Annotated in this window: 85 protein-coding genes, 1 tRNA gene, 2 rRNA genes, 1 other RNA gene and 2 pseudogenes (2 of these 91 only partly in view); 34 read left to right on the top strand and 57 right to left on the bottom strand. The window is 72.4% G+C overall.

The window, feature by feature from the left end; translation table 11 throughout:
- From OIE69_RS24910 to clpS, 6 genes are all read right to left on the bottom strand, one after another.
- On the bottom strand, nt 1–165 hold the 5' portion of the coding sequence (locus OIE69_RS24910; RefSeq protein ID WP_326575777.1) for a MoaD/ThiS family protein. The gene continues 141 nt to the left of window position 1, outside the view; 165 of the gene's 306 nt are visible here — the first part of the coding sequence; it begins with the start codon at nt 163–165; its stop codon lies beyond the left edge, outside the window.
- Between the two features lie 62 nt (nt 166–227).
- Nucleotides 228–332 (bottom strand): putative leader peptide, encoded by a 105-nt coding sequence (locus OIE69_RS24905; protein ID WP_322975702.1) that lies wholly within the window; start codon nt 330–332, stop codon nt 228–230.
- Between the two features lie 66 nt (nt 333–398).
- On the bottom strand, nt 399–824 hold the full coding sequence (locus OIE69_RS24900; protein ID WP_326575772.1) for a M67 family metallopeptidase: 426 nt from the start codon (nt 822–824) through the stop codon (nt 399–401).
- 101 nt (nt 825–925) lie between these two features.
- Nucleotides 926–2,359: an amino acid permease gene (locus OIE69_RS24895; protein ID WP_326575770.1), complete on the bottom strand. Its 1,434-nt coding sequence runs from the start codon at nt 2,357–2,359 to the stop codon at nt 926–928.
- A gap of 304 nt (nt 2,360–2,663) precedes the next feature.
- Nucleotides 2,664–3,230, bottom strand: a complete 567-nt coding sequence (locus OIE69_RS24890; protein ID WP_326575768.1) for a DUF2017 domain-containing protein — start codon at nt 3,228–3,230, stop codon at nt 2,664–2,666.
- 52 nt (nt 3,231–3,282) lie between these two features.
- Nucleotides 3,283–3,594 carry an ATP-dependent Clp protease adapter ClpS gene (gene clpS, locus OIE69_RS24885; protein ID WP_326575766.1) on the bottom strand — a complete coding sequence of 104 codons (312 nt, stop codon included), beginning with the start codon at nt 3,592–3,594 and terminating at the stop codon, nt 3,283–3,285.
- Nucleotides 3,595–3,677: 83 nt separating this feature from the next.
- Here clpS and OIE69_RS24880 point away from each other — a divergent pair, with 83 nt between their 5' ends.
- Together OIE69_RS24880 and OIE69_RS24875 are read left to right on the top strand one after the other, a co-directional pair.
- The gene (locus tag OIE69_RS24880; protein WP_326575764.1) at nt 3,678–5,012 is read left to right on the top strand and encodes a nicotinate phosphoribosyltransferase; all 1,335 of its coding nucleotides are present in this window, start codon (nt 3,678–3,680) and stop codon (nt 5,010–5,012) included.
- A 79-nt stretch (nt 5,013–5,091) separates the two neighbouring features.
- Nucleotides 5,092–5,688, top strand: a complete 597-nt coding sequence (locus tag OIE69_RS24875) for an isochorismatase family protein (protein ID WP_326575762.1) — start codon at nt 5,092–5,094, stop codon at nt 5,686–5,688.
- A 21-nt stretch (nt 5,689–5,709) separates the two neighbouring features.
- Here OIE69_RS24875 and OIE69_RS24870 read toward each other — a convergent pair whose 3' ends face one another.
- Nucleotides 5,710–6,027, bottom strand: a complete 318-nt coding sequence (locus OIE69_RS24870) for a hypothetical protein (protein ID WP_326575761.1) — start codon at nt 6,025–6,027, stop codon at nt 5,710–5,712.
- Between the two features lie 75 nt (nt 6,028–6,102).
- On the bottom strand, nt 6,103–8,424 hold the full coding sequence (locus OIE69_RS24865; protein ID WP_326575758.1) for an immune inhibitor A domain-containing protein: 2,322 nt from the start codon (nt 8,422–8,424) through the stop codon (nt 6,103–6,105).
- Nucleotides 8,425–8,778: 354 nt separating this feature from the next.
- Between OIE69_RS24865 and OIE69_RS24860 the strand changes: the two genes are divergently transcribed.
- Nucleotides 8,779–9,060 carry a hypothetical protein gene (locus OIE69_RS24860; protein ID WP_326575756.1) on the top strand — a complete coding sequence of 94 codons (282 nt, stop codon included), beginning with the start codon at nt 8,779–8,781 and terminating at the stop codon, nt 9,058–9,060.
- A gap of 72 nt (nt 9,061–9,132) precedes the next feature.
- Here OIE69_RS24860 and OIE69_RS24855 read toward each other — a convergent pair whose 3' ends face one another.
- The 3 genes from OIE69_RS24855 to OIE69_RS24845 all read right to left on the bottom strand — a co-directional run bounded on the left by OIE69_RS24855 (nt 9,133) and on the right by OIE69_RS24845 (nt 11,869).
- On the bottom strand, nt 9,133–9,783 hold the full coding sequence (locus OIE69_RS24855) for an RDD family protein (RefSeq protein ID WP_326575754.1): 651 nt from the start codon (nt 9,781–9,783) through the stop codon (nt 9,133–9,135).
- 80 nt (nt 9,784–9,863) lie between these two features.
- Entirely contained in the window at nt 9,864–10,544 is a 681-nt protein-coding gene (locus tag OIE69_RS24850; RefSeq protein WP_326575752.1) for an RDD family protein, read from the bottom strand.
- A 56-nt stretch (nt 10,545–10,600) separates the two neighbouring features.
- A complete protein-coding gene (locus tag OIE69_RS24845) occupies nt 10,601–11,869 on the bottom strand; it encodes an RDD family protein (RefSeq protein WP_326575750.1) in 1,269 nt (422 codons plus the stop codon).
- A 465-nt stretch (nt 11,870–12,334) separates the two neighbouring features.
- Between OIE69_RS24845 and OIE69_RS24840 the strand changes: the two genes are divergently transcribed.
- A complete protein-coding gene (locus tag OIE69_RS24840) occupies nt 12,335–12,820 on the top strand; it encodes an SsgA family sporulation/cell division regulator (protein WP_326575748.1) in 486 nt (161 codons plus the stop codon).
- Between the two features lie 38 nt (nt 12,821–12,858).
- On the opposite strand, the gene OIE69_RS24835 is transcribed toward OIE69_RS24840, so the two are convergent.
- Nucleotides 12,859–14,226 (bottom strand): FAD-binding oxidoreductase, encoded by a 1,368-nt coding sequence (locus tag OIE69_RS24835; RefSeq protein WP_326575746.1) that lies wholly within the window; start codon nt 14,224–14,226, stop codon nt 12,859–12,861.
- 209 nt (nt 14,227–14,435) lie between these two features.
- A complete protein-coding gene (hppD, locus tag OIE69_RS24830) occupies nt 14,436–15,581 on the bottom strand; it encodes a 4-hydroxyphenylpyruvate dioxygenase (RefSeq protein ID WP_326575744.1) in 1,146 nt (381 codons plus the stop codon).
- A gap of 133 nt (nt 15,582–15,714) precedes the next feature.
- Here hppD and OIE69_RS24825 point away from each other — a divergent pair, with 133 nt between their 5' ends.
- From OIE69_RS24825 to OIE69_RS24795, 7 genes are all read left to right on the top strand, one after another.
- Complete coding sequence (locus tag OIE69_RS24825; protein ID WP_089225808.1) at nt 15,715–16,191, top strand: Lrp/AsnC family transcriptional regulator; 477 nt, start codon at nt 15,715–15,717, stop codon at nt 16,189–16,191.
- A 26-nt stretch (nt 16,192–16,217) separates the two neighbouring features.
- Complete coding sequence (locus OIE69_RS24820; protein ID WP_326575741.1) at nt 16,218–16,865, top strand: ABC transporter permease; 648 nt, start codon at nt 16,218–16,220, stop codon at nt 16,863–16,865.
- Entirely contained in the window at nt 16,858–18,099 is a 1,242-nt protein-coding gene (locus tag OIE69_RS24815) for a betaine/proline/choline family ABC transporter ATP-binding protein (RefSeq protein ID WP_326575739.1), read from the top strand. The genes OIE69_RS24820 and OIE69_RS24815 overlap by 8 nt, the downstream gene beginning before the upstream one ends.
- Nucleotides 18,096–18,989: an ABC transporter permease gene (locus tag OIE69_RS24810; protein WP_326575737.1), complete on the top strand. Its 894-nt coding sequence runs from the start codon at nt 18,096–18,098 to the stop codon at nt 18,987–18,989. Before OIE69_RS24815 ends, OIE69_RS24810 begins: the two co-directional genes overlap by 4 nt.
- Nucleotides 18,989–19,960, top strand: a complete 972-nt coding sequence (locus OIE69_RS24805; RefSeq protein ID WP_326575735.1) for a glycine betaine ABC transporter substrate-binding protein — start codon at nt 18,989–18,991, stop codon at nt 19,958–19,960. Before OIE69_RS24810 ends, OIE69_RS24805 begins: the two co-directional genes overlap by 1 nt.
- Before the next feature lie 87 nt (nt 19,961–20,047).
- Complete coding sequence (locus OIE69_RS24800) at nt 20,048–20,674, top strand: winged helix-turn-helix domain-containing protein (RefSeq protein WP_326575733.1); 627 nt, start codon at nt 20,048–20,050, stop codon at nt 20,672–20,674.
- Nucleotides 20,675–20,698: 24 nt separating this feature from the next.
- A complete protein-coding gene (locus OIE69_RS24795) occupies nt 20,699–22,000 on the top strand; it encodes an MFS transporter (RefSeq protein ID WP_326575731.1) in 1,302 nt (433 codons plus the stop codon).
- Here OIE69_RS24795 and OIE69_RS24790 read toward each other — a convergent pair.
- From OIE69_RS24790 to OIE69_RS24760, 7 genes are all read right to left on the bottom strand, one after another.
- Entirely contained in the window at nt 21,997–22,785 is a 789-nt protein-coding gene (locus OIE69_RS24790) for a S16 family serine protease (RefSeq protein ID WP_326575729.1), read from the bottom strand. The genes OIE69_RS24795 and OIE69_RS24790 overlap by 4 nt on opposite strands.
- A 70-nt stretch (nt 22,786–22,855) precedes the next feature.
- Entirely contained in the window at nt 22,856–23,521 is a 666-nt protein-coding gene (locus tag OIE69_RS24785) for an IclR family transcriptional regulator (protein WP_018564058.1), read from the bottom strand.
- Between the two features lie 329 nt (nt 23,522–23,850).
- The gene (locus OIE69_RS24780) at nt 23,851–25,659 is read right to left on the bottom strand and encodes a DEAD/DEAH box helicase (protein WP_326575726.1); all 1,809 of its coding nucleotides are present in this window, start codon (nt 25,657–25,659) and stop codon (nt 23,851–23,853) included.
- A gap of 698 nt (nt 25,660–26,357) precedes the next feature.
- The gene (locus OIE69_RS24775; protein ID WP_326575724.1) at nt 26,358–27,596 is read right to left on the bottom strand and encodes an IS256 family transposase; all 1,239 of its coding nucleotides are present in this window, start codon (nt 27,594–27,596) and stop codon (nt 26,358–26,360) included.
- 873 nt (nt 27,597–28,469) lie between these two features.
- Nucleotides 28,470–28,859 (bottom strand): type II toxin-antitoxin system death-on-curing family toxin, encoded by a 390-nt coding sequence (locus OIE69_RS24770; RefSeq protein WP_326575723.1) that lies wholly within the window; start codon nt 28,857–28,859, stop codon nt 28,470–28,472.
- 1 nt (nt 28,860) lies between these two features.
- A complete protein-coding gene (locus OIE69_RS24765) occupies nt 28,861–29,061 on the bottom strand; it encodes a hypothetical protein (RefSeq protein WP_326575722.1) in 201 nt (66 codons plus the stop codon).
- 31 nt (nt 29,062–29,092) lie between these two features.
- Nucleotides 29,093–30,460, bottom strand: coding sequence for an MFS transporter (locus OIE69_RS24760; RefSeq protein WP_326581403.1), 1,368 nt, complete (start codon nt 30,458–30,460; stop codon nt 29,093–29,095).
- A 145-nt stretch (nt 30,461–30,605) separates the two neighbouring features.
- Between OIE69_RS24760 and OIE69_RS24755 the strand changes: the two genes are divergently transcribed.
- Both OIE69_RS24755 and OIE69_RS24750 read left to right on the top strand, forming a co-directional pair.
- Nucleotides 30,606–31,466, top strand: a complete 861-nt coding sequence (locus OIE69_RS24755) for an alpha/beta fold hydrolase (protein WP_326575720.1) — start codon at nt 30,606–30,608, stop codon at nt 31,464–31,466.
- Nucleotides 31,467–31,557: 91 nt separating this feature from the next.
- Nucleotides 31,558–31,629: transfer RNA gene (locus tag OIE69_RS24750), tRNA-Cys, on the top strand.
- A gap of 68 nt (nt 31,630–31,697) precedes the next feature.
- Here the strand turns inward: OIE69_RS24750 and OIE69_RS24745 are convergent.
- Nucleotides 31,698–31,883: pseudogene (locus OIE69_RS24745) on the bottom strand (site-specific integrase); the annotation flags it as partial.
- Nucleotides 31,884–32,201: 318 nt separating this feature from the next.
- Between OIE69_RS24745 and OIE69_RS24740 the strand changes: the two are divergent.
- Nucleotides 32,202–33,389 (top strand): FG-GAP-like repeat-containing protein, encoded by a 1,188-nt coding sequence (locus OIE69_RS24740; protein WP_326575718.1) that lies wholly within the window; start codon nt 32,202–32,204, stop codon nt 33,387–33,389.
- A gap of 467 nt (nt 33,390–33,856) precedes the next feature.
- On the opposite strand, the gene OIE69_RS24735 is transcribed toward OIE69_RS24740, so the two are convergent.
- The 7 genes from OIE69_RS24735 to OIE69_RS24705 form a co-directional block, all read right to left on the bottom strand.
- The gene (locus OIE69_RS24735) at nt 33,857–36,193 is read right to left on the bottom strand and encodes a xanthine dehydrogenase family protein molybdopterin-binding subunit (protein ID WP_326575716.1); all 2,337 of its coding nucleotides are present in this window, start codon (nt 36,191–36,193) and stop codon (nt 33,857–33,859) included.
- 61 nt (nt 36,194–36,254) lie between these two features.
- The gene (locus tag OIE69_RS24730; RefSeq protein WP_326575714.1) at nt 36,255–37,586 is read right to left on the bottom strand and encodes a (2Fe-2S)-binding protein; all 1,332 of its coding nucleotides are present in this window, start codon (nt 37,584–37,586) and stop codon (nt 36,255–36,257) included.
- Nucleotides 37,583–38,509, bottom strand: a complete 927-nt coding sequence (locus OIE69_RS24725) for an FAD binding domain-containing protein (RefSeq protein WP_326575712.1) — start codon at nt 38,507–38,509, stop codon at nt 37,583–37,585. The genes OIE69_RS24730 and OIE69_RS24725 overlap by 4 nt, the downstream gene beginning before the upstream one ends.
- Before the next feature lie 261 nt (nt 38,510–38,770).
- A complete protein-coding gene (locus tag OIE69_RS24720; protein WP_326575710.1) occupies nt 38,771–40,402 on the bottom strand; it encodes a beta-N-acetylhexosaminidase in 1,632 nt (543 codons plus the stop codon).
- 81 nt (nt 40,403–40,483) lie between these two features.
- The gene (locus OIE69_RS24715) at nt 40,484–41,647 is read right to left on the bottom strand and encodes a hypothetical protein (protein WP_326575708.1); all 1,164 of its coding nucleotides are present in this window, start codon (nt 41,645–41,647) and stop codon (nt 40,484–40,486) included.
- 67 nt (nt 41,648–41,714) lie between these two features.
- Nucleotides 41,715–42,002 carry a DUF3039 domain-containing protein gene (locus tag OIE69_RS24710; RefSeq protein ID WP_319138078.1) on the bottom strand — a complete coding sequence of 96 codons (288 nt, stop codon included), beginning with the start codon at nt 42,000–42,002 and terminating at the stop codon, nt 41,715–41,717.
- 11 nt (nt 42,003–42,013) lie between these two features.
- A complete protein-coding gene (locus OIE69_RS24705; RefSeq protein WP_089225791.1) occupies nt 42,014–42,592 on the bottom strand; it encodes a YqgE/AlgH family protein in 579 nt (192 codons plus the stop codon).
- 253 nt (nt 42,593–42,845) lie between these two features.
- Here OIE69_RS24705 and murA point away from each other — a divergent pair, with 253 nt between their 5' ends.
- The gene (murA, locus tag OIE69_RS24700; RefSeq protein ID WP_326575701.1) at nt 42,846–44,180 is read left to right on the top strand and encodes a UDP-N-acetylglucosamine 1-carboxyvinyltransferase; all 1,335 of its coding nucleotides are present in this window, start codon (nt 42,846–42,848) and stop codon (nt 44,178–44,180) included.
- An 84-nt stretch (nt 44,181–44,264) separates the two neighbouring features.
- Here the strand turns inward: murA and OIE69_RS24695 are convergent, their stop codons facing one another.
- From OIE69_RS24695 to OIE69_RS24670, 6 genes are all read right to left on the bottom strand, one after another.
- Complete coding sequence (locus OIE69_RS24695) at nt 44,265–44,546, bottom strand: HU family DNA-binding protein (RefSeq protein ID WP_018564081.1); 282 nt, start codon at nt 44,544–44,546, stop codon at nt 44,265–44,267.
- A 198-nt stretch (nt 44,547–44,744) separates the two neighbouring features.
- Entirely contained in the window at nt 44,745–46,166 is a 1,422-nt protein-coding gene (locus OIE69_RS24690; protein ID WP_326575698.1) for an NAD-dependent malic enzyme, read from the bottom strand.
- A gap of 353 nt (nt 46,167–46,519) precedes the next feature.
- Nucleotides 46,520–48,793, bottom strand: coding sequence for a UvrD-helicase domain-containing protein (locus tag OIE69_RS24685; protein ID WP_326575696.1), 2,274 nt, complete (start codon nt 48,791–48,793; stop codon nt 46,520–46,522).
- A gap of 740 nt (nt 48,794–49,533) precedes the next feature.
- Nucleotides 49,534–50,679 (bottom strand): uroporphyrinogen-III synthase, encoded by a 1,146-nt coding sequence (locus OIE69_RS24680; RefSeq protein WP_326575694.1) that lies wholly within the window; start codon nt 50,677–50,679, stop codon nt 49,534–49,536.
- Nucleotides 50,680–50,833: 154 nt separating this feature from the next.
- A complete protein-coding gene (locus OIE69_RS24675; RefSeq protein ID WP_326575692.1) occupies nt 50,834–52,225 on the bottom strand; it encodes a nitrate/nitrite transporter in 1,392 nt (463 codons plus the stop codon).
- Nucleotides 52,226–52,328: 103 nt separating this feature from the next.
- Nucleotides 52,329–53,318, bottom strand: coding sequence for a LysR family transcriptional regulator (locus OIE69_RS24670; protein WP_326575690.1), 990 nt, complete (start codon nt 53,316–53,318; stop codon nt 52,329–52,331).
- Between the two features lie 98 nt (nt 53,319–53,416).
- Here OIE69_RS24670 and OIE69_RS24665 point away from each other — a divergent pair, with 98 nt between their 5' ends.
- A complete protein-coding gene (locus tag OIE69_RS24665) occupies nt 53,417–54,631 on the top strand; it encodes an MFS transporter (protein ID WP_326575688.1) in 1,215 nt (404 codons plus the stop codon).
- A gap of 78 nt (nt 54,632–54,709) precedes the next feature.
- Here the strand turns inward: OIE69_RS24665 and ssrA are convergent.
- From ssrA to ftsE, 5 genes are all read right to left on the bottom strand, one after another.
- Nucleotides 54,710–55,097, bottom strand: a transfer-messenger RNA (tmRNA) gene (gene ssrA, locus OIE69_RS24660).
- A gap of 117 nt (nt 55,098–55,214) precedes the next feature.
- Nucleotides 55,215–55,697 carry an SsrA-binding protein SmpB gene (smpB, locus tag OIE69_RS24655; RefSeq protein WP_326575686.1) on the bottom strand — a complete coding sequence of 161 codons (483 nt, stop codon included), beginning with the start codon at nt 55,695–55,697 and terminating at the stop codon, nt 55,215–55,217.
- A 54-nt stretch (nt 55,698–55,751) separates the two neighbouring features.
- Entirely contained in the window at nt 55,752–56,915 is a 1,164-nt protein-coding gene (locus OIE69_RS24650) for a S41 family peptidase (protein WP_326575684.1), read from the bottom strand.
- A 67-nt stretch (nt 56,916–56,982) separates the two neighbouring features.
- Nucleotides 56,983–57,900 (bottom strand): permease-like cell division protein FtsX, encoded by a 918-nt coding sequence (gene ftsX / locus OIE69_RS24645; RefSeq protein ID WP_018564090.1) that lies wholly within the window; start codon nt 57,898–57,900, stop codon nt 56,983–56,985.
- A gap of 44 nt (nt 57,901–57,944) precedes the next feature.
- Nucleotides 57,945–58,634 carry a cell division ATP-binding protein FtsE gene (ftsE, locus tag OIE69_RS24640; RefSeq protein WP_018564091.1) on the bottom strand — a complete coding sequence of 230 codons (690 nt, stop codon included), beginning with the start codon at nt 58,632–58,634 and terminating at the stop codon, nt 57,945–57,947.
- A gap of 275 nt (nt 58,635–58,909) precedes the next feature.
- Here ftsE and OIE69_RS24635 point away from each other — a divergent pair, with 275 nt between their 5' ends.
- On the top strand, nt 58,910–59,101 hold the full coding sequence (locus tag OIE69_RS24635; protein ID WP_326575680.1) for a hypothetical protein: 192 nt from the start codon (nt 58,910–58,912) through the stop codon (nt 59,099–59,101).
- Nucleotides 59,102–59,258: 157 nt separating this feature from the next.
- On the opposite strand, the gene OIE69_RS24630 is transcribed toward OIE69_RS24635, so the two are convergent.
- The 4 genes and pseudogenes from OIE69_RS24630 to OIE69_RS24615 form a co-directional block, all read right to left on the bottom strand.
- Nucleotides 59,259–60,128, bottom strand: a complete 870-nt coding sequence (locus OIE69_RS24630; RefSeq protein ID WP_326575678.1) for a hypothetical protein — start codon at nt 60,126–60,128, stop codon at nt 59,259–59,261.
- Between the two features lie 360 nt (nt 60,129–60,488).
- On the bottom strand, nt 60,489–61,607 hold the full coding sequence (gene prfB / locus OIE69_RS24625) for a peptide chain release factor 2 (RefSeq protein ID WP_326575676.1): 1,119 nt from the start codon (nt 61,605–61,607) through the stop codon (nt 60,489–60,491).
- 989 nt (nt 61,608–62,596) lie between these two features.
- Nucleotides 62,597–63,841 (bottom strand): annotated as a pseudogene (locus OIE69_RS24620) (serine/threonine-protein kinase); the annotation flags it as partial.
- Nucleotides 63,842–64,098: 257 nt separating this feature from the next.
- On the bottom strand, nt 64,099–65,874 hold the full coding sequence (locus OIE69_RS24615; RefSeq protein WP_326575674.1) for a serine/threonine-protein kinase: 1,776 nt from the start codon (nt 65,872–65,874) through the stop codon (nt 64,099–64,101).
- A gap of 367 nt (nt 65,875–66,241) precedes the next feature.
- Between OIE69_RS24615 and OIE69_RS24610 the strand changes: the two genes are divergently transcribed.
- From OIE69_RS24610 to OIE69_RS24590, 5 genes are all read left to right on the top strand, one after another.
- The gene (locus OIE69_RS24610; RefSeq protein WP_326575672.1) at nt 66,242–69,325 is read left to right on the top strand and encodes an FtsK/SpoIIIE domain-containing protein; all 3,084 of its coding nucleotides are present in this window, start codon (nt 66,242–66,244) and stop codon (nt 69,323–69,325) included.
- Nucleotides 69,326–69,544: 219 nt separating this feature from the next.
- Nucleotides 69,545–70,930 carry an ABC transporter substrate-binding protein gene (locus tag OIE69_RS24605; protein ID WP_326575670.1) on the top strand — a complete coding sequence of 462 codons (1,386 nt, stop codon included), beginning with the start codon at nt 69,545–69,547 and terminating at the stop codon, nt 70,928–70,930.
- 9 nt (nt 70,931–70,939) lie between these two features.
- A complete protein-coding gene (locus tag OIE69_RS24600; protein WP_326575668.1) occupies nt 70,940–72,289 on the top strand; it encodes a carbohydrate ABC transporter permease in 1,350 nt (449 codons plus the stop codon).
- On the top strand, nt 72,286–73,224 hold the full coding sequence (locus OIE69_RS24595) for a carbohydrate ABC transporter permease (protein ID WP_326575666.1): 939 nt from the start codon (nt 72,286–72,288) through the stop codon (nt 73,222–73,224). The genes OIE69_RS24600 and OIE69_RS24595 overlap by 4 nt, the downstream gene beginning before the upstream one ends.
- Before the next feature lie 121 nt (nt 73,225–73,345).
- Nucleotides 73,346–75,559, top strand: coding sequence for a bifunctional glycosyltransferase/CDP-glycerol:glycerophosphate glycerophosphotransferase (locus OIE69_RS24590; protein ID WP_326575664.1), 2,214 nt, complete (start codon nt 73,346–73,348; stop codon nt 75,557–75,559).
- A gap of 4 nt (nt 75,560–75,563) precedes the next feature.
- Here the strand turns inward: OIE69_RS24590 and OIE69_RS24585 are convergent, their stop codons facing one another.
- Nucleotides 75,564–77,663 (bottom strand): bifunctional glycosyltransferase/CDP-glycerol:glycerophosphate glycerophosphotransferase, encoded by a 2,100-nt coding sequence (locus tag OIE69_RS24585; protein WP_326575663.1) that lies wholly within the window; start codon nt 77,661–77,663, stop codon nt 75,564–75,566.
- A gap of 136 nt (nt 77,664–77,799) precedes the next feature.
- Here OIE69_RS24585 and OIE69_RS24580 point away from each other — a divergent pair, with 136 nt between their 5' ends.
- The 3 genes from OIE69_RS24580 (at nt 77,800) to OIE69_RS24570 (ending at nt 85,409) form a co-directional block, all read left to right on the top strand.
- Nucleotides 77,800–81,483 (top strand): bifunctional glycosyltransferase/CDP-glycerol:glycerophosphate glycerophosphotransferase, encoded by a 3,684-nt coding sequence (locus OIE69_RS24580; RefSeq protein WP_326575662.1) that lies wholly within the window; start codon nt 77,800–77,802, stop codon nt 81,481–81,483.
- A gap of 17 nt (nt 81,484–81,500) precedes the next feature.
- Nucleotides 81,501–83,786 (top strand): bifunctional glycosyltransferase/CDP-glycerol:glycerophosphate glycerophosphotransferase, encoded by a 2,286-nt coding sequence (locus OIE69_RS24575; protein ID WP_326575659.1) that lies wholly within the window; start codon nt 81,501–81,503, stop codon nt 83,784–83,786.
- A gap of 99 nt (nt 83,787–83,885) precedes the next feature.
- Nucleotides 83,886–85,409 carry a hypothetical protein gene (locus tag OIE69_RS24570; RefSeq protein ID WP_326575657.1) on the top strand — a complete coding sequence of 508 codons (1,524 nt, stop codon included), beginning with the start codon at nt 83,886–83,888 and terminating at the stop codon, nt 85,407–85,409.
- A gap of 73 nt (nt 85,410–85,482) precedes the next feature.
- Here OIE69_RS24570 and OIE69_RS24565 read toward each other — a convergent pair whose 3' ends face one another.
- On the bottom strand, nt 85,483–90,411 hold the full coding sequence (locus OIE69_RS24565) for an NAD-glutamate dehydrogenase (protein WP_326575655.1): 4,929 nt from the start codon (nt 90,409–90,411) through the stop codon (nt 85,483–85,485).
- Between the two features lie 308 nt (nt 90,412–90,719).
- Between OIE69_RS24565 and OIE69_RS24560 the strand changes: the two genes are divergently transcribed.
- On the top strand, nt 90,720–91,286 hold the full coding sequence (locus OIE69_RS24560; protein ID WP_326575653.1) for a DJ-1/PfpI family protein: 567 nt from the start codon (nt 90,720–90,722) through the stop codon (nt 91,284–91,286).
- An 83-nt stretch (nt 91,287–91,369) separates the two neighbouring features.
- Here the strand turns inward: OIE69_RS24560 and OIE69_RS24555 are convergent, their stop codons facing one another.
- Complete coding sequence (locus OIE69_RS24555; protein ID WP_326575651.1) at nt 91,370–92,026, bottom strand: HAD family hydrolase; 657 nt, start codon at nt 92,024–92,026, stop codon at nt 91,370–91,372.
- Between the two features lie 81 nt (nt 92,027–92,107).
- On the bottom strand, nt 92,108–92,614 hold the full coding sequence (locus tag OIE69_RS24550; protein ID WP_089228810.1) for a DUF6912 family protein: 507 nt from the start codon (nt 92,612–92,614) through the stop codon (nt 92,108–92,110).
- A 138-nt stretch (nt 92,615–92,752) separates the two neighbouring features.
- Here OIE69_RS24550 and OIE69_RS24545 point away from each other — a divergent pair, with 138 nt between their 5' ends.
- Nucleotides 92,753–93,193, top strand: coding sequence for an Rv3235 family protein (locus OIE69_RS24545; RefSeq protein WP_326575647.1), 441 nt, complete (start codon nt 92,753–92,755; stop codon nt 93,191–93,193).
- 87 nt (nt 93,194–93,280) lie between these two features.
- Here OIE69_RS24545 and secA read toward each other — a convergent pair whose 3' ends face one another.
- On the bottom strand, nt 93,281–96,073 hold the full coding sequence (gene secA / locus OIE69_RS24540; RefSeq protein ID WP_326575645.1) for a preprotein translocase subunit SecA: 2,793 nt from the start codon (nt 96,071–96,073) through the stop codon (nt 93,281–93,283).
- Between the two features lie 207 nt (nt 96,074–96,280).
- Here secA and OIE69_RS24535 point away from each other — a divergent pair, with 207 nt between their 5' ends.
- Together OIE69_RS24535 and OIE69_RS24530 are read left to right on the top strand one after the other, a co-directional pair.
- Nucleotides 96,281–96,871, top strand: coding sequence for a GNAT family N-acetyltransferase (locus tag OIE69_RS24535; RefSeq protein WP_326575643.1), 591 nt, complete (start codon nt 96,281–96,283; stop codon nt 96,869–96,871).
- Nucleotides 96,872–96,985: 114 nt separating this feature from the next.
- Complete coding sequence (locus OIE69_RS24530) at nt 96,986–98,155, top strand: winged helix-turn-helix domain-containing protein (protein WP_326575641.1); 1,170 nt, start codon at nt 96,986–96,988, stop codon at nt 98,153–98,155.
- Between the two features lie 14 nt (nt 98,156–98,169).
- Here the strand turns inward: OIE69_RS24530 and OIE69_RS24525 are convergent, their stop codons facing one another.
- From OIE69_RS24525 to mtnA, 7 genes are all read right to left on the bottom strand, one after another.
- Nucleotides 98,170–98,922, bottom strand: coding sequence for a response regulator (locus OIE69_RS24525; RefSeq protein WP_018564114.1), 753 nt, complete (start codon nt 98,920–98,922; stop codon nt 98,170–98,172).
- A gap of 171 nt (nt 98,923–99,093) precedes the next feature.
- Complete coding sequence (gene hpf, locus OIE69_RS24520) at nt 99,094–99,777, bottom strand: ribosome hibernation-promoting factor, HPF/YfiA family (RefSeq protein ID WP_326575638.1); 684 nt, start codon at nt 99,775–99,777, stop codon at nt 99,094–99,096.
- 417 nt (nt 99,778–100,194) lie between these two features.
- On the bottom strand, nt 100,195–101,013 hold the full coding sequence (locus tag OIE69_RS24515; RefSeq protein WP_392567676.1) for a ComF family protein: 819 nt from the start codon (nt 101,011–101,013) through the stop codon (nt 100,195–100,197).
- Between the two features lie 210 nt (nt 101,014–101,223).
- Nucleotides 101,224–103,050 carry an LpqB family beta-propeller domain-containing protein gene (locus OIE69_RS24510; protein ID WP_326575636.1) on the bottom strand — a complete coding sequence of 609 codons (1,827 nt, stop codon included), beginning with the start codon at nt 103,048–103,050 and terminating at the stop codon, nt 101,224–101,226.
- Nucleotides 103,050–105,038: an MtrAB system histidine kinase MtrB gene (mtrB, locus tag OIE69_RS24505; protein ID WP_392567564.1), complete on the bottom strand. Its 1,989-nt coding sequence runs from the start codon at nt 105,036–105,038 to the stop codon at nt 103,050–103,052. The genes OIE69_RS24510 and mtrB overlap by 1 nt, the downstream gene beginning before the upstream one ends.
- Before the next feature lies 1 nt (nt 105,039).
- On the bottom strand, nt 105,040–105,729 hold the full coding sequence (mtrA, locus tag OIE69_RS24500; protein WP_078620260.1) for a two-component system response regulator MtrA: 690 nt from the start codon (nt 105,727–105,729) through the stop codon (nt 105,040–105,042).
- Nucleotides 105,726–106,862, bottom strand: coding sequence for an S-methyl-5-thioribose-1-phosphate isomerase (mtnA, locus tag OIE69_RS24495; RefSeq protein ID WP_326575632.1), 1,137 nt, complete (start codon nt 106,860–106,862; stop codon nt 105,726–105,728). Before mtnA ends, mtrA begins: the two co-directional genes overlap by 4 nt.
- A 143-nt stretch (nt 106,863–107,005) precedes the next feature.
- Here mtnA and OIE69_RS24490 point away from each other — a divergent pair, with 143 nt between their 5' ends.
- From OIE69_RS24490 to OIE69_RS24470, 5 genes are read left to right on the top strand one after another with little or no spacing between them, the layout of a single operon-like run.
- Nucleotides 107,006–108,259 carry a DUF7544 domain-containing protein gene (locus OIE69_RS24490; RefSeq protein WP_326575630.1) on the top strand — a complete coding sequence of 418 codons (1,254 nt, stop codon included), beginning with the start codon at nt 107,006–107,008 and terminating at the stop codon, nt 108,257–108,259.
- Complete coding sequence (locus tag OIE69_RS24485) at nt 108,259–108,924, top strand: DUF4129 domain-containing protein (protein ID WP_326575628.1); 666 nt, start codon at nt 108,259–108,261, stop codon at nt 108,922–108,924. The genes OIE69_RS24490 and OIE69_RS24485 overlap by 1 nt, the downstream gene beginning before the upstream one ends.
- A complete protein-coding gene (locus OIE69_RS24480; protein WP_326575626.1) occupies nt 108,921–110,147 on the top strand; it encodes a DUF4350 domain-containing protein in 1,227 nt (408 codons plus the stop codon). The genes OIE69_RS24485 and OIE69_RS24480 overlap by 4 nt, the downstream gene beginning before the upstream one ends.
- Nucleotides 110,144–111,112 carry an AAA family ATPase gene (locus OIE69_RS24475; protein WP_326575624.1) on the top strand — a complete coding sequence of 323 codons (969 nt, stop codon included), beginning with the start codon at nt 110,144–110,146 and terminating at the stop codon, nt 111,110–111,112. Before OIE69_RS24480 ends, OIE69_RS24475 begins: the two co-directional genes overlap by 4 nt.
- Before the next feature lie 18 nt (nt 111,113–111,130).
- Entirely contained in the window at nt 111,131–112,441 is a 1,311-nt protein-coding gene (locus tag OIE69_RS24470; RefSeq protein ID WP_326575622.1) for a DUF58 domain-containing protein, read from the top strand.
- Between the two features lie 147 nt (nt 112,442–112,588).
- On the opposite strand, the gene rrf is transcribed toward OIE69_RS24470, so the two are convergent.
- Nucleotides 112,589–112,705, bottom strand: a 5S ribosomal RNA gene (gene rrf, locus OIE69_RS24465).
- A gap of 98 nt (nt 112,706–112,803) precedes the next feature.
- Nucleotides 112,804–115,343 (bottom strand): 23S ribosomal RNA (locus OIE69_RS24460); it runs 582 nt beyond the window's last position.

Genomic DNA, 115,343 nt, shown 5'->3' with positions numbered 1-115,343 from the left:
GAAGCGCCGCAGTTCGCCCGCGTCGACGATGCGCTCGCGGATGCCGGTGTGGCGGGTCTCGAGGTCGGCGAGGAGTTCGTCGAGGGTGCTGCCGCTGCCTTCGACGGCCTTGGCGCCGCCGGTGTAGGTGCGGAGGATGGTCGGGATGCGGACCTCGATGGCCATGCGTCGGCTCCAAGGGGTGCGTGAGTACGGCGGGAAGGCGGGGATGCGCGGGCTGGCGGTGCTCAGGCGCACGGACATGCCGCGCTGGCGAGGCGGCACAGGTCGACGTGCAGCCGCGCCACGAGCAGCGTGCCCGGCGCCTTGTCGCTCACGTCGAGGGAAACCATGGGGTCATCGTATCGATTCCCCCGGGGCTCCAGAGATGGGCGTCCCAGGATGCGGACCGTCACGTCTCAGATGTAGGAGTCGACGATCTCGACGGGCTCCTCGGTGACCTCGCCGTCCAGGATGCGGAACGAGCGGAACTGGAAGGGGCCGGCGTCGTCGGTGTCGGCGGTGGAGACCAGCACGTAGTGGGCGCCGGGCTCGTTGGCGTAGGAGATGTCGGTGCGCGAGGGGTAGGCCTCGGTGGCGGTGTGGGAGTGGTAGATGACCACCGGCTCCTCGTCGCGGTCGTCGAGTTCGCGGTAGAGCCTCAGCAGGTCGGTGGAGTCGAACTCGTAGAACGTGGGCGAGCGGGCCGCGTTGAGCATCGGGATGTGCCGTTCGGGCCGGCCGCCGCCGGCCGGCCCCGCGATCACGCCGCAGGCCTCGTCCGGGTGGTCGGCGCGCGCGTGGGCGACGAGTGCGTCGTGCAGGGCACGGGTGATGGTCAGCATGGTCGTCAGGATAAAGGGGTGCGTGTACGGGCCCCGTTGCGAGCGCGGCGGCCGCCGTACGGGGGTGTACGGCGGCCGCCGGCCCGGTCGGTTCCCCGGGGCTATCCCCGGGCGGGGGCCGCGGTGTCTCCGGGGGTGCGGCGCCTGAGGACCAGGTAGCCGACGCAGAGCACGGCCGACCAGACGAGCCACACGTACAGGCCGAGGCGGGTGTCGGCGTCGGTCGCCATCAGGACGACGACGGACAGCAGCGCCACGATGGCGATCCAGTTGGTGACCGGGGCGCCCGGCATGCGGAAGTCGGAGGCGGGCAGCAGACCGGCGCGGACCTTGGCGCGGTAGCGCAGGTGCGCGGCGAGGATCATGATCCAGGTCCACAGGCCGGCGCAGGTCGCGACGGAGGTGATGTAGACGAACGCCTTGTCCGGGGAGACGACGTTGACGATCACGCCGGTGCCCATGACGAGGGTGGACATGACGAGGGCGGGCAGCGGGAGTTGCCGGTCGCTGAGTTTCGCCACGGCCTTGGGCGCCTCGCCGTTGACGGCCAGGCCGCGCAGCATGCGGCCGGTGGAGTAGATGCCGGAGTTGCAGGAGGACAGGGCGGCGGTGAGGACCACGAAGTTCATGATCCCGGCGGCGCCGGGGATGCCGACCTGGACGAAGACCTGGACGAAGGGGCTGACGCCCGGGGTGTACTTGGTCCAGGAGAAGACCGACAGCAGGACGATCAGCGTGCCGACGTAGAAGATGCCGATGCGGACCGGGAGGGTGTTGATCGCCTTGCGCAGGGTCTGCTTGGGGTTCTCGGCCTCGCCGGCGGTGATGCCGACGAGTTCGACGCCGAGGTAGGCGAAGATCACGCCCTGCATGGCGAGCATGGCCTGCCAGGCGCCGCTGGGCGCGAAGCCGCCGTCGGCCCACAGGTGGGTGACGGAGGCGGTGTCGCCGGCGGAGGAGAAGCCGAAGGTCAGGATGCCGACGCCGATGACGATCATCGCGATGATCGCGGTGACCTTGATCGTGGAGAACCAGAACTCCAGCTCGCCGAAGATCTTGACGGAGACGAGGTTGGCGACGAACAGCACCACGAGGGCGGCCGCGGCGGTGGACCAGACCGGGACCGACGGCCACCAGAAGTTGATGTAGGCGCCCGCGACGGTGACCTCGGACATGCAGGCGGTGACCCACAGGGCCCAGTACGACCAGCCCGTGGCGAAGCCGGCGAACGGCCCGAAGAACTCGCGGGCGTAGTCGGCGAAGCTGCCGGAGGTGGGGCGGTAGGTGAGGAGCTCGCCGAGGGCCCGCATGATGAAGAAGATGACGATGCCGGCGCCCGCGTAGCAGGCGATCAGGCTGGGTCCGATCTTGGCGATGCCCGTGCTGGACCCGTAGAACAGGCCGGTGCCGATGGCACCGCCGATCGCGATCATCTGGACCTGACGGGCGCTGAGTCCGCGCTTGTAGCCCTCTTCCGGCGCGGTCCCCGTGGCGCCGCCGCCGGATTCGTACTGCTCGACCTGCGTCGAGGTCATGGTGCTGTGCCTTTCTCCATGCCCGTCCGGCCGCGACGGCCCGGATCGGGTTCCGATCCCCCCGGATGGTGGAGGTGCACGCCGGGGTCAGCCGGCCACGCGACCGACCGCGACAGGGGTGGCGTCACGGCCGGTGGTCGAGGATTCGTATCACGGGGTGTGCGCCGGGCACGCAGCGCAAATGTGGCATACGACACAGGGAGGAGCAGACAAAAGGTGCGCCGAATGGGAATGCGGTCGAGCGGGGTGATGTGATCGTTATCCGGAATTGAGCGTCGTCTGAGCGAACGGACGCCCTTGCGGATCACGGCATGAGGGTCTCCACGAGGCTCTCCTGGAGCGCGCCGAGCCAGAGGTAGGCCATGACGAGCGGCTTGCGCGGGTCGGAGTCCGGCAGCCGGTACAGCTCGCTGTCCTCGTCGTCGCTGACCTCCAGCCGGGTCCCCATGGTCAGCCGCAGGTCGTTGAGGGTGCCCAGCCACTGGCGGGCCTGCGCGGTGTCGAGGGTCAGCACCGCTCCCCCGTCACCGCCGGGGGTGAGCGCGTCGAGGCTGCGGACGACGGCGAGGGCGTCGTCGCGCTTGCGGGCGCGCAGGTCGATCTCGGTGTAGCGGCGGAAGTCCGAGGAGTCCGCCTCCTCCTCGTAGGCGTCCGGGAACAGCCGGGCGAGCGCCGGGTCCTGCGGGGGCCGGGTGGGGCCCTCGGCGAACAGTTCGGCCAGCGGGTCGGCCGGTTCGGCGCCGCCGGCGGGTTCGCCGGGGCCGATCAGTTCCAGGAGCTGCACGGCCAGGCTGCGCAGGATGGAGATCTCGACCTCGTCGAGTGCGACGGCGGCGCCGCCTCCGGCAGCGGTCTGGAAGTACCCGGGCATGTCTGTATCAGCCGTCCCTCAGGGGCTCGGTGGTCTCGGTGGTCTCGCGGCCTCAGCGGTCCTGCGTCAGAGTGGCCCACAGCCCGTAACCGTGCAGGGCCTGCACGTCGCGCTCCATCTCCTCGCGCGTGCCGCTGGACACCGCGGCGCGGCCCTTGTGGTGCACGTCGAGCATGAGCTTGGTGGCCTTGTCCTTCGGGTAGCCGAAGTACGCCTGGAAGACATAGGTCACGTAGCTCATCAGATTGACCGGGTCGTTGTGGACGACAGTCACCCAGGGAACGTCCGGTGACGGCACCTCGAAGGGGGCCTCGCTCGACTCGGTCCGTTCGATCTCTGCGGGGGCGACACTCACGTGACCCATGCTGTCACCAGACGGTGCCCGCAGGGAAACCGGCCCCCGAGAAATCGTCACTCTGACGAGAGTTGGGGGTAGCATCCACAGACATGAGCACTGCAGACCCGGGGCTGCCCGTCATGGTCCCCTCCACCGCGCTGTTCACCGACCGGTACGAGCTGACCATGCTGCAGGCCGCGCTGCGCAGCGGCGCCGCCCACCGCCGTTCGGTGTTCGAGGTGTTCACCCGCCGGCTGCCCGAGGGGCGGCGGTACGGGGTCGTGTGCGGCACCGGCCGGGTGCTGGACGCGGTGGAGAACTTCCGCTTCGACAACCGGATCCTGTCCTTCCTGGAGCGGGAGCGGGTGGTGGACGCGCCCACCCTGGAGTGGCTGGCCGACTACCGCTTCCGCGGCGACGTCCACGGCTATCCCGAGGGCGAGGTGTACTTCCCCGGCTCGCCGATCATGCGGATCGAGGGCACCTTCGCCGAGGCGGTGCTGCTGGAGACGGTGGTGCTGTCGATCCTCAACCACGACTCGGCGATCGCGGCCGCCGCCTCCCGGATGGCCGTGGCCGCGGCGGGCCGGCCGCTGATGGAGATGGGTGCCCGCCGCACCCACGAGCTGGCGGCGGTGGCGGCCTCCCGCGCCGCCTACGTCGGGGGCTTCGCCTCCTCCAGCAACCTGGCCGCCGGATTCCGCTACGGCCTGCCGACCATCGGCACCAGCGCGCACGCCTTCACCCTGCTCCACGACGACGAGCGGGACGCCTTCACCGCCCAGGTCGAGTCGCTCGGCCCCGGCACCACCCTGCTGGTCGACACCTTCGACGTGGCGTCGGCCGTCCGGGCCGCCGTGGAGATCGCCGGACCCGGGCTCGGGGCGGTGCGCATCGACTCCGGGGACCTGCTGCTGCTCGCCCACCGGGTGCGGCAGCAGCTGGACGACCTGGGCGCGAGGAACACCCGGATCGTGGTGACCTCCGACCTGGACGAGTACGCGATCGCCTCACTGGCCGCGGCGCCCGTCGACGCGTACGGGGTCGGCACCTCCCTGGTGACCGGCAGCGGGCAGCCGACCTGCTCGATGGTCTACAAGCTGGTCGCCCGCGCCACCTCCGACGACCCCGGCGCGCCCCTGGTGCCGGTCGCCAAGAAGTCCATGGGCGGCAAGACCAGCATCGGCGGGCGCAAGTGGGCGGCCCGGAGGCTGGACGCCGACGGGGTCGCCGAGGCCGAGGTGATCGGCACCGGGCCGGTGCCGGGGCCGCTGGCGGACCGGCAGCTGCTGGTGCCGCTGGTGCTGGGCGGCGAGACCGTGCACCGCGAGCCGCTGGACGCCGCCCGTACCCGTCACATCGAGACCCGCGCCGGACTGCCGCTGTCCGCGACCCAGCTGTCGCGCGGCGAGCCGGTGCTGCACACCGAGTACATCACCCACTGATCCCGCGGGGTGCCCCGCCGCGGCGGGGCACCGCTCACCGCAGTCGACAAGCGACAACGACGGGAAAGGACCGAAGGCCATGCACCGCGCACTGATCGTCGTGGACGTGCAGAACGACTTCTGCGAGGACGGCAGCCTGGCGGTCGCCGGCGGCGCCGAGGTCGCCGCCGCCATCACCGACCTCGTCGGGGACGCCACAGCCGGCTACCGGCACGTCGTGGCCACCCGCGACCACCACGTCTCCCCCGGCGACCACTTCGCCGAGCGCCCCGACTTCGTCCACACCTGGCCGCGGCACTGCGTCGCCGGCACCGAGGGGGTCGGCTTCCACCCCAACTTTGCGCCGGCGGTCGCCTCCGGCGCGGTGGAGGCGGTCTTCGACAAGGGCGCGTACGCAGGCGCCTACAGCGGTTTCGAGGGCGCCGACGAGAACGGCACCGGGCTGGCCCAGTGGCTGCGCGAGCGCCACGTGGCCGAGGTCGACGTGGTCGGCATCGCCACCGACCACTGCGTACGGGCGACCGCGCTGGACGCCGTGCGGGAGGGCTTCCGCACCCGGGTGCTGCTCGACCTGACGGCGGGCGTCATGGCCGCGACGACCGAGCGGGCCCTGGCGGAGCTGCGCGCGGCCGGCGCCGAACTGTCCGGGAAGCCGGTCGTCCGCGAACAGGCCTGACGCCCGGGGGCCCGCCCGGGTTCAGCGGCGGACGGTCGGGCCCAGCAGTGCCGCGATCGACTGCCAGGGGCCGGCGGGGGCCGAGGGGATACGGCGCCAGACGAGGCCGTCGGGGTGGTGGAGGACGGCGTTGATCTCGTCGGACGTCGGGGGCTCCATGTTGCCGACGAGGCGGACGGTGCGGAAGCCGAGGTTGCGCAGGCGGGTCAGCGCGCGCTGGCGGTTGACCGCGACGACGAGCACCCTTATGTACTCGTCCGGGGCCCCGCCGGGCGAGGGCAACCGGAGGGCCACGACGACGACGCCGCTGGGAAGTCTGGTGAAACCGCCGCTGGCCATACGGACATGGTGAGCGGATCGGCCCCCGTCCACCAGGGGACGGGGGCCGATCAGGTCACTTCGAGCGGTGCGTGATCACTTCTTGGAGGGGCCGACCATCACCGTGACGGTGCTGCCGTCCCTGGCCTCGTGAAGGATCGTGATGCGCGTGTTGGTCGGGGAGACCTTCACGCTGCCGGTGGGGTTCGCCGACGACCAGTAGGAGTTCCTGTCGTCGAAGACCGGGACCCCCGGCTGGCTCGCGATCTTGGTGGCGACACCCTCCTTGTGCAGGGTGATCGCGTCGGTGCGGGCCCTGGTGAACGTGGAGTCGTAGGCCTGCACGCGGTTGCGCATGAGCGTGCCGTCCTTCCACTTCAGCGCCTTGGGGTGGGCGTCGATCGGGAGGATACGGCCGGAACCGGCGTGCTCGCTGACGTTGTTGTCGTCCTGCGAGGTGTCCCACAGCCAGATCAGCAGGCCGTTCTGGTACGCGTAGTGCTCGACCCAGTTCTCCTTGGTGGTGGCCCACCCGAAGTTGTAGGGGCCGACCTTCAGGGTCTTGTCGTAGGAGACGTACTGCCGGTTCTCCGCGATGTAGTACTGCGCGTAGTCCTCGGAGAACGTGGCGCCCTTGATCGAGAAGCCCTTCGCGGTCCAGCCGTTGTCACCGGACTCGGCGCCGTCGCTGAGCACGGTCGCGCCGTCGGCGGTCAGGGTGATCCCGTCGGCGAGGAAGCCCTTCTGGGCCACGCCGCCGTCGGACTGGTAGCGGAAGCGGAGCTTGACCGACTGGCCCGCGTAGGCGTCCAGCGGGACCACCATGTCCTGGTAGGAGGCCGCGGTGCCGGTCAGGGCGGGCTTGTCGCTGGCGTCGCGCGGGAGCGGGGCGCCGCCGATGGTGCCGTCGAGGGCGGTCCAGGTGGAGCCGCCGTCGGTGGACACCTCGGTGTAGAGGTAGTCGTAGTTCTCCTCGATGTCGTACCAGCCCTTGAGGGACAGGCTCGCCGAGGTCTTGCCGGTGAGGTCGACGTCACGGGTGAGCGTGTTGCTCAGGTCGTTGCCCTTGCCGCTCCACCACTGCTTCGCACCCTCGGCCGGGGCCGTCAGCGCGGTGGTCACGGTCTTCTTCGGGAGCGTGACGACCAGGCCCTGCTTCTTCGCGGTGTTGTACTCCGCGACACCCAGGGTGGTGGCCGAGATCTTGCCGGCCTTGGCGGTGGCGTAGTTCAGCCAGCCCAGCTGCAGCTTGTCCCAGGCCGTCATGTCGCCGGGCAGGTCGCCGATCGCGTCCTTGCCGGTGCCCAGCCACGAACCGGACGACATCAGCGTCCAGAAGCCGGTGGAGTTCTCGGCGGTGTTGGTGGTGTCGTAGTGGTCCGGCAGACCGAGGTCGTGGCCGAACTCGTGGGCGAAGACGCCGAGGCCGCCGTTCTCCGGCTGGACGGTGTAGTCGCCGACCCAGACGCCGGTGTCGCCGATCTGGGTGCCGCCGAGCAGGTTGCCCTCCGGGCCGGTGGCTCCCTGGTCGGTGCCGAAGGCGTACCACCGGTGGGCCCAGATCGCGTCCTCGCCCTGGGCGCCGCCGCCGGCGGACTCGTCCTCGCCGGCGTGCACGATCTGGAAGTGGTCGATGTAGCCGTCGGACTCGTTGAAGTTGCCGTCGCCGTCGTAGTCGTAGCGGTCCCACTGGTCGTACTCGGCCAGCTTCGCCTTGATCGTGGCGGGGCTGTCACCGGCGGCCTTGCGCGCGGCGACCCACTTGTTCACCGCGTCCGCGACGAGGTTCCAGGTGCAGGTGTCGCACTTGTTGCTGCCGTACCGGGCCTCGTTCCAGTCGACCTTGACCCAGTCGGCGACCTCGCCGGCGACCGAGTAGCGGCCGGAGGACTGCCTCTCGTAGTACTTGGCCATGGACTCCGTGTCCTTGGCCTTCGAGAAGTACATGTCCTGGAAGTGCTGCCGGTTGTAGTCGGCCTGCCACTCCGTGCTGTTGTCCTTGCGCGGGTCGGGCTTGGCTATCTCGTTGTGCGCGGGACCGGGCGTGCCGCCGTACGCGGGGTCGGTCTTGCCGCCGAACTCCGCGAGGATCACGAAGATCTTGTCGGTCTTCTCGCGCGCGAGCTCGACGTACTTGTTCCGGCCGAGCTTCACCACGTCCGAGGAGCCGCGCTCCTCGACCTTGGACTTGCCCGAGATGACCTGCTCGATCGCCTGCTGGCGCTGGGCGGCCTGGCGGTCGCTCAGCGGGCCCTTCAGATCGTGCTCGACACGCTCCGCCTTCGCCGGGTCGTGCCGCACGACACGACCGGCCTGCGGGTCGGCCTGGGCTGCCGCGACGGGGAAGGCGGTGGCGCCTATTGCGGCGATCGCCACGGCCAGAGCGGCGGATCTGATGGTCCGTCGTTGGCTTTTCACGATGTAATGACCTCCCTAGGGTGAAGCCATTGCACCGGAGTGACGCCTGAAAAGACAGATCTTGACTTGACCATGACCGACAAGTACGGTGAGCGACCGGTCCGTTGCGCATAGCGGACACCGCGGCCTGAGCAAGTACCTTTTGCCGCATCTTCGTTGGGCCCGGGAAGATCGCGATGCGACCCCGTGCGCCCCCCGTGCTTCCGCACCGTGGGTTAGGTCACGCTTACCAGGCGTTCCGTGCGGGCATCTCGCACCGTAGGGTCGGTGGTTGGCGTGCCACGTCCGCACCACCCGGAAGACGGCCCTGGCCGACGCTCCGCCACAATCGACGCATATGAGGACGGATCAGCCATGCCACGTCCCACCCCCGCCCAGCTGACCTACGGTTCCGCGACCGTGGTGCTCTCCACGCTCGCGATGCTGCTGCTCTCCGAGGCGAGATCGGGCGTCGCGGTGGCGGTCATCGCCGCGGCGGGACTGGCGCTCGGCGTCCTGGTCGCCGTGACGGCGGCGATCCCGGCCGGCACGCGCCGCACCAAGCGCGAACTCCCCGTCGAGCGGCACCCGGTCCCCCGGCCCCGCGTCCGCGGCTCCGCCGAGGCCCGACTGGGCGAGCACTCGCTGCGGCGCTGATGCGCCGCACCCCCCGAACACATCGACGGCCCCGGAGCGTCCGCTCCGGGGCCGTCGTGTTCGACGTGCGCGTCAGACCTTGACGACGACGGTCTTGGCCGCCTTGTCGTGCCAGCACTGGCGGTACGGCTTGTCCCACAGGTGCCACAGGGCGTTGAGCAGCGGCACAACGAAGCCCACGCAGGGGATCACGTTGCCGACGACGCTCGCACCCGCGTACGTACCGGCGCGGGCCCAGGCCGCGTTGCCCGGGACGCCGCCGTCGGCAAGCCGCGCCACGCGGATTTTCATGACCTTCTTGCCGATGGTCTGGCCGCTGGACTTCAGCATCAGCGCTTCGTAGAGGAAGCTGGCGATGCCGACGAGGAGCGACACCACCGCGACCTTGCCAAGGTCGTCGGGGTCGGTGAACGACGCGCCGAAGACCGCGAACAGGACGAACGCGAGGACGAGGAAGATCACCCCGTCGATGAGCCGCGCGACGAAGCGCTGGCCGCTGCCGGCCAGCGGGGGCATGCCCGCCAGGGCCGGGTCCATGGGCATCTGGCCGTAGCCGGGCCCCTGCTGCGGATAGGCGTAGGGCTGCTGCTGCGGGAACGGCTGCTGCTCGTAAGGGTTCTGGCCCTGGGGCTGCTGCTGCCCGTACGGCTGCTGGCCGTACGGGTTCTGGTCCCCCGAGCCGCCCTGCGGGTAACCGTAGCCAGGCGGTTGATTCGAACTCATGGAGTGAGTAAATCAGCCGGGCATGACGGCGCATAGACGCCGATGGTCACGGCCCTGCGACGATCACCCCACAGTGTGCCTTACTCCACCGAAACCACCACGGTTTGCCCTGCTTTGTCGTGAAGGCACTGGCGATAGGGCTTGTCCCAGGTGCACCAGAGCACCTCGATGATCCAGAAGATCTCACCGCAGCACGGGATGATCGGGACCAGGGAGTAGACCGACTCCCGCTTCAGTGCCGCCGGGGTCGTCGGGTTGGTGCCGTCGGTGAGCATGCCGACGCGCACCCTGAGGAGCTTCTTGCCGAGGCTCTGCCCGTACCGGGTGAGCATGAACACCTGGTAGGCCAGGTAGATCACGGCGTAGATCACGCCCTGGGAGAACAGCGCGCCGGTGGCGTTGTAGTCGTAGTTCCAGATCAGCCCGGTGAGGCCGTAGACCGGGATGCCGATGATCAGCCCGTCGACGATGCGCGCGACCAGCCTGCGCCCCCGGTTCGCCAGCGGGGGCATTCCCGCCAGGGGATCGGGCTCGCCCGCCCCGTAGGGGCCGCTCGCATACGGACCGCCCGCATACGGGTCGCCGCCGCCGTAGCCCGGGGGCGGCTGGTCGTAGGGCGAGCCGCCGGGCGGGGGCTGGTGCGGGGGCGGCGGGTACGGCTGCCCGCCGGGCGGCGGTGACTGCCCGGGCGGCGGCTGCGCGGGCCCGGACGGCTCCCGGGGCGGCTTGGCGAACGGGTCCTCGGGCTGGTCGGTGCTCATGCCCCGAGTGAAACCCGGACGATTCGGCCGCGCCTCCGGCGGGGGCCGTTCGGGTGTCAGCGCTCGCGGGCCACGAAGGTGCGCGCAGCCTTGTCGTGCCAGCACTGCCGCCACGGCCGGTCGAAGAGGCACCACATCAGCCCGAGGAAGCCGATCACGAGCACGTCCAGCACCGTGTGGGTGAGCCAGCGGCGCAGCGCCTGCCCGAAGCCGGGCTCGTACTGGCTCTCGATGTCCAGCACGCGCAGGCCGAGCAGCTTCTTGCCGAGGGTGCGGCCCCACTTGGCGGTGGGCAGGACCTCGTACAGCAGCCCGGTGACGAGCACGACGGCCGCCACGATGCCCAGTTGCACACCCGTCGTGCCGTCGACCAGCCAGACCGTCACCTCCTCGCCGGTCAGCCGGGCGGCGTCCACCTTGTCGCGCAGGTGCTCGTACGCCGCCGTCCCCAGCGGCACCGCGGCCGCCGCGACGACCGCGCCCATGACGACGGTGTCGACCAGCCGGGCCACCAGCCGCTTCCCCGGCGAGGCGGGGCGCGCCTGTTCCTGCGCGGAGGCGAACGGGTCGTCGGCGACCGGCCGCCACGGCGCGGGCGCGCCGCCCTCACCGCCCTGCGACGGGACCTGACGGGCCAGGTCGTGCACCTGCTGCGCCCACGGGACGGGCGCGGACTGCTGCCCGGGCACGGCGCTTTCGGTCGGCGCGGACGCGGTGGCAGCGGCCGCCGGCGCGGTGGCCGCGCGGGCGGGGGCGGGGGCGGGCGCGGGAGCCGGCGAGGGAGCGGGGGCGGGGGTCCGTGCCGGGGCCGGAGCGGGGGCGGCGGCCTGCGCCGGTGCGGCAGGCTGCCCCCCGCGTTCGGGGGTGCCCCACGACACGCGGGGCGAGGGGTCCTGCCGGGCCGGGTCGGCGGCCCACGCCCGCTCCGGGGCGGGCTCCGCACGGAACTCCTGACGCGGCTCCCGCGGTTGCGCCTGCTGTGCCTGCAGCCCGGTGACGGTCTCGGGTCCGCGTTCGGCCCGCGGCGCCCGCGGGTCCTCGTCCAGGAACATCGGCCCGGACTCCTCCAGCGCCGGGGTCCGCGGTGTCGCGGCCGCCTCGGGGGCCTCCGGCACGGGGGGCGCGGGCGGCGGCGCCAGCGCGGGCCCGGCCGCGGCCACGGCGGCACCGGACGGCGGCGCGAGGTCCTCCCCGGGCTGCGGCGCGGGACGGCTCGTGCCGGGCACCCACGAGGAGCCGTTCCAGTACCGGATGTAGCCCGGGATGGACGGGTCCGGGTAGTACCCGGGACCGGGCAGACTCCCGCCGCTGCTACCGGAGGTCATCCGTGACAACTCCCCTCACGACCGACACGCTCGACCAGCCCGCCGTCCCCCGGCGTGCAAGGAGGACACTAACGAAGAACGCGTCGGGCGGACGAAAGAAACGATCCATGGGCGAGGATCGGCATTCCGGGGCAAATCCCGGCTACCGAACCGATACGCTTCCGAACTGACACCGCCTCGGACGGACGGGGACGTGCGCGCCGCGGAGCCGTGGGCGCGGCGGGGGCGGGAACGGGAAGGGGAGGACCGTCGCACGACCGGACGCACCCCCAGTCGGGGCGGACGGCGACGTTCCGTGTGTACCGCATCCATCTCGCGTGTGCCGGGCCTTCGGGAAAAGTCCTCCCGATCCCCGGAACCCGCGTAATGGTGAAGGCCGCATGCGCTCTCTCCCGGTGCGGGCCCCGCGCAGCACCCGCCGCGCAGCACCGCCAGGGGCCTTCGCGCCGAGGAAAGGACGACGAGATGCACACCGTGGTCGAACGCGAGCTGGAGATGCACCTGGTGCTGTCGCCCGAGCGCAGTGTCGCCGTCCCGGCCAGGCTGGTCTACCGGTCGGCGGATCCCTTCGCCGTGCACATCACCTTCCACATCGGCTCGGACTGCCCCGTCAACTGGACCTTCGCCCGGGAGCTGCTGGTCGAGGGGGTGTTCCGGCCGAGCGGGCACGGTGACGTGCGGATCTGGCCGACCAAGACGGACGGGCGGAGCGTGATCTGCATGGCCCTCAGCTCGCCGGACGGCACCGCCCTGCTGGAGGCGTCCTCGCACCCGGTGGCGGCGTGGCTGGAGCGCACGCTGCGGGCGGTTCCGCCGGGGACGGAGCTGGACCACCTGTCCATGGACGAGCGGCTGGACGAGCTGCTGGCCCCGGCCGCCGGCGAGGGCGCGCGCGACGAGCGCCGCACGCGCGACCCCTGGCACGGCTCCGACGAGCCGCCGGACGCCTGAGGCGACGGCCCGCGGGGCCCGGCGACCGGAGCCGGGGCTCAGAACACCTTGCCCGGGTTGAGGATGCCGAGCGGGTCGAAGACTGCCTTGATGCCGCGCTGCATCTCCATGCCCACCGGGCCGAGTTCGCGCGCCAGCCACTCCTTCTTCAGGACCCCCACGCCGTGCTCCCCGGTGATCGTGCCGCCGAGCTCCAGGCCGAGCGCCATGATCTCGTCGAAGGACTCGCGGGCCCGTCCGGACTCCTCGGGATCGGCGGCGTCGAAGCACACCACCGGGTGGGTGTTGCCGTCCCCGGCGTGCGCGCACACGCCGATCGTCAGGTCGTGCTTGCGGGCGATCGCCGCGACCCCGTCGAGCATCGCGGCGAGCCTGCCGCGCGGCACGCACACGTCGTCGATCATCGTGGCCGTGGAGACCCGTTCCAGTGCGGGAAGCGCCATCCGCCGTGCCTGCAGCAGCATTTCGGACTCCGCCGCGTCCTCGGCGGGCACCACCTGCGTCGCCCCGGCGGCGGTGCACAGCTCCCCCACCGCGGCCAGGTCGGCGGCCGGGTCGGGGGTGTCGAAGGCCGCGAGCAGCAGCGCCTCGGTGGACTCGGGCAGTCCCATGCTGGTCATCTCGTTGACCGCGCGCACGGTGGTGCCGTCCATCAGTTCCAGCAGCGAGGGCACATGGCCGCCGGCCATGATGTCGCAGACCGCCGCGCAGGCCGCCTCGGCCGAGCCGAACTCCGCCACCAGCGCCAACTGGGCGGGCGGCGCGGGCTTGAGCGCCAGCACGGCCCGCACCACGATGCCGAGGCTGCCCTCGGAGCCGACGAACAGCCGGGTCAGGTCGTAGCCGGCCACGCCCTTGGCGGTGCGGCGGCCGGTGCGCAGCAGCCGCCCGTCTGCCAGGACGACCTCCAGGCCGAGCACGTACTCGGCGGTGACCCCGTACTTGACGCAGCACAGGCCGCCGGAGCCGGTGCCGATGTTGCCGCCGATGGTGCACTGCTCCCAGCTGGAAGGGTCCGGCGGGTAGTACAGGCCCCGCTCGGCGACGGCTCGGGACAGGGCGGCGTTGACGACGCCCGGCTCGACGACGGCGACGCGGTCGACGGGGTCGATCTCCAGGATGCGGTCCATCTTGGTCAGGGAGAGCACGATGCAGCCGTCGGAGGCGTTGGCGGCGCCCGACAGGCCGGTACGGGCCCCTTGCGGCACGACGGGCACCCGCAGCGCCGTGGCGGTCCGCATGACGTGCCGGACCTGCTCCACGGTGCGCGGCAGGACGACCACCGCGGGCGCTCCGGCCGGGCAGAAGCTGGCCATGTCGTTGGCGTAGGAGGCGGTGACGTCGGGATCGGCGAGGATGGCCTCGTCGGGGAGTCCGGCGCGCAGCCGGTCGATGAGATCGCCCATGGGTCCAGCTTCGCACCGCGCCGCCGCCCGGGGAAGATCACGTCACCGCGCGGCTCGCGGCGTTCCGGGTGTCCGTACGGATGGTGGGGCCCGGACGGTCGTGACGGCCCTGCGGAAATCCCGGGTCGTCTTCCGACGGCGGCCGGCACCGGTCCACGCCCCTCCCCCGTGGAGGCATGGTCCGGCGCCGGAGTCCGCGGCGGTGGCGATCAGAGGTTGCCGCGACGCTCCTGCTCGCGCTCGATCGCTTCGAAGAGCGCCTTGAAGTTGCCCTTGCCGAAGCCCATCGAACCGTGTCGCTCGATCATTTCGAAGAAGACGGTCGGGCGATCCTGGACAGGCTTGGTGAAGATCTGCAGCAGGTAGCCGTCTTCGTCCCGGTCTGCCAGGATCTTCAACTCACGCAGGGTGTCGATCGGGACACGGGTGTCGCCGACCCACTCGCCGAGGGTGTCGTAGTACGAGTCGGGGGTGTCGAGGAACTCGACGCCCGCGGCGCGCATGGCACGGACCGAGGCGACGATGTCGTTGGTGGCGAGGGCGATGTGCTGGACGCCCGGGCCGCCGTAGAACTCCAGATACTCGTCGATCTGGGACTTCTTCTTGGCGATCGCGGGCTCGTTGATGGGGAACTTGACCTTCAGCGTGCCGTCCGCGACGACCTTGGACATCAGGGCCGAGTACTCGGTGGCGATGTCGTCACCGACGAACTCCTTCATGTTGGTGAAGCCCATGACGCGGTTGTAGAAGGTCACCCAGTCGTTCATCCTGCCGAGCTCGACGTTGCCGACGCAGTGGTCGATCGCCTGGAAGAACCGCTTGGCCGGCGGCTCCACGATCGGCTCGGCGGCGACGTAGCCGGGCAGGTACGGGCCCTTGTAGGCGCCGCGCTCGACCAGGGTGTGGCGGGTCTGGCCGTAGGTGGCGATGGCGGCCAGCACGACGGTGCCGTACTCGTCGCCGGCCTCGTGGGGCTCCTCCAGGCCGGTGGCGCCGTGCGCGAGGGCGTAGTCGTATGCGGCGCGGACGTCGGGCACCTCCAGGGCCAGGTCCACGACGCCGTCGCCGTGGGCGGCGACGTGCTCCTCGAGGAAGCGGCCGTGGTCGGTGGCGGCCCTGACGACGGAGGTGAAGACGAAGCGGGCGCTCCCGGACTCCAGGACGTAGGACGCGGTCTCGCGGCTGCCGTTCTCCGGTCCGGAGTAGGCCACGCGCTTCATGCCGAACGCGGTCGAGTAATAGTGGGCGGCCTGCTTGGCGTTGCCCACCGCGAAGACGACCGCGTCCATTCCCTTGACCGGGAACGGGTCCGCGTCGCCGGGGGTGGGGGAAGTGTGATCCAGGGTCTCAGTCATGGCAGCAGCCTCGCCCGGCACCTCAAGGTGCGCAATAGTTTCCTGATCGACTGGGCACTCTGTACAGCGTGACCGCGAAAACAGGCGGCATTCTGTGCACGGTGACCACCGTCACAGGAGGGACTGGGGTGCCATGGGGATCGACCGGCTGGACGGACGGCTGATCAAGCTGCTCGCCGAGGAGCCGCGGATCGGCGTGCTGGAGGCCTCGCGCCGCCTGGGGGTGGCGCGCGGGACCGTGCAGGCACGGCTGGACCGGCTTCAGGCCAATGGGGTGATCCGCGGCTTCGGGCCGCAGGTGGACCCGGCCGCGCTGGGCTACCCGGTGACGGCCTTCGCGACGCTGGAGATCAAGCAGGGGCAAGGCCAGGACGTACGCGCGCACTTGGCCGGCGTCCCGGAGGTGCTGGAACTGCACACCACGACCGGGCAGGGGGACATGCTGTGCCGGCTGGTGGCCCGCTCGAACGCCGATCTCCAACGTGTGATCGACCGGGTTGTGGGCTTTGATGGCATCGTGCGGGCCTCCACGGCGATCGTCATGGAGAACCCGGTCCCGTTGCGGATCATCCCGCTGGTCGAGCAGGCGGCACAGGACGCGGACACATAGCCGAGGGACGGCAGGGGTGATGCCGGGTGAGCTTCTGGGAGTACCTCGCCAGCCGGCACGAGCAGCTGCTGATCGACACGTACCAGCAGGCCAGCCTGGTCTTCCAGTGCATGGTGCTGGCGACCGCGATCGGGGTGGCGATCGGGGTGCTCTCCTACCGGCGCGACTGGGCCGCGGCCCTGGCCGTCACCTCCACCGCGACGGTCCTCACCATCCCCTCCCTGGCGCTGATCGGCCTGCTCATCCCCTGGCTGGGGCTCGGCGTCCCCCCGACGGTGACGGCGCTGACGCTGTACGGGCTGCTGCCGGTGGTCCGCAACGCGATCGTGGGGCTGCGCGGGGTGGACCCGGCGCTGGTCGACGCGGCCCGCGGCATCGGCATGTCCCGGACGGCGGCCCTGGCGCGGGTCGAGCTGCCGCTGGCGTGGCCGCCGATCCTGACCGGCATCCGGGTCGCGACGCAGATGCTGATGGGCATCGCGGCGATCGCGGCGTACGCCTCCGGGCCGGGGCTCGGCAACGAGATCTTCCGCGGGATCGCCTCCCTGGGCAGCGCCAACGCGCTCAACCAGGTGCTGGCCGGGACGATCGGCATCGTCGTCCTGGCGCTGCTCTTCGACGCCTGCTACGTGCTGCTCGGGCGGCTCACCATTCCCCGGGGGATCCGTGGCTGAGGCATCGGGCGCGACCATCGAACTGGAGCAGCTGACCAAGCGCTACCCGGGCAGCGCGGACCCGGCCGTGGACGGTGTGAGCATGGAGATCGGGGCCGGCGAGACGGTGATCTTCGTCGGGCCCTCCGGGTGCGGGAAGTCCACCACGCTGAAGATGATCAACCGGCTGATCGAGCCGACCTCCGGCCGCATCCGCATCGGCGGCGAGGACGTCACCCACATGGACCCGGTCAAGCTGCGCCGCAAGATCGGCTACGCGATCCAGTCCTCCGGGCTGTTCCCGCACATGACGGTGGCCGAGAACATCGCCCTCGTCCCCCGGATGGTGGGCTGGTCCAGGGCGCGGGTCCGGGACCGCGTCGAGGAGATGCTGGACCTGGTGGGGCTGGACCCGCGGGAGTTCCGGGGCCGCTACCCGCGCCAGCTGTCGGGCGGTCAGCAGCAGCGCGTCGGGGTGGCACGCGCGCTGGCGGCCGACCCCCCGGTGCTGCTGATGGACGAGCCCTTCGGCGCCGTCGACCCGATCACCCGTGACCACCTCCAGGACGAACTGATCAGGCTGCAGCACGAACTGCACAAGACGATCGTCTTCGTCACCCATGACTTCGACGAGGCGATCAAGCTCGGGGACCGCATCGCGGTGCTGCGGGAGCGCTCGCACATCGCCCAGTTCGACACCCCCGAGGCGATCCTGACCAATCCGGCCGACGACTTCGTCTCCGGTTTCGTCGGCGCCGGCGCCGCCCTGAAGCGGCTCAACCTGACCCGGGTGCGGGACGTGGGCGTCGCCGACTTCCCGACGGTGCGCCTGGACGACCCCCTGCAGTCGATCTTCGACCGGCTGCGGGAGGCGACCACGACCAACGAACTGCTGCTGCTGGACCGCAGGGGCCGCCCCTACAAGTGGCTGCGGCGCGGCGACCTGATGCGCGCCAAGGGCTCGCTCGCCCGCGCCGGGACGCTGGTGGGCGACACCGTGACCCGGGACGCGACCCTGCGGGACGCCCTGGAGGCGGTGCTCACCGACAGCAGCGGACGGGTCGCGGTGACCGGCCGGCGCGGCGAGTTCACCGGGGTGGTGGACATGGAGACGCTGCTCAACTCGGTGCACGAACTGCTGGAGGAGGACCGGCTGGCGGCCCTGGAGCACCGGCACGATCTGGAGGAGCTGCGCGCCCCGCAGACCCGGGCCGAGCAGGAGGGCGCCGACCACGAACCGGGGGAGCGGGCATGAGCGCCGGCGCCGGACCGCCGGGCGGGACGGGCGGCCCCGGCGGTCCCGCGGCGGCTCCCGGGTCCGGGCGCGGCCCGGCCGGCCCGGAGGAACCCGCGGACGGCGGGGGCCCCGGCGGCCGGCCCGCCGCGCGGCCGACCGCCGGGACGCCGGGACGCCGGCTGACCTGGCGCAGGCTGCTGGTCACCCCGGTCGTGCTCGCCCTCGTCCTGCTCGCCACCTATCTGTGGATCACCGGCATCACCCTCGACTCCATCGCCGAGAACGCCCTCGTCGGCGACACCGTCCGGGTGCGGCTGTGGCAGCACGTCAAGCTCACCGCGATCTCCACGTTCTGGGTGCTGGTCATCGCCGTCCCGCTCGGCGTCGCGCTGACCCGGCGGCGGTTGCGTCCGGCCGCGCCGGTGGTGACGGCGATCGCCAACATCGGACAGGCCACGCCCGCCATCGGGATGCTGGCGCTGCTGGTCGTCTGGCTGGGCATCGGACCCGGTACGGCGCTGGTCGGCATGGTGGTCTACGCGGTGCTGCCGGTGCTGTCCAACACCATGGCGGGACTGCGGGCCATCGACCCCACCCTGATCGAGGCCTCGCGCGGCATCGGGATGTCGGCGGCCGGGACGCTGTCGCGGATCGAACTCCCGCTGGCCGTACCGCTGATCCTGGCGGGCGTGCGCACCGCGCTCGTGCTGAACGTGGGCACCGCCACGCTCGCCACCTTCGTCGGCGGCGGCGGGCTCGGCGACATCATCACCACCGGGATCGTCACGCAGCGCATGCCGGTGCTCGTGCTGGGTTCGGTGCTCACCGTGGTGCTGGCCCTGCTGGTGGACTGGCTGGCGTCGCTGGCCGAGCAGTTGCTGCGTCCGCACGGCCTGGAGACGGGCTGATGCGCCGCCGGGTCCTGGCGGCGGGCCTCCTGGTGCTGCTCGCCTGCGCCCCGGGCTGCGGGCTCAAGAGCGGCAGCCCGCTCGTCGACGACGTGCGCCCCGGCTCCCTGGGAAGGGGACTGCCCCTCAAGGGCGCCTCGCTCACGGTGACGTCCAAGAGCTTCAGCGAGCAGATCATCCTGGGCTCGATGATCGGCCTGGTCTTCAAGGCGGCCGGCGCCGAGGTGCTGGACCGCACCAACATCCAGGGCTCCATCGGCGCGCGCGAGGCGATCAAGTCCGGTGCGGCGGACGCCATGTACGAATACACGGGCACCGCCTGGATCACCTATCTGGGCAACGACAAGCCCATCGCCGACCCGGTGGAGCAGTGGCGGGCCGTCCGGGACGCCGACCGGCGCAACGGCATCACCTGGCTGCGGCCGTCCACCCTGGACAACACCTACGCCCTGGCCATCAGCCCGGAGAAGAACCGCCCGTACGGGCTGCGGACACTGTCCGACGTGGCCGCCCTGTCGAGGAAGGACCCCGAGGCCGTCACCCTCTGCGTGGAGAACGAGTTCGCCTCGCGGGACGACGGCCTGCCCGGCATGGCGAAGGCGTACGGCATGGACCTGCCCTCCTCCAACATCCGCAAGATGGACACCGGGATCATCTACACCCAGATCGCCAAGCCGGGTTCGTGCCTGCTCGGCGAGGTCTACACGACCGACGGCCGGATCGCCTCCCTCGGCCTGGAGGTGATGGAGGACGACAAGCACTTCTTCCCGAACTACGACGCCGCCCCCGTCGTCAACAGCAAGGCGCTGGAGCGCTGGCCGGCCATCCGCGGACTGCTCGACCCGCTGTCCGCGAAGCTGACCACCGATGTCGGCCGGGAGCTCAACGCCAAGGTCGACGTGAAGGGCGAGGACCCGCACGAGGTCGCCAAGGAGTGGCTGGTGGAGGAGGGCTTCATCACGGCGGGCTGAGCGGCGCGGGAGTGCCGCCGGAGTATCGCCGCGTTCCATGCAAAGAAAGCGTTGCAAAGAAGCCTTTGCACCCTCTACGGTGAACCCGTGCCTGACGAACCCACCGCCGGCGCGCCCGACCCGGGCGTCATCAGCCTCGACCCGCGGACCCTGCGCGGCCTCGCCCACCCCCTGCGCATCCGGCTGCTCGCCGCGTTGCGCGAGTACGGGCCGGCCACCGCCTCGGGTCTGGCGGCCCGGCTCGGCGAATCGAGCGGCGCCACCAGCTACCACCTGCGGCAGCTGGCGGCGTACGGGTTCGTGGAGGAGGACCCGGGGCGCGGCACCGCCCGCGAGCGCTGGTGGAAGGCCGCGCACAGCGGCACGCACTTCGACGCCGCGGGCTTCCTCGGCCACGCCGACCCCGAAGTGCGCGCCGCGATCGGCCTGTTCGGCCGGGAGGTCGCCGCGGTCCACGCGGCGGAGCTGGAGACCTGGCTCGCCACCGTCGGCGACTGGCCCGAGGAGTGGCGCCGCAGCTTCGACCTCAGCGACTTCGCCCTGCGGCTCACCCCGGCCGGGGCCCGCGCCCTGCGCGAGGAACTCCACGCAGTGGTGGAGCGCTACCGGGACCGGCAGGGCGCGGAGCCGGAGAACGCCGGGGACACGGCGGAGGCCGGGGAGACCGCGCACGTCCACGTCCACCTGCACACCTTTCCGCGCGCCGCGGACTGACCGCACCGACCACGGGGGACACACATGGAGACCGGAACCGGCATATCCGGCGGCACCGAGCGGGCCACGGAGCCCGTCCCGGCACCCGATCCACGGCCGCTGCGGCTGGTACTGGCCGCCAACGTGGTGTCGATCAGCGGCAATTCACTCACCGTGCTCGCCGTTCCGTGGTTCGTGCTGCAGACCACCGGCAGCGCCGCCCGCGCGGGTCTGGCGGCCTTCTGCGCGACCCTGCCGGTCGTGGTCTCCGCGCTCTTCGGCGGCCCGGTCATCGACCGCTTCGGGCGGCGCAGGTCCTCGGTCCTGTCGGACGCGGTGTGCGCGGTGGCCGTCGTGGCGATCCCGCTGCTCCACTTCGCGGGCGTGCTGCGGTTCTGGCAGCTGTGCGCGCTGATGGCCGTCAGCGGGCTCTTCCACGGCCCCGGCGAGACCGCGCGCGAGGTGCTGCTGCCCGTACTGGCCGAGCGGGCGGGGACACCGCTGGCGCGCGCCGCGGGGTACTTCGACGGCGCCTCGCGCGGCGCCCGGATGCTCGGCGCCTCGGCCGCCGGCGTGCTCATCGCCGTCCTGGGCGCGGAAACGGTACTGCTGCTGGACGCCGCGACCTTCGCCGTCTCCGCGCTGCTGATCGCCTTCGGCGTCCGCGGGCTGGCGGGCGCCGAACCCGCCAAGAACGCGGCACCGGTCTCCCTGCGCACCTACCGGGCCGAACTACGCGAGGGCTATGCCTTCCTGATCCGCTCCCGGCTGCTGCTCGCCATCACCTTGATGGTCATGGTCACCAACGGCCTCGACGCGGGGTGGAGTTCGGTGCTGCTGCCCGTGCACGCCGAGCGGGAGCTCGGCGGCTCCGTCCAACTCGGACTGCTGTCAGGCCTCTTCGGGGCCGGCGCACTCGCCGGGGCGCTGCTGTACGGGGCGCTGGGCCACCGCCTGCCGCGCTGGCCGGTCTACACACTGTGCTTCCTGCTGTGCGGCGCGCCCCGGTTCCTGGTCGCCGCGTGGGCGCCCGGGTGGGGCGCCCTGGCGGTCACCATGGTGGCGGGCGGCGTCGCGGCGGGGGCGCTCAACCCCATCCTGGCGACGGTGACCTTCGAGCACGTACCGGACGAGCTGCGCAGCCGTGTCCTGGGCACCCTGGGCGCGGGGGTGCTGCTGACCACCCCCGTGGGCGGCCTGGCCGCGGGCTACCTGGTGGACGGCGCGGGGCTGACCACGGCGCTGCTGACGGCGGGCGGCGCGTACCTCCTGGCGACGCTGTGCCCGCTGGTCTTCCCCTCCTGGCGCCGCATGGACGAACGGCCGACCCCGGCGGCGGGCACCTAGCAGCTGGGGACCTTGCCGCCGCTGTCGAGGGCGACCAGCGCGTCGATCGCGCCGTCGAGGGTGGTGACGGGCACCAGCCGGAGCCCCTTGGGGAGTTCGGCCCTGGCGTCGGCGCACTCCGCCTTCGGGACGAGGAAGACGGTCGCGCCGTCGCGCCGGGCGGCCTGCTCCTTGAGCGGGACGCCGCCGACCGGGCCGACCTTGCCGCCGGCCGTGATCGTCCCCGTACCGGCGATCCTGCGGCCGCCGGTGAGGTCGCCGCCGCGGCCGTTGCCCTCGATCTTGTCGACGATGCCCAGGCTGAACATCAGGCCGGCGCTGGGCCCGCCGACGTCCGCGAGGTGCAGGGTGACCTCGACGTCCGAGGGGGACAGCCGCAGCTGCCGCAGGGCCGCGGCGGTGGCGTCCTGCTGGGACTCGGTCATCTCCGCCTGGTTGTGCTGCTCGATCTCCTTGACGGTGCCGCCCGTCGGGTAGACCGCGTCCCTCGGCATCACGGCCTGGTCCGTGGCGAACCAGGCCTTCAGGACGTCACCGAAGCGGACGACCGTGTCCGGGTTGGTCGCCGCGATGGTCGTCATCCGCAACTGCCCCGAGGTGTCGCGGGTCTCCGTGCCGGCGACCGTGATCACCGGCTTGCCCTGGTCGTCGCCGAGGACGTCGGCCGTCAGCCCGGGCACGACGATCGAGATCGGCAGCGGCGCGAACAGGGCCACCGCCAGCAGCGCGGCCACGAGCGCGGCGCAGACGACGAGGATCCGGTTCCGGGCGGAGGCGAAAGGCATGGGGTGAATGTAGTTCACGGCGGCGGCCCGGCGGGCCGGGGCCCGGGGCACCCCGGCCCGGCACCGGCCCTCACCGCAGGGCGTCGGCGACCTCCAGCGCCGCCTCGACGACCCGGGGACCCACCCGTTCGGGTATCGCGTCGGCGAGCATCACCACGCCGACACTGCCCTCGATGCCCGGCACGCCCACCAGCGGGGCCGCCGCGCCGCTCGCCCCGGCCTCCAGCTCGCCGTGGGTGAGCACGTAGCCGGGGCCCTCGGAGCAGCGCGCATCGGGCTCGTACGGCTGCACGCTGCGCCCGGCGAGGATCGCCCGGCCCGCGGCGCCGCGGTCGAGGGAGTGCCGGAAGCCGGTGCGGTAGGCGACGTGGTAGTCGGTCCAGCTCGGTTCGACGACGGCCACGGCCAGCGCCTCGGTGCCGTCGACCAGGGTGAGGTGGGCGGTGGCGCCGATGTCCTCGGCGAGGGAGCGCAGGGCGGGGAGCGCGGCCTCGCGCAGGAGCGGGTGCACCTGGTGCGCCAGCCGCAGCACTCCGAGGCCGACCCGGGCGCGGCCGCCGAGGTCCCGGCGGACCAGGGAGTGCTGTTCCAGTGTCGCCAGAAGGCGGTAGACCACCGTACGGTTGACGCCCAGCTTCGCCGCCAGCTCCGTGACGGTCAGTCCGTGGTCGGTGTCGGCCAACAGCTTCAGGACCCGCAGGCCCCGATCGAGCGTCTGAGAGGTCTCCGCGGTCACGACGCCCCCCTCTCGTGGTGAGTGGCGGCTCATCTCTCACGGCGGGAGGACTGCCGGTCCCGCGGCAGAGCGCGGAGAGGCCACCGGTCTGGCGGTACCGGCCGGCGCCCCGAGGCTGCTCTGCCACGGCGCGTTGCGTGACCGGAACGGTAGCGATGCGTACCGCTCAGCGGAAGACTTCGTCCACAATCCGGTCACGCGACCGGGACAGTGGAGGTGTTCGGCGTAAATCTTCCGCCGAAACACATCTCTCGCCGCAAGATTCACATCACCCCTGACGGGCCATCAGCACCTGGCCCGGGCACCGCCGATGAGGGCGCGGCCGCCGCTCAGCGCATCCGGGTCGCCCACTCCTGGATCTTCTTGATGCGCTCGTTGAGCTGCCCCGCCGTCGCCTCCGCGCTCGGCGGACCGCCGCACACCCGTCGCAGCTCGTTGTGGATGACACCGTGCGGCTTGCCGCTCTGGTGGTTGTACGCGGAGACCATCGTGTTGAGCCGCTTGCGCAGCTCCAGCAGCTCCTTGTGCGTGACGATCGGCCGCCGCTCGGCGGGGAGTTCCAGCAGGTCCGCCTCGTCGTCCGGCTTCTTCCGGCTGTGCGCGATCTGCCGGGCCTGCCTCTTCTGCAGCAGCAGCTGCACCTGGTCCGGCTCCAGGAGGCCCGGAATGCCCAGGTAGTCCTGCTCCTCCGCGCTGCCCGGGTGCGCCTGCATGCCGAACTCGGCGCCGTCGTACAGCACCCGGTCGAAGACGGCGTCGGACTCCAGCGCCTCGAAGGGCAGCATGTCCTGCTCGCCGGTGTCCTCGTCCTGCTGCTTCTCGGCCTCCTCCAGCTCCTTCTCGGACTCCGCGTACGGGTCCTCCTCGCCCTCCTTCTTGGGCTTGTCGAGCGCGTGGTCGCGCTCCACCTCCATCTCGCCCGCGAAGTCCAGCAGCATGGGGATGGTCGGCAGGAAGACCGAGGCCGTCTCACCGCGCCTGCGGGACCGCACGAAACGGCCGACCGCCTGCGCGAAGAACAGCGGCGTGGAGATCGTCGTCGCGTAGACCCCGACCGCCAGCCGCGGGACGTCCACTCCCTCCGACACCATGCGGACCGCGACCATCCAGCGGTCCTCGCTCGCGCTGAACTCCTCGATCCGCGAGGACGCCCCGGTGTCGTCGGAGAGCACCACGGTCGCCTTGTGCCCCGTGATCTCCCGGATCAGCTTGGCGTACGCGCGGGCCGTGTCCTGGTCGGTGGCGATCACCAGGGCACCGGCGTCCGGGATGGACTTGCGGACCTCCGTCAGCCGCTGGTCGGCGGCGCGCAGCACGTTCGGGATCCACTCGCCGGTCGGCGCCAGCGCGGTCCGCCAGGCCTGGCTGACCGCGTCCCTGGTCATCGGCTCGCCGAGCCGCGCGGAGATCTCGTCGCCGGCCTTCGTGCGCCAGCGCATGTTGCCGCTGTAGGAGAGGAAGATCACAGGGCGCACGACGTTGTCGGCGAGCGCGTTGCCGTAGCCGTAGGTGTAGTCGGCCGAGGACCGGCGGATGCCGTCGTTGCCCTCCTCGTACGTCACGAACGGGATCGGGTTGGTGTCCGACCGGAACGGCGTCCCGGTCAGGGCCAGCCGCCTGGCCGCCGGCTCGAACGCCTCCAGGCACGCCTCGCCCCACGACCGGCTGTCGCCCGCGTGATGGATCTCGTCCAGGATCACCAGCGTCTTGCGCTGCTCGCAGCGGTTGCGGTGCAGCATCGGGCGTACGCCGACGCCCGCGTAGGTCACCGCGACCCCGTGGTAGTCCTTCCCGACCGGCCCCGCGCTGTACTCGGGGTCCAGCTTGATGCCTATCCGGGCCGCGGCCTCCGCCCACTGCTTCTTCAGGTGCTCGGTCGGGGCGACGACGGTGATCTGCTGCACGAGGTGGTTGTGGAGCAGGTACGAGGCCAGGGTGAGCGCGAACGTCGTCTTGCCGGCACCGGGCGTCGCGACGGCCAGGAAGTCACGCGGCTGCGTGGCGATGTACCGGTCCAGGGCACCCTGCTGCCAGGCGCGCAGCTTGCCGGCCGTGCCCCAGGGGGCGCGGCCGGGGAAGGCGGGCGACAGGTGGTGCGAGTGCGAGTTGCTGGCGCTGTGCGGGGCGGTGGTAGTCACGGTCTCCGGTGACGGGTCGGGTACGACAACCGTCACAGCCTACTGGGGTGGGGTCCGGGGTCGTGGTTGCGGCCGGTTGTCGTGTGCGGGTCCGTTGCGGTTGCGGGCCGGGTGCCCCGGGCTGCCCGGTTGTCGCGTGCGGGTCGTCTGCGCCTGCTGCCCGGGTGCCCCGGGCTGCCCGGTTGTCGTGTGCGGGTCGCCTGCGCCTGCGGCCCGCGTGCCCCGGGCTGCCCGGTTCTCGCGTGCGGGTCGCCTGCGCCTGCGGCCCGCGTGCCCCGGGCTGCCCGGTTCTCGCGTGCGGGTCGCCTGCGCCTGCGGCCCGCGTGCCCCGGGCTGCCCGGTTGTCGCGTGCGGGTCGTTGCGCCTGCGGCGGGCGGTTCTCCCGCCCGCCCTCCCGATTGCCCGGCGCGGTCAGTGACCGCCTCGCGCGTGCGTGGTGGGCCGGGGGCGGGGTCTCCGGGGCTGCACGTCCTGGACTGGGTTATTTACGTGCATGGCGGGCGGTCCAAGTCCGAGCCCCGGATGCCGCACACAAATATCCCGCAGCGTCCAGAACATCCACCCCTACGACCCCGCCCCCTCCCTATGACGGGGCGACTGACGGCCGGAGGGTGGTAGAGGGCGGTCCGGGGTTGCCGCACCGGTCACGTCCGTTGGAGTGGTGTATCGACGGCCACTCGGTGATCTCTTCTTTGAGGCTATGCGGTGAGTTCGGTGGGCAGGGCGGTGTCGTCGGTATCTGACTCGATCGGGTGGCGGCGGGCCTTGGCGAGGAGGTCGCGGCCCATGTAGCGGCGGGCTTCGGTCCACTCGTCGTTCTGCTCGGCCAGGACGGCGCCGACCAGGCGGATCACGGCGGTGCGGTCGGGGAAGATGCCGACCACGTCGGTGCGGCGGCGGATCTCCTTGTTCAGTCGTTCCTGCGGGTTGTTCGACCAGATCTGCCGCCAGATCTCGCGCGGGAAGGCGGCAAACGCCAGCAGGTCGTGGCGGGCGGCATCCAGGTGTTCGGCGGCCTTGGGAAACTTCGTTTCCAGGGTCTGGAGGACGTGCCGCATCTGGGCTTGGACGGCGTGGGCGTCGGGCTGTTCGAAGACCGTCCGCAGTAGCGTGGCCACCCATGGCTGGGCCGATTTCGGGACCTGGCTCAGCAGGTTGCGGGCGTAGTGGGTGCGGCAGCGCTGCCATGAGGCGCCGGGCAGGGTCGCGCCAATCGAGTCGACGAGGCCGGCGTGGGCGTCGGAGACGACGAGCTGGACGCCTTTCAGGCCGCGGGCGATGAGTGAGCGCAGGAACGCCAGCCAGCCGGCTCCGTCCTCGGCGGTGGCGACGTCCAGGCCGAGGATTTCGCGGTGGCCGTCGGCGTTGACGCCGACCGCGACCAGCGCGTGGACGTTGATGATGCGGCCGCCCTCGCGGACCTTCTGCGTCAGTGCGTCGACCCAGACGAACGGATACGGGCCGGCGTCCAGCGGCCGGTCACGGAACGCGGCCACCTGTTCGTCCAGGTGCTTGGCCATTGCGCTGACCTGGGACTTGCTCAACTGGGTGACGCCAAGGGATTCGGCGAGCTTCTCGACCCGACGGGTGGAGACCCCGAGCAGGTAGGCGGTGGCGACCACCGAGATCAGGGCCTGCTCGGCCCTGCGGCGTCGTTCCAGCAGCCAGTGCGGGAAGTAGCTGCCGCTGCGGAGCTTGGGGATGGCGAGCTCGACGGTGCCTGCCCTGGTGTCCCACTCGCGCGGGCGATATCCGTTGCGCTGGTTGACGCGTTCGTCGCTGACCTGCCCGTATTCGGCGTTGCAAAGGGCATCGGCCTCCGCGGACATGAGCGCGTCGGCGAACGTCTTGACCATAGCGCGCAGCAGATCGGGACTCGCCGCGGCAAGGTTCTCCTCGGCGAGGGCGTGCAGGGGCAGACTGTCAGGTGCGGTCATCGTGCTGATCTCCTTCGAGGCTTCGACACTTCGAAGATCAGCCGGTGGCCGTTTGTCTATGCGGGCACCAACCCGGACGCCGGAGCAAACCCCCGCATCAGGTCCAACCCGTTACACCACTTCCAAGGACGCAACCTGCCGCACCTGCCTCACTGAACGCCCACAGCCGTCAGACGCTCCGTGGGCCAGAGGGGCGGGTGCGCCCCCACACCGGCGCTCGCCGTGACGCAGACAACCCCTGCGGGAAGTGCCCCCGGCCACCGATGCGTGCACCCTTGCTCGGCCTCCGGCCGCACCCTGCCGAAGGCAGCACCCCGCGGTGCGGGGAAGGGCCCCCATCACCCCCCAACGGCCGTTGGCCGCTTACCAGAGGACAGGGGTGCGCCCCCACCCCCACGCCCGCCGTGCCCCCGGCCACCAGTGCTCGCACCCCTGCTCGGCCTCCGGCCGGGAGACCCCTGCTGGCGGCAGCACCCTGCGGTGCGGGGAGGGGCGCGCGCCCCATCACCCACCACCGGCCGTTGGTCGCCCAACGAAACGGAGGGGGCGGGGTCGTAGGGGTGGGCGTTCTGGACGCTGACGTGTATTTGTTGTGCGGCACAGACGGCAAGAACCTGGACCGCCCGCCATGCACATAAATATGCGGTACAGAATGCCCAGCCCCGGAGGCCCCGCCCCCGGCCCACCACGCACGCGCGAGGCCCGCACCAACCATCCGGGGCAATCGGGAGGGAGGGCGGGGAAACCGCCCGCCGCAGGCGCAACGCACCCGCACACGACAACCGGGCAGCCCGGCGCAGCCGCCCGCAGGCGCAACCAACCCGCACACGACAACCGGGCCGCACAACCACACCCCGGGCCGTAACGGATCGCTCAGGGGGAGGCCAGGGCGGCGAGGGCGAGGCCGATCGCCGCGGGGGCGGAAACCTCCCCCGCCGCGACCGACACGACCAGGTCGTACGCCGCGTCCTGGTCGGCCGACCGCAGGTCGACCCCGTTCAGCCCCAGGAACACCGCCGCCGCCAGCCACGCCGTCCGCTTGTTCCCGTCGACCAGGGGGTGGTTCGCCGCGATCCCGTGCAGCAGCGCCCCCGCCGCCGCGAAGACGTCGTCCCCGTACGCCTCGACGCCGAACATCCGCGCCCGCGGGCGGTGGACGGCCGACGCGAGCAGCCCGGGCTCGCGCAGGGCGGGCGGCTCGCCGCCGCAGGCGAGGCGGGCGAGGTCGGTGACCTCGGCGAGGGTGAGGTGGCGCACGGTCACGTCACTCCCCCAGCCTGCGCAGCAGGTCCGCGTGGGCGGCGGCGTACGCCTCCCCCGCGACGCGGACGCGCGCGGCCTCGGCCGCCTCGTGGGCCCGCACCGCCGTGCGCACGAACTCCGCGGCGGGCACGCCGTGCGCGTCCGCGAGGTCTGCCATGGACTCCCACTCGGCGTCGGTGAAGACGATGGTCAGCTCTTTCACACTCGGACGGTAGCCCCTCGGCGTGCCCGCCTCACCCGGTTTTCGGGCGGAGCCGTGCCGCGACGCCGACGCCCGCGAGGGCGAGGACGGACATGGGGAGGAGGACGGCCGTGAAGGCGCCCGTCGCACCGCCGAGGGCGGCGAAGACGGTGCCCGCGGCGGCGACGAGGACGACGCTGGACAGGGCGTCGGAGACCTGGAGGGCGGCGGAGTTGGCACCGGCCTCGGAGGGGGCCGAGAGCTTGAAGAGGATGACGCTCAGGGAGGAGATGACCAGGCCCGCGCCGAGGCCGCCCACGGCCCACGCGGCGGCCGCGCTCCAGGCGGGGGCGGCGTCCAGGAGCGGCAGGGCGGCGCCGGCGATCGCGGCGGCCATGAGGAACATGCCGAGGACGACGAGGCGTTCGCGGTGGGGTTCGAGGCGGGGGCGGCCCTGGATCCAGGAGCCGATGCCCCAGGTGACGCCGCCGCTGGCGAGGGAGAGCCCGGCGAGGGTCGGGGACATGTGCCGCTGTGTGACGAGCATCAGCGGGACGAAGCTCTCGGCTCCGAGGAATGTGCCGGAGGCCACACCGCGCAGCAGCACCACGGACGGCAGTCCGCGGGCCGCGCGGAAGGTGCCGCGGGGCAGCAGCCGCAGTGCGGCCGGGACGACGAGCACGGCGCCCGCCGCCGCGAAGACCAGGGACAGCGGCCGCAGGTCCTGCCCGGCGTACTGGAGCAGCCCGGCACCGGCGGAGACGGCGAGCGCCAGGCCCAGCCGGCGCCGGTCGGGAGCCTTGCGGTCGTCCGGCGGCCGCTGCAGGGAGGTGCGGCGCAGCGCGGGCAGGCCGATGAGGAGCGGGAGCACGACGAGCGCCGGGATCGCGAGGAAGACCCAGCGCCAGCCGAACTGCTCGGTGACCGTGCCGGCCACGAGCGGGCCGACGATGGAGGGCAGCACCCAGGACGCGGCGAAGGCGGCCATCACCGCGGGCCGCAGGCGTTCGGGGTAGGCGAGGCCGACGACGACGTACAGGGCGACGATGACGAGCCCGCCGCCGATGCCCTGCACGGCGCGGCCCAGCACGAACGGCCACATGGACTGGGCGGTGCCGGAGACGACCAGGCCGGCCGCGAAGGCGCCGATGCCGGCGACGAGCGGCGCGAGCGGGCCGGTGCGGTCGCACCACTGGCCGCTGACGACCATCGCGAAGAGGGAGGTGGTGAAGTAGCCGGAGAAGGCGAAGGCGTACAGCTGCAGCCCGTCCAGCTCGCGCGCGGCGATGGGCATGGCCGTGCCGACGGCGGTGGCCTCGAAGGCGATGAGCAGGACGACGGAGACCATCGCGAGGGTCAGCGCGCGGTAGCGGCTGCCCAGAACGGTGTCGGTGCCGGTGTCCGGCGCGGCGAGGAGCATGCCTGCATGGCCGGATACCGGCTCGGTGTCTGCGGTGGTCACCACGACAGGGTAAGGGGTCAATCGGCTCCTTGCCCCTGGCACCCCGGTCGGCCTTTCGGCCTAGGACCGGGAGAAGCCGGCCGGGGCAGGGAAGGCGTAGGCCATGCCGCACTACACCTCGTACGACGGAACCCAGCTCGCCTACACGGACCGGGGCGAGGGGCCCGTACTGCTCGCGCTCGCCGGCGGCCCGGGGCGGGACGCCGCCTACCTCGGCGACCTGGGCGGCCTGGACCGGGGCCGGCGCCTGGTGGTCCCGGACAGCCGGGGCACCGGCGGCAGCCCGCCGGCCGACGACCCGCTCGCCTACTCCTTCCCGCGGCTCGCCCAGGACGTGGAGGCGCTGCGCGGGCACCTGGGCCTCGAGCGCTTCGCGCTGCTCGCGCACGACGCGGCCGCCGCGACCGCGCAGGCCTACGCCGCCGCCTACCCGGAGCGGCTGACCCACCTCGTGCTGGTCACCCCGGGCTCGCGGCTGCAGGGCGAGCTGCCCGACGACGCGCGAGAGATCTTCGAGAGCCGGGTCGGCGAGCCCTGGTGGCCGGAGGCGGTCGCCTCCCTCGCCGAGCTGGAGACCGCCGACGACCTCGACCGGGTCCGTACGCTGCTGCTCCAGGTCGCGCCGATGGCGTACGGCCACTGGGACGAGCCCCAGCGCGCCCACGCCGCCGCCGAGGGCGGCCAGTTGCACCCGGTCCCCCGCGCCGGCTTCTGGCAGGGCCTGGACGAGCCGGCCCGGCTCGCCGTGCTGGCCCGGCTGCGCGAGGTGACCTGCCCGGTCCTGGTCCTCACCGGCGACCGCGACGCCGTCACCGGCATGCGCGCGGGCGAGGTCGTCGCGGCCTGCTTCCCGCACGCCCGCCTGCGCCCGCTGCACGCCGTCGGGCACTTCCCGTGGGTGGACGAACCCGACCTGTTCCGCCCGGTGGTGGAGGAGTTCCTGGCCTCCCCCGGCGGTTCGTGAACGGCGTATGGCAGTCCTGTTGCAGGCCCCCGGGAGACGTTGACCCCCTCCCGGGGGCCGCGTCTATGGTCGGGGTACGTCGACGACGCAAGGCCGTGTGCCCGAGTGGTTCAGGGGCTCGACTGCAAATCGAGTTACGTGGGTTCGATTCCCGCCACGGCCTCTTCTGCCTTGACCAGGAAAACGATGGGGATCAACTCGGAAGAGGTACGCCCCATCTGTCTGCCCGTCTCAGTTGACCGGCACGAGCACGCCTGCGGCGCCGTCATCCGGCCCATCCGTCCCCGGCTTCCAGATCAGACCGTCGACCTGTTTCGCCACCTCGGTTCGCACCGCATCGACCATGTGCTGATACCGGGCGGCCATGGCCGTTGTCGACCATCCCATGAGGCCCATGACAGCGCGCTCAGGCACCCCGGGCCAGTCCTTCCGGTGGGAAGCGATGCGGCCGTGTTCGTCGGGGAACACCCACCCGCCTTCCACCCGGCAGATCCGAGCAGGGACTACAGTTTCGGCGACCTGCCGGGGTGACGCCTGGGGAGACGGCCTTCCAGCACGGCGCCGCCCTTGCCGTCGGCTGATGCCCCCGGCCGTACCCAGTCGCCGACTGGTGGACGACGGGACACAAAGCCGGTGACCACCTCCAGGGCGCTTGATCAGCTGTCCGTAGGCTGGGGCATCTTCCTGGCGCGGCACGTTGAGACTCTTCTCCGTGCCGCGTAAGGGAGGGGATCTATGCGCACCACTCTGCTTCAGCGCGCGGCCGCTTTGGCCACGACGCTGGGGCTCACATCGCTCGGGCTGCTCGGGGCCGGCGCGGCGCCCGCGCAGGCGGCGACCAGTGACTGTCCCAAGGGCTACTTCTGTGGCTGGGCGAATGACGACGGTACGGGCTCGACGTTCAAGACGAAGACGAGCGTGCCCACGCTGGGGAGTTGGGACAACAAGATCCGGTTGCGGTACAACCGCACGGGATTGAATGTCTGTTTCTTCGACAAGCCGAACTACGAGGGGTTCGGGGCATGGGATACCCCCGATGAGATCTATCCGATCTCCGGCGCCGAGGCTGACTACAGCTCTATCAAGATCTCGCGCACGCTGCGCGAGTGTGAGACGGACCCGTATCCCTACTGGGAGACGGCGACGTCGCCGAAGGCGCTCGGGTTCGGCGACATGAACGGCGACCGGCGCGCGGACGCGGTACTGCGTGATGAGGCCGGGCGCCTGTGGCTCATGCCCGGCAACGGCACCGGGCGCCTGATCGGCAACGGCGGCTGGAACGCCATGAACGCCCTCGTGAGGCACGGCGACTTCAGTCGTGACGGCCGCGAGGACGTGATCGCCAGTGAGAAGGCCACCGGCAAACTGTGGCTGTACCCGGGCACCGGCAGCGGAGGCCTCGGCACGCGCAAGCTCATCGGCAACGGCGGCTGGAACTCCATGGGCCGCCTCGCGGCGTTCGGCGACCTGACCGGCGACGGCCGCTCCGACCTTCTCGGCGTAGAGAAGGCCACCGGCAAACTCTGGCTCTATCCGGGTACCGGCAGCGGGGGCCTCGGCGCGCGCAAGCTCATCGGCACCGGCGGCTGGAACGGCATGAACGCCCTCGTCGGCGCTGGTGACATGACCGGCGACGGCCGGGCTGACCTCGTTGCCAGGGAGAAGGCCACAGGGAAGCTGTGGCTCTACCCCGGAACCTCGACCCGGACTCTCGGCGCGCGCAAGCTCATCGGCACCGGCGGCTGGAACTCGATGGACCACATCCTCGGCGTCGGCGACACCTCCGGAGACGGGCGACCCGACCTGGAAGCGTCCGACGGCTCCTCGCTCTACCAGTACCAGGGGCTCGCCACCGGCGGCCTGCGCAAGGTCGACCTCGGCAACGGCACCTGGTGGGCGCTGGAAGGCGCCACTGCCTTCTGATCCGCCCGTGAACAGCCTCGCCGGCCCCGTGCGACCTGCTCCGGACCGGCCTGGCTCTCATCGGACATACGCCCGGGCAGACCGCACCCGCGGTCTGCCCGGCACAGCAGTCACGGTGCCGCCACAGTCCACTGCAGAGCGAACCGCCACGCCAGACTCACACCCCCGAGACCTTGCCCACACCGTGCCAAAGCCCGGAACCCGGCACCACGAGTCGGGCCCACCTTGCAGTCCGTCTCAGTTTCCGTCTCGTTCATAGCCGCACGCCGTGGTTCGCACTCGTCCGCGAGCCACTACACACCCCGCTCCGGGAACGGCAATGAACCCGCCCGAACGGCCGGGGTCGCCATCCTCACCGCACCAGGCGAACCTGCAAATCGAGTTACGTGGGTTCGATTCCCGCCACGGCCTCCGCACGAAGGGCCCGGTCCGTACGGACCGGGCCCTTCGTCGTGGGTGGCGGTGGGTCAGCCCTGGGGGCGGGCCACCGCGTGCTGGGGGCGGATGGGGAGACGGCTGACCGGGCGGCCGGTGGCCGCGCGGACGGCGGAGGCGACGGCGGCCGGGGAGACGACCACGGGGACCGCGCTGGCGGCCTTGGCGCCGAAGGGCGCGAGCACGTCGCGTTCCTCGACGAGCCGGACCACGCGGATCGCGGGCGCGTCGAGCGCCGTGGGCAGCGAATAGCCGGTCAGGTTGGGCCGCTTGATGATGCCGCGCGGCGCGCGGAGGTCCTCCATGAGGGCCATGCCGACGCCCTGGCCGACCCCGGCCTCGATGCGGGCGTGCAACTGCGCGGGGTTGAGGATCCGGCCGACGTCCTGGGCGACGGCCATCTCCACGACCCGGATCGCGCCGAGTTCGATGTCGACGTCCACCACGGCGCGCACGGCGCAGAAGGCGAGACCCACGAAGGCGTCGCCCTGGCCGGTGTCGTCGAGCTTCTCGGTGGGGTGCGGACGGCACTGGGCGGTGGCCCACAGCTCCTTGCCGGCCAGCTCCTCCTCGACGGTGGTGGAGAGCACGCCGTCGTAGCTGGTGATCTTTCCGTCGGCGATGGTGAGCAGCTCGGCCGACATGCCGAACTTCCCGGCGAGCGGCTGCAGCAGCTGGGTGCGCACCATCTTGGCGGCGCGTTCGACCGCGCCGCCGGAGACCCAGGTGTGGCGGCCGCGGGCGGCGGCGCCGGCCGGGGGCTGGTCGGTGTCGGAGGGCAGCACGCGGACGTCCTCGACGCCGAGGACCTCCTGCACGATCTGCCGGGCGAGGGTGGCGAAGCCCTGGCCGGTGTCGACGGCGGCGCAGATGACGGTGGCGGCGCCGTCGTGGATGCGGACGGTGGCGGTGGAGACCTCGTCGGTGCCCTCGGCGCCGAGCATGTGGACCATGCCGAGCGCGTAGCCCACGCCGCGGCGCACCGCGCCCGGCTCGCCCGCGCCCTCCAGGCCGCCGGGGAGCAGCCATTCGGACTCGTCGTCATCGACGGGCAGCGGGGGCAGGTCGGTGTCGCGTACGGCCTTGAGCAGTTCGCCGACGGGTGCCGGGCAGGTGACGGTCTGGCCGGTGGGCAGCAGGTCGCCGGTGGCCATGACGTTGCGCATGCGGATCTCGGCCGGGTCCAGGCCGAGTTTGGCGGCGAGCTTGTCCATCTGGCCCTCGTAGGCCGCGCAGACCTGCATCGCGCCCTCGCCCCGGACGTGGCCGGAGGGCGGGTTGTTGGTGCGCACCGCCCAGCCCTCGACGAAGACGTGCGGGACGACGTAGGGGCCGGCGGCGAAGGCCACGGCCGCGGCCAGCGCGTCGGCGGAGGTGTCGGCGTACGCGCCGGCGTCCAGCAGCACCTGGGCCTCGACCTTGACCAGCCGGCCCTCGGCGTCCGCGTGGTGGCGGTAGCGCAGCAGGGTGGGGTGGCGGTGGCTGTGGCTGAGGAAGGACTCCTCGCGGGTGGCCACGAACTTGACCGGGCAGCCGGTCTTCAGCGCGAGCAACCCGAGGGGGATCTGCACCCCGGAGTCCTCGCGGTCGCCCATCGCGCCGGGCACTCCGGTGACGACGACCTTGACCCGGTCCTGTTCCAGCCCGAAGCAGGCGGCGGCCAGGTCGCGGTCGGTGTGCGGGTCGGTGGAGGCGACGTAGAGCTCCACGCCGCCGTCGGGGCGGGGCACGGCGAGGCCGGCCTCGGCGCCGACCGGGGCCGGGTCCTGGCGGCCCACCCGGTACAGGCCCTCGACGATGACCTCGCCGACCGCGTCCGGGTCGCCGAACTGCAGCGGGATGTGCCGGATCAGGTTGCCGTCGGGGTGCAGCGGGGGCGCCGAGAAGGCCCGCTCCGGGTCGATGACGGGCTCCAGGACCTCGTACTCGACGTGGATGGCGGCGGCGGCGAGCCGGGCGGTGTCGGGGTGGTCGGCGGCCACGGCGGCGATGGCCTCGCCGTGGTGCCGGACGGTGTCCTTGGCGAAGACGGGGCGGTCGGCGACGCGGCGCCCGTGCATGGCGTCGCCCGGGACGTCCTCGTGGGTCACCACGGCCCGTACGCCGGGCAGCGCGACGGCCTCCGTCGTGTCGACGGACAGGATGCGGGCGTGCGGGTGCGGGGAGCGCAGCACGGCCGCCCACAGCAGGCCCTCGGCCCACAGGTCGGCGGCGTACGGGTACGTGCCCTGGGCCTTGGCGAGGGCGTCGGTGGTGGGCAGGGAGACGCCGATGCCGTGCGGCGCGGCCTGCTGCTCGTCGGCGCCGGTCTCGACCGGCGCGGGGGTGCCCACGGCCGGGGTGGCCGTCGCGGCGTCGGGGCCCGTCATCGCGCGTACCTTTCGCTGCCGCGAGGGGGGAGGTGGTGCCGGGTCAGGAGGTTCGGGGTGCTCACGCCGGGCCTCCGGAGGAGTGGCGCGGGTGCGGGACGCGGACGCCTTCCGCCGGGTCGCCCGCGGTGTCGTCCGCGGCGCTCTCGGCGCTCTCCTCGCGCTCGGCCACGACCTGGCGGACGGCCTCCAGGACGCCCTGGTAGCCGGAGCAGCGGCAGAGGTTGCCGCTGATGGCCTGCCGGGTCTCCAGCTCGGTCGGGCTGTGGTTGCCCTCGAGCAGGTCGTGCACGGTCATCGCCATGCCGGGGATGCAGAAACCGCACTGCACCGCCCCGCACTCGGCGAGCGCGCGCTGGACGTCCGAGGGGCCCCCGTCGGCGGACAGCCCCTCGACGGTGCGGATGTCGCTGCCCGCGGCGGTCGCCGCGGGCACCAGGCAGGAGGCGACGAGACGGCCGTCGACCTTGACCGAGCACGCGCCGCACTCGCCCTGCTCGCAGCCGTCCTTGGCGCCGGCGAGGCCGAGGCGCTCGCGCAGCACGTACAGCAGGGACTCGCCGAGCCAGGCGTCGGTGACGGGCCGGTCGGTGCCGTTGACGTTGAGGACGTAGGAGTCCACCGGGTGCTCGCTGTGCGCGTCCGCGCCGGGCTCGTCACCGGGTTCCCCGGCCGCCTCCTCCGGGGCCGGGAGCTCCTCCGCCGCGGAGTCCGCCACGAAGTCCGCGGCGGGCTCCGCCGCCGGCTCCTGCGGGTGCGCGTGGTCCTCGCCGGGGACCGGCTCGGGCCGGGGCTCCCCGAAGGCGTCGGCCGGCGCGTAGGCGGGGGCGGGCGGGAAGCGGTACTCGCCGGACTCCTCGGCGACGCCGTCCGGGGCCAGCGGCAGCTTCCACTGGCCGGTGGCGTCCGCGGGCAGGGACCAGCCGCCGTCGGCCGGGCCCGCGTGGGGCGCCGGGGGCGCCTGCGGGGCGGGGGCGGTCCAGGGCTGCTGCACCGGGTCGGGGGCGGGCATGAAGGCACCCACCGAGTACTCGCCGGAGTCGTCGGCGGCGGCGTCCTCGCGCACGACGGGGATCGCCCACGTGGTGGCCGCGTCGTCGCCGGCGGCCGGGGCGGCGGGCGCCTCGGTGTGGGCGACCGTCATCGGCACGGCGGGGGGCTCGGGGGCGTATCCGTGGCCCGGGGCGGCGAGCGGGTCGGCGCCGGGCTCGGTCATGGACAACTGCGCCGCGAAGGAGACGTGCATGGTCTGGTCGGGGTCGTACTCGCCGTGGGGCAGGGGCTCCCACACCCCGTGTCCCGGGGTGAATCCCCCGCCGTGCGGGGACCCCTCCTGCGGCTGGTCGGTCATGCGCCCGTCCGGTGTCCTGTCGTCGTACACGTCGTCACTCATGCCAGTGCCCTCCCCAGCGCGCGGCGGGCCAGTGCGGCCACCGTACGCCGCAGCTGGACGGCCGCGGGGGGCAGTTCGGGGGCTGCGGGTGGGGGTCCCCCCGCGCCGTCAAGGCGTAGGGGGCCGTCCGCGGCCGGCAGCGGGTCGGGGATGCAGGCGGCGGCGGCGTACTCGCCGAAGGCCGTGAGGGCCTCCGGCGCCAGCGTGCGCTCGCCGTCCCAGTCGATCAGCCCGGCGACCCAGCGTTCGGCCTCGAGCGGCCGCAGCGGCACCGGTGCGACAGCTCCCACCGCGCAGCGTACGCCCCGGCGCGCGGGATCGAGGACGACGGCGACGGACGCGATCGCACGGCCGGGGCCGGTGCGGCCGGTGGCCTTGAGGAAGGTCTGCGGCGCGTGCAGCAGGGGAACCCTGACGTACGCCAGGACCTCGCCCGGCCGCAGCGGGTCCATGCCGGTGAGCAGGTGGCTGACCGGCAGCTCGCGGTTGCCGTCAGGGCCGGCGACGAGGACGGACGCCTCCAGGGCGGCCAGCACGGGCAGCGAGTCGCCGGTGGGGGCGGCGCCGGCGATGTTGCCGCCGAGCGTGCCCGCGTTGCGGATCTGCGGGGGCCCGGCGGCGCGCGCGGCGGCGGCCAGCGCCGGGATGAGCGCGGCGAAGTCGGGGCGGCCCATGCGGGCGTGGGTGAGGCCGGCGCCGAGCAGCGCCGCGCCGTCGGCGTACTGCCAGCCGCGGATCTCGCTGATGCGCCCGAGACCGACCAGTCCCGCGGGGCGCAGCAGCCCGGAGTTCACGGCCGCCATGAGGTCGGTGCCTCCGGCGACGGGCACGGCGGTGGGCGTGGCGGCCAATGCCGCCACGGCCTCGTCGAGCGAGGTCGGCAACGCCACATTGCGCGCTGCCTGCCGTGCGTACGTGCTCACGCAGCTGCCCCTTCCCCGGCTGTCCGCGGTGCGGTAGCCGTACGGTACGTGCTGACAGCCCGGACGTGGCAACTCTGGCACATCTTCCGGGGTGATCAACGCGAGGGTCGCAAAGGAGAACCCGCCTTCCGGATGGAACTCCGCCCGGTTTGCGGCTTTATCCAGGTTGCGACGGGAATGGCCTCCTTCATGCGCCTTGCCGTGATCGGCCCCACCACCCTGCCACCTCCCGTCCCGGCCGGCCCCGGGTTGTGGCTGGCCTCACACGATCGGGGGCGGCCCCTCGATCGGGCGTCCGATGACGCCCGGACGCCGCTGCCACGGCAGCGGACCGCCCGGCGGCCGGTATTCGACCCCCAGTGCGTCAAGTCGCCCGTAGTGGGTGGACATTCGGGCGGCGAAGCCCTCGTGGTCGCGGGCGGCGGGCGCGGGCAGCCGGCTCCAGACCGTCTCGGCGAAGGCGGCGAGCCGCGGGAAGGCCATGTAGTCCACCGCGCGGACCGAATCCATCGTCTCCGTCCAGATGTTGGCCTGCGCGCCGATGACGTGGGCGGCCTCCTTCGCGGTGAGGTCGTCCGGGACGGGCTCGAATCGGTAGACGTCCTCCAGGGTGCGGACGTGCGCGATCGGCACGGGCTCGTCCTCGCCGTCCGACTGCCGCCAGTCCAGGTAGACCTGGCTCTCCGGGCACATCACGACGTCGTGCCCGGCGCGGGCCGCGGCGATGCCGCCCGCGTAGCCGCGCCAGGAGGAGACGGCGGCGCCCTCGGCCAGTCCGCCCTCCAGGATCTCGTCCCAGCCGATGAGCCGGCGGCCGCGGCCGCTCAGCCAGGTGTCGAAGTGCCGGACGAACCAGCTCTGCAACGCGTCCTCGTCGCGCAGCCCCAGCTCCTTGATGCGGGCCTGGACGGTGGCGGAGGCGCGCCACTGGTCCTTGGGGCACTCGTCGCCGCCGATGTGGACGAACTCCGAGGGGAAGACCTCCAGGAGCTCGGCGAGGACGTTCTCGTAGAAGCGCACGGTGGCCTCGGTGGGCGCCAGCACGTTCGGGTTGATGCCCCAACCGGTGAGCACCGGCAGGGCGCCGGTGTCCACCACGTCCGCGTTGCCCAGTTCCGGGTAGGCGGCGATGGCCGCCTGCGAGTGGCCGGGGACGTCGATCTCGGGCACGACCGTGACGTGCCGCTCGGCCGCGTACGCCACGATCTCGCGGAGGTCGTCCTGGGTGTAGTAACCGCCGTGCGGGCGCTCGTCCCACAGCGGGGACTCCCGCAGCCCGACCTTGGTGCGGGTGCGCCAGGCGCCGACCTCGGTCAGGCGCGGATAGCGGCGGATCTCGACGCGCCAGCCCTGGTCGTCGGTCAGGTGCAGGTGGAGCACGTTCAGTTTGTGCGCGGCCAGCAGGTCGACGTAGCGCAGGACCACGTCCTTGGGCATGAAGTGCCGCGCCACGTCCAGCAGTACGCCGCGCCATCCGAAGCGCGGGGCGTCCTCGACGGAACAGTGCGGCAGGCGCCAGTCGCGTCCCGGCAGCGGCGCGCGTCGGAAGGCGTCGGCACCGAGCAGCTGCCGTACGGTCTGGGCGCCCCAGAACACCCCCGCCGCTCCCCCGCCGGCGATGCGGACGCCGTCCCCGGCGGACACCGTCAGGCAGTGGCCCTCCGCTCCGAGGCGCTCGGTCACGTCCGGGTCGATGCGGAGCGTGATCGTGCCGGGCGTTCCCGCGGACGGCGGGGGCAGCGGGAGCCCGGTGGCGGCGCCGACCGTGGCGCGCAGCCAGCGCGCGGTCCCTTCGGTGCCGGGGCCGGCGTCCAGGGTGGTGCCGGGGCCGAGGTCCACATGACCGCCGTCGGCGTGCCGGTGCGCCTCGACGGGCGCCGGGATGAGGTCCATGGCGCCCATCCTGCCGCGCCCGCATCAACTGGAATAGACCAATCGCCGATTTCCACCCCGTGCCAACCGGACGTGGGGCCCTCAGCCGCCGGCCCGGCGGGCCCGGTACAGCGCGAGGACGGGGATCAGCCCGCCGACGACGCACCACAGGAGGTGGCTCACGGTCACGGCGGACCACAGCGCCGTGGAGGTCGCCTGCGCCACGGAGAGGGCCACGACGGTGCCGATGAGGGCGACGACGGCGGTCAACTGGAGGACGGCGTGCCGGCTGGGCAGGAAGTCGCGCCGGAGGAAGGCGTCGCCGTACCACCAGCGCACCGCGCGGGCGGCGCCCAGCAGCACCACGACGGCGCCCGCCGCGACGCCCAGGACGGCCGGAAGCGGCCAGGGGGTGCCGTCGGCGGCGGCGGCCGCCGCCAGGCCGGTGGCGGCGATCGGCAGCACGGCCAGGTGGGCCGCCACGGTCAGGGCCGCGGCCCGGGCGCGGGCCGGGTCCCCGTTCAACTCGGCGCGAGCCAGAGCGCGTACGGTCTGCAGCCGCCCCCGGCCGGTGCTGCCGGAACGACGGGCCTGCAGCAGCCACAGCGCGCCCGCCAGCGCCGCCAGCACGCCCACCCCGCCGGCCAGCACCTTCGGGGAGGCGGACAGCACCAGCGCGGCCACCAGCAGCACGGGCACGACCCGCGGCCACCGGCGCCGCCCCGCCACGTCCGCGGGCGCGGCACCGAGCTCCAGGGCCCGGGCCACGACGGTGCGGCGTTCGGCCCGGGCGGCCGGCCGGATCGAGAGGTCCAGCGCCCGTGCGAGCGCGACCTGCGCCTCGGCCTCGCGGGGCGCGATCAGGACCGCCCGCCGGGCGGCGGCGACCGCCTCGGGGCCACGGGAGAGCATCCGGCAGGCGTCGGCGACCAGCACCTGGGCGCGCCATTCGCGGGGGTCGGCGGCGGCGACCCGCAGCCCGAGCCCGAGGGCGGCGTGCGCGTCGCCGAGCATCAGCAGGACGAGCCCGGCCAGCAGCGGCGGATCGGGGTCGCCGCGCTCCGCGTGCGCCAGCGCCCAGTCGACGGCCTCCCGGGCCCGGTCGGCCCGCCGCTCGTACGCGAAGACCCTGGCCCGTACGAGGTAGCCGAAGCTGCCGTTGCGGGCGACGAAGCCGTCGTCGACGAGCGAGTGCGCCATCGCGAAGCGCCCCCGCTCGCACAGCCCGAAGACCCGGTCCGCCGTGACGGCGTCGTCCTGCGCCATGTCCCCCCGTACGCGCGAGGTACGGCCGCGGTGACGCGGCCGTACCTGCCGGGTGCCGCGGCGGCCGCTACTTGCCGCTCTTGTCCTTGTCCTTGTCCCCGCCACCGGTGGGCATGGATTCGAAGATCTCCTTGCACATCGGGCAGACCGGGTACTTCTTGGGGTCCCGTCCGGGCACCCAGACCTTGCCGCACAGCGCGACCACCGGTGATCCGGAGAGCGCGCTCTCCATGATCTTGTCCTTCTGAACGTAGTGCGCGAAGCGCTCGTGGTCGCCATCGCCTTGCGACACCTGCGGGGTCGGCTCGACGAGGGTGCCGGTGCCCGCCCCGCGCTCGGGCTCGAGAGTGCTCATGGCACGCAAGCCTAATTCAGAGACGGATCGTCCGGATACGTCGCGACCATCGCGAGTTCGCTGCGCTGCCTGCGCAGCACGGACCGCCACAGCTGGTCCGGGTCCGGGGAGAAGACGTCCCCCGGTTCGGACTCCACCACGTACCAGGCACCCTCGACGAGCTCGTCCTCCAGTTGGCCGGGCCCCCATCCGGCGTACCCGGCGAAGATGCGCAGGGAGCCCAGCTCGGCCGCGAGCAGCTCCGGCGGCGCCTCCAGGTCCACCAGGCCGATCGCGCCGAACACCCGGCGCCAGCCGAGCGGCTCCGCGTCCTCGCCGTCCCGCGGCTCACCGGGCACCACGGCCAGGCCCAGCGCGGAGTCCAGGGAGACGGGCCCGCCCTGGAAGACGACCTGCGGCGCGCCCGCCAGACCGGCCCAGGGCTCCAGGACGTCGCCGACCCCGACGGGCGTGGGACGGTTGAGGACGACGCCGAGCGACCCCTCCTCGTCGTGGTCGAGGAGGAGCACCACCGCCCGGTCGAAGTTCGGGTCCGCGAGCGCGGGCGTCGCGACGAGCAGCCTGCCGGTGAGCGATGACACTTCGGTCATGGTCAACATAATCCCGCATTCCGCCGCCGCGCGGGGTGGCAACCGCGCCCTTTTCCGCGCCGGGGGCCGTGCGCGGGCCGCCCTTCCGGCCACCGTCCGGAATCGCGCGAACGCACAGGGTGCTGTAGCGAAGCCATTACATGAGTGGGACCTCACAGGCCTCTTCCCGTTGCCGGAAGGCCGAATACCATTTCTTCTTGGTGCCTGCGGGGACCGAGCTTCCTTTCTGCCCGTCTCCAGGATCGCGAGAGCAATGACCGGCCTTAACGACGTACTGCTTGTCCACGGTGGCACCCCCCTCGAGGGGGAGATCCACGTCCGCGGCGCGAAGAACCTCGTGCCCAAGGCGATGGTGGCCGCGCTGCTGGGCAGCGAACCCAGCCGGCTGCGCAACGTGCCCGACATCCGCGACGTGCGGGTGGTGCGGGGCCTTCTGCAGCTGCACGGGGTGACGGTGCAGGCCGGCGACGAGTCCGGGGAACTGGTGCTCGACCCGTCCAAGGTGGAGAGCGCGAACGTCGCCGACATCGACGCGCACGCGGGCTCCTCCCGGATCCCGATCCTGTTCTGCGGCCCGCTGCTGCACCGCCTCGGCCACGCCTTCATCCCGGGTCTGGGCGGCTGCGACATCGGCGGCCGCCCGATCGACTTCCACTTCGACGTGCTGCGCAAGTTCGGCGCGGTGATCGAGAAGCGGCCCGAGGGCCAGTACCTCGAGGCCCCGCAGCGCCTGCGCGGCTGCAAGATCGAGCTCCCGTACCCGTCGGTCGGCGCGACCGAGCAGGTGCTGCTGACGGCCGTCCTGGCCGAGGGCGTCACCGAGCTGAGCAACGCCGCGATCGAGCCGGAGATCGAGGACCTCATCTGCGTCCTGCAGAAGATGGGTGCCATCATCACGATGGGCACCAACCGCACCATCCACATCACCGGCGTGGACAAGCTCGGCGGCTACAACCACCGCGCCCTCCCGGACCGCCTGGAGTCCGCCTCCTGGGCCTGCGCGGCCCTGGCCACCGAGGGCAACATCTACGTCCGCGGCGCCAGCCAGCGCGAGATGATGACCTTCCTCAACGTCTTCCGCAAGGTGGGCGGCGCGTTCGAGGTCGACGAGGACGGCATCCGCTTCTGGCACCCCGGCGGCCCGCTGAACGCCATCGCCCTGGAGACGGACGTCCACCCCGGCTTCCAGACCGACTGGCAGCAGCCCCTGGTCGTGGCCCTCACGCAGGCCTCGGGCCTGTCCATCGTCCACGAGACGGTCTACGAGTCCCGGCTGGGCTTCACCTCGGCGCTCAACCAGATGGGCGCCCACATCCAGCTCTACCGCGAGTGCCTGGGCGGCACCCCCTGCCGCTTCGGCCAGCGCAACTTCCTGCACTCGGCGGTCGTCAGCGGCCCCACCAAGCTGCAGGGCTCCGACCTGGTCATCCCCGACCTGCGCGGCGGCTTCTCGTACCTCATCGCGGCCCTGGCGGCGCAGGGCACCTCCCGGGTGCACGGGATCGACCTGATCAACCGCGGCTACGAGAACTTCATGCAGAAGCTGGAGAAGCTCGGCGCCAAGGTCGAGCTGCCCGGCACGGACTGACCCGGCGCCCGCCCCGGAGCACACGGAAGGGCGGCCTCCCCCGCGGGGGAGGCCGCCCTTTCAGATGTCGCGGTAGTCGCGGAATTACTTGCCCTTGGCGGCTTCCTTGAGCTTCGAGCCCGCGGAGACCTTCACGCTGTAACCGGCCGGGATCTGGATCGGGTCACCGGTCTGCGGGTTGCGCGCGGTGCGCGCGGCACGGTGGCTGCGCTCGAAGGTGAGGAAGCCGGGGATGGTGACCTTCTCGTCGCCCTTGGCGACGATCTCGCCGACGACCTCGGCGAACGCGGCCAGAACGGCGTCGGCGTCCTTGCGGGTCACCTCGGCGCGCTCGGACAGCGCGGCCACCAGCTCACTGCGGTTCATCTAAGTACTCCTTGCATGGAAACCCCCAACGTCGACCGTCGGGGAAGACGCATTGTGAAGACGCTCATCGCGCTTCTGCGGTGCGGCCCTCACCGCCCAGGTACGCATCCTGCCCCTATTTCTGGGGGAAACGCCAATCCGGCACCCGGGAGAGTCACACAAAAAGCGGGTCGTGTACGGCCCGATGACGCTCCGTCGTCATGACGTCGCGGTGAGGCCCTGTGCCTTCGCGGCCTCGCGGACGGCGCCGGCGACGGCGCCCGCGACCTTGTCGTTGAAGACGCTCGGGATGATGTAGTTCGGGTTGATTTCGTCCTCGGTGACGACGTCCGCGAGGGCGGTCGCCGCCGCGAGCATCATCTCGGTGTTGACCGTCCGGCTCTGGGCGTCCAGGAGACCGCGGAAGACACCAGGGAAGACCAGCACGTTGTTGATCTGGTTCGGGAAGTCGCTGCGGCCCGTGGCGACCACCGCGGCGGTCTCCCGGGCGACCGCCGGGTCCACCTCGGGGTCGGGGTTGGCCAGCGCGAAGACGATGGCGCCGTCGGCCATGGCCGCGACGTCCGCGCCGTCCAGGACGTTGGGGGCGGAGACGCCGATGAAGACGTCCGCGCCGCGCACCGCCTCCTTCAGCGTCCCGGTGATCTCCTCCGGGTTGGTGTTGTCGGCGATCCAGCGCAGTGCCGACCCGGGACCGGCCGCGACCAGGTCCTCCCGGCCGCTGTGCACGACACCGTGGATGTCGGCCACGACCGCGTGCTTGACGCCCGCCGCGAGCAGCAGCTTGAGGATGGCCGTGCCGGCCGCGCCCGCGCCCGACATGACGACCCGGACGTCGCCGACCTGCTTGCCGACCACGCGCAGCGCGTTGGTCAGCGCCGCGAGCACCACGATGGCGGTGCCGTGCTGGTCGTCGTGGAAGACCGGGATGTCCAGGGCCTCGCGCAGCCGGGCCTCGATCTCGAAGCAGCGGGGCGCCGAGATGTCCTCCAGGTTGATGCCGGCGAAGCCGGGGGCGATCGCCTTGACGATCTCCACGATCGCGTCGGTGTCCTGGGTGTCCAGGCAGATCGGCCAGGCGTCGATGCCCGCGAAGCGCTTGAAGAGCGCCGCCTTGCCCTCCATGACCGGCAGCGCGGCCTTCGGCCCGATGTTGCCGAGGCCCAGCACGGCCGAGCCGTCGGTGACCACCGCGACGCTGTTGCGCTTGATGGTCAGCCGGCGGGCGTCCTCGGGGTTCTTGGCGATCGCCATGCAGACCCGGGCCACACCGGGGGTGTAGACCATCGAGAGGTCGTCACGGTTGCGGATGGGGTGCTTGGACGCCATCTCGATCTTGCCGCCGAGGTGCATCAGGAACGTGCGGTCGGAGACCTTGCCGATCGCGACGCCCTCGATCTGCGCCAGCTTGGCGACGATCTCGTCCGCGTGCGCGGTGGACGTGGCCGCGATCGTCACGTCGATTCGCAGCTTCTCGTGGCCGGAAGCGGTCACGTCGAGGCCGTGGACCGCGCCACCGGAGGCCTCCACGGCCGTGGTGAGCTGGCTGACCGCGGATCCGCTCGCGGGCACCTCCAGCCGCACCGTGATTGAGTACGAGACGCTCGGCGCCGTTGCCATGGCCGCTGTTCCTCCGCTGTCGCTGCTTTGTGCGCCCTCGATGCTGCCACCTACTGGTGGGTACGCGTAAACCCGGGGGCCTACGACAGAATGTCGGGTAGCGATGGGGGACAACGGAAGCTTGCGTGCTTAATGTTCCCCCGACCGCCACCGGAACGGCGCACACAGACGGAATGACAATCGCGGATCGTTTGTTAGCCTGGGTGAGGCACCGGCTCGATCCAAGCCCCCGGGCCCAACCTTAGGCGCTTCGAGCGCCCACTTGCCGCGAGGCGAGCATGGCGGGTCGGTGTCGTACACGTCCGGCGGGGCGCCCCTCACAGAGGGGCGCCCCGCCGTCGTCATGGGGCGGGTCAGTCCCGCAGCAGGTCCGGGACGCCGTCGCCGTCCGGCAGGTCGCGCGCGCCGGAGAGCACCGTCAGCCGCTGGGTGGCCCGGGTCAGCGCCACGTACAGCACCCGCAGCCCCGCCGGGGACTCGTCCGCGATCTCCGCGGGCGACACGACCAGCGTCGCGTCGTACTCCAGACCCTTGGCCTCCAGACTGCCCAGCGCCACCACGCGCTCGCCCAGCCCCGCCAGCCAGCGCCTGGCCTCCTCCCGGCGGCCCATGGCCACGACCACGCCCACCGTGCCCTCGACCTCGTCCAGCAGCCGCTCCGCCTCCGCGCGGACCGCCTCGCCGGGACTCCCGTCGGCGGCCGCCACGAACCGCGGCACCAGCCCCGTGGAGCGCACCGCGCGCGGCGCCTCGCTGCCCGGCATGGCCAGCGCCAGCACCTTCGCCGCCAGGTCGGCGATCTCGGCCGGGTTGCGATAGTTCACCGTGAGCGTGAAGCGGCGGCGCGGACGCGTGCCCAGGGCCTCGTCACGGGCCAGGGCCGCCTCGTCGGGGTCGGTCCACGAGCTCTGCGCGGGGTCGCCGACCACCGTCCAGGTCGCGGCACGGCCGCGGCGGCCCACCATGCGCCACTGCATCGGGGTGAGGTCCTGCGCCTCGTCGACGATCACGTGCGCGTACTCGGTGCGCTCCGCGTCCAGCCGGTCCTGCCGGCTGCGCCGACCGCCCGCCATCCGGTCGGCGAAGGTGGTGACCTCCTCCAGCCCGGTCAGCTGGTCCAGCGGGTCCGCCTCGCGGGTGCGCACCCTCGGCGGCGGGCCCAGCAGGGCCTCCAGCTCGTCGAGCATCGCCACGTCGTGCACGGACAGCGCGCCGTTGCCCCCGACGTCCAGCCGGCGCAGCGAGCGCGCCACCCGGCGTACCTCGGGCGGTGACAGGACCCTCCGCGACCAGCGCCCCAGCCGCTTCTCGTCGGAGAGCGCCGCCAGCACCCCGCGCGGGGTCAGCACGGGCCACCACGCGGCCAGGAAGTCCACGAACTCCTGCTCGGTGGAGATGTCCTCGTCGAAGCCCTGCCGCTCCTCCGCGGCCAGAGCCGGGTCGTCGAAACGGCGCCCGGCCTTGCGCCACAGGGCGTCCAGCAGCAGACGGCGGGCCCGGGGCCGCAGCAGGTTCACCGGCGTCGTCCCGCCCAGCACGTCGTGCCGGATCCCCGACAGCTCCTCGGCCTCCAGTTCCAGCCGCCGTCCGAACGCCACCACCCGCAGCCGGTCCGGGCACCGCGCCGAACCGGCCCCGTACTCCAGCACCCCGCGGGCGGCCCTCCGCAGCACCTTCAGCATCCGCAGCGAGCCCTTGATCCGGGCGACCGCCGGATCGTCGTACGTGGTCGCCTCGGCGCCGTCCACGAGCGAGCCCACGGCGCGGATCGCGACCTGGCCCTCCTCGCCCAGCGAGGGCAGCACGCCCTCGGTGTACGCGACCAGCAGCGGCGTCGGGCTGACCACCAGGATCCCGCCCGCGTACCGGCGCCGGTCCTGGTACAGCAGGTACGCCGCCCGGTGCAGGGCCACGGCCGTCTTCCCCGTGCCGGGCCCGCCGGCCACCTCGGTGACCGACGCCGCGGGGGCCCGGATCACCTCGTCCTGCTCGGCCTGGATGCTGGAGACGATGTCCCGCATGGTGTGGCTGCGCGCCTGGCCCAGCGCGGCCATCAGCGCGCCGTCCCCCACCACGGGCAGACCCGTCGTCAGCTCCGGGCGCAGCAGGTCGTCCTCGACGCCCAGCACCTTGCGGCCCTTGGAGCGGATGACACGCCGCCGCACGACCCGGCCGGGCGCGACCGGGGTCGCCCGGTAGAACGGCGCCGCCGCGGGGGCCCGCCAGTCGATCACCAGCGGCGCGTAGTCCGCGTCCAGCACGCCGAGCCGGCCGATGTGCAGTGTCTCGGCGATCGCCGCCGTCCCGTCGGGCCGGATCGCGTCCTCGGCGGGCTCCACGGAGGTGTAGGCACCGTCCGGGCCCTTCTTGCCGTCCTCGCCCAGAAGCAGATCGACCCGGCCGAAGAGGAAGTCCTCGAACTCCGAGTTCAGCCGGTTCAGGTGCAGCCCCGCCCGGAAAACCTGTGCGTCGCGCTCCGCGAGCGCGCCCGGCGTCCCGACCTGGCCGCGTTTGACCGCGTCGTCCATCAGGAACTCGGCCTCGTGGATCTTCTCCTCGAGCCGGTCGTACACCCGGTCCAGATGCGTCTGCTCGACCGCGATCTCCGTGTCCCGGACCGCTGCCACGCAGGACCCCCTTCTTCTTCCCGTTCGTCACGCGCCGCGCGCGCCGCCCCGGCGAACGGGGCAGCCTGCAACCGTACGCCAACAGGGCGTTCCGCGCCCACTCGGCGAGTGCCCCCCGAAGCGTCCGGGGTACCCCGCGTCGCCCCGTGCGGGTGCGTGGTGGTTTCTGTGTCGGGGTTTCTCCCCCGCCCGCCCTCGCTCCCCCAGCCTTCGGCCGGGGGGGGACCCCCATCCGGCACGGTTGGTGCGGGCTTCGCGCGGTGGGTGGTGGGGCGGGGCCTCCGGGGCTGGGCATTCTGGACCGCACATTTATGTGCATGACGGGCGGTCCAGGTCGGGCCCCGGATGCCGCACGACACATACACGTCGGCGTCCAGAACGCCCACCCTCCCCCAGCCTTCGACCGGGGGTGCCCCCAACTCCCCCGCCCCCTCCGCCGGTTCCGCGACCAACGGCCGGTGGGGGTCACAAAGCCGTCCGGGGTTGCCGCAAGCGCCTCGCCCACCCCCCACCGGCCGTCATGCGCCCATACGACGGGAGGGGGTGTGGCGGGGTGCTCCCCCTGGCCGGGGGCTGGGGGAGACGAGCGGCGGGCCCGGCGCCGAATGACGTCGGGCCAAACCGCGAGCGCTGTGGGCGTCCCCCCGGCCGAAGGCGGGGGAGGGCGGGAGGGTGGGGGATGCCCGCCGCAGGCGCAAACAACCCGCACACGAACAACAGGCCGCAACCACGAACCCGGGTCACGCGGAGGCGTACTTGCCCTCCGCAGCCGGGTCCAGCGCGAGGCGGTAGCCCCGCTTGACCACCGTCTGGATGAGCTTCGGCGCCCCCAGCGCCGCCCGCAGCCGCGCCATCGCCGTCTCGACGGCGTGCTCGTCGCGCCCCGCCCCCGGCAGCACCCGGAGCAGGTCGGCCCGGGAGACGACCCACCCGGGGCGCCTGGCGAGGGCGCGGAGCAGGCCCATCCCGGCCGGGGGGACGGCGCGCAGCTCGCCGTCGACGAGGACCGCGTGGCCGCGGATCTCCAGGCGCCGTCCGGCGACGGGCAGGGGACGCGCCCGCGCCGGGAGTTCCGCGGCGAGCAGCTGGACGAGGGGTCCGAGGCGGTAGCGCTCGGGCTGAGAGGTGGGCACGTCGTGGGCCTCCAGGGGAAGCGCCGTGACGGGGCCCACGCAGGCCGGGAGGATGTCGTGGCGCAGGGCGTCGAGGAGCTCGCCGCGCAGGCCCCGGCGTTCGGCCCGGTCCAGCAGGGAGGCCGCCGCGGGGGCGCTGGTGAACGTGACCGCGTCCAGCCCGCGCACGAGGGCAGCGTCGATGAGCCGGTCGACCGGGCCGATGTCCTCCGGCGGCATCCAGCGGTAGACGGGCACGCCGACGACCTCCGCGCCCGCCACGTGCAGTGCCTCGCAGAAGCCGGGCAGCGGCTCCCCGTGCAGCTGGACGACGACGCGGCGGCCGGCGACACCCTCGTCCAGCAGGCGGTCGAGGACCTCCGCCATCGACTCGGACGCCGGTGACCAGGACTCCCTGAGCCCGGCGGCGCGGATCGCGCCGCGCACCTTGGGGCCGCGGGCGAGCAGTTCGACGTGCCGCAGCCGTTCCAGCAGGGCCTCGCCGAGGCCCCAGCCGTCGGCGGCCTCGATCCAGCCGCGGAAACCGATCGCCGTGGTGGCGACCACGACGTCGGGGCCGCGGTCGAGCAGCCGCTCGGTCGCCGCGAGCAGTTCGGTGTCGTCCGGCAGCGGGACGATCCGCAGCGCGGGGGCCCGCATGACGACGGCGCCGCGCCGCTCGAGGAGGGCGCAGAGGTCGTCGGCGCGGCGGGCCGCGGTGACGCCGACCGTGAAGCCCGCCAGGGGGAGGACGTCTGGGTGTCGCACTTGCATGGCTCTGCCTCGCTCCGCCGGAGGTACACGTGCAACGGAGGCCGGGGACCGTCCCGGGTCCCGGAGTCGTGCGCCCCGTTCCGCGCATGGTTCCAAGCCCCGGTGACGGTCCGGGTTCGCCTGCATTTCCCCGTTGTTACGCGGTTCGCCGGGGCTACACCTCCGCGTAGGAGAGCCGCGGCTCCGGCTCGGCCCCGGCGCCGGGGCCGGCGGCCGGGGCGGGGGCCGGCGCGGGCCCGCGCAGGTATACGGCCCAGGTGACCACGAAGCAGACCGCGTACACGGCCAGGAAGGCGACGAAGGCAGGGGTGCCGGTGCCCCCGGTGAGGAAGGACTGCCGGAAGGCGAGGTTGATGCCGAGGCCGCCGAGCGCGCCGACGGCGCCGATCAGGCCCATCGCGGCGCCGGACAGCCGCCGTCCGTAGGAGGCCGCGGCCTCGCCGGTCAGCCCCATCGCGGCGGCCTTCGCGGCGTAGATGCCCGGGATCATCTTGTACGTGGAGCCGTTGCCGAGGCCGGTCAGGAGGAAGAGGGCGACGAAGGCGACGGAGAACAGCGTCAGGGACCTCTGCGCCGAGGCGAGGACGATCACGGCGGTGGCGGCGGCCATCGCCAGGAAGTTCCACAGGGTGATCCGCGCGCCGCCGAAGCGGTCCGCGAGCCGCCCGCCGACCGGGCGGACCAGCGAACCGAGCAGGGGGCCGACGAAGGTGACGGACGCGGCCTGCAGCGGGGTGCGGGCGAACTCGTTCTGCAGGACGAGCCCGAAGGCGAAGCTGTAGCCGATGAAGGACCCGAAGGTGCCGATGTACAGGAGGGACATGATCCAGGTGTGGCCGTCCTTCACCGCCAGGGCGGCCGCCCCCGTGTCGTTCCGCACGGGCGCCAGGTTGTCCATGCACAGGGCGGCGAGCGTGGCGGCGACCACGATGAGCGGGATGTAGACGGCGAGCAGCAGCCTGGGGTGCCCGGCGCCCGCGGTGCCGATGACCAGCAGGCCGACCAACTGGACGACGGGCACGCCGATGTTGCCGCCGCCCGCGTTGAGGCCGAGCGCCCAGCCCTTCTTCCGGAGCGGGAAGAAGGAGTTGATGTTGGTCATGGAGGAGGCGAAGTTGCCGCCGCCGACCCCGGTCAGCGCGGCGACGGCGAGGAAGGTGCCGTAGGAGGTGCCGGGCTCCATGACGACGGCGGCGGCGATCGTCGGCAGCAGCAGCATGAGCGCGCTGATGACGGTCCAGTTGCGGCCTCCGAAGCGCGCGACGGCGAAGGTGTACGGGACGCGGACCACCGAGCCGACCGCCGTGGCCATGGCGACCAGGAAGAACTTCCCGGCGGGGTCGATGCCGTACTCCGGGCCCATGAAGAGCACCATGACCGACCAGAGCGTCCACACCGAGAAGCCGACGTGCTCGGACAGCACGGAGAAGAGCAGGTTCCGCTGGGCGACCCGGCGGCCGCCGGCCTCCCAGAACTCCTCGTCCTCCGGGTCCCACCGCTCGATCCAGCGGCCGCCCTTGCGTGCTGTGGTGCTCGCGGCAGTCATGACGCCTCCAGGCCCTGATGTCGCTCGTCGGGTGATGCCCACGACGGTAGGAACACCGCGTTTCCGCCCGATGGCCCGAGGTGACCGTCACGCAACCTTGCTCTCACCCGGCGCGCGGGCCCCCTGTGAGCGCCGGGGGCGCCATGACGCGGGCGTCCGGCTCCGGCAGCCAGGCGCCGTCCGGCTGATCGAGCCAGTCCTCCTCCGCGCCGAGCCGCCGCGCGGCGGCGAGCAGGGCGTCCAGCCCCGGGTGGCGCAGTCCGCGCCGCCACACCATGGAGACCGGGGCGAGCGGTACGGGACCGGTGAGCGGGCGCAGGACGAAGCCGGGCAGGTCGATGAACTCGGTGCTGGCCAGCACGGGCCAGCGGTGCTTGCGCACCAGGCGGACGAACTCCTCCGGGCCGTCGATGGCGGGGAAGGGCGCGGCGACGGAGATTCCCCGGCCCCGGAAGAGGCGCCGGGCCAGGTCCGTCCACTCGGCGGTGTCCGGGTTCCCGGCGGCGGCGTAGAGGGACTCCCCGGCGAGTCCGTCGAGCGGCACCTCGGCGAGCGGGGCCAGCCGGTGGCCGGCGGGCAGCAGCACCGCCATCCGCTCGTGGCGGACCGGCCGGTGCTCCAGCCGGTCCAGCACCTCGGCGGCCAGGCCCGCCGCGCGGCCGAAGGAGACGTCCAGGCGGCCTGCGAGGATCCCGGCGGCGGCGCCGGTGAGCCCGCTGTGGAAGCGCGCGGTCAGCTCGAGTTCGGGCGCGGCGGCGCGGGCGGCCGTCAGCACCCGGTGGCCGGTGCCCACGGGCGCGCCGATGTCGACGAGCAGCGGCCGGCCGACGGGGGCGAAGGCGGCGGCCAGTTCGTCGTGGGCGGCGAGGACGCGCCGGGCGTACGGCAGCAGCCGCTCCCCCTCGGCGGTCAGCCGCACCGAGCGGGTCGTGCGGACGAACAGCTCGGCCCGCAGTTCGCGCTCCAGACGCCGGACGTCCCGGCTCAGCGCCTGCTGGGCGACGTGCAGCCGGGCGGCGGCCTGGGTGAAGTGCAGTTCCTCCGCGACGGCGGTGAAGGCCCTGAGCAGGCGCGGGTCGATGGCGTGCGGCATCCGCCCATTGAACACGTCCGCGATTCACCTCCGGAACGCGTCAATGGGCGCTGATCAGGTGTTGGACCGCGCCGGACCAGGCCCACGAGGGTGATGGCATGACCGCGCTCGCCCTCGCCGCCCCCTACCGGCGGCTCTTCGCCCTGCCCGGCACCCGGGCCTTCACCACCGGGAACCTCCTGGCCCGGCTCCCGATGGGGATGTTCGGCGTCAGCGCGGTCGTGATGATCGCCGCGGGGTACGGCTCGTACGCGCTGGCCGGGGCGGTCACCGCCACCGGGCTCGCCGCGACGGCGGTGGTGGCCCCCTGGACCGCCCGGCTGACCGACCGGCTCGGCCAGGCCCGGGTGGCCGTGCCGGCCGCGGGGCTCGCCGCGCTGGGCTCGCTCGCGCTGGTGATGTGCGTACGGCTGCACGCCCCGGTCTGGACCCTGTTCGCCGCGTACGCCGCCACCGCGACGACGCCGAACACCGGCGGCATGGCGCGGGCGCGCTGGGCGCACCTGTACCGGGACGACGAGCGGGCCCGGCACGTCGCCAACTCCTTCGAGCAGGCGGCGGACGAGGTCTGCTTCATGCTCGGCCCGGTCCTCGCGGCCTTCCTGTGCACCGCGCTGTTCCCCGAGGCCGGCACGCTGACGGGGGCGCTGCTGCTCTTCGGCGGCATCCTGCTCTTCGCCGCGCAGCGCGGCACCGAGCCCCCGCCGGTGCCGCGGCCCGGGGCCGCAGCGGGACCGGGCGCGGGCGCCGGGCGGGCCGCGGTGCCGGCCGTGCTGCTGACGTTCCTGGCGACGGGGGCCGTCTTCGGGGCCCTGGAGGTCACGACGATCGCCTTCGCCGACGCCCAGGGGCACCGCGGCGCCGCCGGGGCGGTGCTCGCCCTCCAGGCGGCGGGCTCCTGCGCGGCGGGCCTGCTGTACGGGCTGCGTCGGCCCCGCGGCACCGCCGGGGGCCGCTTCGCCGCGAGCGTCGCCCTGATGGCCGCCCTCATGCTCGGCCCGCTGCCCGCGGCGGCCCTCGGCGGCCTGTGGCTGCTGGCCCCCGCGCTGCTGCTGGCGGGCATGGCCACCGCGCCCACGATGATCAACGGCATGGCCCTGATCCAGCGCCGGGTCCCGCCGGGCCGCCTCAACGAGGGGATGACGCTGGCCGTCACGGCCCTCCTGGGCGGCATCGCCGCGGGCTCCTTCGCCGCGGGGTCCGTCGTGGAGCACCGGGGCGTGGTGGCCGCGTACGCGATACCGGCGGTCGCCGCGGCCACCGCCGCCCTGGTCTCGGCGGCCTCCCTGCGTCAGGCCCGGCGCCGGGCCTGACGCAATCGGTCACCCCCGGAAACGACGGAAGGCGATGCCTCCCGCGCGGAGCGCGGCAGGCATCGCCTTCCATGGGGTCAGTGGAGATGGCGGGAATCGAACCCGCGTCCTGTGGTGCGGAACCAGGGCTTCTCCGAGCGCAGTCCGCTGTGCTTTTCTCGGCCCCGGCAGTCACGCGGACAAGCCGCCGACGGGCCCAGCCACTGTTTGGTTTCCCACCGAGCCCCGTGGCCGGACTCAGTGGTTTAGTCCCCTAGCTGATGCCAGGATCCGGGTCGGGAACAGCCCCGGGCTGACACTCCGCGGAGTCTTCGGCTAGCTGCTAATTAGGCAGCGAGCGCGAAGGCGGAGGAATCGCTCTTGTTATTGGCGATTATTGTTTTCGGCATATGGTTTACGAGATCATTGCCGCTTCCTCGGCTCGCTTCCCCTGCTTCGACATCCCCAGTCGAAACCGATCATCCCCATGTTGACTTTTCAAGCTGCACACCGGGCGGTCACCGTCCGGTGGTGCTGATCCCATCGTACGTGACCAACGCGCACGGTGGCCAGCGCATTCCCGCGCCCGCGGCGCGGGCGGCGTTCACTGCCCGCGCTGCCGGCGGCGTACTGCCGACATGGCCCGGTCGGCCTCGCGCCGGTCCTGCTGCTCACGCAGGGTCTGCCGCTTGTCGTAGTCCTTCTTGCCCTTGGCCAGCGCGATCTCGACCTTCGCCCGGCCGTCCTTGAAGTAGAGGGAGAGCGGCACGATCGTGTGACCGGTCTCCTGCGACTTCTGGAAGAGCTTCTCGATCTCCGCCCGGTGCAGCAGCAGTTTGCGCTTGCGCCGCGCCGAGTGGTTCGTCCACGTCCCCTGGGTGTACTCGGGGATGTGCACGTTGTGCAGCCACGCCTCGCCCCCGTCGAGCTGGCCGAAGCCGTCGACCAGGGAGGCGCGTCCCTGGCGCAGCGACTTCACCTCGGTGCCGGTCAGCACCAGGCCCGCCTCGTAGGTGTCGAGGATGTGGTAGTCGTGCCGCGCCTTCTTGTTCTGCGCGATCAGCTTGCGACCCGTTTCCTTTGCCATAGCGCGGCCATTCTCGCACCTCGGCGGGGCGGGGGGTACCGGTTTGCGCGCCGGTCAGCGGGCCGGCGCGCCCAGGCCGTCCAGTACCTCGAGGGCCTCGGACTCGGCGTCCGCGCCGCCGGTGACCGACAGGTCGGGCTCGACCCCGCGGCCGTCCACCCGGCGACCTGCGGGCAGCCGGTAGTGGCCGACGGTGAGTTCGGCGACCGAGCCGTCCGACAGCCGGCTGGGCATCTGCACGGAGCCTTTGCCGAAGGTGCGGGAGCCCACGACGACGGCGCGCCCGCGGTCCTGGAGGGCGCCGGCGAGCAGTTCGGCCGCGCTCATCGTGCCGCCGTCGACGAGCACCACGAGCGGGGTGTCGGTGTCGCCGCCGTCGGTGGCGTACAGCGCCTGCTGCCTGCCGTGGACGTCGTACGTGGCGACCAGGCCGCCGTCCAGGAGCGCGGAGGCCACGCCGACGGCCTCGGTGACCAGGCCTCCGGAGTTGCCTCGCAGGTCCAGGAGTATGCCCTCGCGACCGGGCCGACCGGACAGCGCACGGCCGACCTGCTCGGCGACGCCCTTGGTGAAGGCGTCCACCGTGACGACGGTGACGCCGCCGGGGACGTGCCGGACCCGTACGGACTCCGTCGGCAGCAGGGCGCGCCGCGGGGAGATCTCCCAGGAGCGTGTGCCGCGCCGCAGGCCCAGCGAGACGGGCGTGCCGGCGGAGTCGGAACCGCGCAGCCGGGCGACCACCTCGGTGACGGGACGACCGGTGACCTCGGTGCCGTCGATGCTCGTCAGCCGGTCGCCGGCATGCACACCGGACCGGGCGGCGGGACTGCCGGACTGGACGCGGTCGATCCCGATGCGGCCGTCCTCGGTGCGCCGCACCCACAGGCCGACCCCCACGTACCGGCCGTCCAGGGACTGCTGGAAGCCCTCGTACTCCTGGGCCGTGTAGAAGGAGGACCAGCGGTCGCCGCTCCGGCTGACCAGGGCCTCCGCGGCCTGCGGACCGACCTTGCCCTCCGCGATCGCCTCGGCGATCTCGTCGGTGTCGGCGACCGTGCCGGCCGGGATGCGGGAGTGCTGCGGCGTCCGCCGCCCCCCGCCGAGGTCCCCGAAGGAGCCCGCCGCCGCGCCGGTCGCCAGGACCGCGCCGAAGACCAGCGTCAGCGCCGCGGCGCGGCACAGGCGACGTGGTCTCCCGGGCGGACAGTGGCTCAGCACGTCGGGCAGTCTAGGCGAGAAGCGGGCGCTGTACGGAAAGTTGGCCGTACAGCGCCCTTGGCGCGCATCAGACCTTGAGGTATTTGCGCAGCGCGATCAGGGCCGCCAGCGCGGGCATCAGCATGCCCACCACCAGCACCAGCGGCAGCACCTGGGCCACCTCGCCCCAGCCGAGGAAGTTGATCAGCGGCACCTTGGTCTGCAGCGACAGGCCGTGGTCGATCAGGAAGTAGCGACCGACGAGGAGCATCAGACAGGCCAGGCCACCGCCGACCAGACCGGCGAACGCGGCCTCCATGATGAACGGCATCTGGATGTAGAAGCTGGACGCGCCGACCAGCCGCATGATCCCGGTCTCGCGGCGCCGGCTGAAGGCCGACACCCGCACCGTGTTGACGATCAGCATCATCGCCACCGCGAGCATGAACGCCAGCACCACCAGCGCCGCCAGCGTCATGCCGTTGAGCAGCCCGAACAGGTTGTCCAGCAGGGCCTTCTGGTCCTGCACCTCCTGGACGCCGGGACGGCCCTGGAAGGCGCTCGCGACGACCTGGAACTTCGTCGGGTCCTTGAGCTTGACCCGGAACGACTCCTGCATCTGGTCCGGGGTGAGCGAGTCGGCCAGCGGCGAGTCGGAGAACTGCTCCTTGTAGTGCTTGTAGGCGTCCTCCGCGCTCTCGTGGAAGTACTTGTCCACCAGCGGCAGCGCCTTGAGCTGCTTCTCGACGTCCTGCTTCTGCTCCTCGGTGACGGCGCCCTTGGTGCAGTTGGGGTCGGTCTTGGCGTCGTTCTTGTTGCAGAGGAAGATCGACACCTGGACCTTGTCGTACCAGTAGCCCTTCATCGAGTCGACCTGCTCGCGGGCGAGCCACGAGCCGCCGGCGAGCGCGAGCGAGAGGGCCACGGAGACGATGACCGCGAAGGTCATGGTGAGGTTGCGCCGGAGGCCGACGCCGATCTCCGAGAGCACGAACTGGGCGCGCATGTTGTCCTTTCAGAAGGCTGCGGTGTGCAGGGCGGGGCCCCGGCTCAGTGCTGGTAGCCGTAGACGCCGCGGGACTGGTCGCGGACCAGTCGCCCCTTCTCGAGCTCGATGACGCGCTTGCGCATCTGGTCGACGATGTTCTGGTCGTGGGTGGCCATCACCACGGTGGTGCCGGTGCGGTTGATGCGGTCCAGCAGCCGCATGATGCCCACGGAGGTCTGCGGGTCGAGGTTTCCCGTGGGCTCGTCCGCGATCAGCAGCATCGGGCGGTTGACGAACGCCCGGGCGATCGCCACGCGCTGCTGCTCACCGCCGGACAGCTCGCCCGGCATGCGGTCCTCCTTGCCGCCGAGGCCGACGAGGTCCAGCACCTCGGGGACCGTCTTGCGGATGGTGCCGCGCGGCTTGCCGATCACCTCGAGGGCGAAGGCCACGTTCTCGGCAACCGTCTTGTTGGGCAGCAGTCGGAAGTCCTGGAAGACGGTGCCCAGTTGGCGGCGCATCTGCGGCACCTTCCAGTTGGACAGCCGCGCCAGGTCCTTGCCGAGCACGTGCACCATGCCGGTGTCGGTGCGCTCCTCGCGCAGGATCAGCCGCAGGAAGGTCGACTTCCCGGAGCCGGAGGAGCCCACCAGGAAGACGAACTCACCCTTCTCGATTTCCAGCGACACGTCCCGAAGTGCAGGACGGTTCTGCCTGGGGTAAGTCTTGGTGACGTTGTCGAATCGGATCACGGTCGCACTCCGGATACAGGGGATCGGAGGCGACCTTACGCGAATGGCCACGGCCCGCGCAGTCCGCGGTCCGGGATGACGGGTTTATTCACAGACCACCGGGGGACAAAGCAGGCATTGGCCACATGTGTCACTCTTCGGAGTCGCAGGAATCGCGCGGGACGCGCCGAGCGTCCCGGGAACTGGCACAGTGGTCGGGGGGCCCGGGAACGTACCGCCCCTGTCGCGCGTTGTTCATCGAGCGGCCGCCAGGCCGCCTGGGAGGAGGCGACGGCATGACAGTCGACCGACTGGTGTGCGCCAATTGCGCCGGCCCCGTCAGCGAGGGCCGCTGTGCGGTCTGCCGCGCCCACCGTGCCCGCATGCAGCAGGAGAACCCCTTCGCGGCCATCTCCCCGGCGGCCCTGATCGCCCTGCTGGTCGCCCTGCTCGCGGTGGCGTGGGTGGTGCACGAGGCCGCGGTGTAGCGCGGCACACACATACGGCGAGCACAGGGGCCCGCGGCGCTCGGCGCTACGGGCCCCTGCGGCGTTCCCGGGCCTCCCGCGGGCACACGCGGGCCCGCACCGCATGTGGCGCATGCGGTACGGGCCTCGGGTGCGCGCTACCGTCCGGGCGTGGACCTCAGACGGCGGTGTTGCGGCCGCCGCCGACCAGGCGCGGCATCAGGCGGAAGCCGACACCGCCCGCGATCATCGTGGCGGCACCGACCAGCAGGAACAGGCTGTCGCCGGCACCGGTCTCGGCCAGCTCCTCCGTGGTGTCACCCTGGGTGACGACCTCGCTGCTGCCGGCGTTGTCGGTGTTGGTGTTGTCGGCGCAGGTCACGCTGTCCCCGTCGAGGGTGCAGGTGGTGCCGTCGCCGTCGGAACCGCCGGTCTCGGAACCGCCGGCACCGCTGCCGCCACCGTTCCCGTTGCCGCCGTTCCCGTTGCCCTCACTGGTGCCCTGCGACTGGCCTTCCGACTGCCCCTCGGACTGCCCCTCGCTCTGGCCTTCCGACTGACCCTCGGACTGCCCCTCGGACTGGCCCTCGCTCTGGCCTTCCGACTGCCCCTCGGACTGACCCTCGCTCTGGCCTTCCGACTGGCCTTCCGACTGGCCCTCGCTCTGGCCTTCCGACTGGCCCTCGGACTGACCCTCGCTCTGGCCTTCCGACTGGCCTTCCGACTGACCCTCGCTCTGGCCTTCCGACTGCCCCTCGGACTGACCCTCGCTCTGGCCTTCCGACTGCCCCTCGGACTGACCCTCGCTCTGGCCTTCCGACTGCCCCTCGGACTGACCCTCGCTCTGGCCTTCCGTGACACCAAGCGTGGCGCCCTCGGTCTGGCCTTCCGTCTGGCCCTCCGTGACACCAAGCGTGGCGCCCTCGGTGTCCTCGTCATCGAGGTTGACACCGACACTGACCTCGGCCTCGCCGGCGTTCAGGCCGATGTCCAGGCCGACGGCCTGGGCGGCGCCCGCGGCGGTCAGCGAGGCACCGCTCGCGATCACCGCGGCGGCGGCTATACGGGCCACTCGCAGCCGTGTGTGCTTCATGCTCATCTGGCAACTACCCCCAGTAGCTTCTCGTCAATGGAGCAGCGTCACAGGGGGAGCGTCCTGTGGGGCGGTGCACGTTCAAGGCCGGGGCCTGAGCCACCGGCCGCGCTCGCCCCCGTTCGCTCGCGCCCCAGTCCTACGCATGCCGCGCATCACGATTCCCAGATTTCACAGCGTCGTCAAGGGCGTTCCAAGCGCAATGCCGGGATTGGCCGACTATGCCGCCCGGTTGCTTATGGTGCTGTGACCCAAAACGCACAACTGCCACCCACCGGGCGGCAGTTGTGAGGATCCCAAGGAGACGACGAGGCGTCAGACGCCGGCGCCCTGCTCCTGCTGCTTGCGCCAGCGGATGCCCGCCTCGAGGAAGCCGTCGATGTCGCCGTCGAGGACGCCTTGGGGGTTGCCGACCTCGAAGTCCGTCCGCAGGTCCTTGACCATCTGGTAGGGGTGGAGCACGTAGGAACGCATCTGGTTGCCCCAGGAGTTGCCGCCGTCGCCCTTGAGGGCGTCCATCTTGGCCTGCTCCTCCTGGCGGCGCCGCTCCAGCAGCTTGGCCTGCAGGACGTTCATCGCGCTGGCCTTGTTCTGGATCTGGGAGCGCTCGTTCTGGCAGGAGACCACGATGCCGGTCGGGAGGTGGGTGATCCGGACCGCGGAGTCGGTGGTGTTGACGCCCTGGCCGCCGGGGCCGGAGGCGCGGTAGACGTCGATGCGCAGCTCGGTCTCGTCGATCTCGACGTGGTCGCTCTGCTCGACGACCGGCAGCACCTCGACGCCCGCGAAGGACGTCTGGCGCCGGCCCTGGTTGTCGAAGGGCGAGATGCGCACCAGCCGGTGGGTGCCCTGCTCGACCGAGAGGGTGCCGTAGGCGTACGGCGCCTTCACCACGAAGGTCGTGGACTTGATGCCGGCCTCTTCCGCGAACGAGGTCTCGTAGATCTCGGTCGGGTAGCCGTGCCGCTCGGACCAGCGCAGGTACATGCGCTGCAGCTGCTCCGCGAAGTCGGCGGCGTCGACGCCGCCCGCCTCGGCGCGGATGTTGACCAGCGCCTCACGGGCGTCGTACTCGCCGGACAGGAGGGTGCGGACCTCCATCTCGTCCAGCGCCTTGCGCACCGACTCCAGCTCGGTCTCGGCCTCGGCGCGGGTGTCCGCGTCGTCCTCGGCCTCGGCGAGCTCGAAGAGCACCCCGAGGTCGTCGATGCGGCCGCGCAGTGCCTCGGCCTTGCGGACCTCGGCCTGCAGGTGCGACAGCTTGCTGGTGATCTTCTGTGCCGCCTCCGGGTCGTCCCACAGCGACGGCGCCGCCGCCTGCTCCTCGAGCACGGCGATGTCGGCCCTCAGCTTGTCGAGGTCCAGAACGGCCTCGATCGAGGCCATGGTCGACGAGAGGGACTTGAGCTCTTCGGATACATCCAGGACTGCCACGTCCCCCAGGGTACCGGCACGCCGCGCATTGCCGCTCCGGTGAGCCGGGGCGGGCCGGCCGGCGGCCGTGAGCGCCTCGGCGTTCAGGCCGGGACGGGGGCCGAGGCGTGGGCGAGCGTGCCGTCGGCGCGCCGGAGGTAGAGGGTCAGGGTGTCGTCCGCCGTGGTCAGCCCGGGGTGGGAGGGGGTGCTGGCGGACACCGGCACCGCCGCCCACGTGCCGCCGTCGGAGACGGCGGCGGCCAGGGCCCCGTCGTCGGCGGGGGCGAGGACGAAGAGCCGGCCACCGGAGACGGCGGGTTCGGGGCGGCCCGTGGCGTCGAGGCCGGTGACGATCTCGGAGGGGCGCCAGGCGCCGTTCGCGTACGGCAGGCGCAGCACGGCGCCGTCGGCCTTGCGGACGGCGAAGGCGTCGAGGGTGCCGGGTGCGGCCGAGACCAGGCCGGGGGCGGCGGTGACCCGGCCCGCGGTGGGGACCAGCGCCCAGGCGTTCCAGCGGCCGTCGACCCAGGAGGAGGTGACGAGGTCGCCGCCGGAGCAGCCGACCAGGTCGATCCGGCCGGGCGCGGAGGACGCGGCGGCGGGGGTCGTGGTGAACCGGGCGGGCTGGTCGACCTGGTACCAGTCGCCCCAGGCGCCGCCGCTCAGGGTCCGCCGGTACACCCGGTGGTCGGTGCCGAGGGCGAAGACGTCCAACTGCCCGGCGCGCGACGAGACGACCGAGGGGTCGTCGGCGACGCTTATCCCGGTGAGCCGGTGCCAGGTGCCGGAGGCCAGGTACCAGACGTTCTTGTCGCTGCCCCGGGTGAAGACGTGCGTCGTCCCGGACACGGAGATCGCGCGGGGGCCGCCGACCGGGTGCACGCCGCGGTCCGGGAAGCGGGGCAGCGACGTGTAGCCGGACCAGCTCAGCGCGGCCTCCTCGGCGGCGGTGCCCGCCGGGGTGCTGACGGCGCCCTGCGGGGAGGCGGCGGCGCCGGTGGGCGCGGTCGGGGTGGTCGAGGCCTGTCCGGAAGGCTTGTCCTCGCGGCTGTTGGAGCCGCCGTCGTCGTCCGAGCCGGAGGCCGCGATCGCCCAGCCGCCGAGCCCGACGACCAGCGCGGCGGCCGCCGCGGCACCGATCTTGACGCGGCGGCGCTGCAGCGCGTCGGGGACGGCGCGATGGCGGTGCCGCGCGTGCTGGCCGGGCACCGCGGCGGGCCGGCCGCCGGCCAGTTCCTCCGCGGTGGGCAGCTTGATGCTGGTGTGGGTGTCGCGCGTCGAGTCGGGTGCGGAGCCGCGGACCAGGGGCACGGCGCCGCGCGGCTGGTCGGCCGGCGGGTCGTAGGGCTCGGCGAGGGAACCGGACTCCCGGTCGTACACCTCCTCGCCGTGGTGGTCCCCGGGCGCGTCCACCTCCAGCGGGGGCAGCCCGGCGAGGGCGGGCAGCAGCTCGCGCAGCCGCGTGCCGACCTCGGCCGCCCTCAGCCGCGAGGCCGGGGCCTTGGCGAGGCACTGGGAGAGCAACTGCCACAGCTCGTCGGGCAGGTCGGGCAGCGGCGCGACCGACTCGGTGACGTGCCGGCGCAGCACCGCGCCCGGGTGGCCGCCGCCGAACGGCGTGAAGCCGGCGAGCAGCTCGTACAGGACGGTGGCGAGGGCGTAGATGTCGACGGAGGCGCGCGGCGGCAGGCCCTCGATGATCTCCGGGGCCAGATAGTCGGGGGTTCCGATGATGCGGGTGGCCCGGGTGCGGCGCGGGGAGTCGACCAGCCGCGCGATGCCGAAGTCGGTGAGGAGCGCCGGGGGCGCCCCGCCCGGTCCGGGCGGGGCGGCGGAGTCCAGCAGGACGTTCTCCGGCTTGACGTCGCGGTGGACGACGCCCGCCGCGTGGGCCGCGGCCAGGCCGTCGGCGACGTCCGCGGTGATGGAGACGGCCGCCTCGGGGGTGAGCCTGCGTTCGCGCTCCAGCCGGGAGCGCAGGTCGGTGCCGCGGACGAGGTCCATGACGAGCGCGAGGTCCGAGCCGTCGACCACCAGGTCGCGGATGCCGACGATGTGCGGGTGGTGGAGCGCCAGCAGGGCCGTGCGCTCCTGCACGAAGCGGCCGACGAGGTCCTGGTCGGAGGCGAGGTCCTCGCGCAGCAGCTTGATGGCGACCGGGCCCTCGGGGCCCTCGCCCAGCCACACGGTGCCGGCGGAACCCCGCCCCAGCACCTGGTGCGCGGTGTACCGGCTGCCGATCTTCCGTCCCAAGGCTGCTCCGACTCCTCCGACGTGCCGTCGTGTTGGCGACAAAGCTACGCGGATGCGAGCCGGTTGGGGGAACCTGACGGGGGTGAGTGCGGCTTCTCCGGGAGAAATCACCCTCCAGAAGTCGACAAATCACCAACACCGGCCCCACGGGGAGGTGACGGTGGGCCAGTTGACGTTGACGGCACCGGCTCAGCGGGGCGGCACGGCGTGGGCGGTGCCCGGCGCCGTGCCCGACCCCGAAGGGGTGCGCGGCGGTCCTACGGAGTGCCGCCGGAGGTCCCCGAGCCGCCGAGGCCCGAGACCCAGTCCCAGAAGTTCTCGACGCCGTCGCTCACGGTGCCCCACAGGCTCTTGCCGGTGTCCAGCCACTCCGGGACGGGGGTGAGGTACCAGACGAGCAGGACGATCACGATCAGCACGATGATCATGGTGAAACAGCCCTTGAGGCACCCGAGACCCGGAATCTTCATCGGGTTGGCGCTGCGCTGCCGCGGCTCGCGGTACGGGGCGGGCTCCGGCGCGGACGGGCGCTGGGGCTCGTACCGCTGGTGCTGCGGCTGCTCGTAGCGCGGCGCGGGCTGCTGCTGCGGCCGCGGCGCGTACTGCTGGGGCTGGGGCTGCGGGGCCCGCTGGGCGTACTGCTGCGGATGCGGCTGCGGCGCGTAGCCGGGCTGCGCCGGCTGCCGGTACTGGGGCTGCTGCGGCCGCTGCTGCTGGTACCCCTGCGGGGGCTGCGGCGGCTGCTGCGACTGCGGCTGCTGGGAGGCCTGCCGGCGCGGCCTGCGGCGCAGCGGGTCCTGCTCCGGGTCCAGGTACTGGATCTCGGTCTGCTCGGCGCGCGCACGGGCGCGGTTGAGCTGCGACTCCCACGGGTGCGGGCCCTGCGGGGCACCGGAGTCCGGCGGCCCGTCCGGCACCGGCGGCATCACGCGGGTGCCGTCGCCGGCCCCGGCCGATGCAGAGCCGCCCGGGATCACCCGGGTCGCGTCGGCCGCGCCCGCCGCGGAGGCGGGCAGGACGCTGGTGGCGGCATTCGGGTCGTACGGGTCGTACCCGCCGACGGGCGACCGGTTCGGCAGGACCTGCGTGGGGTCGGCGGTGTCCGGCGGGACGAGCGGGGTGTCCGGGACGGTGGCGGGGGACGGGTCCGGCGCGAGCAGCGCGGCGACGCCGAGCGCCGCCTCGGACTGCGCCGGGGAGGAGTGCACGCCGACGCCCGCCGCGACGACGCGCAGGGCGCGCGCCAGGTTCTCCGCGCTGGGCCGCTCCCCGGGCTCCTTGCGCAGGCAGCGCTCGATGACCGTCCACAGCGGCTCGGGCACGGTGGAGGGCCGGCGCGGCTCCTCGCTCAGGTGCTGGTGCAGCACCTCGAGCGCGCTCTCGCCCCTGAAGGGCGGGCGCCCGGTGACCAGTTCGTACAGGAGGATGCCCGCGCCGTAGATGTCCACGGCCGAGGTCTGCGGACGGCCCTGGGCCGACTCCGGCGCTATGTAGGCGGGCGTGCCGACGAACTCGTGGGTGCGGGTGACGCCGGGTGAGTCCGCCAGCCGCGCGATGCCGAAGTCGGTCAGCATCGGGTGCATCTGCTGGGTGCCGTCCGGGCCCGCGACGGTGGCGAGCAGGACGTTGGCGGGCTTCAGGTCGCGGTGCACCACGCCGTCGGCGTGGCTGGCGGCCAGCGCGTCGGCCACGGCGGCGGTCAGCAGCGCGGCGCCGACCGGCGAGAACGGGCCGTTCTCGCGCAGATGGCGGTAGAGGTCGGGGCCCTCGATCAGGTCCATCACCAGGGCGAGCAGCTCACCCTCCACGACCAGGTCGCGGACCCGGACGATGTGCGGATGGCGCAGCCGCAGCAGGACCGAGCGCTCCCGCAGGAAGCGCATGACGATGTCGGGATCGCTCGCCAGCTCTTCCTTGAGCACCTTGATCGCGACGGTCTCGCCGGTGTCCCGCACCTGGGACCGCCACACGGTGCCCGTGGCTCCGCGCCCGAGCGGCTCCACCAGTTCGTATCTGCTGCCTACCGGCCGCACGTTCGCGCTCCCTGGATCTTGGCCTGGTCCGTGGCCTGTTTCGCCCACTGTAGTGCCGCCACGTGGGAGCGGGGCTGCGTTCCGGTACGGGGCGTGTGTGGGGTTAGGACGCGGGGTACGGTCGTTTGGTTGCTTTTTCTGCCCAATGCTGACCATTCAAGATCGCAAAGGTGGGCACCGGCGGCGAGCTGTCGGCGGCGGGTGGGAGGATGCGTGTCGCGGATCGCGTATCGCCGAGCAAGCTGGTCCAGCTGAGCAAGGGGAGCCCACCGGTCCGCTCTTGTACGTGTCGACGTCCCGGGCAGGGCGGGGTGGGGTCGGGGGCCCGCGCCTCGGTGGATCCGGGCAGAAGGGACCGTGGACGGAGATGCAGATCCGGCTGACCGTTCTCGGGCCGCGCGGCGGCCGCGCGGCGCGCTCCTGCGACGTGCTGGTCACCGCACCCGCGGGCACACCCCTCGGTGCGGTGGCAGGCGCCCTGGCGTCCGGCTCGGGTGGTTCCGGCCAGCCCGCGCGGGCCGGGAAGTCCACGCCCCCGCTCTACGCGGGCGCCGAGCGACTGGACCCGGCGACCGCCGTCCTCGGGGTGCCGCCGCTGCTCGACGGCGCGGTCCTGTCGCTGCACGCGCCCGCCGACGGGCACGACGGCGGACGCCCGACGGCCGCCGCCCGGCTGCACGTCGTCGGCGGGCCCGACGCGGGCGGCGTCCACCTGCTGCAGGGCGGCCGGATCCGGGTCGGCCGGTCCGTGGACGCGGACGTGCCGCTGGACGACCCCGACGTCTCCCGGCTGCACTGCGCCGTCACGGTGGACGGCGAGGGCCGGGTCACCGTCGTCGACCTCGGCTCCACCAACGGCACCGCCCTGGACGGCGCTCCCGTGGGCGAGCGCGCGGTCCCCTTCCCCGCCGGCGCGCTGCTGCGGATCGGCGAGTCGACCCTCCGGCTGGAGCCGGCGCCCCCGGGCTCGACCGTCCCTCCGCCGCCCGCCTCCATCCCCGCCATCCCCGACGCCGAGGGGCACCTCCAGGTGACCCTCCCCCCGACCTCCTGGCCGGACACCGGCCGCGTGGCGACCTGGCAGCCCGCCCGCCCCGCCGACGGCACCGCCGAGCGGCCCGGGACGCGCGCAGCCGGGCCCTCCGACGGCCCGACGACCACCGGCACCGGGTCCGGGAGCGTCGGCGCGGGCATCCCCGCCGCACCCGCGCCCGGGGAGGACCGGGCGGAGGCCGCGCCGGACGGCCCGGTCCGGCGGGACACCCCGCAGCGCGGCCTGTCCGAGCAGACCCGCGGCGTCGCGCTGCCCCAGGGCCGCCGCGGTGGCGGGCGGGCCGCGGAGGCCGGCAGCCGGATGGCCGGGGCGATAGGGAGCTGGGCCAGGCGCCTGGCCGCCGGCCGCGGCGCCCCGGGCGCCGACGGCCACGAGGGCGGCGGGACGACGTACGACCTGACCGACGCCGCGGCGCTGCGCGAGCGCTGGCCCGATCCGGCGGCCGTGCTGCTCACCGCGCTCGGGCCCGGACCGCGGCTGTGGGAGCGCGCCCTCGGCCATCCCGACCTGCTCACGGTCCGGCTCGGCACCGCGGACCTGACCGCCGAGGACGGCTTCCGGACGCTGCCCGCCGTGCCGTTCACCGTCGACCTGCGCGACCCGCACACCCATGTGCTGGGCCTCGCCGGACCGCGCCCCCGGCTGTCCGGTCTGGCCCGCTCCGTGATCGCCCAGTTGTGCGCCCTGCATCCGCCCGGCGCGCTGGAGGTCGCCCTGATCAGCGCCGACCGCTCCCGTCCCGCCGAACAGCGGGCCGAGGAGTGGGGGTGGCTGTACTGGCTGCCGCATCTGCGCCCGGCGCACGGCCAGGACTGCCGGCTGCTCACGGCGTCGGACCGGGAGCAGGCCGAGGCCCGCGTCGCCGAGGTCGTCCGGCGCATCGAGGAGGGCCCCCTCGGCGCGGGCTGGGCGACGGCCACCCCCGAGGAGGTGGCCGAGGCCGCGGCGCGCCGCGAGGGCCCGTACACGCTGCTGGTCGTGGACGGCGACCCGGGCTCGGCCTACCTGCGCGAGGCCGCCGGCCGTATCGCGGCCGCCGGGCCGTCGGTCGGGGTGCACCTGCTGTGCCTGGCCGAGAGCCCGGAGCGGCTGGCCGCCCGCTGCGGCGCCGTCGCCGTGCTGGAGGGCGACGTCGCGACGATGCTGCGGATGGAGCCGCACGGCCCCGAGCACATGACGATGGAGGCGGTGTCGGCTGCGTGGGCCGAGCGTTTCGCCCGGGCGCTGGCCCCGCTGCGCGAGGGCGACGCCGCGCCGCGCCGTACACGTTCCGCGCTGCCGCCCACGGCCCGGCTCCTGGACGAGCTGGACCTGGCGCTCGCCACCCCCGCGAAGATCACCACCCGCTGGGCCGGGCCCGCCCCCTCCGGCGGCTCCGCCGCGGCCGTCCTGGGCGCCGGGCCCGAGGGCCGGGTCCTGGTCGACCTGGTCGCCGAGGGACCGCATCTGCTGGTCGGCGGCGCGGCGGGCTCCGGCAAGACCGAGCTGCTGCGCTCGGTGGCCGCCGCCCTGTCCGCCGGCGAGCGGCCGGACCGGTTGGCCCTCGTCCTGGTCGACGGCGCCGGGACGGAACGCGGCGAGGGGCTGCGCACCTGCACCGACCTGCCGCACGTCTCCACCTATCTGTCCGCCTGCGACCCGGTGCGGATGCGCGAGTTCGCGCAGGCGCTCACGGCGGAGCTGAAGCGCCGTGACGAGCTGCTGGACGGGGCCGACTTCGGGCAGTGGCACGAGCGCCGCCGGCTGCCCGTGGTGCCGCGCCAGGCGGAGCCGGGCCACGCCCCGGCCACCGCGGCGGACCCCCAGGTGCGCGGCGCGGTGCGGGTGCGGACCCGCACCACCGAGCCGCTGCCCCGGCTGGTCGTCGTGGTGGACGACTTCGACGTGCTGGTCGCCCCCGCCCTCGGCAGTCCCGGCCGGCCGGCCGCGGGCTCGGTGGTCCGCGCCCTGGAGAGCGTGGCGCGCGACGGCGAGCGCCTCGGCGTCCACCTCGTCGCCGCGACCGGCCGCCCCGAGCGCACCGCGGGCACCCACACCGACGACTCGGCGCGGCTGCGGATCGCGCTGCGCACCGAGGAGCCGGAGTCGGCCGCGCTGCTGGTCGCCGTCGAGGAGCCGGCGACCGTCGACGACGCCCTGCCGGGCCGCGGTTACCTGCGCCGGCCGGACGGTGCCGTCACCGCCTTCCAGGCCGGCCGGGTCAGTGGCCGGATCCCGCGGACGGCGACCCTGCGGCCCACGGTGGTCCCGCTGGAGTGGGACCGCATGGGCGATCCGCCGACCCGCCGCCCGGTCCGCGAACTGGGCAACGGCCCCACCGACCTCGCTCTGCTGGCCAGTGCCCTGCAGCGGGCCGCGGAGTCCGCGGCGGCCGATCCGGTGCCGCCGCTGCTCTGATCCGTCCCGGCCCCCGCGCCCGCCCGAACGGCCGATCACATGACGGTCACAATCCAACCGCCGTGCGCTGAGGCGCTATTGCGGCGGTTATCAGACAGGGCGTAGGACTGAACGCGGAACAGCGGATGACGCGGGGACGGGACGCCCGGCGCAGCTGCCACGGCCATGCGGCGGGCTGCCACCGCGGCGCGGGTCCGCGCTGAGGGGATGGGCAGGCACATGCGGACATCCAGCAGGCGCACGCGCGGTACACGCCGGACGGTCATCGCCGTCGTGGCGACGGCCGCCCTGGCGCTGACGGCCGCCGGGTGCGGCGGAGGCGACGACGACAAGGGCACCCCCGACGGCGGCGGGAGCAGTTCCGGCGGGAGCGGGAGCGTCTCGCTGCCGGACCTCAAGGGCCAGAAGCTCGAGGTCGCGGCGGTGTGGACCGGGCCGGAGCAGAAGAACTTCCAGAAGGTGCTGGACGAGTTCACCAAGCGCACCGGGGCCGAGGTCGGCTTCGTGCCCACCGGCGACAACGTCTCCACCTTCCTCGGCACGAAGATCGAGGGCGGCCGGCCGCCGGACGTCGCGTTCCTGCCGCAGGTCGGCGTGTTGCGGCAGTTCGCGCAGAAGGGCTGGCTGAAGCCGCTCTCCTCCGACGTCCAGGCGCAGCTCGACAAGAACTTCAGCGCGGGCTGGAAGGACCTCGGCGCGTACGAGGGCAAGCAGTACGGCGTCTACGCCAAGGCCGCCAACAAGTCGCTGGTCTGGTACAACACCGCGGCCTTCGAGAACGCCGGGATCTCCGAACCTCCGGGGACCTGGGAGGACTTCCTCCAGACCGCCGAGACCCTCTTCGAGTCGGGCACTCCCCCGGTATCGGTCGGCGGCGCGGACGGCTGGACCCTCACCGACTGGTTCGAGAACGTCTACCTCTCCCAGGCCGGCCCGGAGAAGTACGACCAGTTGGCCGAGCACAAGATCAAGTGGACCGACCCCTCGGTGAAGGACGCGCTCACCACCCTCGCCCAGCTCTTCGGCAAGAAGGACCTGATCGCCGGCGGGCAGAGCGGCGCGCTCAAGACCGACTTCCCGAAGTCCGTGACGCAGACCTTCACCGGCAACCCGCCGAAGGCCGCCATGGTCTACGAGGGGGACTTCGTCGGCGCGTTCATCGGCGACAACACCAAGGCGAAGGTCGGCGAGGACGCCAAGGTCTTCCCCTTCCCCGCAGTGGGCTCCGGCAAGGCGCCGGTGGTCAGCGGCGGTGATGTCGGCGTGGCGCTGAAGGACACCAAGGGCGCGCAGGCGCTGCTGACCTTCCTCGCCTCCACCGACGCGGCGAAGGTGTGGGCCTCCTCGGGCGGCTTCGTCTCGCCGAACAAGTCGCTGGACCTGTCGGCCTACCCGAACGAGGTCTCCCGCTCGATCGCGGAGGGACTGGTCGCGGCGGGCGACGACTTCCGTTTCGACATGTCCGACCAGGCCCCCGCGGCCTTCGGCGGCACCGCGGGCAAGGGCGAGTGGAAGGACCTGCAGGACTTCCTGCGGAACCCCTCCGACGTCGCCGGCGCGCAGGCCAAGCTGGAAGCGGACGCCGCCAAGGCGTACGCCGGCTAGGCGGCCGCGATGGCGACGGCGGCCACGGCGAAGGGGCCGGCCGCTTCCGGCGGCGCGCCCTCCGCCGGGGGCAAGAGCGTCATGGGCACCCGGCGCTGGGTGGCGGGCCTGTTCCTGCTGCCCGCGCTGGTGCTGCTGGGCGCGCTGGTGGTGTACCCCATCGGGTACACCACCTGGCGCAGCCTGTTCGACAAGGCGGGCTCGGGTTTCGTGGGCCTGCACAACTACGCCTCGGTCTTCAGCGACGACAGCACCCTGACGGCGCTGCGGAACACCGCGGTCTGGGTGGTCGTGGCGCCGGTGCTGGCCACGGCCCTCGGGCTGGTCTTCGCGGTGCTGACCGAGCGGGTGAGCTGGGGCACCGCCTTCAAGCTGGTCGTCTTCATGCCGATGGCGATCTCGATGCTGGCGGCCGGGATCATCTTCCGGCTGGTGTACGAGCAGGACCCGGCGCGCGGCGCGGCCAACGCCGTCGTGGTCGGCGTCCACGACACCTTCGCCGAGTCCTCGGCGTACCCGGGGGCCCGGCCGCGGCCGAACGGCTCGCTGGCGGCCTCCGGCGGCGGCTCGTACACCACCCGGGACGCCGCCGGGGAGGGGACGGCGGTCGGGCTGCCGCTGATCGGCGTCCCCGCCGCGAAGCTGCCCGCGGGCACCGCGGACGCCCGGCCGGCCGCCGCCGGGCCCGGGGTGTCCGGCACCGTGTGGCTGGACTTCAAGCCGGGCGGGGGCGGCGAGCCCGGTGTGATCGACGCCGGTGAGAAGGCGCTGGAGGGGGTGAAGGTCGAGGCCGTGCGGGACGGACGGGTGGTGGCCTCCGCCACCTCCGGCACCGACGGCACCTTCTCGCTGCCCGCCTCGGCGGCCGACGCCCGACTGCGGCTGCCGGCCTCGAACTTCGCGGAGCCGTACAACGGTGTCGACTGGCTCGGCCCCACCCTGGTGACGCCCGCCATCATCGGGGCGTATCTGTGGATGTGGGCGGGCTTCGCCATGGTGCTCATCGCGGCGGGCCTGGCCGGGGTGCCGCGGGAGCTGATGGAGGCGGCGCGCATCGACGGCGCCAACGAGTGGCAGGTCTTCCGCAGGATCACCGTGCCGCTGCTGGCTCCCGTGCTGGTCGTGGTCGTCGTGACACTGATGATCAACGTGATGAAGATCTTCGACCTGGTCTACATCGTCGCCCCCGACACCTCGAAGGACGAGGCCAACGTGCTGGCCCTGCAGCTGTACCTGTCCTCCTTCGGGGCCGGCAACGACCAGGGCGTGGGCAGCGCGATCGGTGTGATCCTGCTGCTGCTGGTCGTCCCGGTCATGGTCTTCAACATCCGCCGACTGCGCAGGGAGGCCCGACGATGACGACCGTCGCAGGCACAGCGGAACCGGCGGAACCGGCGGAACCGGCGGGCCCGGCCGAGGCGCGGGCCGTCCCGGCCGCCGCCAGGCAGTCCCTCGCCTCGCGGGTCGTGGCCCGTACCGGCGGCGGGGCGCTGAGGGTCCTCCTCGTGCTGGTGGCCCTGTTCTGGCTGATGCCGACCGTCGGGCTGCTGATCTCCTCCTTCCGGGGGCCGGTGGACATCGCCGACTCCGGCTGGTGGAAGGTGTTCACCGCGCCCTCGCAGCTGACCGTCACCAACTACCGGGAGCTGCTCGGCAACGACGCCGTCACCTCCTCGCTGGTCAACACCGCGCTGATCACGGTGCCGGCCACGTTGCTGGTGGTGGTGATCGGGGCGCTGGCGGGCTACGCCTTCGCCTGGATGGAGTTCCCGGGCCGGGACTGGCTGTTCCTCCTGGTGGTGGGGCTGCTGGTGGTGCCGGTGCAGATCGCGCTCATCCCGGTGGCGAAGCTGTTCGGGGAGATCGGGATCTTCGGCGACATCATCGGCGTGGTGCTCTTCCACGTCGGCTTCGGCCTGCCGTTCGCCGTCTTCCTGCTGCGCAACTTCTTCGCGGAGATCCCGCGGGAGCTGCTGGAGGCGGCGCGGCTGGACGGCGCGGGCGAGCTGCGGCTGTTCGCCCGCGTGATCATGCCCCTGGGCGGCCCGGCGATCGCCTCGCTGGGCATCTTCCAGTTCCTGTGGGTGTGGAACGACATGCTGGTGGCGCTGATCTTCTCCAACACCGGCTCTCAGCCGGTCACGGTCGCCCTGCAGCAGCAGGTCCGGCAGTTCGGCAACAACATCGACGTCCTGGCGCCGGGGGCCTTCGTGTCGATGGTGGTCCCGCTGGTCGTCTTCTTCGCCTTCCAGCGCCAGTTCGTCTCCGGCGTCATGGCGGGCGCCGTGAAGTAGCCCCGTAAAGCACCGCAGGTCAGGGGGCAACACTCCGTCGCCGGACGGGTCGCCGTACGCGGCGCATGCCCGGGATATAACGGGCATACGCCGCGTAAGCCGACATTACGGATGTGCTGCCTTGCCCCGGTTCAGCGTCATCGTGCCCGCCCACAAGGTGCAGGCCTACCTGCACGAGTGCCTGGAGTCCGTGCTCGGGCAGAGCTTCTCGGACTTCGAGGTGATCGCCGTCGACGACCGCTCCCCCGACGCCAGCGGCGCCATCCTCGACGCCTTCGCGGCCCGCGACCGCCGGGTGACCGTCCTGCACCTGAAGGAGAACGTGGGCCTCGGCCCGGCCCGCAACGCCGGAACGGCCCGCGCCACCGGGGACTACCTGCTCTTCCTCGACAGCGACGACACCCTCGCCCCCGGCTCCCTGCAGGCCCTCGCCGACCGCCTGAAGGAGACCGCCGAGCCGGACGTGCTGGTCTACGACTACGCCCGCACCTACTGGGACGGCCGCGTCGTGCGCAACCAGCGCGCCGCACTGCTCGCCCAGGACGGCCGCCCCGCCGGGCCCCTCGACGACCGCCCCGAACTTCTGCGGCTGCTGCCGGTCGCCTGGAACAAGGCCTACCGGCGGGAGTTCGTCCAGCGCTGTGACGCCGCCTTCCCGCCCGGCTGGTACGAGGACGTCGCCTGGACCTACCCCCTGCTGCTCGCCGCCCGCAGCATCGCGGTGCTCGACCGGGTCTGCGTGCTCTACCGGCAGCGCCGCCGGGGCAGCATCCTGCGCACCACCAGCAGCCGGCACTTCGACGTCTTCGACCAGTACGACCGGGTCTTCGCCTTCCTCGACCGCAACCCCGCCCTCGACGGCTGGCGGCCCGCCCTCTTCGGCCGGATGACCGACCACCTGCTGGCGGTCTACAACACACCGGGCCGGCTGCCCCGCTCGTCGCGCGGCCTGTACTTCCGGCGCTGCAGCCTCCACTTCCGCCGCTACCAGCCCCAGGAGACCGGCGCCCGCCCGCACGGCGTCCCCGGCGGCACCCGGCGGCTGCTCGTGCGGCTCGGCGCGCGGCAGGTCTTCGACGCCGTGCGCGCCGCCAACGCGCTGCGCAGGAGACTGCGGCGGCTGGTGAAGGACACCGCGCGGGCGGCCCGGGAGGCGGGCCTGCGGCTGCACTACCGGATCCAGCGGCACCGCCCCCTCGACCCGGACCTCGCGGTCTTCGCGGCCTGCCGCTACGGCGGCTACGGCGGCGACCCCGCCGCCCTGGAGGCCGCCGTCCGCGACCTGGCGCCGCACCTGCGCACCGCGTGGATCACGACCCCGGCGTACGCGCACACCCTGCCGCGCGGCGTACGCCGGCTCCAGCCCGGCTCGCCCGCCTACTGGACGGCGCTGGCGCGCGCCGCCTACCTGGTCAACGACGTCAACTTCCCGCACGCCTACCGCAAGCGGCGCGGCCAGATGAACCTCCACACCCACCAGGGCACCCCGCTCGGCCGCACGGGCCTGGACCTCCAGGGGCACCCGGCCGCCTCGGCGGGCCGGGACTTCGCCCGGATGCTCGCCCACACCGACCGCTGGGACTTCTGCCTGTCCGCCAACCGGCACTCGACGGTGGTCTGGGAACGGGCCTACCCCGCCGGCTACACCACCCTGGAGCACGGCCGGCCCGGCAACGACGTCCTGCTGCGCGCCGACGCCGACGACGTACGGCGGATCCGCGCCGGCCTCGGCATCCCCGCGGAGTCCACCGCGATCCTGTACGCCCCCGCGCACCGCGACTACCGGCGCGGCTTCCACCCGCCCGTCGACCTGGTCCGCCTCGCCCGCGAACTCGGCCCCGGCCACGTCGTGCTGTACCGGGCGCCGGACGGCCACGCCGGCACGGGCACGCTGCCCGAGGGGCTGCCGGACACCGTGCTGGACGTCTCCGCCCACCCCTCGGTCCAGGAGCTGTGCCTGGCCGCGGACGCCCTGGTGACCGACTACTCCCCCCTGATGTTCGACTACGCCGGCCTCGACCGCCCCATCGTGGTCCACGCCGGGGACTGGACGGCCTACCGGGCCGCCCGCGGCACCTACTTCGACATCACCGCCGAAGCCCCCGGGCCGGTCGCCCGCAGCGAGGACGAGCTCCTGTCCATCCTCACCACCGACATCTGGCGCGGCCCCCGTTCCGCCCAGTTGCGGGCGGCGTTCCGGGCCCACTTCTGCCCGTACGACGACGGCCACGCCGCCGAGCGGGTCGTACGCCGCGTCTTCCTCGGCGAGGACGGCGGGGAGCCCGCCGTCCTCCCCCCGGAGCGCCGCACCCCCGCCCCGCCGGCCCGCCCCTGAGGCCTCATCCCGGCGGCGGGGCGGGGGTGCGCTCGTCCGCCTTGAGGACGGGCAGCAGCTCGGGTTCGCCCAGCAGCACCCGCCGTACGACGCGTTCGGCGGCGCGGCCGTCGTCCCAGGGGCAGAAACGGGCCCGGAAGGCCGCCCGCAGTTCGGCGGAACCGCGCGAGGACCACGCCCCGGAGCGGAAGGCGGCGGCGATCGCGGCCTCGTCGCGGGCGACGACGCCCGGGGTGTCGCCGGGGCGCCCGGAGACCAGGTCGAAGTAGACCCCGCGGGCGGCCCGGTAGACCTCCCAGTCGGCGGAGTGCACGACGATCGGGCGGTCCAGGCCGGCGTAGTCGAACATCAGTGACGAGTAGTCGGTGAGCAGGGCGTCGGAGGCCAGGCACAGCTCCTCCAGCGGCGTGTGCGCGGAGACGTCCAGCGCCCCCTCCGGCAGCGCCGCCGGGCCGGCCCCGGAGTGGAAGTAGTGCGCGCGGACCAGCACCAGGTACTCCCGCCCCAGCGCCCGGCACAGCCGGGCGAGGTCCAGCTGCGGGACGAACTCCCGCTGGTAGTCGCGGTGCGTCGGGGCGTACAGGATCGCCCTGACCCCGTCCGGGATGCCCAGCCGGGCCCGGATCCGCCGCACGTCGTCGGCGCCGGCCGTGAAGTAGGCGTCGTTGCGCGGGTATCCGGTGGGCAGCGTCAGGTAGCCGCCGGGGTAGACCCGCTCCCAGACCTCGCTGGAGTGGGGGTTGGCGGACAGGGAGTAGTCCCACTGGTCCGCGTGGTCCAGCAGCCGGCGGAAGCTCATGCCCTTGGCCACCGCCGGGTGGGCGCGCAGGTCCATGCCCATGTGCTTGAGCGGGGTGCCGTGGTGGGTCTGCAGGTAGACCTGGCCGGGGCGCTTGACGACCTCCCCGGTGAAGTTGGCGTTGTTCACCAGGAAGCGGGCGCGGGCCAGCAGTTCCCAGTAGCGGCGGGAGTTCGCCTCCACCCGGTCGACGCCCTCGGGGACCTCGTCCTGCGCACCGCGCCGGACCACCCACACCCCGTGCAGGTGCGGGGCCAGCTCGCGGGCCTTGCGGTAGATCGCGGCGGGGCTGCACAGCACCCCCCGGTTCCAGTACGCCGCGTACACCACCAGGTCGTCGTCGAGCGGGCGCCGGCGCTCCAGGGCGTACCAGCGGCGGTACACCTCGCGGGCGGCGGCGTTGCGGCGGGCGCGCAGCCGCCGGGCGGCGTGGGCGCGCAGCTCCGCGGCGCGGTGGGCGGCGAAGGTGCCGGGCAGCCCGGCGCGGCGGAAGAAGGCGGCGCGGTCCTGCGGGCGCAGCCGCCCGGGGTCGTCCAGGACGGCCGTGAGGCGCCGGTCCCGCTCGGCGCGCAGCACCGGCAGGTCGTGCCGGGCCAGCAGGGTGTCGTACCGGTCGGCCAGGGCGAGGTGCTGCGGGCCCGGCGTGCTGGAGAAGCTGCCGTGGCGGCGTCTGCGCCAGGTGACGCAGACCCGGTCCAGGCAGGCGATGCGCGGAGCGGCGAGCAGCATCTCGTACGCCACCGGGACGTCCTCGTACGGCCCGGAGCCGAAACCGAAGCCGGCCCAGTAGTCGCGCCGCACCACCCGGTTCCAGGCGGCGGGCAGGACCGTCAGGCACTCGGGGCGCTCGGTGGCCCGGAAGACGGCGTGCCCGGCGAGGGCGGCGGCGTGCAGGAAGGGGCCGTCCCCGCTCTCCGTACGGTGCTCCCACACGTCGAGCCGGTCGTGGTCGAAGAGCAGGACCTCCGGGTCGCCGGTGGACCGCAGCCGTGCGTCCAGGGCGGCCAGGGCTCCGGGCGCGAGGAGGTCGTCGGCGTCGAGGAAGAGCAGGTAGTCGCCGCTGGCGCGGGCCGCGCCGGCGTCCCGGGCCGGGCCCGGGCCGGCGTTGCGGGGCTGCCGCAAGGGGAGCACCCTGGGGTCGGCGGCGGCGACCTCCTCGACGACGGCGGCCGCTCCGTCGGGCGAGCAGTCGTCGACCGCGATGAGCTCCAGGTCCGCGTACCGCTGCCCGAGCACCGACTCCAGGCACGCGCGGACGTAGCCCTGTGCCTTCCATACCGGGACGATCACGCTGAACCGAGGCATAGGGCCGAGGGTAAGCAGGACCGGCCCCCGGCGCCCGGTGGATCACCCGAAAGGCGCAGGCGAGGTGACCGAGGAGGCGGTCGCGAGTTGAACCCCTCGCCCCCTGTCGCCCTCGTCCGGAAAGGGCCACGTCACCATGGTGTCGCGCACGCCCCGCCTCACGGTCGTCGTTCCGGTCCACAATGTCGAGAGCTGGCTGGAGGAGTGCCTGCGCTCGGTGGCCGCCCAGACCTTCGACGCGCTCGACGTGGTCATGGTCGACGACGGCTCCACCGACTCCGGTCCGGAGATCGCCCAGGGCTTCGCCGACCGCGACCCCCGCTTCCGCCTCGTCCGGCAGGACAACGGCGGACTGGGCCACGCCCGCAACACCGGCACCCGCCACGCCGATCCACGCACCGAGTACCTGTGCTTCCTGGACAGCGACGACATCGTGCCGCCGCGCGCCTACGAGAACCTGGTGGGGCTGCTGGACGGCTCGGGTTCGGACTTCGCGACGGGCAACGTGTGGCGGCTGACCGCCGACGGGCGCAGCCAGGCCTGGCAGCACCGGGACATGACCCGCACCGTCACCGGCACCCACATCACCCGGGACCTGAGCCTGCTGTCGGACCGGGTCGCCTGGAACAAGGTCTTCCGCCGCTCCTTCTGGGAGCGCCACCGCCTCGCCTTCCCCGAGGGCGTGCTCTACGAGGACACCCCGCTCACCATCCCCGCGCACTTCCTGGCCGACGCCGTCGACGTGGCCCACGAGCACGTCTACTACTGGCGGATCCGCGAGGGCTCCATCACCCGGCGCCGCACCGACGTCAAGGGCGTGCGCGACCGGATCGCCGCCGTCGACCACGTCAGCCGCTTCCTCGGCGACCCGGCCCGCACCCGCTGGACCTCCTTCAAGCGGGCCTACGACCGCTCGGTCCTCACCGACGACCTGCTCTACTTCATCGACGCCCTGCCGATGGCCGGCCCCGAGTACCGGCGGGTCTTCATGGACCGCTGCCGGGACTGGCTCACCCGGGTCGACCCCACCCTCTTCCCCGAACTGCCCGCCGGGCTGCGCATCAAGTGGCACCTGATCCTCAAGGACCGCCTCGACGACCTGCTGGCGGTGCTCGACCACGAGCAGCGCAACTCCGCCGGCTTCGGCGTCGCCGGCCCGCCGCTGCGCAAGCGGGCGGTGCTGCGCGGCGCGGACGGCGGCCGGATCGCCCTGCCGGCCGCCGCGGCCCGGCTGCGGCGCGCCGACTTCCCGGTGCGGGCGCGGGTGCGCGAGGTGGTGCGGGAGAACGGCCGGCTCGTCCTGCGCGGCTACGCCTACCTGCGCAACATCGACGCGGACCGCAAGGGTGCCGCGCACATCACCGCCGTCGCCGTCCACGGCCACGGCCGCCGGGCCAAGGTGGTGCTGCTGCCCGTCAGGATCCGGCAGGAGCCCGCCGCGACCCTCAACTCGCGCCAGGAGGAACACTGCTACGACTGGTCGGGCTTCGAGATCACCATCGACCCGGCGCGGCTGACCACCGGCCGCCGCCAGGGCGAACCACGGGCCGGCCGCTGGCAGCTCGGGGTGGTCGTCGCGGCGAAGGGGGTCATCCGCAAGGCGGGCCTGCGGGCCGCGGACGCGGGCTCGGGGGCGTCCCCGCCGTCGTACGCGGCCGGCGGCGGCATGCGGCTCGTGCCGTACTACCGGCAGGGCCGGCTGCACCTGTCGGTGGAGCCGGAGGTGCGGCGGCTGACCGCGCACCGGCCGGCAGCCGGCGGCACCTCGGTGGAGCTGGACTTCACGGGCGCGCCGCAGGCGACGGCGGTACGGCTGACGCACTCCGCGACGCCCACCGTGCTGGAGTACCCGCTGGAGCCCCTGGCCTCCGGGGAGGCGGACGACGGCGTCCGCCGGGCCCGCGTGCCCCTCGCCGACCTGACGGCCGCCCGGCCCGCGCTGGACGCCGGGCCGAAGGAGATCCGCCCCGAGGACACCGACAGCTGGGACGTCGCACTGCTGCGCCCCGGGCACGCCGACCCCGTCCACCTCGACGGGGCGCTGCCCGCCGGGCACTACGACCTGGGCACCGACCCCCGCCTCGGGGGGACGCCGCGGCGGCTGCTCGTCGAGGCGAAGGCGTCGGGGAAGCTGGTGCTGCGCGACCGCACCCCGCAGCCGGTGGCGGACGCCATCGGCTGGACCGCCGAGGGCGCCCTGGTCGTGGCGGGGCGCCTCGCCCCCGGCTCGGCGCCCGGCCCGGCCGAACTGGTGCTGCGGCACGGCACCCACCGCGTGGAGCACGCCGTCCCCGTCCAGGCCGACGGCGTACCGGGACGGCGGCCCGGCCTCCCGCCGCCGTCCAGCGCCATCCCGCCGCTGCCGTATCCACCGGAGGAGGGGCCGGGCCCGGACGAGGGGCGCCGGTTCACCGCCACCCTGCGCCCCGGCGCGCTGGAGTCCCTCGCCGGCACCGTCCCGCTGCCCGCCGGCCGCTGGTACCTGCTCCTGCGCGACGGGGCCGGCACGGAAGCGGCGGTACGGGTCGCGCCCGGGGTCTTCGAGGCGCTGCCGATGGCGGCGGAGGCGGGCGGCAAGTCCTTCTCCGTCGACCGCCGCTTCCACGACCGGCTGTTCCTCGACGCCCGGCCCACGGTGCCGGAGCCGCAGCGCGGCCCGTACCGGCAGCGGGTGCTGCGCGAGAGCCACCACCCCCGCACCCGCGGCCTGCCGCGCCGCGAGGCGGTGCTGTACAGCGCCTTCGACGGGCGGGCGTACGGGGACTCGCCGCGCGCCGTCCACGAGGAACTGCTGCGCCGCCGCGCGGCGGACGGGCTGGAGCACCTGTGGGTGGTCAGGGACGGGCAGGCTCCCCCGCCGGCGACCGCGCGGCCCGTCGTGCTGCACAGCGCCGCCTGGTACGAGGCGCTCGCCCGCAGCCGCTACGTCGTCACCAACACGCACCTGCCGCAGTGGTTCGTGCGCCGCCCGGACCAGACCGTACTGCAGACCTGGCACGGCACCCCCCTCAAGAGGACGGGCCGGGACCTCGCCGCGACCCTGTGCGCCGACCTGGTGCACCTGCCCCGCCCGCCGCGCGACCCGGGCGCCCAGTGGAGCCTGCTGCTGTCGCCGAACGCCCAGAGCACCCCGCTGCTGCGCGCCGCGCTCGGCTACGACGGCCCGGTCGCCGAGACGGGACTTCCCCGCACCGACGTGCTCTTCGCCGACGACCGCGACAAGGTCGCCGCCGCGCTGCGCGACCGGCTGCGGATCCCCAAGGACCGCACCGTCGTGCTGTACGCGCCGACGCGCCGCGACGACCTGGCGTACGACGCCGAGCACTACCGCATGTCGCCGCACCTGGACCTGGCGGAGGCCGAACGGGCCCTGGGCGCCGACCATGTGCTGCTCCTCCGCTCCCACCCCCTGGTCGCCGACCGCGTCCGCACCCCGCGCTCCGGGTTCGTACGCGACGTGTCCTCCCACCCGGACGTGGCGGAGCTGCTGCTGGCTGCCGACGTCCTGGTCACCGACTACGCGTCACCCGCGGCCGACTTCGCCAACACCGGCCGCCCGATGCTCTTCCTCGTCCCCGACCTGGAGCACTTCCGCGACACCCTGCGCGGCTTCTACCCCGACTTCGAGGCCCAGGCCCCCGGCCCGCTGCTGCAGTCGACCGCCGAACTGGCGGGCGCGCTGCGCGACCTCGGCACCGTGGCACGGCACAGCGCCGACGCGTACGCCCACTTCCGCGCGACCTTCTGCCACCTCGACGACGGCGGTGCGGCGGCCCGCGCCGTCGACCGGCTGCTCGAACCCGACCGTCACCGACCCTGAGGGAACCCAGGATCCACATGCCCCGCTTCTCCGTCATCGTCCCGGTCCACCAGGTGCAGGGCTACCTGCGCGCCTGCCTCGACTCGGTGCTGTCGCAGTCACTGCCCGACCTCGAGGTGATCGCGGTCGACGACCGCTCGCCGGACCACTGCGGCCGCATCCTCGACGAGTACGCGGCCCGCGACTCACGGGTGATCGCGCTGCACCACGAGGAGAACCAGGGTGTGGGGCGGGCCCGCAACACCGGCGCGGAGCGCGCCACCGGCGACTACCTGCTCTTCCTCGACGGCGACGACACCCTCGCCCCCGGCTCCCTGGAGGCGGTCGCCGAGCGGCTGAAGCAGGACGGCGACCCGGACATCCTCTACTTCGACCATGTGCGCACCTACTGGTGGGAGGCGGCCGAGAAGAGCGTCTTCGGGGGGCTGCTCGCCTCCGCCGGCACCGACGTCTTCCGGATCACCGAACGCCCCGAGTTCCTGCGGCTGTTCGCGATGACCTCCAACCGCGTCTACCGCCGCGCCTTCTACGGGGAGCACGGCTTCTCCTTCAGCGACGGCATCTACGAGGACGCCCTCGTCTCCTACAAGACGATGCTCAGCGCCGAACGGATCTCCTGCCTGGCCCGGGTCGTGCTGGAGTACCGGCAGCGGCGCAGCGGCGCCAGCACCCGCAGCCCGGGCCGCAACCACTTCGTCATCCTCGACCAGTACACCCGGCTCTTCGACTTCCTCGACGCGCCCGGCCGCGAGCACCTCGCGCCACTGCGGCCGATGCTGTTCGAACGGGCCGTCAGCCACTTCCTGTTCTGCCTCGGCAACCCCGACCGGATCCCGCGACGGCTGCGCGGCGAGTTCTTCCGGCTCGCGGCCCGCTGGTACGCCCGCCACCTCCCGGAGGGCTTCGCACCGCCCGCCGACAAGGCCCTCGGCTACGCGCGGCTGGCCCGCGGCAGCTGGCTGCTGGCCCGGCTGGGAGACGTGCCGCGCGGGGCCCGCAAGGAGCTGACCCGGCGCAGGCGGTGGCTGCGCCGGCAGGTCGCGCAGCGGGCCAAGGCCGCCCTGTACGCCTACCACCTGCGGCGGCCGCTCGACCCCAACCTCGCGGTGTACTCGGCGTACTGGGACCGCGGGGTGTTCTGCAACCCGGCCGCGATCTACCACAAGGCGCGGGAGATCGCCCCGGGCGTCCACGGGGTGTGGCTGGTCCGCAAGTCCGACGTGCCGCGGGTGCCCAAGGGCGTGGACTACGTCGTGCCGCGCACCCGGCGCTACTGGCGGCTGATGGCCCGGGCCACGTACCTGATCAGCAACGTCAACTTCCCCAACGACGTCCGCAAGCGGCCCGGCAGCGTCCACCTGCAGACCCACCACGGCACCCCGCTGAAGAAGATGGGCATCGACCAGCAGCGCTACCCCGCCTCGGCCAAGGGCATGAGCTTCCGACGGCTGCTGGAACGGGTCGACCGCTGGGACTACAGCCTGTCCTCCAACCCGCACTCCAGCGAGATCTGGGAGCGCGTCTACCCCTCCTCCTGGCAGCACCTGGAGACCGGCTACCCGCGCAACGACGTCTTCCTGACAGCCGGCGCCGCCGAGGTCGCCCACGCCCGCGCGGCCCTGGGCATCGCCCCCGGCCGCACCGCGGTCCTGTACGCGCCGACGACCCGCGACTACCAGCGGAACTTCGTGCCGCGGCTGGACGTGGAGCGGGTGTGCCGGGCGCTCGGCGAGGACTTCGTCCTGCTGACCCGCATCCACTACTTCCACGGCGAGGACGCCCGGCTGAAGGCACTGCACGAGGAGGGGCTGCTGGTCGACGTGTCCCGGCACCCGTCGGTCGAGCAGCTGTGCCTGGCGGCCGACGCCCTCGTCACCGACTACTCGTCGATCATGTTCGACTACGCGCTCCTCGACCGTCCCATCGTCGTCCACGCCGACGACTGGCCGGTCTACCGGGCCAGCCGCGGCGTCTACTTCGACCTGCTGTCCGGCGCCCCCGGCGAGACCCCCGGCGCGGTCTCCACCAGCGACGACGAACTGATCGCGGCCTTCCGCGACGGCGCCTGGAACAGCCCGGAGGCGGCCCGGCTGCGGGCCGCGTTCCGCCGCCGCTTCTGCGCCTTCGACGACGGCCGGGCCGCCGAGCGGGTCGTACGGCGGGTCTTCCTCGGCGAGACCGAGCCACTGCCCCTCGCTCCGCTGGAGGCCCGCACCCCCGCACCGGCGCCGGCGCTCCTGGCGGGCGCCGGTGCCCTGGAGGAGCCGCGCTCCGGCCCGCAGGAGGCCGCCGCACAGCCGTAGCGGCGCCCCGTACGGGCCCCGCCGGGATGCAGCCGCGCCCCTCACGATCAAGCATCGAGAGGACGAGGTGACAAGCGGACGACGGCCGGGAGGGCTGCGGTGACCGGCGTGCTGACCCAGCGGGACTGGCGGACCCAGGCGTACGAACTGCGGGATGCGCGCCGGCCCACGCCGTACCTGATCCTCGGCACCCTCTTCTGGGCGCTGGTCGCCTACCGGACCTGGCAGTCCCCCCTCGCCTCCGACTTCGGGCAGCACGCCGCCGCGATCGAGCGGATCGCCGCCGACTGGCTGCACCCGGCCAACCCGCTGCTCGACGTGCCGGGCACCGGCAGCCCCTACTTCACCCCGTACACCGTGGTGCTGGGGCTGCTGTCGAAGCTGACCGGCGTACCGGGCTGGCAACTGCTCAAGGGGTGCGGCCCGGTCAACCTGGCGCTGATCGTCACCGGCATCGGCGCCTTCACCCGGGTGCTGAGCCGCCGGCGCTGGGCGCCGGTGCTGGCGCTCGCCGCGTTCGTCCTGCTGTGGGGACCCCAGCACAAGGAGTGGAGCGGCTTCCTCGGCCTGCAGTCGATGATCAGGGGGCTGACCTACCCCAGCGCCTTCACCGTCGGTGTGACGTTCTGGGTGTGGGCGCTCACCGCGCGGGCGGCCCGGCGCGGCGTCGCCGGGACATGGCTGCACGCCTGGCTCGGACTGCTCATCGGGACCGTGCTGCTGGTGCACCCCTTCACGGCGATGGGCACCGTCATCGGCGTGGTCGCCATCGTCATCGGCATGCAGCGCATGCCGGTCGCCGCCGGCGTCCTCGGCCGCTGGGCGCTGACCGGCGCGGTCGCCTTCGCCGTCGCCGCCTGGTGGCCCTACTTCAGCCTCTCCTCACTGCTCGGCGACCCCACCGTCGACGACGTCCACCGGCGGCTGTACGCGAACCTGTGGCAGTGGTACGGCCTGGCCCTGGCCGGGCTGCCGGCCCTGCTGTGCCGGCTGCGGGTGAACCGCTTCGACCCGCTGGTGCTGATGTTCGCCGCGGACTGCGCCGTCGCCGCGTACGGCTGGCTCAGCGGCTCCTACTCCTTCGGGCGGATCTTCGGGCTGCTGCTGGTGCCGCTGCAGTTCGCCCTGGCGGTCGAGCTGGCCGAGGCCCCGCCGTGGACCGGGCTGCGCCGCGTGCTGGCACCGCTGGCGGCGGTCGCGGCCTGCGCGGGACTGCTCGCGCAGGCGGGCGCGGTCGTCCCGGCACGCTACGTCCCTCCCGCGCTGCACCTGCAGCGGCTGAGCACCTGGCCCGGCTACCTGTGGGCGCAGACGCACATCGCCGTCGGCGACGTCCTGCTGACCGACGGGTACAACCCCAAGCACGTCATGCCCGCCTACGGCGTGTTCCTCGTCTCACCGGCCTGGCCGGACCCGTCGACCACGGCGGCCGACCGCGAGCGCCGCGAGGCCGACGTACGCGCCTACCTGGCCCCCGCGACGCCCGTGGAGCAGCGCCTGGACATCGCCCGCCGCTACCACGTGAAATGGGTGATGACCGAGCCCGGCGAGCCGGCCCCGCCGGGGGGCGTCCAGGTCGCCCAGGGCCCGCGCACCGGTGAGCGGCTGTACCGGGTCGGCTGAGCCCTTCCACGCGGCAGGGGCCGGGGAGCGTGCTCCCCGGCCCCTGCCGTCGTCCTGTCGCGGTCGTACCGCGTCAGCGGCGGGCGCGCAGCAGCGAGCGGATCGTCCGCATCGCCACCGACAGGTTCGCCAGGTCGAAGCTCTCCGAGCCCTGGATCTCGTCCAGCGTCGTCCTGGCACGCCCGATCAGCGCGCTGTTGGACTCCTCCCACGCCTGGTAGCGCTGCTCCGGGGTGGAGGAGCCGTTGCCGACCGACAGCACGTCCTGGGTGAGCGCCGCGTGCGCCGCGAACAGGTCCTCGCGGATCGACGCACGGGCCATGGAGTGCCAGCGGTCGGCGCGCGGCAGCTCGATGATCCGGTCGAGCAGCTGCGTGATCTGCAACCGGTCGGCGAGGTCGTAGTAGACCTCGGCGACGGCCAGCGGGTCCTTGCCGGTGCGGTCGGCGACGTCGACGATGTCGAGCGTCGGGAAGGCCGAGGAGAGCCCGGCGACGCGCGTCGCCAGCTCCTCCGGCACGCCCGCGCCGGTCAGCTCGTCGTGGATCGACTCGTACCACTCCAGATCCGCGCCGCGCAGCAGCTTCGGCAGCACCGCCCACACCGTGGCGACGCCCTCGCGGAAGAAGTCGATCGTCTCGGCGATCGCCAGCGGCTGCTGCCGGTTGTTCAGCAGCCAGCGGGTGCCCCGCTCGACCAGCCGCCGCGAGTGCAGCCGGATCCGGGTCTGGACGTCGGCCGGGACGACCGTGTCCAGCGCCTCCACCTCGTCCCAGATGCCGCCCAGGGCGAAGATGGCGCGGGCCGCGGTGTGCGCCCGCACGATCTCCTCCGTGGTGGCCCCGGTCTCCTCCTTGAAGCGGTGCAGGAAGGTGGTGCCGCCGGTGTTGACGGTGTCGTTGACCAGCACCGTCGTCACGATCTCGCGCCGCAGCGCGTGCGCGGCGATCTGCCCCTGGAACCGCTCGTGCAGCGCCTTGGGGAAGTACGCGTCGAGCAGCTGCCGCAGGTACGGATCGTCGGGCAGGCCGGTGCCGAGCAGCTCCTCCGCCACGGTGATCTTCGTGTAGGCGAGGAGGACGGCCATCTCCGGGAGGGTCAGGCCGTGGCCGGCGTTCAGCCGCTCGCGGATCTGCCGGTCGGAGGGCAGGAACTCCAGGGCCCGGTCCAGCTTGCCCTCGCGGACCAGCTTGCGCAGGTAGCGCTGGTGGGCGTGGAGCAGGCTGGCGGACTGGGCCATGCCGTTGGCCAGGGCCACGTTCTGCGCGTAGTTGTTGCGCAGCACCAGGGCACCGACCTCGTCGGTCATCTCGGCCAGCAGCGAGTTGCGCTGCTTGACCGTCATGTCGCCGTCGGCGACGACCGCGTTGACCAGGATCTTGATGTTGACCTCGTGGTCGGAGGCGTCCACACCGGCGCTGTTGTCGATCGCGTCGGTGTTGACCCGGCCGCCGGACTGGGCGAACTCGATCCGGCCCAGCTGGGTCAGGCCCAGGTTGCCGCCCTCGCCGACGACCTTGACGCGCAGCTCCCCGCCGTCCACGCGGATCGCGTCGTTGGCCTTGTCGCCGACGTCCGGGTGGGTCTCGGCGGCGGCCTTCACATAGGTGCCGATGCCGCCGTTCCACAGCAGGTCCACCGGGGCCTTGAGGATCGCCCTCATCAGGTCGGCCGGGGTCATCTTCGCCACCGGCTGGTCGATGCCGAGCGCCTTGCGGATCTGCGGGGTGAGCGTGATCGCCTTGGCGCTGCGCGGGAAGACCCCGCCGCCGTGCGAGATCAGCTTGGTGTCGTAGTCCGCCCACGAGGAGCGCGGCAGCTCGAACATCCGGCGGCGCTCGGCGAACGAGGTCGCCGCGTCCGGCACGGGGTCGATGAAGATGTGCCGGTGGTCGAAGGCGGCGACCAGCCGGATGTGCTCGCTGAGCAGCATGCCGTTGCCGAAGACGTCACCGGACATGTCGCCGACGCCGACGACGGTGAAGTCCTCGCTCTGGGTGTCGTGGCCCATCTCGCGGAAGTGCCGCTTGACCGACTCCCACGCGCCGCGGGCGGTGATCCCCATCTTCTTGTGGTCGTAGCCGACCGAGCCGCCGGAGGCGAAGGCGTCGCCCAGCCAGAAGCCGTAGGAGGTGGCGACCTCGTTGGCGATGTCCGAGAACGACGCGGTGCCCTTGTCGGCGGCGACCACCAGGTAGGTGTCGTCGCCGTCGTGGCGGACCACGTCGGCCGGCGGCACGACCTGGCCGCCGACCAGGTTGTCGGTGACGTCGAGCAGACCGGAGATGAACGTCTTGTAGGACGCGATGCCCTCCGCCAGCCACGCCTCGCGGTCGGCGGACGGGTCCGGCAGCTGCTTGGCGACGAAGCCGCCCTTGGCGCCGACCGGCACGATGACGGTGTTCTTCACCATCTGCGCCTTGACCAGGCCGAGGATCTCGGTACGGAAGTCCTCGCGCCGGTCGGACCAGCGCAGGCCGCCGCGGGCGACCTTGCCGAAGCGCAGGTGCACGCCCTCCACGCGCGGCGAGTACACCCAGATCTCGTACGCCGGGCGCGGCGCGGGCAGGTCCGGGATCGCCTGCGGGTCGAACTTCATCGACACGTAGGAGTGCGGCTTGCCGCCGTCGGCGCGCTGGAAGTAGTTGGTCCGCAGCGTCGCCTTGATCAGGGTCAGGAAGGAGCGCAGGATGCGGTCCTCGTCCAGGCTGGCGACCTGCTCCAGGGCGGCGTCCACCTCCTCCAGCAGGGCGTCCGTCAGCTCGCTGCCGGCCCGCTGGTGGTCCGGGGAGAGCCGGGCCTGGAAGAGGTTGACCAGCAGCCGGGTGGTGTGGACGTTGTTGCGGAGGGTGTCCTCCATGTAGTCCTGGGAGAAGGCCGTGCCGGCCTGCCGCAGGTACTTGGCGTACGCCCGCAGCACCATCGCCTGGCGCCAGGTCAGCCCGGCCCGCAGCACCAGGGAGTTGAATCCGTCGTTCTCGGCCTGCCCGGTCCAGGTCGCGGTGAAGGCGTCCTGGAAGCGCTCACGGGCGTCGTCGCCGAGGTCGCCCAGCGAGGGGTCGATGCGCAGCCCGAAGTCGTAGATCCAGGCGCGGGTGCCGTCGGCGCGGCGCATCTCGTACGGGCGCTCGTCGATGACCTCGACGCCCAGGCGCTGCAGCACGGGCAGCACCGCGGACAGCGAGACGGGGGCGCCGGTGCGGTAGATCTTGAAGCGGCGCTCGTCGGGAGCGGCGCCGACCGGCTCGTACAGGCTGAGGCAGAAGTCCTCGCCGTTGAGCCGCTCCAGGTGCTGCAGGTCCGCGACGGCCGCGCGGGGCGTGAAGTCGGCGCGGTAGCCGTCGGGGAAGGCGTGCGCGTAGCGGCGGGTCAGCTCGGCCGCGCGCTCCTCTCCGCACTCCGAGGTCAGCGCCTCGGCGAAGCCGTCCGCCCAGGAGCGGGCCGCGTCGGCGAGCCGGTTCTCGATCCGCTCGACGTCGCGCTCGGTCAGGTGCGGCAGCGCGGTGCCGGACGCGACGCGGACCACGAAGTGCAGCCGGGAGAGCACCGACTCGGTGTTCCAGGCGGTGAAGTCGGCGGTGACGCCGTTCAGCTCCTCCTTGAGGATGTCCGTCAGCCGCAGCCGCACGCCCGTGGTGTAGCGGTCGCGGGGCAGGTAGACCAGCGCCGAGAAGTAGCGGCCGTACTCGTCCTGGCGCAGGAACAGCCGCAGCCGGCGGCGCTCCTGCAGGTAGAGCACGCTGGTGACGATCTCGCGCAGCTCGTCCGGCCCGGTCTGGAACAGCTCGTCGCGCGGGTAGGTCTCCAGGATCTGCAGCAGGTCGCGGCCGTCGTGGCTGTCCGGCGAGAAGCCCGCGCCGTCCAGCACCTCCTGCACCTTGCGGCGGATCACCGGCACGCGGCGCACGGACTCGGTGTAGGCGGCCGAGGAGAACAGGCCGAGGAAGCGGCGTTCGCCGACGACGTTGCCGTCGGCGTCGAACTTCTTCACCCCGATGTAGTCGAGGTAGGACGGGCGGTGCACGGTGGAGCGGCTGTTGGCCTTGGTGAGGATCAGCAGCTTGTGCTCGCGGGCCTTCTTGCGGGCGTCCGCGGGCAGCCGGTTGAAGGACGGCGAGACCGCCTGGCCGCTCTCGGACTCCTCCACGCGGTGCTGCGGGTCGGAGCGCAGGATGCCGAGCCCGGTGCCGGGGACGGCGGTGAGCACGTCCTCCTCGCCCTCGGGGGTGGTCTCCGTGGTCAGCGCGTACTCACGGTAGCCGAGGAAGGTGAAGTGGTCCTCGGAGAGCCAGCGCAGCAGCTCCCAGGCCTCGCCGACCTCCTGCTCGGGCAGCGCGGGCGGGGTCGCGGCCAGCTCGTCGGCGATGCGCAGCGCGCCGTCGCGCATCTTCTGCCAGTCCTCGACGGTCTCGCGGACGTCGGACAGGACCCGGCGCAGGTCCGTGGTGATCTGCTTCAGGTCCTCGCGGTCGGTCTCGCGGTCGATCTCCACGTGGATCCAGGACTCGACCAGCACGTCGTGCGGCACACCGGAGGCGTCGCCCGGCGCGGCGTCCAGCACCTCCAGCAGCTTCCCGGTCACGTCACGGCGCACCAGCATCTGCGGGTGGACGACGACGTGGATCGCGCGGTCCTGCCGGGACAGCTCGTTGGTGACGGAGTCGACCAGGAACGGCATGTCGTCGGTGACCACCTCGACGACGGTGTGGCTGCACGTCCAGCCGTTCTCCTCCACCGAGGGGGTGTGCACGCGGACGTTGGCCGTCCCCTGCGGGCGCACCTCGGCGAGACGGTGGTGGGACACGGCGGCGCCGAAGACGTCCACCGGGTCGCGGTCGAGCAGGTCCTCCGGGGCGCTGTGCAGGTAGTAGCGCTGAAGGAAGGCTCCCAGCGCCTCCTTCTCGAGGCCCTGGCCAGGTTGTCCCCCCGCCGGGCTGTTCTCAGCTACCCGGGCCGCCCGTGCGAGCAGCTCGGCCTTTGCTTCGTCCAGCTTGGTCTGCATGTCCTCATGCTCCTGTCGCGCGCCATTGCGTGACGTAGGTGATGGTGATCGATGGATCAGCGCTGATCACGCTGTAAGGCTATCGCTACGGCCGGGGGGGCTGTCAGGGGCTCTTTGTGTACAAAACCACGAACCAATCTTTGACGAACTGGACAGTCCGGTCGGGCGGGTGCAGGTTGAGGAGGGGAACGTCACGAGGATGTTCCGGGACGTTCACACGACATCGGCGCGGGACGGCAGGGCAGCAGCAGCACGCAGCGGACGGACAGCAGACGGACAGCAGACGGCGAGAGGCGGGACACCCAGCCATGGCCACCAAGATCCTGATCGTGACCGGCGACGCGGCGGAATCGCTGGAAGTCATGTACCCGTACCAACGGCTCCTCGAAGAGGGGTACGAGGTGCACATCGCGGCCCCCAGCCGCAAGAAGCTCAGGTTCGTCGTCCACGACTTCGAGGAGGGCTTCGACACCTACACCGAGAAGCCCGGCTACACCTGGCCGGCCGACCTGTCCTTCGCGGACGTCGAACCCGGCGAGTACGCGGCCGTGGTCATCCCCGGCGGGCGCGCCCCGGAGTACCTGCGCAACGACCCGGAGCTGCGCAAGGTCCTCAAGGCGTTCTTCGACGCCGACAAACCCGTCGCGCAGATCTGCCACGGCCCCCTGCTGACGGCCGCTGTGGGCGCCCTCAGCGGGCGCCGTGTCACCGCCTACCCGGCGCTGGAGATGGACATGGAGGCGGCCGGCGCGAGCTTCCAGGACTCCGAGGCCGTCGTCGACGGCGTCGTGGTCTCCTCGCGGGCCTGGCCGGACCACCCGGCGTGGATGCGCGAGTTCCTCACCGTGCTGCGCTCCAAGGCGCCGGTGACCTGACGGCCGGCTGCCCGGGTCCCCCGCGGGGGACCCGGGCAGCCGGGCGCGCGCCGGGGATCGGGGCCGTCAGGCGTGGGGCGGGCTCAGGCGGCGACGAGGGCCTCGGCGGTCTCCACGGCCTGCTCCAGGGTGTCCACCACGGGCACCCCCGCGGTCTCCAGGCTGGCCCGGCTGTGCGAGCCGCCGGTGTAGAGCACCGCCATGGCCCCGACGTGGCGGGCGGCCACGGCGTCGTCGACGGCGTCGCCGATGACCACCATGCGGTCCGCCGCTATGCCCTCCATCGCCGCGACGTGCCGCGCCATCTGCTCGGACTTGCCGCTGTGGCTGCCCTGGGTGCGGCCGTCCACCCGAAGGAAGTGGTTCTCGATGCCGTGCGTGCGCAGGATCGGTATCAGCTGATCGTGGGGCGCCAGGGAGCACAGCGACTGCGTCAGCCCCTCGTAGCGGCGCCGCGCCAGGATCTCCGCCGCCCCCTCGGCGAGGCCGCACGTACCGGCGAGGGTCCAGTAGTGGCGATGGAAGATGTCGTCCATCACCTCCCACTCCTCGTCGGTGGGCAGCCGGCCCATGAGCCGTTCGTAGAACAGGGGGACCGGCACGCAGTACAGCTCGCGGTAACGCTCCAGCGTGATCCGCGGCAGCCCGATCTCGGCGAAGGAGGCGTTGGTCGCCTCGATCACCGCGTCGATGTCATGGAGCAGCGTGCCGTTCCAGTCCCACACGAGATGCGCGTTCACACCCGAAACCGTACCCAGACCCCATGTCCCCAAGGCAAGTGCCCAGGTCAAATCCACTCGGGGCGTGTTCGCGCGGTCACCTCACGCAATGAGCGAGGTGATCTCCTGAGTGGCGTACCAGAGCAGCTCGTGGTCCTCGGCCCCGTCGACGGTGAAGCGGGCGTCGTCGTCGCCCGCGTCGGCCGCGCCGAGGGCGTCGGCGGCCGCCGTGACGTCCTGCTCGGCATCGTCGGCGTCGGCGTGGACGGCGGCCGCCCTCGTCATCGGCACGGGTGCGGCCAGCCGCACCGCGCCCAGCGCCGAGGGGTCCAGGCCGCGGTCGGGGTCGAAGGCGACGGCGCCGTCGGCGACGTCCACCGCGACCACCACGCGGCGCCTGGGCGCGTCCGGGGTGGCGGCCAGCTGGCGCAGGGAGGCCTGGGCGGCGCGCGTGAGCGCGGCGTACTCCAGTTCCTCGATGTCGTCGGAGACGTACCACTCGCGCAGGCTCGGGGTGACGGCGAAGGCGTCCAGCGGGGCGGGGCCCAGCTCACCCGCCTTGTGCGCCTCGGCCAGGCCTGGAAGGGTCGTGGGGATGTAGACGCGCATGGCGTCAGCATAAGGGCGCACCACCCCTGATAGGTGAATCCCGCACCGCCTCCCGGACATCGCGGGCCCGGCTTCCCCCGGCCGCACCCGTCCCCGTAGAACCCGGTTACCAGTCGGTAGACCACGGGGGTCCACACCATGCCTGTCCTGACAACCATGCCCGCGTCCGCGCCGGCGCCCTCCTCGGCGCGGCACGTCACCGCCCTGCCACCGCACGTCTGGTTCGCCGGACGGTTGCTGGAGGTCCTCACCGGACGACGGCCCATCACCAGCCTCGCCGGACGGATGCGGCCCGAAGCCTATGACCGGCTCTGGGACCTGGCGGGAGCCCGCGCCGACTGGCGCTACGTCTCCCGCGGCCACCTGCCGCGGCTGCTGGGGCCGCCGCGCGTCTCCCCCGTCCTCGACGGCACCGCCGTCGAGGTCAGCGCCGTCGTCCTGCTCACCCCGCACGTCGCACGGGCCCTCGCCTTCCGGCTGGAGCGCCCGGGCCGCGAGGCACCGGCACCGGGACGTGAGGGGCCGGCACGCGCCGGCGCCGGCACCGGCTGGCGCTGCGCCGCCGTCGAGGCGCACTGACCCCACCGGAACGCGAACCAGGAAGCGCGCCGGGACACGCGCCGGGGCCGGACCCCGTCAGGAATCCGGCCCCGGAACGCGTGAACGCTACTTCTTGCGGCGCCGGCCGCCCTTGGCCGCGCGGCGGCGCTCCGCCCGCGTCATACCGTCCGACTCCGCGCCCGCGTCGCTCTCGAAGTCGCCCTCGACGACACCGCCCTCGCCGTCCACCGTGGGAGCGGAGAAGTGCAGCCGGTCGGCCCGCTTCGGGGCCTCCAGGCCCTTGGCCCGGATCTCCGGACGGGCGTCCTGCTTGACCAGTGTCGGAGCCGCGTCCTGCGGGCCGCCGGCGTCCACCGGCACCTCCTCGACCTGCTGCTCGACCTGGACCTCCAGGTTGAACAGGTAGCCGACGGACTCCTCCTTGATGCCGTCCATCATGGCCTTGAACATGTCGTAGCCCTCGCGCTGGTACTCCACCAGCGGGTCGCGCTGCGCCATCGCCCGCAGGCCGATGCCCTCCTGCAGGTAGTCCATCTCGTACAGGTGCTCACGCCACTTGCGGTCCAGCACCGACAGCACCACGCGCCTCTCCAGCTCGCGCATGATCTCCGAGCCGAGCTGCTGCTCACGCCCGTCGTACTGCTCGTGGATGTCGTCCTTGGCCATCTCCGCGATGAAGTCCGCGGTGATGCCCGCCCGGTCGCCCGCGGCGTCCTCCAGGTCCTCAACGGTCACCGTGACCGGGTAGAGCTGCTTGAAGGCACCCCACAGCCGGTCCAGGTCCCAGTCCTCGGCGAAGCCCTCGGCCGTCTCGATCGCGATGTAGTCGTCGATCGTGTCGTCCATGAAGTGCTGCACCTGCTCGTGCAGGTCCTCGCCCTCCAGGACGCGGCGGCGCTCGCCGTAGATGACCTCGCGCTGCCGGTTGAGCACCTCGTCGTACTTCAGGACGTTCTTGCGGATCTCGAAGTTCTGCTGCTCGACCTGCGACTGGGCGGACGCGATGGCGCGGGTCACCATCTTGTTCTCGATCGGCACGTCGTCGGGCACATTGGCCATCGCCATCACGCGCTCCACCATCTGCGCCTTGAACAGGCGCATCAGGTCGTCACCGAGGGAGAGGTAGAAGCGGGACTCGCCCGGGTCGCCCTGACGGCCGGAGCGGCCGCGCAGCTGGTTGTCGATACGCCGCGACTCGTGGCGCTCGGTGCCCAGCACGTAGAGGCCGCCGAGCTCCTTGACCTCCTCGAACTCGGCCTTGACCGCCGCCTCGGCCCGCTCCAGCGCCGCCGGCAGGGCCGCCGCCCACTCCTCGACGTGCTCCACCGGGTCCAGGCCGCGCTGCCGCAGCTCCGCCTCGGCCAGGTCGTCCGGGTTGCCGCCCAGCTTGATGTCCGTACCGCGGCCGGCCATGTTGGTGGCCACCGTGACGGCGCCCTTGCGGCCGGCCTGCGCGACGATCGACGCCTCGCGCTCGTGCTGCTTGGCGTTCAGCACCTCGTGCGGCACGCCGCGCTTGTTCAGCTGCTGCGACAGGTACTCGGACTTCTCGACCGAGGTGGTGCCGACCAGGACCGGCTGGCCCTTCTCGTGCTTCTCGACGATGTCGTCGACGACCGCGGCGAACTTCGCCTCCTCGGTGCGGTAGATCAGGTCCGCCCGGTCCTTGCGCTGCACGGACCGGTTGGTCGGGATCGGGACCACGCCGAGCTTGTAGATCTGGTGGAACTCCGCGGCCTCGGTCATCGCCGTACCGGTCATGCCCGAGAGCTTGGAGTACAGGCGGAAGAAGTTCTGGAGGGTGATCGTGGCGAGCGTCTGGTTCTCGTCCTTGATGTCCACCCCCTCCTTCGCCTCGATCGCCTGGTGCATGCCCTCGTTGTAGCGGCGGCCGGCCAGGATACGGCCGGTGTGCTCGTCGACGATCATGACTTCGCCGTCCATGACGACGTAGTCCTTGTCCTTCTTGTAGAGCTCCTTGGCCTTGATGGCGTTGTTCAGGTAGCCCACCAGCGGGGTGTTCACCGACTCGTACAGGTTGTCGATGCCCAGCCAGTCCTCGACCTTGGACACGCCGGCCTCGTGGATGGCGACGGTGCGCTTCTTCTCGTCGAAGTCGTAGTCACCGGTCTCGGCCTTGCCCATGCTGCCGGCCTCGCCCGACTTCAGGCGGGTCACCAGGCGGGCGAAGTCCGAGTACCACTTCGTGGCCTGGTCCGCCGGGCCCGAGATGATCAGCGGGGTGCGGGCCTCGTCGATGAGGATCGAGTCCACCTCGTCCACGACGGCGAAGTTGTGACCGCGCTGCACCAGTTCTTCCTTCGACCACGCCATGTTGTCGCGCAGGTAGTCGAAGCCGAACTCGTTGTTGGTTCCGTAGGTGATGTCGCAGGCGTACTGCTCGCGGCGCTGCGCCGGGGTCATGTTCGCCAGGATGCAACCGACCTCCAGGCCCAGGAAGCGGTGCACCCGGCCCATCCACTCCGAGTCTCGCTCGGCGAGGTAGTCGTTGGTGGTGATCAGGTGCACGCCCTTGCCGGACAGCGCGTTCAGATACGTCGGCAGCGTACCGACCAGGGTCTTGCCCTCGCCGGTGCGCATCTCGGCGACATAACCGAGGTGCAGCGCCGCACCACCCATGATCTGGACGTCGTAGTGCCGCTGACCCAGGACGCGCTTGGCTGCCTCGCGGACCGTGGCGAACGCCTCGGGGAGCAGGTCGTCCAGGCTCTCGCCGTCGGCGTAGCGCTCCTTGTACTCGTCCGTGAGGGCCCTCAGCTCGGCATCCGTCAGATTGACGAAGTCCTCTTCAATGGAATTGACCTGGTCCGCGATGCGGTGCAGCTTGCGCAGGATCTTGCCTTCGCCTGCACGCAGGATCTTGTTGAGGACGGACACGTAGGCTGGCTCCTTGCCGGTCGGGCCTGGCACGGTTTCTCGCGCTGGCACAGCAGGTCACACCCCGCTGCAACGGCCATCGTAAGCGAGGACCCCAGCGGGCCGGGAGGTCCGTCGCCAAGCCGGGCGGTTCTCCCTGCCGAACGCGGCCCCGATCCGGTCTTTTCCGGTCGAGACCGCACCCCCCGCTCGGGGATACTCCGACCCATGGAGCCGATAACCCTCACCACCGGCCGTCTCGTCCTGCGCCCCTTCGGACCCGACGACGCCGAGGCCGTCCGCGTCGCCTGCCAGGACCCGGAGATCCCCCGCTGGACACCCGTGCCCTCCCCGTACACCCACGAACACGCGCAGGAGTTTGTCGCCCGGACCTGCCCCGACGGCTGGCGCGACGACACCGTCTACAACTTCGCCGTAACCACGCGCGACGAGGGACGCCTGGTGGGTGCCATGGGGCTGGTGCGGCTTGCCCAGCTGAACACCGCCGAACGGCAGGCCGAACTCGGCTACTGGACCGCCAAGGAACAGCGCGGCCGCGGCCTCACCGCCGAGGCCGCCCGCGCCGTCGCCCTCTGGGCCTTCGAGGAACTCGGCGTGGAGCGCCTGGAGTGGTACGCCGAGGCCGGCAACGCCGGCTCCCGCGCCGTCGCCCTCAAAACCGGCTTCCGGATGGAGGGCACCATGCGCGGCAAGATCGTCCACCAGGACACCCGCCGCGACGCGTGGATCGGCTCCCTGCTCCCCTCCGACCTCGGCCTGACCGGCGGAGCAGCCTACCTCCCGTACCAGGGCGGATGACCAGGGCGGATGACCGGGGCGGCCGACCGGGCCGCGGACCCCGCACGCCTGCCGGGCGGGGACCGCGGACCCGGCCCGGACCGGATTGTCGGTGGCGCCTTCTAGGGTGGGCCCATGACGACGCCCGTGGCCCTCTCCGCCGACGACGCCCGCCGGACCGCCCTGCGCGCCCAGGGCTTCCTCGGCGCCCCCGACCGCCGCGGCGGCGTCCGCGGCGTCCTGCGGCGGCTGGGCGCGGTGCAACTGGACACCATCTCCGTACTCGCCCGCTCCCACGAGCTCATCCCGTACGCCCGCCTCGGCGCCGTCGGCCGCGCCGCCGTCGAGGACGCGTACTGGACGGAGAACCACGCCTTCGAGTACTGGTCGCACGCCGCCTGCATCCTCCCCATCGAGGAATGGCCGCACTTCTCCTTCCGCCGCCGCGCCCGGCGGGCCCGCGGCCACCGCTGGCACGTACTGCAGGACGCCGACCGCTCCACCGCCGCCGTCCTGGACCGGCTCAAGACCGACGGCCCCCTGACCTCGACCGAACTCGGCGGCGCCAAGAACGGCGGCCCCTGGTGGGACTGGTCCGAGACGAAGATCGCGGTGGAGTGGCTGCTCGACACCGGCGAGGTCGTCTGCACCCGGCGGCGCGGCTGGAAGCGCGTCTACGACCTCGCCGAGCGGGCCGTACCCGACGCCCTCTTCCACGACGACATCGACGACACCGAATGCCTGCGCCGCCTGGTCGCCCAGGCCGGCGCCGCACTCGGCGTCGCCACCCGGGCCGACCTCGCGGACTACCACCGGCTCAAGGGCGAGCAGGTCGACTCGGTCGTCGCCGACACCGGCCTCGTCCCCGTCCAGGTCGAGGGCTGGGGCGGCAAGCCCGCCTGGGCCGACCCCACCGCCCTGGCCGACGCCTCCCGCGGCGGCCGGCACCGCACGACCCTGCTCTCCCCCTTCGACTCCCTGATCTGGGACCGGCCCCGCACCGAGCGCGTCTTCGGCTTCACCCACCGCCTGGAGGCGTACGTCCCCAAGCCCCAGCGCATACACGGCTACTTCGCGATGCCGCTGCTGGCCGGCGGCCGGCTGGTCGGCCGCGCCGACCCGGCCCGCGAGGGAACGACCCTGATCGCCCGTCAGGTCTCACTGGAATCCGCGCGCGCCGTCGAGCCCATGGCGCAGGCGCTGCGCGAGGCCGCCACATGGGTCGGCTGCGACGACATCCGCGTCGAACGCCTCGACGACCCCAAGCTCGCCGCGGCCCTCACCACAGCCGTCGCCGCCTCCTGACCGAAGGAACCCGGCTAGCGGATCTCGAGGATCTTCTCCCGCATCGCGTACACCACGGCTTCCATCCGCGAGTGCAGCTGCAGCTTCTCCAGGATGTTCCGCACGTGGTTCTTCACCGTGTTCTCACTGATGAAGAGCTCCTTGGCGATGTCCCGGTTGTTCATGCCGGTGGCGACCAGCTTCAGCACCTCCAGCTCACGGTCCGTCAGCCGGGGGGCGGGCACGAGCCGGCGCTCGTCCGTGCGCTGGATCATCGACTTGAACTCGGTGAGCAGCTTCGACGCCATCGACGGGCTGATCTGTGACTGGCCGTCCGCCACCGCACGGATCGCCGTGGCCACCTCGTCCGTGGAGATCTCCTTGAGGAGGTAGCCGGTCGCGCCGGCCTTGATGGCCTCGTAGAGGTCCGCCTCCTCGTCGCTCATCGTCAGCATGATGATCTTCGCGCTGGGAGCCACCTCCTTGATGGAGGTGCACGCCTCGATACCGCCCCGCCTCGGCATCCGCACGTCCATCAGCACGATGTCCGGCAGCAGATCCGCGGCCTTCTCCGTCGCCTCCGCGCCGTCCCCCGCCTCGCCGACGACCTGGATGTCCTCCTCCTGCGCGAGCACGATCTCCAGACCCCGGCGGAACAGGGCGTGATCGTCCACCACGAGCACCCTGATCGGCTCCTTGCGCGGCGCGCCGGCGACGCCCGTGTCCCCCGCGGCGCCCGTACCGGGCTCCGCGCCACCGGCCGGCGCGGGCTCGAAGCTGTCCGCCATCGGTTCCTCCCCCTCGGGCCGGCGCCCGTGGTAGTCACACTTTCCGTGCCAGTCCAACCGGGCGGTGCCGCCCGCACATTGGCTGCCCGGCCATGATTTCATGCCCGAGCACGGCAACGCTCCCAGGCGATGGTCGTTTCCCGCCCGGGAGCGCCGCCACTGGCCGCTAGTTCACCGGCGGAGCGCTCCGCCCGCGCCGGCCGGCGCATCCTCGACGGAGGGGTCCTCCTTGAGGTGGATGACGCCGTAGTCGTAGCCGTGCCGCCGGTAGACGACACTCGGTTGTTCCGTGTCGGAGTCGATGAACAGATAGAAGTCGTGCCCGATCAGTTCCATCTCGTAGAGGGCCTGGTCGAGCGTCATCGGTGCTGCCGCGTGCGTCTTCTCGCGAACCACCAGCGGTCCTTCACCCTGGACCTCGAGACAACCGCCGATCTTGGTGGTGGGCACGCCCGTGGAGGTCTCCCCGCCGGTCGGGGTGCCGTTGAACTCGGTCGTGGCCAGTCCGGCCGTCGCCTCCGCCACACTCATGGGTGTCCGGCTGCCGCCGCGATGCACCCGGCGCTTGTCGGCCGCCTTGCGCAGCCGCGCCTCGAGCTTGTTCGCCGCGACGTCGAGCGCCGCGTACGGGTCGGTCGCGGCGGCCTCGGCCCGGATCACCGGGCCACGGGTGCGCAGCGTGATCTCCACCCGGTCGGAACGGTCTGCCTGCCGGGGGTTCGGTTCCTTGGACACCTCGACCTCGAGGCTCATCACTTTGCCGTCGAGCTTCTGGATCTTCTCCAGCTTCTCGTTCGCGTGCTTCCGGAACCGCTCGGGCACCTCGGTCTTGCGGCCCTTGACGACGATGTCCACGCAGAACTCCGTTCCCGGATCGCCGCGGTCTCACGGGGCGATCCCTTGCGCTGAGGCCGGCGGGCACCAGGTCCCGCCCGGCGTCGACGTTCGTTGCCGCTCCGCACGCTCGGAGGCTCCCGGGCGGCGAAGCCGCGACTCTCACCTCCTCCTCCCCCGCAAGACAGAACTTCACCCACTGAACCCTGGGTGAACCACGTCTCGCGGTCCGTGAGACGGCGGCCCACTACGGGCACCGCCGCCCCTCACCACCGAACATAGACCCGCGGACCCGGGGTCGGCACCCCCAGAAGCGCTATACCTCCCTTCGGGTGAAATGCCCGTTGTGCCACCTGCGAGATCGCTCCTGACCTTCGGATTCCGCTCCCCGTTCGGGCGCCTGTTCGGGGCCGGGGTGCGGGCCTCCCCTTCCCCGGCTCACCGGGGCGGGGCCGGCGTCCCGGGTGCCCGGCCTCGTCGGCCGTCCGGCGTGTTCCGGCCACCGCCCGGGCCGCTCCGGCCCCCCGCGGGGTGGCGCAGCGGCGCAGGGCCGCCGATGACCGCCGCGGCCAGGACCCGGCCTCCGGCCTCCTCGACGGCGCGGGCCGCGGCGGCGAGCGAGGCGCCGGTGGTCATCAGGTCGTCCACCAGCACCACCGGGGCGGTCCTCAGGAGGCGATCGGCGCCGCGGACGGCGGTGAGGGCGCCGGAGAGGTTCGCGGGCCTGTCGCGGGCGCCGAGGCCCGACTGGTCGGCCACCGCTCGGCGCTGCCACAGCACCGCGGCGACCCGGACGGTCAGCCCGTCGCGTCGCAGGTCCGCGGCGGCGGCGAGGGCGAGGCGGCGGGTCGCGTCGTGGCCGCGGGCGGCGACCGCCCGCCGGGAGGAGGGGACGGGGACGAGGAGGAACGGGGGGAGGGTGGGCGGGGGGAGGGTAAGGCCGACTTCCCGGCGCCGCGTCTCGGGGGCCCCACCCCCTCCCCCTCCCCGCACCGCGGCGTAGACCGCGCCCGCCAGGGCCTCGCCCAGCGGCCGGGCCAGGCCCAGCGCGCCGCGCTCCTTGTGCGCCAAGAGCACCGCGCGCGGCTGGTCCGCATAGACGGTCGCCGCCCACACGGCGGGCAGCCCCTCGGGCGGCGCGTCCGGCCGGACCTCGCGCGCCCCCGGCTCGTGCAGCGCCGCGCCGCACTCCTCGCACAACACGGTCCGCGGCGCCCCGCACCCCGCGCACTCGGCTGGCAGCAGCAGCCCCGACATCTCCCGCCACCATGACCGCACGGCGCGGCCGCCCCGCAGGCCCCGCCGTCCCCGTGCTCCCCGCATGACTCAACGATGCCGGGAACGGGCAATCACCACCAGCCCCGTCCCCAGCCTGTGGATAACTTTCCCCGCCCCCGCCCCCGCCCCCGCGATCGCCCTCGCGATCGCCGCGCGCGGCGGGAAGCCCGGGACGAACCGAGGGGGCCGTCAGCCCGGGTAGACGGGCGAGCCGGCCTTGGGCGCGACTTCCTTCCAGTTGGAGTCGGGCGGCAGCCGGAAGACGCCGCCGTCGAGCTCCGCGAGCAGCGGTTTGTCCTGGCGCTCCGAGGCCGCCACCGACACCACGCCGCTGATACCCGGCAGGCTCGACGAGGACGTGCCGGAGCCGTCCGCGTCCACGTACTGGATCTGCGGCACTCCCCCGGCCTCGCGTCCCACCACGACCAGCCGGCTGAACCCGGCCCAGGACGCCGCTATGACGTCCTCGAGTTGCGGTGCGACGCTGCGCAGCTCCGCCACCGTGATCTTCTGGTCGGCGGCCGTCCCGGTGCGCTCGATCCGCCCGAGCCGCAGGGTGGTGTGGTCGCCGTCGCGGACCAGCAGGGCGATGCGCACGCCGTCGGCCGCGACCCGCAGCGCCTCGATGCGCCCGTCACCGAGATCCGGCACGTCGACGGACACCGGACTGCCGGCGCCGTCGGGCAACATCAGCAGCCGCGGCCGGTTGGGGTCGCGGTCGGCGATCCAGAGGTCTCCGTAGCCGTCCCAACTGGGGGTCGTGAGGCGGTTCTTCGGGTCGGCGGCCTGGCTGCGCAGGACGACCGGTCCGAGTTGGGCGTCGGCGCTCAGGCCGGTCACATAGAGGCTCGCGTCGTCCTCGGTGAGGGCGGCGGCGTACTGCTCGTCGCGCCGTACGGCGGCCGAGCCCACCTTGAACGTTCCCGCCCCGAAGGGGCCCGCGACCGCGGCGGGCTGGGCGGTGCCCGTACCGCTGAGGCTGACGAGGTGGTGCTCCGCGTCGATGAAGTACTGCTCGTTGCTCTCCCCGACGAGCTTGTCCGGCGCGTAGGCATTGGCGTCGCCGCGCTGCAGCGTGCACAGGGTGCGACCGGAGGGGCCCTGGAGTTCGACCGAGGGTACGGGCGTGGACGACATGCCCTGGACGGTCTGGATCAGCTGGGCGGCCATCCGTTCGCAGCGCGCGCCGTCGCCGCCGGGTGACCCCTTGAGCTTCACCGTGACGCGCTGGGAGTCGTCGAGCTCGACCTCCTCGGCCCGTATGCCCGTGGGGAAGGCCGAGGTGACGACGGGTTCCAGCCAGTCGGTGGGCCCGGCGAGGAGGGCGTTGACGGCGTTGCTGAGCGCGTTGATGCGCTTGCGCAGGTAGATCGGGTCGGCGACGAGGGCGTCCCGGCCGGCGGCCGCCTCCTTGGGGCCCGGCCCGGGGGAGGCGAAGTAGAACGTGTCGACGGATCGGTAGAAGCGCTGGAAGTCGGCCTCGCTCAGCACCAGGCCGTCGGCCACACCGGCGATGCGCCATTCGCCGTCTTCCTTGGTGAGGCGCAGGCCGCTGCTGAAGGTGCCGTCCTCGGCGCTGTAGGCGTGCCGCTCGTCGACGGTGGCGACCTTGGTGCCGGTGAGGGTGATCTGGGTGCTGTCGCCGTCCTTGCCGTCGGTCGTCGTGCCCGGTTCCTGCGCCTGGGCGATTCCTCCGGCGAGGACGGTTATCCCCGATTCGGGTTTCCAGCGCTTGCCCTGGTCCTTGGTCAGGTAGAGCTTGGCGGTGGCGTAGTCGGCCTCGTCGCTGGTGATGGCCTCGAGGAAGCCGCTGACGATGTCGCTGGGGGTCTCGCCGCCCTGCGGTTTGACGCCGAAGACCCGGACCTGGGGGTCGGTGTCGGCGTGCTTCTCACCGCCGACCTTGTGCACCTCGCCGCTGCTGGGCATGGACGCGCAGCCCGTGAGCAGCACGAGTCCGCTCAGGAGCACGCCCGCAACGGCCGGCCTCGGGAGGCCGCCCCCCTTCGCGCGCATCAGTCGTCGTCCTCCCGCGCTTCGTCCGCTGTCGTGGGGTGGGTGACCGTGCCGCCGCCCGCACGGTGTCCTACGACCCGTGCGCCGTTGCCGGGCAGGGCCGCGGGGTCGGCGGCGGGTGGCCGCGGCGGGGTGAACGGCATGGAGGGGATGGCGGGCGCGGCGAACCGCGGCGCCGGGAAGCTGTGCTGCGCGGGGGCCGGGGGCGTGGCGGCGTCGAGCGCGGTGGCGCCTGCGGGCATGCCCCGGTGGGAGAGCGCGGTGGCGAGGTCTCGGTTGCGCCGGGAGTCCTCGGGTTCGAGGGCGATCGGTGATCCGCGCAGGCCGTCGGCGCCGGTACGGGGCAGGGTCAGCCGGAACTGGGAGCCGCCGCCGGGCTCGCCCCATGCCTGGAGCCAGCCGCCGTGCAGGCGGGCGTCCTCGAGGGCGATGGACAGCCCGAGGCCGGTACCACCGGTGGTACGGGCGCGGGCGGGGTCGGCGCGCCAGAAGCGGTTGAAGACGCGGGTGGCCTCGCCGGGCTTGAGGCCGACGCCGTGGTCACGTACGGCGACCGCGACGGCGCCTCCCGCGGAGGCCATGCGGACGTGGACGTCGAGGCCCTCGCCGTGTTCGACGGCGTTGACGACGAGGTTGCGCAGGACGCGCTCGACGCGGCGGGCGTCGGCCTCGACGGTGACGGGCTGCTCGTCGCCGTGGACGACGATGCGGCTCCCCTTGCGTTCGGCGATGGGCTCGGCGCCGTCGACGACGCGCCGTACGACGTCGCGCAGGTCGATGGGCTCGGCCTCCAGGGCGGCGGCGCCCGCGTCGAAGCGGCTGATCTCCAGGAGGTCGGAGAGCATCGACTCGAAGCGGTCGAGCTGGTTCTGCAGCAGTTCGGCGGAGCGGGACGTGGCGGGGTCGAAGTCCTCGCGGGCCTCGTGGATGACGTCGGCGGCCATGCGGACGGTGGTCAGCGGGGTGCGCAGTTCGTGGGAGACGTCCGAGACGAAGCGGCGCTGCATCCGCGACAGGTCTTCCAACTGCTGGATCTTGACCTGGAGGGTGTGGGCCATCTTGTTGAAGGACTCGCCGAGGCGGGCGATGTCGTCCTCACCGGTGACCTTCATGCGCTCCTGGAGGTGTCCGGCGGCGAGCCGCTCGGAGATCCGGGCGGCCATGCGGACGGGTGTGACGACCTGTCGCACGACGAGCCAGGCGATGGCGCCGAGCAGGACGACGACGAAGATGCCGGCAGTGGCCAGGGTGCCCTTGACCAGGCCGAGGGTCTTCTCCTCCTGGTCGAAGGGGAAGAGGTAGTACAGCTGGAAGGGCTTGCCGTTGGGGTCGCTGAGGCGCTGGCCGACGATGAGGGCGGGCTCGCCGTCGGGGAGGCTGTCGCTCTTCATCGAGGTGTAGCGCTCGAAGACGCCGGATTCCTCGTCGAGTGCCTTGCGCAGGTCCGCGGGCACGCTCTCCTCGGGCCGGACGCCGCCGGAGCCGCGGGGTGCGTGTGTGCCGGGGCTGTCGGACCCGAGGCTGACGGGCTGCTCCTGCGCGTCGGAGCTGAGGGCGACGACGGAGTAGACGCCCTGGCCGCTGCTGGCGAGCCCTTCGACGAGGTTGTTGAGCCAGGTGGCGGTGTCGTTCCGGCTGTGCCCGTCGGAACCGGCGTCGGTGTCGCTGTTGCCGGTGACGTCGCGGGCGGTCTCCTTGGCGACGGCGAAGCCACCGACGGCCTGGCTCTGGGCGGTCTGCCGCTTGGCGTCGAGCAGTCCGTTCTTGACCTGCCCGATGACGACGACGCCGAGGAGCAGGACGACACCGAGGGACATCAGCAGGGTGGTGGCGACCACGCGCAGCTGGATGTTGCGGCGCCAGAGCCGTACGGCGGGCTGCAGGGGCCGCCGGGCCCAGCGCACGAACGAGCGGAGCACCGGCAGCAGACCCGTCAGGGGGTCCGCGTGCCGGCTCTCCATCCGCTCACGCTCGTACGCGGTGGCCATGTCAGCCCGGCCCGGCCTTGTAGCCAACGCCGCGGACGGTCACCACGATCTCGGGGCGCTCGGGGTCCCGCTCGACCTTGGAGCGCAGGCGCTGGACGTGCACGTTGACCAGGCGGGTGTCGGCCGCGTGCCGGTAGCCCCAGACCTGCTCGAGCAGCACCTCGCGGGTGAAGACCTGCCAGGGCTTGCGGGCGAGGGCGACCAGCAGGTCGAACTCGAGGGGGGTCAGCGCGATGGGCTGACCGTCCCGTTTGACGGAGTGGCCGGCCACGTCGATGACCAGGTCACCGATGGTGAGCTGCTCGGGGGTGGGCTCTTCGGCCCGGCGCAGCCGGGCCCGCACGCGGGCGACGAGCTCCTTGGGCTTGAACGGCTTGATGACGTAGTCGTCGGCGCCGGATTCCAGGCCCACGACGACGTCGACCGTGTCGCTCTTCGCCGTGAGCATGACGATAGGGACCCCGGACTCGGCCCGGATCTGGCGGCATACGTCGATGCCGTCCCGTCCGGGGAGCATGAGGTCGAGGAGAACCAGATCAGGCTTGGTCTCTCGGAAGGCGGCGAGGGCCTTGTCACCGTCGGCCACGAACGACGGCTCAAAACCTTCTCCGCGCAGCACGATGCCGAGCATCTCTGCCAGTGCGGTGTCGTCGTCGACGACCAGGACGCGTCCCTTCATAGCGACCATCATCCCATTACCTGATCGTGACCTGGAGCACGAGACGGGCACAAAGCTGCCAGGGCATCGGGGGTGACCGGCGAAACCACGCCGTTTTCGGTGACTATTGCCGTTATCAGACCCGCGGGTGTGATGTCGAACGCAGGGTTGTACGCCTGGGTACCGAGCGGCGCCACAGGGTTTCCGGCCGATTCGGTCACTTCGTGCCCGGGACGCTGCTCGATCTCGATGGACGAGCCGTCGGCGGTGCCCTGGTCGACGGTGGTGCTGGGGGCGACGACGATGAAGGGCACGTTGTGGTACCGGGCGAGCACGGCGAGTGGATAGCTGCCGACCTTGTTGGCGACGGAGCCGTCCGCGGCGATGCGGTCGGCGCCGATGAGGACGGCGTGGACGTTGCCGGCGGCGAAGAGTGACCCGGCGGCGTTGTCGGTGAGCAGGGTGTACGCCATGCCGGATCGGGCGGCCTCGTAGGCGGTGAGGCGGGCGCCCTGGAGCAGGGGGCGCGTCTCGTCGACCCACAGGCGGCGCAGCTGGCCCTGGCGGTGGGCGGCGAGGGTGACGGCGAACGCGGTGCCTTCGCCGCCGGACACGAGCGCACCGGTGTTGCAGTGGGTGAGGATCTGGTAGCCGCCGCCGGGGAGGAGCTCGGCGAGCAGCTGGAGGCCGTGCCGGGCCATGGCGGCACTGGCCTCCTTGTCCTCGGCGTGGAGGTTGCGGGCCTCGGCCAGTGCCGCCGACGCGGCGCCTTCGGGGTCGCCGCCGGCGCTGCCGGTGAGGGCGGCCCGGTAGGCGGCGAGGGCCCTCCGGACGCCGTAGGCGAGGTTGACGGCGGTGGGCCGTGCGTGGGCGAGGGATTCGGCGGCCTCGTCCACGTCGTAGCCGCGGACGGCGGCTAGCGCGACGCCGTAGGCGCCCGCTATGCCGAGCAGCGGGGCGCCGCGCACGGCGAGGCCTCGGATGGCCTCGACGAGGGCGGGGACGTCGGTGCAGACCAGCTCCACTTCCTCGCCGGGCAGCCTGGTCTGGTCGAGGAGGACGAGGACGGGGCCCTCCGGCGGCTCCTCCCAGCGCAGCGCCGGCAGGGGCTCGTCGGGATTGCCCTTGGAATCGTTGGCCAGAAATACCACGTGCTGATCACCCATCTGCTCAGTCTGCCGTGAACGGCAGCACGTTTTGAACGGTTGCGGTACTCCGCATCCGCAGGTACAAGCCCACTGCGCCCATGGCACGATGGCCACCGTCCCGCCGTTGGACGAGTAGGTAGCGCAGTAGCGAAGGAGCGACGATGAACGACTCTCCGGGCTGGGCCTCGCCCGGATCCTCACCCTCCGGCGAACCGGGCCGCAGCGACGGTCCCGGCGCGCCGCAGGATGCTGCGCCGCAGAACTGGTCCCAGCAGCAGCCGCCCGCCGGGCAGTGGCAGGCCACCGGCGGCCGGGGCGTCCCGCCTCCGCCCACCGGCCCGGTCTGGGGCGGCCCGGCGCCGTCCGGCTGGCAGCAGCCGCACTGGGGTGCCCCGCCGTCGCCCAAGCCCGGCGTCATCCCGCTGCGGCCGCTCGGCATGGGTGAGATCCTCGACGGCGCGGTCTCCACGATGCGCGCGTACTGGCGCACCGTACTCACCATCTCCTTCGCGGTCTCGCTGCTGACCCAGGGCGCCATGCTGCTGGTCCAGGGGTTCATGCTCGACGACAGCGCGACGATCAACTCCCTCGACGAAGGTGCCGACCCCTCGTTCGGCGACGTCATGAACGCCGTCGGCGGCACGCTGGCCGCCGGGGGGCTCGCCCTGGTCATCACTCTGCTCGGGTCGGTGATCGCCACGGCGATGCTCACCATGGTCATCAGCCGGGCCGTGCTCGGCCACCAGGTGACCCTGGGCGAGGCATGGTCCGACGCCCGCCACCAGCTGCCGCGCCTGTTCGGGCTGACGCTGCTGCTCAGCCTGATCGGCGGCGGGATCATCGCCATCGGCATCGTCCCCGGCGTCCTCGTCGCGGTCGGCGGCGCCACGGCCGCGGGTGTGGGCCTGGCGTTCCTCGGCGGCGTGGTCGCCCTCGGTGTGGTCGTCTGGCTGATGATCCGCTTCAGCCTCGCGTCACCCGCCCTCATGCTGGAGAAGCAGGGCGTCCTCAAGTCCATGGCCCGCTCGGTCAAGTTGGTCCGGGGCTCGTGGTGGCGCATTCTGGGCATCCAGTTGCTCACCATGATCCTTGTCTACATCGTCTCGTCGATCATCCAGATTCCCTTCGTGGTGGTGGGAATGGTCGCCGGGAGCGACGGCCTGTCGGCCTTCGCCTCGGGCAATCAGGCAGGTCTCGGCTGGACGTATCTGATCGTCATCGGGATCGGGGCCGTCATCGGATCCACCATCACCTTCCCCATCCAGGCCGGCGTTACCGCCCTGCTCTACATGGATCAGCGGATCCGCCGCGAGGCCCTGGACATCGAACTCGCCCGTGCCGCGGGCATCCCCGGCCATTCCGACGCCCTCGGCGGAGCGGGCGCACCAGGCAACAGCTCGGCCACCGGCAGCTGATGCCGGTGTCGGGGGACGACGTACCGGTCACCATTCCCCGCGGCCCCGCCCGCGAGGCCGCCGAGGACGAACTGTCCAAGGGGATCTACCACCGCGACGACCCGAGCCTGCTCGAACGCACCCTGAACTGGCTCTGGGAGAAGTTCGACCATCTGCTGGACACCGCCTCCGGGGCCACCCCCGGAGGCGCCGCCGGCCTGGTGACGATCGTCGTCGTGGTCGTGCTGCTGGTCATCGCCCTGCGACTGCGGCTCGGCAAGCTGCGCGCCCAGCCCACCACGGGCACAGGGCTGTTCACCGACGCCCCACGGTCCGCCGCCGAACACCGGGCCACCGCCGAGGAACACGCGCGCCACAACCGGTGGAGCGAGGCCGTCCGGGAACGGATGCGCGCGATCGTGCGCTCCCTGGAGGAGCGGACCCTGCTCGACCCGCGCCCCGGCCGGACCGCGGACGAGGCCGCCGCCGAAGCGGGCCGTACCCTCCCCGGCCTCGCCGCCCGCCTCGCGGACGCCGCCCGCACCTTCGACGACGTCACCTACGGGGACCGCCCGGGCACCCCGGACGCCTACGCTGCCCTGCGCGAACTCGACACCGAAGTGCAGCGCACCAAGCCCCGGTTGGCCGAGAGCGGTACGGCCGCCACCGGAGGTTCCCGCCCGTGAGCGACACCCCGTCCCCCGCGCAGGTGCCGGCCCCGGCCACGACCTCGGCCTCGCCGACCGCGGGCCAGCTGTGGACCCGCTCTCGCGCCCTGCTCGCGGCGCTCCTCACCCTGATCGTCTTCGGCGTCCTCTACGCCGCCGCGCGCACCGGTGAGAACCATGACGCACTCGACCCCCGTTCTCCCGACCCGTCCGGCAGCCGGGCCGTCGCTCAACTCCTCCACGACCAAGGTGTGACCACCACGGTCGTCACCACGACCGATGAGGCCGTGGCCGCCGCCGGTCCCGGCACCACCGTCCTCGTCACCGCGCCCGACCTGTTGACGAAGCGTCAGCAGGACGCGGTGCACGAGGCGATGGAGCGCTCGGGCGGCCGCTTCGTCCTCCTCGCCCCCGGCGAGCCCTCCATCGGACGACTCGCTCCGGGCGTCCACTACACGGGGCCCGTCCCCGTCCGCGTCCTCGAACCCGGGTGCGGCCTGACCGCCGCCCGCACCGCCGGCTCCGCCGAGACGGGCGGCGGCAGCTACGCGACGTCCTCAGGGGACGCCGACCGCTGCTACCCCGACGCCCCGGGCGACTTCACCCTGCTGCGCCTCCCCGCAGCCAACGGCGGCGATACCGTCGTCCTCGGCACCCACACGCTCCTGCAGAACGAGAACCTCGCCGAGCAGGGCAATGCCTCGCTCGCACTGCAGATCCTCGGCGCCCACCCGAAACTCGTCTGGTACCTCCCTTCACTCAGCGACGCCTCCGCCTTCGGCGGCGGCCAGGAAAGCTTCCTCGACCTCATCCCCGACGGCTGGAACTGGGCAGTGCTCCAGCTGTTCATCGCCGCTGCCCTCGCGGCTCTCTGGCGCGCCCGTCGCCTCGGCCCCGTCGTCGCGGAGCGGCTGCCCGCCACCGTCCGCGCCTCCGAGGCGACCGAGGGGCGTGCCCGCCTCTACCGCCACGGCCGGGCCCGAGGCCGCGCCGCAGAGGTGCTGCGCACCGCCGCACGCGACCGACTCGCCCCGCTGCTCGGCGTCCCCCCGTCCCAGGCCCACGATCCGGACGTCCTGCCCGCCGCGGTGGCCGCCCGGCTCGACGACCCCGCCGTCGACCCGCACAGCCTGCTCCACGGTCCCCCTCCCCCCGACGACGCGGCCCTGCTGCGTCTCGCCGACGACCTTGACGCGCTGGAACGCCGCGTCCTTCTCAACGAGAGGAAAGCCACCCCGTGAGCGCCGCCCCGACCGCCGACAGCGCCCGCGCCTCCTTGGAGGCCCTGCGCACCGAAATCGCCAAGGCCGTCGTCGGCCAGGACCCGGCCGTCACCGGCCTGGTCGTGGCCCTGCTCTGCCGGGGCCACGTCCTCCTCGAAGGCGTCCCCGGAGTCGCCAAAACCCTTCTCGTACGCGCCCTGGCCGCATCCCTCCAGCTCGAGACCAAGCGGGTCCAGTTCACCCCCGACCTGATGCCCGGCGACATCACCGGCTCCCTCGTCTACGACGCCCGCACCGCCGAGTTCTCCTTCCAGGCGGGACCCGTCTTCACCAATCTGCTGCTCGCTGACGAGATCAACCGCACCCCGCCCAAGACCCAGGCATCCCTCCTGGAGGCCATGGAGGAGCGCCAGGTGTCCGTCGACGGCATCCCACGGCTACTGCCCGAGCCGTTCCTCGTCGCGGCGACCCAGAACCCCGTCGAGTACGAGGGCACCTACCCGCTCCCCGAGGCACAGCTGGACCGCTTTCTCCTGAAGCTGATCCTGCCGCTCCCCTCCCGTGAGACCGAGATCGACGTCCTCACCCGCCATGCCGACGGCTTCAACCCCCGGGACCTGGACTCCGCCGGTCTGCGGCCGGTCGCCGGCCGCGCCGACCTCGACGCCGCCCGGGCCGCCGTCGCCAAGACGCAGGTCTCCGCCGACATCACGGCCTACATCGTCGATATCTGCCGAGCCACCCGTGAATCCCCCTCTCTCACCCTCGGTGTCTCCCCCCGGGGAGCCACCGCCCTGCTCGCCACCGCCCGTGCCTGGGCCTGGCTGACCGGCCGCGACTACGTCATCCCCGACGACGTCAAGGCCCTCGCCCTCCCCACGCTCCGGCACCGCATCCAACTGCGGCCCGAAGCCGAGATGGAAGGCACCACACCCGACTCGGTCATCACCTCGGTGCTCGCCCGCGTCCCCGTACCGCGCTGAGACGGGCGACGACCGACCATGGCACTCACCGGACGTACCGCCCTACTGGCCGCCCTCGGCGCCCTCGCCGTCGGTCTGCTGCTCCCCGGCCGGAACGGCATTCTGCTCGTCGAAGGCATCCTTCTGTTCGGAATTCTGTGCGACCTCGGACTCGCCGCGCCAGTACGAAAGCTCCATTTCACCCGATCCGGTGAGACATCAGTTCGACTCGGGGAGGCGGCGGAGGTCGTCCTCACCGTGACCAACCGCAGTCGGCGCCCGCTGCGTGCCCGCCTCCGCGACGCCTGGCCCCCCAGCAGCTGGTACCCGGGTACCGAGGTCGCCGCGTCGCGTCACCGACTGACCATCCCGCCCGCCGAGCGCCGCCGCGTCACCACCACACTCCATCCCACCCGCCGCGGCGACCGGCACGCCGAACGCGTCACCGTCCGCTCCTACGGCCCCCTCGGCCTGGCCGCCCGGCAGGGCTCCCACCGCGTCCCCTGGACGCTCCGGGTCCTCCCGCCCTTCCACAGCCGCAAGCACCTGCCGTCGCGCCTGGCCCGCCTCCGCGAGCTCGACGGACGGACGTCCGTGCTCATCCGGGGCCAGGGAACCGAATTCGACTCGCTCCGCGAGTACATCCCCGGAGACGACACCCGTTCCATCGACTGGCGGGCGACCGCACGCCGGGCCACCGTCGCCGTCCGCACCTGGCGCCCCGAACGCGACCGCCACATCCTCATCGTCCTCGACACCGGCCGCACCGCCGCCGGCCGCGTCGGCGACGCACCCCGCCTCGACGCCGCCATGGACGCAGCCCTGTTGCTGGCCGTCCTCGCAGGCCGTGCGGGCGACCGTGTCGACCTCCTGGCCCACGACCGCCGCGTGCGCGCCTCCGTCCAGGGCCGGGCAGCCCGCGACATGCTCCCCGCCCTGGTCAACGCCATGGCTCCACTCGAGGCCGAGCTCGTCGAGTCCGACGCCCGCGGTCTGGTCGCCACAGTCCTCCAACGGGCCACGCAGCGCTCCCTCGTCGTCTTCCTCACCGGGCTCGACGCAGCGCCGATGGAAGAGGGCCTGCTGCCTGTCCTCCCCCAGCTCACCCATCGCCACGAGGTCCTCATCGCCTCTGTGGCGGATCCCCGCATCGAAGAGATGGCCAAGGGCCGCAGCAGCGTGGACGCCGTGTACGCGGCCGCGGCCGCCGAACAGGCACGTGCTGAACGCCGCCGCGTCGCCCAGCGCCTCTCCCGGCACAACATCACCGTCGTCGATGCCCCGCCCGCCGACATCGCCCCCGCATTGGCGGATGCCTACCTCGCTCTCAAGGCCGCCGGCCGCCTGTAGAGAACGGGTGCAAGAGGATCTCGAAAGCAGGCTGGGCGGGCAGAGTGCCCTCTGCCCGCCCAGCCTGCCGTGGCGGTCAACGCATGGAGGCCAACGCAAAAAAGCCTCAGCCCCCGAGTCGAAACTCAGGGGCTGAGGCTAATAATTGTTCGGCGGCGTCCTACTCTCCCACAGGGTCCCCCCTGCAGTACCATCGGCGCTGAAAGGCTTAGCTTCCGGGTTCGAAATGTAACCGGGCGTTTCCCTAACGCTATGACCACCGAAACACTATGAAACTGTACGAACCGGCACCAGCCACCCCACAAAACAGCAGGGGGCCGGGGTTCGTTGTTTCAGAACTACACAGTGGACGCGAGCAACCTATGGACAAGCCCTCGGCTTATTAGTACCGGTCAGCTCCACCCATTACTGGGCTTCCACATCCGGCCTATCAACCCAGTCGTCTACTGGGAGCCTTAACCCCTCAAGGGGGTGGGAGTCCTCATCTCGAAGCAGGCTTCCCGCTTAGATGCTTTCAGCGGTTATCCCTCCCGAACGTAGCCAACCAGCCATGCCCTTGGCAGGACAACTGGCACACCAGAGGTTCGTCCGTCCCGGTCCTCTCGTACTAGGGACAGCCCTTCTCAAGACTCCTACGCGCACAGCGGATAGGGACCGAACTGTCTCACGACGTTCTAAACCCAGCTCGCGTACCGCTTTAATGGGCGAACAGCCCAACCCTTGGGACCGACTCCAGCCCCAGGATGCGACGAGCCGACATCGAGGTGCCAAACCATCCCGTCGATATGGACTCTTGGGGAAGATCAGCCTGTTATCCCCGGGGTACCTTTTATCCGTTGAGCGACGGCGCTTCCACAAGCCACCGCCGGATCACTAGTCCCTACTTTCGTACCTGCTCGACCCGTCAGTCTCACAGTCAAGCTCCCTTGTGCACTTACACTCAACACCTGATTGCCAACCAGGCTGAGGGAACCTTTGGGCGCCTCCGTTACTCTTTAGGAGGCAACCGCCCCAGTTAAACTACCCACCAGACACTGTCCCTGATCCGGATCACGGACCGAGGTTAGACATCCAGCACGACCAGAGTGGTATTTCAACGACGACTCCACAATGGCTGGCGCCACCGCTTCACAGTCTCCCACCTATCCTACACAAGCCGAACCGAACACCAATATCAAGCTATAGTAAAGGTCCCGGGGTCTTTCCGTCCTGCTGCGCGAAACGAGCATCTTTACTCGTAGTGCAATTTCACCGGGCCTATGGTTGAGACAGTCGAGAAGTCGTTACGCCATTCGTGCAGGTCGGAACTTACCCGACAAGGAATTTCGCTACCTTAGGATGGTTATAGTTACCACCGCCGTTTACTGGCGCTTAAGTTCTCAGCTTCGCCCCACCGAAATGGAGCTAACCGGTCCCCTTAACGTTCCAGCACCGGGCAGGCGTCAGTCCGTATACATCGCCTTACGGCTTCGCACGGACCTGTGTTTTTAGTAAACAGTCGCTTCTCGCTGGTCTCTGCGGCCACCACCAGCTCAGGAAGTAAATCCCCTCACCAGCAATGGCCCCCCTTCTCCCGAAGTTACGGGGGCATTTTGCCGAGTTCCTTAACCATAGTTCACCCGAACGCCTCGGTATTCTCTACCTGACCACCTGAGTCGGTTTAGGGTACGGGCCGCCATGAAACTCGCTAGAGGCTTTTCTCGACAGCATAGGATCATCCACTTCACCACAATCGGCTCGGCATCAGGTCTCAGCCTCAATGAGTGGCGGATTTGCCTACCACTCGGCCTACACCCTTACCCCGGGACAACCACCGCCCGGGCTGGACTACCTTCCTGCGTCACCCCATCGCTCACCTACTACCACCTCGGGTCACCGGCTCCACCACTCCCCATCACTCCGAAGAGATCAAGGGCGGCTTCACGGGCTTAGCATCAGAGGGTTCAGCGCTGGCGCTTCAAAGCGGGTACCGGAATATCAACCGGTTGTCCATCGACTACGCCTGTCGGCCTCGCCTTAGGTCCCGACTTACCCTGGGCAGATCAGCTTGACCCAGGAACCCTTAGTCAATCGGCGCAAGAGTTTCCCACTCTTGTATCGCTACTCATGCCTGCATTCTCACTCGTGAACCGTCCACGACTCCCTTACAGGGCCGCTTCACCCGGCACACGACGCTCCCCTACCCATCACAGCCTCCGTTGGGAGTAATGCTGCAATGACACGACTTCGGCGGTACGCTTGAGCCCCGCTACATTGTCGGCGCGGAATCACTTGACCAGTGAGCTATTACGCACTCTTTCAAGGGTGGCTGCTTCTAAGCCAACCTCCTGGTTGTCTGTGCGACTCCACATCCTTTCCCACTTAGCGTACGCTTAGGGGCCTTAGTCGATGCTCTGGGCTGTTTCCCTCTCGACCACGGAGCTTATCCCCCGCAGTCTCACTGCCGCGCTCTCACTTACCGGCATTCGGAGTTTGGCTAAGGTCAGTAACCCGGTAGGGCCCATCGCCTATCCAGTGCTCTACCTCCGGCAAGAAACACACGACGCTGCACCTAAATGCATTTCGGGGAGAACCAGCTATCACGGAGTTTGATTGGCCTTTCACCCCTAACCACAGGTCATCCCCCAGGTTTTCAACCCTGGTGGGTTCGGTCCTCCACGCGGTCTTACCCACGCTTCAACCTGCCCATGGCTAGATCACTCCGCTTCGGGTCTTGGGCATGCGACTCAAACGCCCTATTCGGACTCGCTTTCGCTACGGCTACCCCACACGGGTTAACCTCGCCACACACCGCAAACTCGCAGGCTCATTCTTCAAAAGGCACGCAGTCACGAGACACCAGCAAGCTGATGTCCGACGCTCCCACGGCTTGTAGGCACACGGTTTCAGGTACTATTTCACT

Source organism: Actinacidiphila glaucinigra (genome assembly GCF_035918135.1).
GTDB classification, from domain to species: domain Bacteria; phylum Actinomycetota; class Actinomycetes; order Streptomycetales; family Streptomycetaceae; genus Actinacidiphila; species Actinacidiphila glaucinigra.
The sequence above is the reverse complement of the archived record's forward strand: the minus strand, read 5'-3'. Positions and strand labels throughout refer to the sequence as shown.

Excerpts from the sequence above, each read along its gene's own strand:
- mtrB (WP_392567564.1), bottom strand. The coding sequence starts at position 105,038 with ATGGCCACCGCGTACGAGCGTGAGCGGATGGAGAGCCGGCACGCGGAC.
- OIE69_RS24760 (WP_326581403.1), bottom strand. The coding sequence starts at position 30,460 with ATGCTCCTCGCCGCGCCGGACACCGGCACCGACACCGTTCTGGGCAGC.
- OIE69_RS24715 (WP_326575708.1), bottom strand. The coding sequence starts at position 41,647 with ATGGCGCAGGACGACGCCGTCACGGCGGACCGGGTCTTCGGGCTGTGC.
- OIE69_RS24490 (WP_326575630.1), top strand. The coding sequence starts at position 107,006 with ATGAACGACTCTCCGGGCTGGGCCTCGCCCGGATCCTCACCCTCCGGC.
- OIE69_RS24840 (WP_326575748.1), top strand. The coding sequence starts at position 12,335 with ATGCACACCGTGGTCGAACGCGAGCTGGAGATGCACCTGGTGCTGTCG.
- OIE69_RS24705 (WP_089225791.1), bottom strand. The coding sequence starts at position 42,592 with ATGACCGAAGTGTCATCGCTCACCGGCAGGCTGCTCGTCGCGACGCCC.
- OIE69_RS24560 (WP_326575653.1), top strand. The coding sequence starts at position 90,720 with ATGGCCACCAAGATCCTGATCGTGACCGGCGACGCGGCGGAATCGCTG.
- OIE69_RS24670 (WP_326575690.1), bottom strand. The coding sequence starts at position 53,318 with ATGCCGCACGCCATCGACCCGCGCCTGCTCAGGGCCTTCACCGCCGTC.
- OIE69_RS24805 (WP_326575735.1), top strand. The coding sequence starts at position 18,989 with ATGCGCCGCCGGGTCCTGGCGGCGGGCCTCCTGGTGCTGCTCGCCTGC.
- OIE69_RS24730 (WP_326575714.1), bottom strand. The coding sequence starts at position 37,586 with ATGAGTGACGACGTGTACGACGACAGGACACCGGACGGGCGCATGACC.
- mtnA (WP_326575632.1), bottom strand. The coding sequence starts at position 106,862 with ATGGGTGATCAGCACGTGGTATTTCTGGCCAACGATTCCAAGGGCAAT.
- OIE69_RS24485 (WP_326575628.1), top strand. The coding sequence starts at position 108,259 with ATGCCGGTGTCGGGGGACGACGTACCGGTCACCATTCCCCGCGGCCCC.
- OIE69_RS24550 (WP_089228810.1), bottom strand. The coding sequence starts at position 92,614 with ATGCGCGTCTACATCCCCACGACCCTTCCAGGCCTGGCCGAGGCGCAC.
- OIE69_RS24845 (WP_326575750.1), bottom strand. The coding sequence starts at position 11,869 with ATGACCTCCGGTAGCAGCGGCGGGAGTCTGCCCGGTCCCGGGTACTAC.
- OIE69_RS24545 (WP_326575647.1), top strand. The coding sequence starts at position 92,753 with ATGCCTGTCCTGACAACCATGCCCGCGTCCGCGCCGGCGCCCTCCTCG.
- OIE69_RS24535 (WP_326575643.1), top strand. The coding sequence starts at position 96,281 with ATGGAGCCGATAACCCTCACCACCGGCCGTCTCGTCCTGCGCCCCTTC.
- OIE69_RS24565 (WP_326575655.1), bottom strand. The coding sequence starts at position 90,411 with ATGCAGACCAAGCTGGACGAAGCAAAGGCCGAGCTGCTCGCACGGGCG.
- OIE69_RS24470 (WP_326575622.1), top strand. The coding sequence starts at position 111,131 with ATGGCACTCACCGGACGTACCGCCCTACTGGCCGCCCTCGGCGCCCTC.
- OIE69_RS24580 (WP_326575662.1), top strand. The coding sequence starts at position 77,800 with ATGGTGTCGCGCACGCCCCGCCTCACGGTCGTCGTTCCGGTCCACAAT.
- OIE69_RS24595 (WP_326575666.1), top strand. The coding sequence starts at position 72,286 with ATGACGACCGTCGCAGGCACAGCGGAACCGGCGGAACCGGCGGAACCG.
- OIE69_RS24510 (WP_326575636.1), bottom strand. The coding sequence starts at position 103,050 with ATGCGCGCGAAGGGGGGCGGCCTCCCGAGGCCGGCCGTTGCGGGCGTG.
- OIE69_RS24775 (WP_326575724.1), bottom strand. The coding sequence starts at position 27,596 with ATGACCGCACCTGACAGTCTGCCCCTGCACGCCCTCGCCGAGGAGAAC.
- clpS (WP_326575766.1), bottom strand. The coding sequence starts at position 3,594 with ATGGGTCACGTGAGTGTCGCCCCCGCAGAGATCGAACGGACCGAGTCG.
- OIE69_RS24585 (WP_326575663.1), bottom strand. The coding sequence starts at position 77,663 with ATGCCTCGGTTCAGCGTGATCGTCCCGGTATGGAAGGCACAGGGCTAC.
- OIE69_RS24740 (WP_326575718.1), top strand. The coding sequence starts at position 32,202 with ATGCGCACCACTCTGCTTCAGCGCGCGGCCGCTTTGGCCACGACGCTG.
- OIE69_RS24735 (WP_326575716.1), bottom strand. The coding sequence starts at position 36,193 with ATGACGGGCCCCGACGCCGCGACGGCCACCCCGGCCGTGGGCACCCCC.
- OIE69_RS24795 (WP_326575731.1), top strand. The coding sequence starts at position 20,699 with ATGGAGACCGGAACCGGCATATCCGGCGGCACCGAGCGGGCCACGGAG.
- OIE69_RS24880 (WP_326575764.1), top strand. The coding sequence starts at position 3,678 with ATGAGCACTGCAGACCCGGGGCTGCCCGTCATGGTCCCCTCCACCGCG.
- OIE69_RS24870 (WP_326575761.1), bottom strand. The coding sequence starts at position 6,027 with ATGGCCAGCGGCGGTTTCACCAGACTTCCCAGCGGCGTCGTCGTCGTG.
- OIE69_RS24575 (WP_326575659.1), top strand. The coding sequence starts at position 81,501 with ATGCCCCGCTTCTCCGTCATCGTCCCGGTCCACCAGGTGCAGGGCTAC.
- OIE69_RS24835 (WP_326575746.1), bottom strand. The coding sequence starts at position 14,226 with ATGGGCGATCTCATCGACCGGCTGCGCGCCGGACTCCCCGACGAGGCC.
- OIE69_RS24680 (WP_326575694.1), bottom strand. The coding sequence starts at position 50,679 with ATGCAAGTGCGACACCCAGACGTCCTCCCCCTGGCGGGCTTCACGGTC.
- OIE69_RS24900 (WP_326575772.1), bottom strand. The coding sequence starts at position 824 with ATGCTGACCATCACCCGTGCCCTGCACGACGCACTCGTCGCCCACGCG.
- OIE69_RS24530 (WP_326575641.1), top strand. The coding sequence starts at position 96,986 with ATGACGACGCCCGTGGCCCTCTCCGCCGACGACGCCCGCCGGACCGCC.
- hppD (WP_326575744.1), bottom strand. The coding sequence starts at position 15,581 with ATGACTGAGACCCTGGATCACACTTCCCCCACCCCCGGCGACGCGGAC.
- OIE69_RS24600 (WP_326575668.1), top strand. The coding sequence starts at position 70,940 with ATGGCGACGGCGGCCACGGCGAAGGGGCCGGCCGCTTCCGGCGGCGCG.
- OIE69_RS24675 (WP_326575692.1), bottom strand. The coding sequence starts at position 52,225 with ATGACTGCCGCGAGCACCACAGCACGCAAGGGCGGCCGCTGGATCGAG.
- OIE69_RS24790 (WP_326575729.1), bottom strand. The coding sequence starts at position 22,785 with ATGCCTTTCGCCTCCGCCCGGAACCGGATCCTCGTCGTCTGCGCCGCG.
- OIE69_RS24905 (WP_322975702.1), bottom strand. The coding sequence starts at position 332 with ATGGTTTCCCTCGACGTGAGCGACAAGGCGCCGGGCACGCTGCTCGTG.
- OIE69_RS24610 (WP_326575672.1), top strand. The coding sequence starts at position 66,242 with ATGCAGATCCGGCTGACCGTTCTCGGGCCGCGCGGCGGCCGCGCGGCG.
- OIE69_RS24860 (WP_326575756.1), top strand. The coding sequence starts at position 8,779 with ATGCCACGTCCCACCCCCGCCCAGCTGACCTACGGTTCCGCGACCGTG.
- ftsX (WP_018564090.1), bottom strand. The coding sequence starts at position 57,900 with ATGCGCGCCCAGTTCGTGCTCTCGGAGATCGGCGTCGGCCTCCGGCGC.
- OIE69_RS24755 (WP_326575720.1), top strand. The coding sequence starts at position 30,606 with ATGCCGCACTACACCTCGTACGACGGAACCCAGCTCGCCTACACGGAC.
- mtrA (WP_078620260.1), bottom strand. The coding sequence starts at position 105,729 with ATGATGGTCGCTATGAAGGGACGCGTCCTGGTCGTCGACGACGACACC.
- OIE69_RS24890 (WP_326575768.1), bottom strand. The coding sequence starts at position 3,230 with ATGCCCGGGTACTTCCAGACCGCTGCCGGAGGCGGCGCCGCCGTCGCA.
- OIE69_RS24855 (WP_326575754.1), bottom strand. The coding sequence starts at position 9,783 with ATGAGTTCGAATCAACCGCCTGGCTACGGTTACCCGCAGGGCGGCTCG.
- OIE69_RS24720 (WP_326575710.1), bottom strand. The coding sequence starts at position 40,402 with ATGGACCTCATCCCGGCGCCCGTCGAGGCGCACCGGCACGCCGACGGC.
- OIE69_RS24690 (WP_326575698.1), bottom strand. The coding sequence starts at position 46,166 with ATGGCAACGGCGCCGAGCGTCTCGTACTCAATCACGGTGCGGCTGGAG.
- OIE69_RS24810 (WP_326575737.1), top strand. The coding sequence starts at position 18,096 with ATGAGCGCCGGCGCCGGACCGCCGGGCGGGACGGGCGGCCCCGGCGGT.
- OIE69_RS24695 (WP_018564081.1), bottom strand. The coding sequence starts at position 44,546 with ATGAACCGCAGTGAGCTGGTGGCCGCGCTGTCCGAGCGCGCCGAGGTG.
- murA (WP_326575701.1), top strand. The coding sequence starts at position 42,846 with ATGACCGGCCTTAACGACGTACTGCTTGTCCACGGTGGCACCCCCCTC.
- OIE69_RS24895 (WP_326575770.1), bottom strand. The coding sequence starts at position 2,359 with ATGACCTCGACGCAGGTCGAGCAGTACGAATCCGGCGGCGGCGCCACG.
- OIE69_RS24850 (WP_326575752.1), bottom strand. The coding sequence starts at position 10,544 with ATGAGCACCGACCAGCCCGAGGACCCGTTCGCCAAGCCGCCCCGGGAG.
- OIE69_RS24665 (WP_326575688.1), top strand. The coding sequence starts at position 53,417 with ATGACCGCGCTCGCCCTCGCCGCCCCCTACCGGCGGCTCTTCGCCCTG.
- OIE69_RS24605 (WP_326575670.1), top strand. The coding sequence starts at position 69,545 with ATGCGGACATCCAGCAGGCGCACGCGCGGTACACGCCGGACGGTCATC.
- OIE69_RS24525 (WP_018564114.1), bottom strand. The coding sequence starts at position 98,922 with ATGGCGGACAGCTTCGAGCCCGCGCCGGCCGGTGGCGCGGAGCCCGGT.
- OIE69_RS24825 (WP_089225808.1), top strand. The coding sequence starts at position 15,715 with ATGGGGATCGACCGGCTGGACGGACGGCTGATCAAGCTGCTCGCCGAG.
- OIE69_RS24635 (WP_326575680.1), top strand. The coding sequence starts at position 58,910 with ATGACAGTCGACCGACTGGTGTGCGCCAATTGCGCCGGCCCCGTCAGC.
- smpB (WP_326575686.1), bottom strand. The coding sequence starts at position 55,697 with ATGGCAAAGGAAACGGGTCGCAAGCTGATCGCGCAGAACAAGAAGGCG.
- OIE69_RS24710 (WP_319138078.1), bottom strand. The coding sequence starts at position 42,002 with ATGAGCACTCTCGAGCCCGAGCGCGGGGCGGGCACCGGCACCCTCGTC.
- OIE69_RS24875 (WP_326575762.1), top strand. The coding sequence starts at position 5,092 with ATGCACCGCGCACTGATCGTCGTGGACGTGCAGAACGACTTCTGCGAG.
- OIE69_RS24515 (WP_392567676.1), bottom strand. The coding sequence starts at position 101,013 with ATGTCGGGGCTGCTGCTGCCAGCCGAGTGCGCGGGGTGCGGGGCGCCG.